This window comes from Bradyrhizobium zhanjiangense (genome assembly GCF_004114935.1).
Classification (GTDB): domain Bacteria; phylum Pseudomonadota; class Alphaproteobacteria; order Rhizobiales; family Xanthobacteraceae; genus Bradyrhizobium; species Bradyrhizobium zhanjiangense.
On record NZ_CP022221.1, the window covers coordinates 1,080,063 to 1,195,405 of the forward strand.

The 115,343-nt window shown below is 61.9% G+C and carries 92 protein-coding genes, 1 tRNA gene and 7 pseudogenes (2 of these 100 cut by a window edge); 62 read left to right on the forward strand and 38 right to left on the reverse strand.

Going from position 1 to position 115,343, the window contains the following annotated elements; translation table 11 throughout:
- The 4 genes in view from XH85_RS05090 to XH85_RS05105 are tightly spaced (at most 23 nt apart) and all read right to left on the reverse strand, a layout consistent with a single transcriptional unit that may run on beyond the window.
- Positions 1-867: the 5' portion of an acyl-CoA dehydrogenase family protein gene (locus tag XH85_RS05090; protein ID WP_128931011.1), read on the reverse strand. It extends 366 nt beyond the left edge of the window; the window shows 867 of its 1,233 coding nt (coding positions 1-867); its start codon is at positions 865-867; the stop codon falls past the left edge of the window.
- A 23-nt stretch (positions 868-890) separates the two neighbouring features.
- Complete coding sequence (locus XH85_RS05095) at positions 891-1,895, reverse strand: NrtA/SsuA/CpmA family ABC transporter substrate-binding protein (protein WP_128931012.1); 1,005 nt, start codon at positions 1,893-1,895, stop codon at positions 891-893.
- Between the two features lie 18 nt (positions 1,896-1,913).
- Positions 1,914-2,636: an ABC transporter ATP-binding protein gene (locus XH85_RS05100; RefSeq protein ID WP_128931013.1), complete on the reverse strand. Its 723-nt coding sequence runs from the start codon at positions 2,634-2,636 to the stop codon at positions 1,914-1,916.
- Positions 2,633-3,430, reverse strand: a complete 798-nt coding sequence (locus tag XH85_RS05105; RefSeq protein ID WP_338025660.1) for an ABC transporter permease subunit — start codon at positions 3,428-3,430, stop codon at positions 2,633-2,635. The genes XH85_RS05100 and XH85_RS05105 overlap by 4 nt, the downstream gene beginning before the upstream one ends.
- A gap of 343 nt (positions 3,431-3,773) precedes the next feature.
- Here XH85_RS05105 and XH85_RS05110 point away from each other — a divergent pair, with 343 nt between their 5' ends.
- The gene (locus XH85_RS05110; protein WP_128931014.1) at positions 3,774-4,865 is read left to right on the forward strand and encodes an LLM class flavin-dependent oxidoreductase; all 1,092 of its coding nucleotides are present in this window, start codon (positions 3,774-3,776) and stop codon (positions 4,863-4,865) included.
- A 383-nt stretch (positions 4,866-5,248) separates the two neighbouring features.
- Entirely contained in the window at positions 5,249-6,574 is a 1,326-nt protein-coding gene (locus XH85_RS05115; RefSeq protein WP_128931015.1) for an O-acetylhomoserine aminocarboxypropyltransferase/cysteine synthase family protein, read from the forward strand.
- A gap of 974 nt (positions 6,575-7,548) precedes the next feature.
- Here the strand turns inward: XH85_RS05115 and XH85_RS05125 are convergent.
- Positions 7,549-7,791, reverse strand: a complete 243-nt coding sequence (locus XH85_RS05125) for a hypothetical protein (RefSeq protein WP_128931016.1) — start codon at positions 7,789-7,791, stop codon at positions 7,549-7,551.
- Positions 7,792-7,897: 106 nt separating this feature from the next.
- Here XH85_RS05125 and XH85_RS05130 point away from each other — a divergent pair, with 106 nt between their 5' ends.
- From XH85_RS05130 to XH85_RS05155, 6 genes and pseudogenes are all read left to right on the forward strand, one after another.
- Positions 7,898-9,526 carry an FAD-dependent oxidoreductase gene (locus XH85_RS05130; protein WP_208758086.1) on the forward strand — a complete coding sequence of 543 codons (1,629 nt, stop codon included), beginning with the start codon at positions 7,898-7,900 and terminating at the stop codon, positions 9,524-9,526.
- Complete coding sequence (locus XH85_RS05135) at positions 9,523-9,843, forward strand: 4Fe-4S dicluster domain-containing protein (RefSeq protein ID WP_128931017.1); 321 nt, start codon at positions 9,523-9,525, stop codon at positions 9,841-9,843. Before XH85_RS05130 ends, XH85_RS05135 begins: the two co-directional genes overlap by 4 nt.
- A gap of 73 nt (positions 9,844-9,916) precedes the next feature.
- Positions 9,917-11,139, forward strand: a pseudogene (locus XH85_RS05140) (acyl-CoA dehydrogenase family protein).
- Positions 11,136-12,196 (forward strand): annotated as a pseudogene (locus XH85_RS05145) (LLM class flavin-dependent oxidoreductase). The pseudogenes XH85_RS05140 and XH85_RS05145 overlap by 4 nt, the downstream one beginning before the upstream one ends.
- A gap of 253 nt (positions 12,197-12,449) precedes the next feature.
- Positions 12,450-12,797, forward strand: coding sequence for a DUF3088 domain-containing protein (locus tag XH85_RS05150; protein WP_128931018.1), 348 nt, complete (start codon positions 12,450-12,452; stop codon positions 12,795-12,797).
- A gap of 292 nt (positions 12,798-13,089) precedes the next feature.
- Positions 13,090-14,682, forward strand: a complete 1,593-nt coding sequence (locus XH85_RS05155) for an ABC transporter substrate-binding protein (RefSeq protein ID WP_208758087.1) — start codon at positions 13,090-13,092, stop codon at positions 14,680-14,682.
- Between the two features lie 530 nt (positions 14,683-15,212).
- On the opposite strand, the gene XH85_RS46085 is transcribed toward XH85_RS05155, so the two are convergent.
- From XH85_RS46085 to XH85_RS05180, 5 genes are all read right to left on the reverse strand, one after another.
- Complete coding sequence (locus tag XH85_RS46085; protein ID WP_128931019.1) at positions 15,213-16,664, reverse strand: phosphatase PAP2 family protein; 1,452 nt, start codon at positions 16,662-16,664, stop codon at positions 15,213-15,215.
- Positions 16,665-17,282: 618 nt separating this feature from the next.
- A complete protein-coding gene (locus tag XH85_RS05165; RefSeq protein WP_128931020.1) occupies positions 17,283-18,230 on the reverse strand; it encodes an ABC transporter ATP-binding protein in 948 nt (315 codons plus the stop codon).
- A complete protein-coding gene (locus XH85_RS05170) occupies positions 18,208-19,212 on the reverse strand; it encodes an ABC transporter ATP-binding protein (protein ID WP_128931021.1) in 1,005 nt (334 codons plus the stop codon). The genes XH85_RS05165 and XH85_RS05170 overlap by 23 nt, the downstream gene beginning before the upstream one ends.
- A 1-nt stretch (position 19,213) precedes the next feature.
- Positions 19,214-20,191, reverse strand: coding sequence for an ABC transporter permease (locus XH85_RS05175; RefSeq protein WP_128931022.1), 978 nt, complete (start codon positions 20,189-20,191; stop codon positions 19,214-19,216).
- A gap of 2 nt (positions 20,192-20,193) precedes the next feature.
- The gene (locus tag XH85_RS05180; protein ID WP_128931023.1) at positions 20,194-21,180 is read right to left on the reverse strand and encodes an ABC transporter permease; all 987 of its coding nucleotides are present in this window, start codon (positions 21,178-21,180) and stop codon (positions 20,194-20,196) included.
- A gap of 199 nt (positions 21,181-21,379) precedes the next feature.
- On the opposite strand from XH85_RS05180, the gene XH85_RS05185 reads away from it, so the two are divergent.
- Positions 21,380-22,585 (forward strand): LLM class flavin-dependent oxidoreductase, encoded by a 1,206-nt coding sequence (locus XH85_RS05185; protein ID WP_128931024.1) that lies wholly within the window; start codon positions 21,380-21,382, stop codon positions 22,583-22,585.
- Positions 22,586-22,601: 16 nt separating this feature from the next.
- Here the strand turns inward: XH85_RS05185 and XH85_RS05190 are convergent, their stop codons facing one another.
- From XH85_RS05190 to XH85_RS05200, 3 genes are read right to left on the reverse strand one after another with little or no spacing between them, the layout of a single operon-like run.
- On the reverse strand, positions 22,602-24,002 hold the full coding sequence (locus XH85_RS05190; protein WP_128931025.1) for an LLM class flavin-dependent oxidoreductase: 1,401 nt from the start codon (positions 24,000-24,002) through the stop codon (positions 22,602-22,604).
- 24 nt (positions 24,003-24,026) lie between these two features.
- The gene (locus XH85_RS05195) at positions 24,027-25,208 is read right to left on the reverse strand and encodes an acyl-CoA dehydrogenase family protein (RefSeq protein WP_128931026.1); all 1,182 of its coding nucleotides are present in this window, start codon (positions 25,206-25,208) and stop codon (positions 24,027-24,029) included.
- A gap of 22 nt (positions 25,209-25,230) precedes the next feature.
- Entirely contained in the window at positions 25,231-26,838 is a 1,608-nt protein-coding gene (locus tag XH85_RS05200; protein WP_128931027.1) for an ABC transporter substrate-binding protein, read from the reverse strand.
- 265 nt (positions 26,839-27,103) lie between these two features.
- Here XH85_RS05200 and XH85_RS05205 point away from each other — a divergent pair, with 265 nt between their 5' ends.
- The 7 genes from XH85_RS05205 to XH85_RS05235 all read left to right on the forward strand — a co-directional run bounded on the left by XH85_RS05205 (position 27,104) and on the right by XH85_RS05235 (position 35,066).
- Positions 27,104-28,702 (forward strand): ABC transporter substrate-binding protein, encoded by a 1,599-nt coding sequence (locus XH85_RS05205; RefSeq protein ID WP_128937105.1) that lies wholly within the window; start codon positions 27,104-27,106, stop codon positions 28,700-28,702.
- 161 nt (positions 28,703-28,863) lie between these two features.
- Positions 28,864-30,216, forward strand: coding sequence for an LLM class flavin-dependent oxidoreductase (locus XH85_RS05210; protein ID WP_128931028.1), 1,353 nt, complete (start codon positions 28,864-28,866; stop codon positions 30,214-30,216).
- Positions 30,217-30,242: 26 nt separating this feature from the next.
- Positions 30,243-31,328, forward strand: coding sequence for an ABC transporter substrate-binding protein (locus tag XH85_RS05215; protein WP_128931029.1), 1,086 nt, complete (start codon positions 30,243-30,245; stop codon positions 31,326-31,328).
- Positions 31,325-32,170, forward strand: a complete 846-nt coding sequence (locus tag XH85_RS05220) for an ABC transporter ATP-binding protein (protein WP_128931030.1) — start codon at positions 31,325-31,327, stop codon at positions 32,168-32,170. The genes XH85_RS05215 and XH85_RS05220 overlap by 4 nt, the downstream gene beginning before the upstream one ends.
- On the forward strand, positions 32,167-33,027 hold the full coding sequence (locus XH85_RS05225; RefSeq protein ID WP_128931031.1) for an ABC transporter permease: 861 nt from the start codon (positions 32,167-32,169) through the stop codon (positions 33,025-33,027). The genes XH85_RS05220 and XH85_RS05225 overlap by 4 nt, the downstream gene beginning before the upstream one ends.
- Positions 33,017-33,784, forward strand: coding sequence for an ABC transporter permease (locus XH85_RS05230; protein WP_245473890.1), 768 nt, complete (start codon positions 33,017-33,019; stop codon positions 33,782-33,784). Before XH85_RS05225 ends, XH85_RS05230 begins: the two co-directional genes overlap by 11 nt.
- Before the next feature lie 184 nt (positions 33,785-33,968).
- Positions 33,969-35,066, forward strand: coding sequence for an ABC transporter substrate-binding protein (locus XH85_RS05235; RefSeq protein WP_164940703.1), 1,098 nt, complete (start codon positions 33,969-33,971; stop codon positions 35,064-35,066).
- Positions 35,067-35,372: 306 nt separating this feature from the next.
- Here XH85_RS05235 and XH85_RS05240 read toward each other — a convergent pair whose 3' ends face one another.
- From XH85_RS05240 to XH85_RS05250, 4 genes and pseudogenes are all read right to left on the reverse strand, one after another.
- Complete coding sequence (locus XH85_RS05240) at positions 35,373-35,768, reverse strand: VOC family protein (protein ID WP_128931034.1); 396 nt, start codon at positions 35,766-35,768, stop codon at positions 35,373-35,375.
- Positions 35,769-35,975: 207 nt separating this feature from the next.
- Positions 35,976-36,413, reverse strand: coding sequence for a response regulator transcription factor (locus XH85_RS46090; protein WP_245474212.1), 438 nt, complete (start codon positions 36,411-36,413; stop codon positions 35,976-35,978).
- A gap of 616 nt (positions 36,414-37,029) precedes the next feature.
- Positions 37,030-37,167, reverse strand: a pseudogene (locus tag XH85_RS47790) (SfnB family sulfur acquisition oxidoreductase); the annotation flags it as partial.
- 98 nt (positions 37,168-37,265) lie between these two features.
- On the reverse strand, positions 37,266-37,487 hold the full coding sequence (locus XH85_RS05250) for a hypothetical protein (protein WP_128931035.1): 222 nt from the start codon (positions 37,485-37,487) through the stop codon (positions 37,266-37,268).
- 1,298 nt (positions 37,488-38,785) lie between these two features.
- Between XH85_RS05250 and XH85_RS05260 the strand changes: the two genes are divergently transcribed.
- Positions 38,786-38,995, forward strand: coding sequence for a hypothetical protein (locus tag XH85_RS05260; RefSeq protein WP_128931037.1), 210 nt, complete (start codon positions 38,786-38,788; stop codon positions 38,993-38,995).
- Positions 38,996-39,319: 324 nt separating this feature from the next.
- Here XH85_RS05260 and XH85_RS44725 read toward each other — a convergent pair whose 3' ends face one another.
- A complete protein-coding gene (locus tag XH85_RS44725; protein WP_164940704.1) occupies positions 39,320-39,547 on the reverse strand; it encodes an MBL fold metallo-hydrolase in 228 nt (75 codons plus the stop codon).
- A gap of 36 nt (positions 39,548-39,583) precedes the next feature.
- Here XH85_RS44725 and XH85_RS05265 point away from each other — a divergent pair, with 36 nt between their 5' ends.
- From XH85_RS05265 to XH85_RS05320, 12 genes are all read left to right on the forward strand, one after another.
- The gene (locus XH85_RS05265) at positions 39,584-40,150 is read left to right on the forward strand and encodes a helix-turn-helix domain-containing protein (protein ID WP_164940705.1); all 567 of its coding nucleotides are present in this window, start codon (positions 39,584-39,586) and stop codon (positions 40,148-40,150) included.
- A 686-nt stretch (positions 40,151-40,836) separates the two neighbouring features.
- Positions 40,837-41,943, forward strand: a complete 1,107-nt coding sequence (sfnG, locus tag XH85_RS05270; protein ID WP_128931039.1) for a dimethylsulfone monooxygenase SfnG — start codon at positions 40,837-40,839, stop codon at positions 41,941-41,943.
- A gap of 67 nt (positions 41,944-42,010) precedes the next feature.
- On the forward strand, positions 42,011-42,889 hold the full coding sequence (locus XH85_RS05275) for an ABC transporter ATP-binding protein (protein WP_128937106.1): 879 nt from the start codon (positions 42,011-42,013) through the stop codon (positions 42,887-42,889).
- The gene (locus XH85_RS05280) at positions 42,889-43,779 is read left to right on the forward strand and encodes a branched-chain amino acid ABC transporter permease (RefSeq protein ID WP_128931040.1); all 891 of its coding nucleotides are present in this window, start codon (positions 42,889-42,891) and stop codon (positions 43,777-43,779) included. The genes XH85_RS05275 and XH85_RS05280 overlap by 1 nt, the downstream gene beginning before the upstream one ends.
- Positions 43,780-43,782: 3 nt before the next feature.
- On the forward strand, positions 43,783-44,829 hold the full coding sequence (locus tag XH85_RS05285) for a branched-chain amino acid ABC transporter permease (protein ID WP_128931041.1): 1,047 nt from the start codon (positions 43,783-43,785) through the stop codon (positions 44,827-44,829).
- Positions 44,830-44,866: 37 nt separating this feature from the next.
- Positions 44,867-46,189 carry an ABC transporter substrate-binding protein gene (locus tag XH85_RS05290; protein WP_420837901.1) on the forward strand — a complete coding sequence of 441 codons (1,323 nt, stop codon included), beginning with the start codon at positions 44,867-44,869 and terminating at the stop codon, positions 46,187-46,189.
- 69 nt (positions 46,190-46,258) lie between these two features.
- Positions 46,259-47,053: an ABC transporter ATP-binding protein gene (locus XH85_RS05295; protein WP_128931043.1), complete on the forward strand. Its 795-nt coding sequence runs from the start codon at positions 46,259-46,261 to the stop codon at positions 47,051-47,053.
- 23 nt (positions 47,054-47,076) lie between these two features.
- Positions 47,077-48,273 carry an acyl-CoA dehydrogenase family protein gene (locus tag XH85_RS05300; protein WP_128931044.1) on the forward strand — a complete coding sequence of 399 codons (1,197 nt, stop codon included), beginning with the start codon at positions 47,077-47,079 and terminating at the stop codon, positions 48,271-48,273.
- Positions 48,274-48,610: 337 nt separating this feature from the next.
- Complete coding sequence (locus tag XH85_RS05305) at positions 48,611-48,904, forward strand: gamma-butyrobetaine hydroxylase-like domain-containing protein (RefSeq protein ID WP_245473892.1); 294 nt, start codon at positions 48,611-48,613, stop codon at positions 48,902-48,904.
- A 9-nt stretch (positions 48,905-48,913) separates the two neighbouring features.
- Positions 48,914-50,650, forward strand: coding sequence for a fumarate reductase/succinate dehydrogenase flavoprotein subunit (locus XH85_RS05310; protein WP_128931045.1), 1,737 nt, complete (start codon positions 48,914-48,916; stop codon positions 50,648-50,650).
- Between the two features lie 10 nt (positions 50,651-50,660).
- Positions 50,661-50,894, forward strand: coding sequence for a 4Fe-4S dicluster domain-containing protein (locus XH85_RS05315; protein ID WP_128931046.1), 234 nt, complete (start codon positions 50,661-50,663; stop codon positions 50,892-50,894).
- A 1-nt stretch (position 50,895) separates the two neighbouring features.
- Entirely contained in the window at positions 50,896-51,867 is a 972-nt protein-coding gene (locus tag XH85_RS05320; RefSeq protein WP_128931047.1) for a HEAT repeat domain-containing protein, read from the forward strand.
- On the opposite strand, the gene XH85_RS05325 is transcribed toward XH85_RS05320, so the two are convergent.
- Positions 51,857-52,747, reverse strand: a complete 891-nt coding sequence (locus XH85_RS05325; protein WP_245473893.1) for a Crp/Fnr family transcriptional regulator — start codon at positions 52,745-52,747, stop codon at positions 51,857-51,859. The genes XH85_RS05320 and XH85_RS05325 overlap by 11 nt on opposite strands.
- A gap of 347 nt (positions 52,748-53,094) precedes the next feature.
- Here XH85_RS05325 and XH85_RS05330 point away from each other — a divergent pair, with 347 nt between their 5' ends.
- From XH85_RS05330 to XH85_RS05340, 3 genes are read left to right on the forward strand one after another with little or no spacing between them, the layout of a single operon-like run.
- The gene (locus XH85_RS05330; RefSeq protein WP_245474214.1) at positions 53,095-54,456 is read left to right on the forward strand and encodes an ABC transporter substrate-binding protein; all 1,362 of its coding nucleotides are present in this window, start codon (positions 53,095-53,097) and stop codon (positions 54,454-54,456) included.
- Positions 54,456-55,253 (forward strand): ABC transporter permease, encoded by a 798-nt coding sequence (locus XH85_RS05335; RefSeq protein ID WP_208758088.1) that lies wholly within the window; start codon positions 54,456-54,458, stop codon positions 55,251-55,253. The genes XH85_RS05330 and XH85_RS05335 overlap by 1 nt, the downstream gene beginning before the upstream one ends.
- On the forward strand, positions 55,250-56,092 hold the full coding sequence (locus XH85_RS05340; protein ID WP_128931049.1) for an ABC transporter ATP-binding protein: 843 nt from the start codon (positions 55,250-55,252) through the stop codon (positions 56,090-56,092). Before XH85_RS05335 ends, XH85_RS05340 begins: the two co-directional genes overlap by 4 nt.
- 614 nt (positions 56,093-56,706) lie before the next feature.
- Here XH85_RS05340 and XH85_RS05355 read toward each other — a convergent pair.
- Together XH85_RS05355 and XH85_RS05360 are read right to left on the reverse strand one after the other, a co-directional pair.
- Positions 56,707-57,144, reverse strand: a pseudogene (locus tag XH85_RS05355) (sigma-54-dependent Fis family transcriptional regulator); the annotation flags it as partial.
- Between the two features lie 73 nt (positions 57,145-57,217).
- Positions 57,218-57,991, reverse strand: a complete 774-nt coding sequence (locus XH85_RS05360; protein ID WP_245473894.1) for a recombinase family protein — start codon at positions 57,989-57,991, stop codon at positions 57,218-57,220.
- 736 nt (positions 57,992-58,727) lie between these two features.
- On the opposite strand from XH85_RS05360, the gene XH85_RS05365 reads away from it, so the two are divergent.
- The 3 genes from XH85_RS05365 to XH85_RS05375 all read left to right on the forward strand — a co-directional run bounded on the left by XH85_RS05365 (position 58,728) and on the right by XH85_RS05375 (position 63,412).
- Complete coding sequence (locus XH85_RS05365) at positions 58,728-59,363, forward strand: hypothetical protein (RefSeq protein ID WP_128931050.1); 636 nt, start codon at positions 58,728-58,730, stop codon at positions 59,361-59,363.
- Between the two features lie 186 nt (positions 59,364-59,549).
- The gene (locus tag XH85_RS05370) at positions 59,550-61,070 is read left to right on the forward strand and encodes a metallophosphoesterase family protein (RefSeq protein WP_128931051.1); all 1,521 of its coding nucleotides are present in this window, start codon (positions 59,550-59,552) and stop codon (positions 61,068-61,070) included.
- A gap of 242 nt (positions 61,071-61,312) precedes the next feature.
- Entirely contained in the window at positions 61,313-63,412 is a 2,100-nt protein-coding gene (locus XH85_RS05375; protein WP_128931052.1) for a patatin-like phospholipase domain-containing protein, read from the forward strand.
- Positions 63,413-63,596: 184 nt separating this feature from the next.
- Here XH85_RS05375 and XH85_RS05380 read toward each other — a convergent pair whose 3' ends face one another.
- Positions 63,597-64,088 carry a hypothetical protein gene (locus tag XH85_RS05380; RefSeq protein WP_164940706.1) on the reverse strand — a complete coding sequence of 164 codons (492 nt, stop codon included), beginning with the start codon at positions 64,086-64,088 and terminating at the stop codon, positions 63,597-63,599.
- Between the two features lie 275 nt (positions 64,089-64,363).
- Positions 64,364-64,762 carry a site-specific integrase gene (locus tag XH85_RS47795; protein ID WP_164940707.1) on the reverse strand — a complete coding sequence of 133 codons (399 nt, stop codon included), beginning with the start codon at positions 64,760-64,762 and terminating at the stop codon, positions 64,364-64,366.
- A 283-nt stretch (positions 64,763-65,045) separates the two neighbouring features.
- Here XH85_RS47795 and istA point away from each other — a divergent pair, with 283 nt between their 5' ends.
- From istA to XH85_RS05430, 9 genes are all read left to right on the forward strand, one after another.
- A complete protein-coding gene (istA, locus tag XH85_RS05390) occupies positions 65,046-66,569 on the forward strand; it encodes an IS21 family transposase (protein WP_164940911.1) in 1,524 nt (507 codons plus the stop codon).
- A 10-nt stretch (positions 66,570-66,579) separates the two neighbouring features.
- Positions 66,580-67,329 (forward strand): IS21-like element helper ATPase IstB, encoded by a 750-nt coding sequence (gene istB, locus XH85_RS05395; protein WP_128931055.1) that lies wholly within the window; start codon positions 66,580-66,582, stop codon positions 67,327-67,329.
- Between the two features lie 1,225 nt (positions 67,330-68,554).
- Positions 68,555-69,820 (forward strand): lysine N(6)-hydroxylase/L-ornithine N(5)-oxygenase family protein, encoded by a 1,266-nt coding sequence (locus XH85_RS05400; RefSeq protein WP_128931056.1) that lies wholly within the window; start codon positions 68,555-68,557, stop codon positions 69,818-69,820.
- A complete protein-coding gene (locus XH85_RS05405) occupies positions 69,817-71,709 on the forward strand; it encodes a class I tRNA ligase family protein (protein WP_128931057.1) in 1,893 nt (630 codons plus the stop codon). Before XH85_RS05400 ends, XH85_RS05405 begins: the two co-directional genes overlap by 4 nt.
- On the forward strand, positions 71,706-72,944 hold the full coding sequence (locus tag XH85_RS05410) for an ATP-grasp domain-containing protein (protein ID WP_128931058.1): 1,239 nt from the start codon (positions 71,706-71,708) through the stop codon (positions 72,942-72,944). Before XH85_RS05405 ends, XH85_RS05410 begins: the two co-directional genes overlap by 4 nt.
- A gap of 3 nt (positions 72,945-72,947) precedes the next feature.
- On the forward strand, positions 72,948-74,141 hold the full coding sequence (locus XH85_RS05415) for a saccharopine dehydrogenase C-terminal domain-containing protein (RefSeq protein WP_128931059.1): 1,194 nt from the start codon (positions 72,948-72,950) through the stop codon (positions 74,139-74,141).
- Positions 74,080-75,306 carry an ATP-grasp domain-containing protein gene (locus tag XH85_RS05420; protein ID WP_245474215.1) on the forward strand — a complete coding sequence of 409 codons (1,227 nt, stop codon included), beginning with the start codon at positions 74,080-74,082 and terminating at the stop codon, positions 75,304-75,306. The genes XH85_RS05415 and XH85_RS05420 overlap by 62 nt, the downstream gene beginning before the upstream one ends.
- 17 nt (positions 75,307-75,323) lie before the next feature.
- Positions 75,324-76,532, forward strand: coding sequence for an MFS transporter (locus XH85_RS05425; RefSeq protein WP_128931061.1), 1,209 nt, complete (start codon positions 75,324-75,326; stop codon positions 76,530-76,532).
- A gap of 109 nt (positions 76,533-76,641) precedes the next feature.
- Complete coding sequence (locus XH85_RS05430; protein WP_245473895.1) at positions 76,642-77,157, forward strand: aminotransferase-like domain-containing protein; 516 nt, start codon at positions 76,642-76,644, stop codon at positions 77,155-77,157.
- 327 nt (positions 77,158-77,484) lie between these two features.
- Here XH85_RS05430 and XH85_RS05435 read toward each other — a convergent pair whose 3' ends face one another.
- On the reverse strand, positions 77,485-78,786 hold the full coding sequence (locus XH85_RS05435; RefSeq protein WP_164940708.1) for an integrase family protein: 1,302 nt from the start codon (positions 78,784-78,786) through the stop codon (positions 77,485-77,487).
- Between the two features lie 143 nt (positions 78,787-78,929).
- On the opposite strand from XH85_RS05435, the gene XH85_RS44730 reads away from it, so the two are divergent.
- Positions 78,930-79,011 (forward strand) — tRNA-OTHER (locus XH85_RS44730).
- A gap of 190 nt (positions 79,012-79,201) precedes the next feature.
- Here XH85_RS44730 and XH85_RS05440 read toward each other — a convergent pair.
- Entirely contained in the window at positions 79,202-80,221 is a 1,020-nt protein-coding gene (locus XH85_RS05440) for a hypothetical protein (protein WP_206734817.1), read from the reverse strand.
- 10 nt (positions 80,222-80,231) lie between these two features.
- Complete coding sequence (locus XH85_RS05445) at positions 80,232-83,096, reverse strand: penicillin-binding protein 1A (RefSeq protein WP_128937111.1); 2,865 nt, start codon at positions 83,094-83,096, stop codon at positions 80,232-80,234.
- A 516-nt stretch (positions 83,097-83,612) separates the two neighbouring features.
- On the opposite strand from XH85_RS05445, the gene XH85_RS05450 reads away from it, so the two are divergent.
- Positions 83,613-83,867, forward strand: coding sequence for a hypothetical protein (locus tag XH85_RS05450; protein ID WP_128931063.1), 255 nt, complete (start codon positions 83,613-83,615; stop codon positions 83,865-83,867).
- A gap of 180 nt (positions 83,868-84,047) precedes the next feature.
- Here the strand turns inward: XH85_RS05450 and XH85_RS05455 are convergent, their stop codons facing one another.
- From XH85_RS05455 to XH85_RS46095, 3 genes and pseudogenes are all read right to left on the reverse strand, one after another.
- Entirely contained in the window at positions 84,048-84,368 is a 321-nt protein-coding gene (locus XH85_RS05455) for a hypothetical protein (RefSeq protein ID WP_091887339.1), read from the reverse strand.
- 71 nt (positions 84,369-84,439) lie between these two features.
- The gene (locus XH85_RS05460) at positions 84,440-89,266 is read right to left on the reverse strand and encodes an NAD-glutamate dehydrogenase (RefSeq protein ID WP_128931064.1); all 4,827 of its coding nucleotides are present in this window, start codon (positions 89,264-89,266) and stop codon (positions 84,440-84,442) included.
- Between the two features lie 508 nt (positions 89,267-89,774).
- Positions 89,775-89,906, reverse strand: a pseudogene (locus tag XH85_RS46095) (phytanoyl-CoA dioxygenase); the annotation flags it as partial.
- A 113-nt stretch (positions 89,907-90,019) separates the two neighbouring features.
- Between XH85_RS46095 and XH85_RS05470 the strand changes: the two are divergent.
- Together XH85_RS05470 and XH85_RS47230 are read left to right on the forward strand one after the other, a co-directional pair.
- Positions 90,020-90,196 carry a hypothetical protein gene (locus XH85_RS05470; protein ID WP_245473399.1) on the forward strand — a complete coding sequence of 59 codons (177 nt, stop codon included), beginning with the start codon at positions 90,020-90,022 and terminating at the stop codon, positions 90,194-90,196.
- A gap of 13 nt (positions 90,197-90,209) precedes the next feature.
- Complete coding sequence (locus XH85_RS47230) at positions 90,210-90,332, forward strand: hypothetical protein (RefSeq protein WP_276485689.1); 123 nt, start codon at positions 90,210-90,212, stop codon at positions 90,330-90,332.
- Positions 90,333-90,435: 103 nt separating this feature from the next.
- Here XH85_RS47230 and XH85_RS05475 read toward each other — a convergent pair whose 3' ends face one another.
- A complete protein-coding gene (locus XH85_RS05475; RefSeq protein ID WP_128931065.1) occupies positions 90,436-91,746 on the reverse strand; it encodes an MFS transporter in 1,311 nt (436 codons plus the stop codon).
- An 87-nt stretch (positions 91,747-91,833) separates the two neighbouring features.
- Here XH85_RS05475 and XH85_RS05480 point away from each other — a divergent pair, with 87 nt between their 5' ends.
- Complete coding sequence (locus tag XH85_RS05480; protein WP_128931066.1) at positions 91,834-92,430, forward strand: TetR/AcrR family transcriptional regulator; 597 nt, start codon at positions 91,834-91,836, stop codon at positions 92,428-92,430.
- A 194-nt stretch (positions 92,431-92,624) separates the two neighbouring features.
- Here XH85_RS05480 and XH85_RS45775 read toward each other — a convergent pair whose 3' ends face one another.
- From XH85_RS45775 to XH85_RS05505, 5 genes and pseudogenes are all read right to left on the reverse strand, one after another.
- Positions 92,625-93,743 carry a M48 family metallopeptidase gene (locus XH85_RS45775; RefSeq protein ID WP_338025609.1) on the reverse strand — a complete coding sequence of 373 codons (1,119 nt, stop codon included), beginning with the start codon at positions 93,741-93,743 and terminating at the stop codon, positions 92,625-92,627.
- Complete coding sequence (locus XH85_RS05490) at positions 93,730-94,164, reverse strand: DUF2846 domain-containing protein (RefSeq protein ID WP_245473398.1); 435 nt, start codon at positions 94,162-94,164, stop codon at positions 93,730-93,732. The genes XH85_RS45775 and XH85_RS05490 overlap by 14 nt, the downstream gene beginning before the upstream one ends.
- Before the next feature lie 125 nt (positions 94,165-94,289).
- Positions 94,290-95,312 (reverse strand): LLM class flavin-dependent oxidoreductase, encoded by a 1,023-nt coding sequence (locus tag XH85_RS05495; protein WP_128931068.1) that lies wholly within the window; start codon positions 95,310-95,312, stop codon positions 94,290-94,292.
- Positions 95,313-95,349: 37 nt separating this feature from the next.
- Positions 95,350-95,436, reverse strand: a pseudogene (locus XH85_RS46100) (methyltransferase); the annotation flags it as partial.
- Positions 95,437-95,772 carry a type I restriction-modification system subunit M N-terminal domain-containing protein gene (locus XH85_RS05505; RefSeq protein ID WP_128931069.1) on the reverse strand — a complete coding sequence of 112 codons (336 nt, stop codon included), beginning with the start codon at positions 95,770-95,772 and terminating at the stop codon, positions 95,437-95,439.
- Positions 95,773-96,211: 439 nt separating this feature from the next.
- On the opposite strand from XH85_RS05505, the gene XH85_RS05510 reads away from it, so the two are divergent.
- Complete coding sequence (locus XH85_RS05510; protein WP_128931070.1) at positions 96,212-96,505, forward strand: DUF718 domain-containing protein; 294 nt, start codon at positions 96,212-96,214, stop codon at positions 96,503-96,505.
- A gap of 17 nt (positions 96,506-96,522) precedes the next feature.
- On the opposite strand, the gene XH85_RS05515 is transcribed toward XH85_RS05510, so the two are convergent.
- The gene (locus XH85_RS05515) at positions 96,523-98,544 is read right to left on the reverse strand and encodes a YgiQ family radical SAM protein (protein ID WP_128931071.1); all 2,022 of its coding nucleotides are present in this window, start codon (positions 98,542-98,544) and stop codon (positions 96,523-96,525) included.
- Between the two features lie 283 nt (positions 98,545-98,827).
- On the opposite strand from XH85_RS05515, the gene XH85_RS44740 reads away from it, so the two are divergent.
- Positions 98,828-98,965: a hypothetical protein gene (locus XH85_RS44740; protein WP_164934848.1), complete on the forward strand. Its 138-nt coding sequence runs from the start codon at positions 98,828-98,830 to the stop codon at positions 98,963-98,965.
- 6 nt (positions 98,966-98,971) lie between these two features.
- Here XH85_RS44740 and XH85_RS05525 read toward each other — a convergent pair whose 3' ends face one another.
- Positions 98,972-99,682: a GntR family transcriptional regulator gene (locus XH85_RS05525; protein ID WP_164940121.1), complete on the reverse strand. Its 711-nt coding sequence runs from the start codon at positions 99,680-99,682 to the stop codon at positions 98,972-98,974.
- A gap of 11 nt (positions 99,683-99,693) precedes the next feature.
- Positions 99,694-101,106, reverse strand: a complete 1,413-nt coding sequence (locus XH85_RS05530) for an FAD-binding oxidoreductase (protein ID WP_128931073.1) — start codon at positions 101,104-101,106, stop codon at positions 99,694-99,696.
- A 180-nt stretch (positions 101,107-101,286) separates the two neighbouring features.
- Between XH85_RS05530 and XH85_RS05535 the strand changes: the two genes are divergently transcribed.
- The 11 genes and pseudogenes from XH85_RS05535 to XH85_RS05585 all read left to right on the forward strand — a co-directional run.
- Positions 101,287-102,171 carry a dihydrodipicolinate synthase family protein gene (locus XH85_RS05535; RefSeq protein WP_128931074.1) on the forward strand — a complete coding sequence of 295 codons (885 nt, stop codon included), beginning with the start codon at positions 101,287-101,289 and terminating at the stop codon, positions 102,169-102,171.
- Between the two features lie 409 nt (positions 102,172-102,580).
- Positions 102,581-103,765 carry a PepSY-associated TM helix domain-containing protein gene (locus XH85_RS05540; protein ID WP_128931075.1) on the forward strand — a complete coding sequence of 395 codons (1,185 nt, stop codon included), beginning with the start codon at positions 102,581-102,583 and terminating at the stop codon, positions 103,763-103,765.
- 134 nt (positions 103,766-103,899) lie between these two features.
- Positions 103,900-105,189, forward strand: a complete 1,290-nt coding sequence (locus tag XH85_RS05545; RefSeq protein ID WP_128931076.1) for a DUF1963 domain-containing protein — start codon at positions 103,900-103,902, stop codon at positions 105,187-105,189.
- Positions 105,190-105,296: 107 nt separating this feature from the next.
- On the forward strand, positions 105,297-106,529 hold the full coding sequence (locus XH85_RS05550) for a rhodanese-like domain-containing protein (RefSeq protein ID WP_128931077.1): 1,233 nt from the start codon (positions 105,297-105,299) through the stop codon (positions 106,527-106,529).
- Positions 106,530-106,851: 322 nt separating this feature from the next.
- Positions 106,852-108,096, forward strand: coding sequence for a phosphoglycerate dehydrogenase (gene serA / locus XH85_RS05555; RefSeq protein WP_128931078.1), 1,245 nt, complete (start codon positions 106,852-106,854; stop codon positions 108,094-108,096).
- 81 nt (positions 108,097-108,177) lie between these two features.
- A pseudogene (locus XH85_RS05560) lies at positions 108,178-109,839 on the forward strand (tannase/feruloyl esterase family alpha/beta hydrolase).
- Between the two features lie 48 nt (positions 109,840-109,887).
- Entirely contained in the window at positions 109,888-110,337 is a 450-nt protein-coding gene (locus XH85_RS05565; RefSeq protein ID WP_128931079.1) for a MarR family winged helix-turn-helix transcriptional regulator, read from the forward strand.
- 13 nt (positions 110,338-110,350) lie between these two features.
- The gene (locus tag XH85_RS05570) at positions 110,351-111,121 is read left to right on the forward strand and encodes an enoyl-CoA hydratase (RefSeq protein WP_128931080.1); all 771 of its coding nucleotides are present in this window, start codon (positions 110,351-110,353) and stop codon (positions 111,119-111,121) included.
- Positions 111,122-111,242: 121 nt separating this feature from the next.
- Entirely contained in the window at positions 111,243-113,324 is a 2,082-nt protein-coding gene (locus XH85_RS05575; RefSeq protein ID WP_164940120.1) for a methyl-accepting chemotaxis protein, read from the forward strand.
- A 139-nt stretch (positions 113,325-113,463) separates the two neighbouring features.
- Positions 113,464-114,405: a dihydrodipicolinate synthase family protein gene (locus XH85_RS05580; RefSeq protein ID WP_128931082.1), complete on the forward strand. Its 942-nt coding sequence runs from the start codon at positions 113,464-113,466 to the stop codon at positions 114,403-114,405.
- A gap of 271 nt (positions 114,406-114,676) precedes the next feature.
- Positions 114,677-115,343 carry the 5' portion of a selenium-binding protein SBP56-related protein gene (locus XH85_RS05585; RefSeq protein WP_128931083.1) on the forward strand. The gene runs 734 nt beyond the window's last position, so 667 of the gene's 1,401 nt are visible here — the first part of the coding sequence; its start codon is at positions 114,677-114,679; its stop codon lies off the right edge, out of view.

Sequence of the window (115,343 nt, forward strand, 5' to 3'; positions counted from 1 at the left end):
CTGGAGAAGCGGATCTTCAGTCGGGATCTCGGTGGGTGCGAAGTAGAACGTGCGCTTGCGCGAGCGGACTAGCGCAGTTGCATCGCGCAGGGTTGCGCGAGCGATGCCAGCGACAATCGCAGTGAGGAAAAGCTGGGCAAACGTGTTGGAGTACGGCACGCCGTAGCCGGTATCGGGCGCGTCGAAGACGACTTCCTGGCGGTTGACCTTGACGTTACGGAAGTGCGTCGTGCCGGTTGCCGTGAGCCGCTGCCCGAGTCCATCCCAATCGTCGACCAGCTCGATTCCCTCGCGCTTGATCGGAACAATTGTTGCGCCGGTCGCGCCGGATGGATCAGCCGCGCGCACCAGCACATAGTCCGAATACAGCGTGCCGGTGCTGTAATATTTGGTGCCGTTCAGAAAATAATCGCCCTTGCCGTCGGGCGTGAACGTCGTCCCCGGTGTCACATTGCCGACGCGCGGGCTTTCAAGCTCGGTCGTCGCAAGCCCGATGATGGCGCCCTGGCCGACCGCCCTCTGCCATTGCCGGCTCTGCTCGTCCCTGGGCTTGCGTACCAGGCGCTCGACCACGCTGAAATGGTTGCGCAGGATATGCGCGACATTGGCGTCGGCCTCGCCTAGGCGGATGACGAAAGCGAAGAGATCGCGGATCGTGCTGCCGGCGCCGCCGGCCTCCACCGGGAGCCGCAGCGCGCCGAGGCGAGCCCGGCGAATGAGATCAATGACCTCGAACGGCAGGACGCGGTCGCGCTCGCGGCTACTTTCCCCCTCGGCAATCTGGTTGAGCAGGGCCTCGAGTTCCGGAGAGCCGGTCTTGAGCGGCTCCGACGGCGTCAGGGAGGGCGTGGATACGGTCTTGTTCATTGTCTTGACCTGCTGGAGCGTTCTCAAAGCTGGGCGAGATGATCGGTCACCTTGACTGGCTCGGGCAGAACCTTGCGGGCGACGAGCCAGTCGGCGGCCTTTTGCAGCTCGCTGACGAACTGCTCATCCTTGACCGCGAAGTAGCGATATTGGCGCTTCAGGGCGATGAACTGGTCGCGGAGCTCATCGCTGTACTTGCCAGCCTTCTGCGCGATGTATTCGGCGTCCTTGGCGTTCTGCGAGGCCCATTGTCCTTCGGCACGGAACGCATCGTTCACGGCCCGCACCAGCGAGGGATTGTCCGTCGCGAATTTACGAGTGGTCAGGTAGGACGTGTAGTCGATCTGAAATTCGAGATCGCGGCCTTCCAGGAAGATGTCGTGCGCCTTGTATTCAAGCCGCGCGATATCGACGCCGGGGCTCCACATCGACCAGGCGTCGACCTTGCCGGAGGCAAGTGCCGGCGCAGCATCGGGCGGATTGAGATAGATGAACTTTACCGCAGAACGGTCAACCTTGTGCTTCTCAAGCGCGGCAACCAGCAAGAATTCGCCGAGGCCTGAGCGGTTGACCGCGACTGACTTTCCGACGAGGTCCTCGACCTTGTCGATACCGGAGCCGTCCTTGGCGATGATCGCTGTGGTCCGCGGCTCGTAGACTACGAACTGGGTGAACACCAGCGGCGAGCCGGCGATGATGGCGGCGAGCGCCGGGGTCGTGCTGCCGCCGAAGCTGAAGTCGGCGCTGCCGCCAGTGACGGCCTGCAATGTCGGGGCATGGTTCGGGAAGGGCCCGAGCCATTCGACCTTGATCCCATCCTTGGCCAGCGCCTTCTCGAACTCGCCGCGCTCCTTGGCGATCAGGTTGAGGCCCCCGAGGCCCCAGGTCAGGCGGACTGTATCGGTGGTGCGGCCAGGCGCGGCGTCGGCGAACTCGCCGATATTCATGCTGGCGAGCGCGCCAATGCCGAAAGCTGCGGAGCCGAGAAAGCTGCGCCGGGATGGTTTGGCGGAGGGAAAGTCTGACATATTTGCCTTCCGGATAACTTAGTTAGGAGAATGGGAGACCACGCCAAGCTCGCCGAGGAGCTCGGCGCGTGAGATGGAAGTCGAACCATCGCTGCGATGCTCGAAGGCGATCGCGCCGTCGCGCATCACGAGGATGCGATCGGCCAAGGCGATCGCCTCGTCGACATCATGGGTGACGAGCAGGACGCCGGGTTGATGGTTGGCAACGAGTTCGCGGACGAGCTCGTGCATGCGGATGCGGGTCAGCGCATCCAGTGCCGCAAACGGCTCGTCGAGCAGCAGGAGCTCGGGCTGCTGCACCAGCGCGCGGGCGAGGGCGACGCGCTGGGCTTGCCCGCCGGAGAGATTGCGGGGCCAGTCTTCGAGCCTATCGCCGAGGCCGACTTCGGTCAGCGCTTCGGCGGCACGCTCGCGAGGATTCGGAACCTGCAAGCCAAGCGCCACGTTGCGCCAGAGATTGTCCCAGGGCAGGAGCCGATGCTCCTGAAACACCACTGCCGGCCGCCGGGGTGCCACGATCCGCCCACCCTGGATGGGATCGAGACCGGCAAGCGCCCGCAACAGCGTCGTCTTGCCGCAACCGCTCTCGCCGAGCAGGACGACAAATTCGCCACGCTCGATACGCAGGTTCAGCTTCTCGATGACGACGCGACTGCTGTAGCTACGGACGAGGTTGCTAACGACGACGGCGGGTCCAGATTCGGATGGCTGGGCGGGGAGCGCAGCGACATGCGCGTTCATCGCGCCGCTCCGTAGTTCGGATGCCAGGCGAGCAGGCGCTGTTCGAGGAAGCGGGCAATGGCGTCGGCCGCGACGCCGATGAGCGCGTAGATCACGATCGTAAGGACGATCACGTCGGTGCGCAGGAACTCGCGCGCATCCATCGCGAGAAAGCCGATCCCCGACTGTGCGCCGATGGTCTCAGCTACCACCAGCGCCAGCCACGCCGTGGCAAGAGCATAGCGTACGCCGGTCAGGATCGACGGCAGCGCGCCGGGCAGGATGATGCGGCTTATCAGTTGAATCGAATTCAGGCCCTGGACCCGTCCGAGCTCGAGCAGCTTCGGGTCGACCTGACGGATGCCGAGGACGGTGTTGATGTAGATCGGAAACGTGACGCCGAGCGCGACAAGGAAGATCTTCTCTGCTTCGCCGACGCCCAGCCAGACAATGACCAGGGGAAGTGAAGCGAGGAAAGGGATGGCCCGGATCATCTGGATGCTGCGGTCGATTGCGGCTTCCGCGATCCGCGAGAAGCCGACAAGGACGCCGAGCGTGGCGCCGACGGCCGCGCCGATCGCAAAACCCGCCACGGCGCGCAGCAGGCTGACGCTGAGATCGTTCAACAGGCTCCCAGTGACTGCAAGCTTGAACGCCGTTCGGACAACCTTGGTCGGTGCGGGCAGCACCTGTGGGGAGAGCCATCCCACCTGCGCAAGCGTTTCCCAGATGAGGACCAGCAGAACGGGCGCAATCCAGGACAGGAGTTGAAGGCCGCGGGCGCCAAGCTTGGTTGCTGGCGCGAGCGACTTAATGCTCCGCGATGACGGGGCGTTATCCGGACCGATCGTCGTGCCGTCGATTTGGCTCAGTTCGATATTGCTCAAGGCGTGAGACCTCGTTCCACCGCCTGCATCTGATGCAGGAGGTGCGGCGCCAACGACGTGTCGTTCGCCAAAAATGTCCCACGAAATCGCGCCGACAGAAATAGAGCGGTATTTCAATTGTCGTTCGCTCCGGAGCGATCTGCTGCCGTCACGGCACCGGTGCGCGACAAAGAACATCTTTTTGAGGTGCATCTGCTTGATCTTGCGTCAACCCTCGGCGAGAACGCGTACCGATCGATGGTATGGTGAGAGAAAGTTGCGGGAGAGCACGATGGCGATTGCACCCATTCGTTTCGGCATCTGGGCGCTGGTGCATGGGCCGCGCGCCGCGCACCATGACCCGGAGGAGCCCTATGATGCGTCATGGGAGCGTAATCGCGATCTGGTGCTCACAGCCGAAGAGCTCGGCTATGATTCTACGCTGATCGCTCAACATACGATCAATCCACATCAGGAAGACCTCGATCAGCTTGAGGCCTGGAGTGCCGCGGCGGCGATCGCGGCGCTGACCAAGCGCATCGAGATCATCGCCGCGATCAAACCTTATCTCTACCATCCCGTCGTGCTGGCAAAGCTTGCACTCGGCATCGAGAACATTAGCCGCGGCCGATTTGCAATCAACCTCGTCAATGCTTGGAACCGCCCGGAATTGGAGAAGGCGGGGATCGGCTTTCCGGACCATGACGCTCGCTACGCTTATGGCAAGGAGTGGATCTCCGTCGTTGCCCGCCTGATGGAGGGCGAACGCCTCAACTACAGCGGCGAGCACTTCAAAGTTACCGACTATGCGCTGCGTCCGACGAGTCTGTACCGCAAGCGCCCGGTCATCTATGTCGGCGGAGAATCCGAGCCCGCGCGAGATCTGGTGGCAGGCGATGGCGACGTCTGGTTCATCAATGGTCAACCGCTGGAGGATGTGGCCGGCCTGATCGCCAATGTTGCCGCGCGCCCGCGCGGTGCGGCCCCGCCGCTCCGTTTCGGCCTGTCCGCCTTTGTCGTCGCACGCAAAACCAGGGAGCAGGCACAAGCCGCCTACGAGCGACTGCTTAGCCTCGCTGCAAAAGATGCGCCGATGAAGGCGATCCAGAAGAAGAATACCGACCCGAAGGTCGTGATGATGCAGACCATGCAGAAGACGCCGCGCGTCGGCAGCAATGGCGGCACGGCAGCGGGACTGGTCGGGAGCTATGATGAGGTCGCAGCGCGTATCGAGGCCTTCCATGCGGCCGGCATCGAGCTCTTCATGCTGCAATTCCAGCCGTTCGAAGCGGAGATGCGGCGATTTGCGCTCGAGGTGATTCCGCGCGTGCGGGCGAAGCAATCGACCGCGCCTGCCGAGAGGCTGGCCCAGTCCCTAGGATAGATCGCTGCGGCGTCCGGCGCCCGATTTGCATAGGGGCTCGCCGATTGCGGCAGACCAAAGTGATCGCAGAGCGGCGGGCCTATGTATTCGGTCCGGAACAGACCGCGCTTCTGAAGGATGGCGTGACGGCGTCGACGAAGCCTGCCGTCAATTGCGAGAGACATCCTATCCGCGCGACCACTTCTACCATTCTGCGCAGCTGAGTTTGTTTCCATTTCGACGAACGGTCGGAAAAAATCGAATTGCCAAATCGCTGTGACGCAGCACGCGCATCGCTATTTTCAGAGCCCGCTCGACAGCTGGGCAATCCAACCGCATCATTTTCGTCGACAAGCATGGCTTGCCGCGCATAGAGCGTGCTCTAGAGATCGAAGGAGTTGCAGATGGCCTGGGAGACCCGGAATTTCGAAACGCTGGCGCTTCACGGCGGATCGTATCGGACTGATCCTGCCACAGGCGCAGTGGCGGTTCCGATCTACCAGACCACATCGTTCCAATTCGAGAACACCGATCACGCGTCCCGCCTGTTCGCGCTCGAGCAGCTCGGCCCAATCTACACCCGCATCGGTAATCCGACCCAAGAGGCCTTTGAAACGCGGCTTGCCGCATTGGAGGGTGGGGCGGCCGCGCTTGCGGTTTCCTCCGGACAAACCGCTTCCGCGTTCGCGATCTTCAATATTGCGCAAGCCGGTGACAATATCGTGTCCTCAACGGACCTCTACGGCGGGACCTGGACGCTGCTCTCGCAGACCTTGAAGCAGTTCGGCATCGAGGTCCGGTTCGTCGATCCCTCCGATCCTGAGAATTTTCGTCGCGCAACCGACGCCAAGACACGCGCCTATTTCGCCGAGACGCTCCCCAATCCCAAGTTGAACGTATTTCCGATCAGGGAGGTTGCCGACATCGGGCGTTCGCTGGGTGTCCCGTTAATCCTCGATAACACCGCCGCGCCTTTGAGCGCGCGCCCGTTTGAGCACGGTGCCGCAGTGGTCGTCTACTCGACGACGAAGTATATCGGTGGCCACGGGACCGCGATCGGTGGTGCCATCGTTGACGGCGGTAACTTCGACTGGGCTGTGCATGCCGAACGCTTCCCGCTTCTGAATAAGCCCGACGAGGCCTACCATGGCGCGATCTGGACGGAGGCCGCGAAGCCGCTCGGCCCGATCGCCTATATCCTTCGAGCCCGCGTCAAGCTATTGCGCGATCTTGGCGCATCGATCGCGCCGCAAAATGCCTTCCAATTCATCCAGGGCCTCGAAACGCTGCCGCTGCGCATCCGGCAGCACAACGAGAACGCCGTCAAGGTCGCAAACTTCCTCGCCAAGCATGCTTCGGTGTCGAACGTCATCTTCCCGGGCTTGCAAAGTGGAGAAAACAAGCGCCGGGCGGACGCGTATCTGAAGGGCGGCTACGGGGCCTTGGTCGGGTTCGAGCTGAAAGGTGGCGTAGAGGCGGGTCGACGTTTCATCGATGCGCTGAAACTGTTCTACCACGTCGCCAATATCGGTGATGCGCGGTCGCTGGCCATTCATCCGGCCTCGACAACGCATCAGCAGCTCACCGCGGACGAGCAACTCGCCGCCGGTGTCACGCCCGGCTATGTGCGCCTATCGGTCGGGATCGAGCACCCCGACGACATCCTGGCGGATCTCAGTCAAGCGCTGAAAGCGGCCGACGCCGGTGCCGGTGCGCGCAAAGCGGCGTGAAATAGATCATCTGAATTGCAATGGACCTGAGACTTTGAGGTTGTCCTTCGCGTCGCCCAACCGCAGGCCTTTGGCTTGGCTCACTGCCGCGACTTTCGCCGACGAGCCTCTGAAAATCGCGACCAGGGCCGGCCCGGTTGGGCAGTTGGCGTCGTTTGCCGCCAAGCTCGCCAAAGAGAAGGAACAGGGTTAAGCTCGTCGAGCTCTCGGACTGGGTCGCCCTGAACGAAGTCGTGAACAGCAGCGATGGCGATGCCAATCTGATTCAGCATGCGACCCTATCTGGCGCGTCAGGCCACTGTGGTTTGTGCAGGCGTTGGGCCGATTCAGCCTGCAACGCTGGAGGCAACAGGCTTGAGCGATTGGCCGCGCATCGCGACCGTCGAGCAAGCATCAGCTTTTCTCTATGTCGTCGCTGAACTCGCGGACACGACCGGACAATTCCTAGTGGCGCATCTCGGCTAGACGTTGCCAATCCGTTCGGCCTTAGTCGGTTCGGCAACCTGCAAGGAGAAACTCAGCTTTCGGACGGCAACCCTAAGCTCGTTGCCATCGCCACGACGGAGGCATGTGGTCGTCTGAGATTGCGAGCAATCTTGCTCGTCGGCAGGCCTCGATCAACCATGCCTCGCAGCTTGTGCTTCTCGACCGCGGTCCAAGGACGTTCGTTTGAGCGGCTCGGGCGCGGCGACAATCCGGTGTCTGCCGTGCTCTTGGGCGAGGGGGCGTGCATGACAACTCCATGAAAGCATATGATTGAGCCACCATCGCGACCTTCCAGTCAATATCCGCAGTCAAATGAGAATAGCATGTTTGCCGATACGATGTGTCTCAGGGAAGTGTGCCTCAGGGAGGGGAGCGCTTTGGCAACAGCGTTCTTCGACAAGATGATGCTGCAGTCCGCTTCCAATCGTCGCCGGCGATGTTTCGGCAGTCCGCCCGAAATGACGAGAATGGATCGTTTCCTTCCGCAATCAATTTTGGTCTAGTGGCTCATGGTGCGCGCTGCCGAGTGTGCTCATGATGCGAGCTCCGGTGTCTAAAACAACTGAAGTCGCAAGAAATGCGTCACCGTGAAAGCCATTCGAGAACGCCCAATGCCGGTTGATATGACCCAAGGAGGACCGGCCCATGATGCGTTCGCGGCCACTGGTTGGATCACCAGTTGGTAGCCGAACGATTTCTTCTTTGGGGTTGGGCGCGGCGGCAAGCTTCATCTATCTCGACGCAAATATCCGAAATTGCCAGAAGCATCATCTCGCGCGATCTTTCCTCCCGCGCGTTGGGTGTCGGACCGCGCAGAGATCGATTGGGAGGCGAGCGATGACGAACCCATTGAGCCGTGCCGAAAAGCTGTCGAGCTCGGCAGGATCGCTTGTGTTGGACGTCGACGTCCTGGTGCTCGGCGGTGGTCCCGCAGGCACGTGGGCCGCGATCAGTGCCGCGGAACATGGCGCGCGCGTCGTACTCGCTGATAAAGGGTTTTGCGGCACGTCCGGCGCGACCGCTGCTGCCGGCACCGGCGTCTGGTACGTCGATCCCGTTCCAGAACGCCGCGAGGGGGCGATGGCGAGCCGCGAGAAGCTTGGTGGCTATCTCCAGGATCGCCGCTGGATGGCGCGCGTGTTGGACCGAACCTTCACCCAGAGTAACCGGCTCGCTGATTGGGGATACCCCTATCCGGTCGACGAAGGTGGCAAGCCACAGCGGAATTCGCTTCAGGGCCCCGAATACATGCGCCTGATGCGCAAACGGACAAAGCAGGCCGGTGTCACCATCCTGGACCATGCTCCGGCGCTCGAATTGCTCGTCGACGAGAACGGCGTGGTTGCCGGCGCTGCGGGGCTGCGACGCCAGAGAGGCGACCGTTGGGTTGTCAAGGCCAAGGCCGTGGTGATTGCCACAGGCGGCTGCGCCTTTCTTAGCAAAACCCTGGGGTCGAACGTGCTAACCGGCGATGGCTATCTCCTGGCCGCCGAAACCGGAGCGGATTTGACCAGCATGGAGTTCTCGAATGCTTACGCGATCTCGCCGGCATTCGGCTCTGTGACGAAGACCTTGTTCTACAGCTGGGCAAGTTTCACCGACGAGGAGGGCAGCCGCATTCCGGGCGCTTCATCGAAGGGCGGCCGATCGGTGATTGCGCGCGCGCTGCGAAGGGGGCCGGTGTATGCCCAGCTCGATGAGGCCGACTCCGAGACGCAGCGGCACATGCGTGTGTCCCAGCCGAACTTCTTCTTACCCTTTGACCGAACCGGAATCGATCCCTTCACGCAGCGCTTTCCGATTACTCTGCGCCTCGAGGGTACTGTCCGCGGCACTGGCGGCCTGCGGATCGTCGACGACGACTGCGCCACGACCGTTCCCGGTCTCTTTGCGGCTGGCGATGCGGCGACCCGTGAACTGATCTGCGGCGGCTTCACCGGCGGTGGCAGCCACAACGCGGCTTGGGCGATGTCGTCAGGGTATTGGGCGGGCCAGGGCGCCGCCGGTTTCGCGCGGCAGTTGGGTGCGACGAGCAAACGTCAGGTATCTCGACGCGGTACGGTTGCCTTCCGTTCAGGCAACGGGAGACCTCTGCAGGCCGGAAAGCTCGCGCGAGGCGTTCAAGGCGAGGTGTTTCCGTACGAACTGAACTATTTCCGCGAGGCAGGGCGGCTGGGCGAGTCGCTGCGCCGTCTGGATGGCTTCTGGTCGGAGGCGGCGGATGCCAGTGCGCCCGCCGAACAGGATCTGCTTCGCGCGCGGGAAGCGGCGGCCATGCTCGCGACCGCGCGCTGGATGTATCGCAGCGCGCTGGCGCGTCAGGAAAGCCGGGGAATGCATCGTCGCGATGACTACCCCGAGCAGGACGACCGCTACCGCCACTATGTGACGACCGGAGGGCTCGACGAGGTCTGGACCTCAGCTCGCCCGCTGGCGTTCGCCCAGTACTCGGAGGCCGCAGAGTGATCGAAGTCATTGATACCGAGCGGTGCACCGCCTGCGACATCTGCGTCAACGTGTGTCCGACCAACGTCTTCGATAAGACCGACGGAATTCCCCGAATCGCCCGCCAGAATGACTGTCAGACCTGCTTCCTGTGTGAGCTTTATTGCCCCGAGGACGCATTGTTTGTCTCGCCGTTCGCCGACGCCCCCCAGGAGGTCGATGTCGCCGCGTTGAAGGAGGCCGCCCTGCTGGGCAGCTACCGACGTGCGGTCGGTTGGACTGACGAAAGCCGGCAGCTGCGAACAGCCGATCGGAGCTACCGGCTGTTTGGCCATTGAAGCTTTACGCCAAGTGAATCGTTCGTCGGCAACATCGGCAGGTCCGGCCGTTGAACGTGTCAGAAGGATGATCATGTCGCAGATCGATCTTGCCTGGGGCAGCGGCCCGTCGGCCCGCTATGAGGCGCTCGCCGCGCCGTTCCGGCCATTGTTCAAGTCGATCAGAGGGGGAGCGGTTGCACGCGATATCGAGCGGCGCTTGCCGTACGACGAGATCAGGGCCCTGCGGGAAGCCGGCTTCACCGCCCTGCGCGTGCCCAGGGATTTCGGCGGTGCCGGAGCCAACCTTCCGGAGCTCTTTAATCTCTTGATCGAGTTGTCGGAGGCCGACTCCAACGTCACGAATGCGATTCGATCGCATTTCGGTTTCACTGAGGACGTCGTCAATTCGCCCGATCGAAAGCGCCGCGAATTATGGCTGCGCCGGATCGGCGAAAAGGCGTTCTTCGGGAACGGGCACAGCGAAGTCGGCGACACCAAATTGCAGGCCCTCTCGACGACGGTGTCGAGCAAGGGCGGTCAATTGGTGCTGAACGGCAAGAAGTATTACACGACGGGGACGCTGTTCGCCGACTGGATCAATATTGCCGCCCAGCATGAGAATGGTGATCCCGTCGGCGTGGTCGTCTCGCGCCATGCGCCGGGTGTCGAGGTCCTCGACGACTGGGATGGCTTCGGCCAGCCCTGACCGCAAACGGAACCAGCTTATTCACGGACGTTCCGGTGGAGGGCAATCAGGTCATCCCCGTCAAGGAGCGTTTCAAATATTCCAATTCATTCTATCAGCTCGTTCATCTAGCAACGCTCGCCGGTATCGCCCGGGCGGCGGCCAACGACGTGGCGGAGCTGGTCAGGAAGCGCACGCGGGTCTTTAGCCACGGAAATGCGGACCGCGCCGCAGCCGACCCGCAGATCCTCCAGGTGATCGGGAGAGTGCGCGGAAATGCGTATTCGGCAAGTGCCATCGTCTTGAAGGTGGCCGAAGCGCTGCAGCGCGCGCATGAGGCGCAGTTGGCGGGCGATCCGGATCAGACGGCTGCCGCGGTTACGATCGCCGAGGTCGAGCTCGATCAGGCCGTGACTGTCGTTTCAGACCTTGTTCTGGAGGCGACGACGATCATCTTCGATGCACTCGGGGCCTCGTCGACGGCGAAAAACCTGGCGCTCGATCGTTATTGGCGGAATGCCAGGACCATCGTGACGCACAATCCGCGCGTCTACCGCGATCGTATCGTCGGCGATTTCGCCGTTAATGGAACGCCTCCGCCGGGGCAATACCGCGTTGGGACGCCATGACAGTGTCCGCTTTGCGATTTGGCGTATGGGCGCTGACCCACGGCAGTTGGGCCTCGCGGCACCATCCTCTCGACCCGCCGGACGCATCGTGGCGGCGCATTCGCCGTCAGATCCGCGATGCCGAGGCGCTCGGATATGACTCGACGCTTCTCGCGCAGCATATCGTTCATCCAAGCGGTGACGATCAGGATCTGCTGGAGAATTGGACCGGCGCAGCGGCATTGGCCGCCGTCACGAACAAGATCGAGCTGATTTCGGCGATCGAGCCACTGCTAGTGCACCCGGTCGTCCTCGCGAAGATGGCGCTTCAGATCGAGAATATTAGCGAAGGCCGGTTCGCCATCAATCTCGTCAATGCCTGGTACCGGCCGGAGCTGGAGCGCGCTGGGATCGGCTTTCCCGATCACGATGATCGTTATGCCTATGGGCGTGAATGGATTGAGATCGTCGAGGGGCTGACGTCGGTCGGCGTTTGGATTTTCGGGGCGAGCATTTTCGCATCGAGACCTATCAGCTTCGTCCGGCTGACCAATTTCGATCACGTCCCACGATCTATCTTGGCGGCGAGTCCGAGGCCGCGCGGGCGCTCGCAGCAGATGCTGCCGACGTCTATTTCATGAATGGGCAGCCGCTCGACGACATTCGCGCGCTGATCCAGGACATCGCGCGAAGACCGCGACGGGGCGCGCCGATACGCTTCGGCATGTCCGCCTTCGTGATCGCGCGAGAAACCGACGCGGAAGCTCGGAGCGAGCTCGCCGAATTGTTCAAGATCTCGGAGCAGGACAAGCCGGCCCGCGCTCGCCTCGTCGCCAACGCCGACCCCGATGCGCAGATGTTCAAGACAGCGGCCAAGGAGGCAAGGGCAGGAACGAATGGCGGGTCCTCCGCCCGCCTCGTCGGGAGCTATGACACGGTGGCGCGTCGCATTCTCGAATTCAATGAAATCGGCGTCGAGCTTTTCATGCTTCAGTTCCAGCCTGTCGACGAGAACATGCGGCGCTTTGCCGAGCATGTAATTCCGCGCGTGCGGTACCTCCAGGCAAGGGCAGCGTGACTGAGACTGAAGCAGTCGCAGCCGAAGGATGATGATCGTTCTCAAGTGGGCCCGGCACGCGAAGCGGTCAGTACAAATCAGCGAAAACAACGCTCCTTCCATTTCATTGACTGAGGATCATTCGCACTTACGATCCGGCGATATGATGTGTTGCGCACGATGAGACGAAATCGGCCAAGCCAGCCCAACCGAATTTCGTAGACCCTCGGTGCGATTATCGCAGGTTTGCTGCCGGATATCTCGGAGAATGGTGATGAGTGGAGATCGCCTCTTCCTGTTGAAGCCAGGATTTGAAGATCCGGCCCATCCGGGTCGGTTCTTTGTCTGCCCGCATTGCAACGCGATCGAAGGCTTGCTGGCATCGTTTCCGGGGCTGGCAACGCAGATTGAGGTGCATCGTCTGTCATTCGCGCGACCCAGGGCTGAAATCGTCGAAATTCTCGGAAAGGAGCATCAATCGCTTCCGGTTCTCGTCTTCGATCAGACCCGTCCAGTACCCGACGATGCGGATGTCGCAAATGGCCGGCGGTTCATCGACTCAACGGAGCGAATACTCCGCTATCTCGCCGATCGCTACACCTTTCCATATGTCCATCAGTAGGTCGGGATGGAGGTCGCCGTTGCAAAGGCGGTAACGGAGGAAAGCAGCCAGGGACTGGATCTCCTGGGGGAGAGTTCTGAACCGGCGGCCCTACATGCGGGGCGGGGCTGTCGATCAGAACGGCTGTCACGTGAGCTCGCGATCGGATGGCGGTCTGGATCGTGCGTCTCACGCGACAGTCTATTCGTTCGTTTCCGAGCGCATGAGGCTGGCCTCAAGGGTGGCGGCCAGGATCGATATCAAGGAAAGGAAGACAGTGCATTACGATAATCCAAGGCCGCGGCGTCAGCTCATGACAGTGATGTCCCGGCGCGACTTCGTTGCTGGAACCGCAGCTGCGTTTGCGGTCTCGACGTCCACGCAAGCCCAGGAGGCAGCTCCTCGTACCGGAGGACGGCTGTCTTTCGTCATTCACCCCGAGCCGACCACCCTCGTATGCTTCAACACGACGGAAGGGCCGGCAATTCAAGCCAGCACCAAAGTCGTCGAAGGGCTTTTGGCCTACGACTTCGATCTCAATCCCAAGCCTCAACTTGCAACGGGCTGGAGCGTCAGCGAGGATGGCCTGCAATATCGTTTCGAGCTGCGCCGGAACGTGAAATGGCACGACGGGCAGGCCTTTACTTCAGCGGACGTCGTCTATTCCGTGGGTCTGTTGAAGTCGGCGCATCCGCGCGGCCGCACCACGTTTGCAAACTTGCTCGAGGCGACGGCCGTCGACGAGCACACGGTGGTGCTAAAGCTGTCCAGGCCGGCGCCGTACCTGCTCTATGCGCTCGCGGCCGGGGAGTCGCCGATCGTTCCGCGACACGTCTATGAGGGCAAGGGCGACCCGCTCCAGAATCCCAACAACCGCGCGCCGATCGGAACAGGTCCCTTCGTCTTCAAGGAATGGGTCCTGGGCAATTATGTCAGCTATGTCCGCAACCCGAATTATTGGGACAGTCCAAAACCCTATCTCGAGGCGCTGCTGGTCCGTGTCATCCCGGACGGAGCGGCGCGCGCCGTTGCGTTCGAGACCGGCGAACTCGACCTCGGTGGATCGACGCCGGTTTCGCCGCTGGATCTTGAGCGCTTCCAAAAGATACCGCATCTGGGTCTGGAGACGCGCGGCTACGAATACTCGCCGACGCTGTATGGCATCGAGTTCAACCTCGATCACCCCATCCTCAGGAACGTCCAGGTTCGCAAAGCGATCGCTCATGCCGTTGATCCAGCAGTCATCCTTAATGTGGCCTGGTACGGTCTCGGAGAGCGGACTGTGAGTATCGTCAGTCCGACCCTGAAACGCTTCTACAATTCCAAGGTGCCGACCTATACCTACGATCCGAAGGCGGCAGCGCGATTGCTGGACGAGGCCGGCTTCCCCCTGAAGGGGCGGTGGCGCTTTGCTCTCACGCACGACTTCCAGCCGTTCGGCGAGAATTTCAAGCGCAGCGGCGAGGCGCTCAAGAGCGCGCTTGCTGCGGTCGGGATCGACGTGACTGTCCGCGGGCAGGACTTTCCGAGCTATCTCAAGCGTGTCTATACCGACCGTGACTTTGACTTCACGTTCCATCCGTTCACGAACATGTTCGATCCAACGGTCGGATTGCAACGCTTTTACACCAGCGACAACTACCGCAAGGGCGTCGCGTTCACCAATGCGAGCCACTACTCCAATCCGGAGATCGACAGGCTCTTTGCCGAGATTGCCGTGGAGGCGGATGTGACCAGGCGCAAAGTGTCGATCGACCGCTTCCAGGAGATAGTGGCCAACGAGCTGCCAGTCCTTCCGTTGATGCTCAGCAAGCCCGTGACGGTCTACAACAAGCGCGTCGTCGGTCACACCACCGATAGCGCTGGCGTGCAGGGCAATTTCGCCAATGTCTGGCTGCGCGGCTGAGCCCGCGCCTGGTTTACGATCAGCTCGGCGTGATGGCAGGCGATTGCAGATGCGCTGACGCAGGCCATGCCCCATGACATGAGCCGCTACTGGAGCCATCCGCGACGAGCTATCTCGGGCACGTCAGCAAGAAGCTTATCGGTGAGGCGGTGCGGTATGGTGCCGGCGATAACCAGCACGGCAAATTGCGGACCTCAAGAAGCAGGCCATGACCCGCGCGTGCCGTGCGGTTGCTGGCTGGGACGGGCAAGCTGCCACCGGTGCTTGAGCCGGCCGTGGTTGTGGGCCAACCGGTCGCTTGACCAGCAGGAGAGAGCCGCATCCTCGCGGCTCTCCTTTCTTGCCGGTGCCAATTCAGGGCAGGGTGTTGGCGACCGACCAGGCATTTGCCGTCCCTCGGCGCGCGCCGTCAAAACCGAACGGTGCCCGCCTGCGGCCTACCGCCCGTCGCGGCTGCCTAGAGCGCGATCACTTCGCGGCCGCGCTCCAGTCCTGTTGCTCCTCCACCGGCTACAAGCGGATGTCAGGTCCTAGACCGTGACCTTGGTGCCATCGAATCGCGTGAAGCTGAACCCTTCAAAGGGCTCGCGGAATGTCAGCCGCTCGTCGCGCAAAATGCTGATGGCGAACTCTTCGCCGAGTGCCAGGGAAGAAGAGAAGTCCGATCGGAAGTGGATGCCCGCCCAGTCGCGACCCACCCCGTAGTTCCAGGCGAGCTTGTTGAGTTCGCCGCCGACTGTCAGCGGCGGCCCATTATAGGGAACGAGTTTGGTTGGATCTTTCGGATCCGGCTGCACCGGGTTCGGCACCACGGCATTCTCGTCAAAGAATGCCTTCAGTATCGTTACGGACGCCGCGGCGATCTGCGAGGCGCCGCCTGGATAGGTCGAATGGATCGGCGCACCTTCCGGATAGACATGGGCGAGCAGGTGCGTGCCGAATTTCGCGACGCTGCGTGCCAGCGCCTGCGAGTTGAGGGCATCCGCGTGGACGGGATAGTCGGCCTTGCCGGTGACGCGATGGTGAATCAGGCCGCCATAGGCTTCTGGGCGCAGTGTCCGGTGGATGAAGAACTTATGCCAATAAGCGACGCGGATCGCCCGCGACGCGGCATAGGGCAGGAGGCCCTGAATATAAGGCAGGGCGAACGTGCTCGAGGCTCCGGTCTGCGTCTTCGACTTCAGATATGGGTTGTTCGATGCCAGTGGAATCCCGAAGCCGCCATAGCTCGGGTTCGTCTTGTCCGCGCCAGTGCCGAGCAACAGCGCCGCGGCCCAGAACGTCGCCGAGTTGTTGTGGACGTATTCGGCGAGGTCACGGCCCGTGGCAATGAAGCGCAGCGCCGAATCGTACTTCGCGGCTTTGCCCGAGAGCTTTCCGTTCTGCACCGTCAGCCATTCATCGTAGTCGGTCAGGAAGTTGCTCTCGGGTGTCACGGTGCGAATTTGAGCCGGAATGTACTGAGCACCGTGCGGCGCATCTCGCAGAGCAAATTGCGAGATATAGGGACCGTCGAGCGTGCCCGGGGGGATCACGTAGCGTCCGGTGCGACCTGAAGGATCCGATTTGTCCAGATAAAGCGCCGTTCCCCGAAACAACGTCTGCGGTGTGACGCGTCCATTAGCACGGGGACCATTGAAACCGGACAGCTTGTTGAGCTCGTCGACCGCGGCAAGCACATCCTTGTTGTCGGTGTCGTCCGAAAAAGCAGTAAAGGGCAGGTCGCGCAGCAGTGATTGCCAGTAAAGCTCGACTGCGTCGGCCGCGCGCGTCGGACTATCGAGTGCCGGCGCGGCAGGGATAGCAAACTGGGCCGGGTTCAATCCTTCGAGACTGACGGCAAGCGTGCCGATTGGGTTGAGCTGCTTGCGAATGCCGCCGAGCGGGATCGCTTCGAACAGGGCGGGATCGCCAGATGCATAGGCCTTGAGAGACGCCTTGAACGCCGCCGGATCCACCTCGCCGCGGGCGTCATGCGGCAAGCCACGCGTGTCGGAGCCGATATAGTTGGCATAGCGCGCCTCATCGCCATTGGTCGGGTGCGGCAAAATGGGCGTATCGCGATTGGCCTGTGCCGCGGCAACACGGACCTTGAAGGCGCGCTCGCGAAACGCCTCGTTGCTGGATTCCGGCCCTTCGCTCGCAATAGACAACGGCTTGTCGTCTGCGCTGGCAAGCGCAGGGAGGCTCGCGACGGGGAGCAGCGCCGCACCCCCAACCAAGCCGATGAATTTTCGTCGCTGTTCGTCGGTGTTGCCGCTGATCGTCGTTGTCGTAGTGCTCGAGGCGTTGGAGTTGGTTTGTTTTTGATGTGTCATGCGCGCACCGATATGAGGGAGATGCTCCACCTGGCATCATGGCGCAAACGCTAACATGCGCGCTCATGCGAGACACTGAATTCATATACCAAAGATTGTTCGGTCATATTGCAGTTGTTCTTGGGAAGCGAGTTTCGAGAGAGCGAATTGCTCGTGCGCGCCGCAAAGCAACTTTCAGCCAGCAGATCGGGGCGGACGACATCACGATCATTGCGTTGCTGCTCAGCAGGCCTGTGACCGTCTACAACCGGCGTGTGGTCTGGCTGCGCGGCTGAGTCGCGGCTAGTTTGTCGCGAGCGCCGCGTGATGGCAGGCCACCCGCTGGCCAGATGAACTGTCACGTAGTTCGGGATCCTGCTGAGCACAGAGCTCTGTTGCGAGCGGGCACCGTGGCCGGAAGCGACAGCCTTTGGCGGCGTTACGGGAATCGGGCAGGTCGCCGGGCAGCGGTGCTGTATAACGTCGGCGCGCCGGGTCCGGGACCGCGTCGATCAAGGCGCGTGTGTAGGGATGTAGCGGATTCTTCCAGATCTGCTCGTAACTGCCGCTTTCCACGATGCGGCCGAGATACATCACGAGCACGCGATCCGAGAGATATCGCACCACGGAAAGGTCGTGCGAGATGAAGAGCAGGGAGAGTTTCAAGCTACGCTTGATGTCGGCAAGCAGGTTCAGGATCTGCGCCTGAACCGACAGGTCGAGGGCGGACACCGGTTCATCGCAAATGATGAGATCGGGGCCTAGGATCAGCGCCCGCGCAATACCGATGCGCTGGCGCTGACCGCCTGAGAATTCGTGCGGATAGCGGGAGACGGCGTCTTCCGGCAGGCCAACCTGGGACAGAATCTCGCCGACGCGCTGGCGCCGTTCGGCGCGAGAACCAATGCCGTGAACGTCCAGGGGCGCGGTCAGGATGTCTCCGATCGTCTGGCGTGGATTGAGTGAGGCAAATGGATCCTGGAACACCATCTGCAACCTGCGGCGATAGGACCGAAGTTGTCGCTCGGACAGGGTGGTGAGATCGATGCCATCGAACAGAATCCGGCCATCAGATGGCTCGACCAATCGCAGGACGGTCTTGCCGAGTGTCGACTTTCCGCAGCCGGATTCTCCGACCAGGCCGACGGTCTCGCCGGGGGCAATCTCGAAGGACACGCCATCCACGGCGTGGACGGGCGATGCGCCCACGCGATAGGTTGACTTGAGGTCAGAGACTGAGAGCAGCGTCATGGGGCAGACCGTGCGATTGATTGATGGGATCGACGTGGCAGGCGACCCGCCGTCCTGGCAATGTTTCGCGCTCTTCCGGAAGCCGGCTCCGGCACATGGCCAATCGCTCCGGACAGCGCGGTGCAAACGGACAGCCAGCCTGAGCGGCTGCGGACGCGATGTTTCCGGGTATTTCGGCCAGTCTTGCGTTCCGATAGTGCAGATCATCATGCAGTCGCGGCGAGGCCGCCAGAAGCCCGTGCGTATAGGGATGCAGGGGACGGGCGAACAAGTCCTCGGGTGAGGCTTCCTCGACCTTTCTGCCGGCATACATGACGACGACGCGGTCGGCCCATTGGCCAACCAGGCCGAGGTCGTGGGTGATCAGCAGAAGCGACAGCGAGAGTTCACGACGAAGGCGATCGAGCAGCTCGAGCACCTGGGCCTGAATGGTCACATCGAGCGCGGTTGTCGGCTCGTCCGCAATCAGGAGTTTTGGGCGGCAGGCAACCGCGATGGCGATCATGATGCGCTGACGCATCCCACCGGAGAGCCGATGCGGATAGTCATCGAGGCAGGCTGCCGGATTGGGAATTCGAACGAGATCGAGAAGTGCGGCGGCTTCACGGTGCGCCTGAGCCTTGCTCAGGCCACGATGCAGATAGAGCACCTCTGTAAGCTGCCGTCCGATCGTCAGCACCGGATTGAGCGAGGTCATCGGCTCCTGGAAGATCATCGCGATGTCGCGGCCGCGCCGGCGCCGCATCTCGACCTCGGAAAGGGCAAGCAGATCCTCGCCGCCGAGCTGAATGCGACCGGATGCGATGCGGGCCGCCTTGGGCAGCAACCGCATCAGCGCGAGCGCAGTCAGCGACTTGCCGGAGCCGGATTCGCCGACGACGGCGAGCGTCTCCGATGGCGCAACGCTGAAACTCAGGTTCCGCACCGGGGTAGCGTTCGGAAAGCCGATCGTGAGATCTTGAACGTCGAGCAGAGCGGTCACGTCAACGCTCCCGGCTGAATCGAGGGTTGAGCACGTCGGTCAAGCCGTCGCCGATCAGGTTCAGCGACAGCACCGTGAGGACGATGACAACGCCGGGAATCGCGGTGAGATACCACGCCGTCCTGATCAACTCGCGTCCGGAGCCGATCATGCTGCCCCAGCTGACGACATTGGGGTCGCCGAGACCGAGGAACGACAGCGCGGCCTCCATCAGGATCGCGGACGCCACCATCACCGATGCCGTGACGATGATCGCCGGAAGGGCGTTGGGCAGGATCTCGCGAATGACGATCCGTGCGTGACCGAAACCGAGGCTCCGTGCCGCCATGACGAACTCCTTCTCGCGCAGCACCCTGAATTCGGCGCGGACGAGGCGGGCGATCGTCGGCCATGTGACCAGCCCTATCGCCCATGTCACCGTGACGATGGAGGGCTGGGCGATGGCCACGAACACGATGAGCAGGATGAAGCTTGGAACGGTCTGGAAGAGCTCGATCACGCGGACGAGGACGTCGTCGATGCGCCCGCCACGATACCCGGCCGTGGCGCCGACGATGATGCCGACCGTGAGGCCGATCGTGGTGGCGACAAATCCGATCAGCAGTGAGACGCGCGCGCCATGCATCAGGCCGGCGGCTACGTCGCGTCCAAGCGAATCGGTGCCGAGGGGGTATGCAAGATCTTGCCCCGGCCAGAGCAGGGGGCGTGCCACCATCCCGAGCGGATCGGCCGGATAGAGCACGGGCGCCAGGGCCGCCGCGACGATGATCGAGAGCAGGAGCAGACCGCCGGCAATGACCGACGGGTTCTGCCGCAGGCGCCGAAACAGATGAGGGCGCACATCGTCCACGTCGGCGGCGATGACATGCGTGTCAGGCGCGTGGATGTTCGGCCAGTCGGAATCGTCCGCCCCACGGGTTGGCTGGTCAGCGGCGCTTCGCTTGGTCTGTGTTGCAGATTGGAGAGTGGCGTCAGTCATGGTCAGCGGGTCTCGATGCGGGGGTCGAGCCAGGCCTGCACGAGATCGACCGTCATGTTGGCGACGATCACGAGCAGGGATGACAGAAGGAGAATTCCGAGCAGCACGCTGAAATCGCGGCTCATGACAGCCTCGAAGGCGAGGCGGCCAAGTCCCGGCCAGCTATAGACGGTCTCGACCACCACGGCGCCGCCCAGCAGGCCGCCAAAATGCATGCCAGCAACGGTGGTGACGGGCAGCAGCGCGTTGCGCAGGACGTGGCGCACCGTGATTGCGAGTGGCGACAGACCTTTAGCCGCGGCCGTACGCACATAGTCTTGCGCTTGGGCCTCGAGCATGGCGGCGCGCGCCAGTCTGGAGTAGATCGCGATGTAAAACAGCGCCAGCGACAATGCCGGCAGAACCATGTAGCGCGCCCGGTCGAGAACGAGATCAACGCCGCTGGCGGTTGAACCGATTGTCGAGGAGCCGCCGCTCGGCAGCCATCCCAACTTGACCGATAACAGCAGGATCAGCATCAGGCCGATCCAGAAACCGGGGATCGAGTAGAACAGCGTGACGATGATCGAAATCACCCGGTCCGGCCATCGACCGGCGAACGTCGCCATCACGATGCCGAGTGCGATGCCGCCGGCGAGTGCGATGACGAGAGCAGTTGCCATCAGGGCGACGGTGCCGGGCAGGCGCTGTCCGATGATATCGGCGACAGGCAGGTTGTATCGCGGCGAATAGCCAAGGCTGAAGTGGACGAGATTGTCCAGATAGGCCGCGAGCTGTACGAGCACGGGCTGATCGAGCCCGAAGCGCGCCCGCAAGGCGGCGACCGTCTCCATCGTTGCGGATCCCGATTCGCCGGCAAGGACGTCAGCTGCATCGCCGGGCGCGAGCTGAAGCAGAAAAAAATTGATGACGATGATCCCGATCACGGTCGGGACCGCTTGCCACAACGTACGACGAAAAGTCTTCGCGATGCGCTGAATGCTCGACATGATTTTTCTAACTTCCGTGGCGCGCTGACAAAATGCTTTTGAGCGCGGTGTTGCGTGTCCACGCGGACGAGTCTTTGCGACGGTTCTCGCTCGGTTGACAACGGCGGAATGCATCAGCAACGTCGATGAACTCGCGTGCGACCGCATCGGTTCTGCGAGCGGGCTGCGAACTGCACGCATCATCAAGGCGGATATGATCATGACGATAGTGCACAAGCCGGGTGAAATCGTTGGCTGGCCGGTCTTCCCGAGCCCCGCGCAATATCGCGAGAGCCCGTTGGCGAAATCGCTGAAGCAGCCGCTGCTGCTTGGTCTGTTTCTCCCCATACAGGCGGGGGGCTGGAGCGCTTCGACGCTGCCCCGTTCCACGACCTGGACGTTCGATTACAATCGCGACCTGACGCTCGCCGCCGAAGCGTTGGGCTTTGACCTCGTCTTTGCGCTGTCGCAATGGCTGCCGAAAGGCGGGTACGGAGGCGTGTTCACGGGCCAGGCGCTGGACTCCTTCATCACCACGGCTTCGCTTGCCGCCGTGACATCGCGGATCATGCTGATCTCGACCATCCACGTTCTCTACGGCCCGATCCATCCGCTGCATCTTGCCAAGTATGGCGCGACGCTGGATCACATCTCGGGTGGCCGTTGGGGTATCAACGTTGTGACCGGCCACCGCGCCATCGAGCACGAAGCGTTCGGCTGGAACCAGATCGAGCACGACCGGCGCTATGAGCTGGCCGCCGAGTTCCTGGAAGTGCTCCAGCGGCTGTGGAGCGACGAGCAAAATTTCTCGTTCTCCGGCCAATCGCCCTGGAAGCTCAGCAATGCCTTCGTGACACCCAAGCCGCAGTTCGGCCGGCCGATCCTGGTCAATGCAACCGGTTCTGATGCCGGGATCGCCTTCGCGGGCCGATACTCCGACATCGTCTTCATCACGAGCCCTGCGGGCTCGTCCTTCGAGAGTGCCATCGAGAGCCTGCCGGCGCATGCTCAGCGCGTGAAGCAATCGGCCATCGATGTTGGCCGCGAGGTGCGGACGCTGCTCAACCCAATGGTGATCTGCCGCGAGACCGAGCGAGAGACCTGGGCCTATCACGACGCCATCGTCGACCACATTGATCCCGTCGCGAGCATGCAAAACTTTGCCAGCGATGCGCATGCCTGGAAGGGGCGGGTCGGCCGCGACGCGGCCAAGCGCCGCGCCATTGGCGGCAATATCGAGGTGATCGGCACGCCCGAGCAGGTCGTGGAGCAGTTCGTGCAGCTCAAGAAGGCAGGGATCGATGGGCTCCAGCTCAGCTTCTTCGACTTCAAGCCGGATCTCGACTTTTTTGGCCGGCGCGTGCTGCCCCTGATGGAGCAGGCTGGGCTGCGCCATGCTGTGCCGGAACTCCCTGCGGGCTCCTGAGCGCGTACGCATGGGGTCAGGCGGAGGTCGCTTCACGCTGCCGCGCGAGCGCAGCGTGTGGTCGGAAGCGTGCCGCAGGATGTGAGGACGGCAGGCGCGCCTGGCCCGCACCGAAAACCTTCTCCCGCAAGGTACCCCGGGCGTATTCGGTCTTGTAAACGCCGCGCCGCTGCAACTCCGGTACGACGAGCTCGGCAAAATCCTGATAACCGCCGGGCGTCACGGCATAACTGAGGTTGAAGCCGTCGATATCGGTCTCTTCGACCCAGGCCTGAAGCTGATCGGCGACCTCGGCGGGTGATCCGACAACCACGGGGCCGCGGCCGCCGATGCCGTTGTGTTCGATGATCTCGCGGATCGTCCAGGGGCGCTCGGTGCGCGAGAACGAGTCGATCATCGACGTAACGGCATTGTCCTTCTTCACCGTCGGGAACGGATCATCCAGGCTGTAGCGGGACAGGTCTATCCCGGTCCAGCCGGACAGCAGGGCGAGCGAGCCCTTCGGGTCGATATAGCGCTGGTAGTCGCGGTACTTTGCCTCCGCTTCGGCGCGGGTCTCGCCGACAATTGCGGTCAGGAGTGCATAGAAGCGGATGTCGCGGCCATCGCGGCCGAACGCGCGTGCGCGCGCCCTGGTCTCGGCAACGTTCGTCGCAGTGCGGGCCTTTGAATGTTCGCCTAGGAAAACGGCTTCCGCGTGCCGCGCAGCGAAGTCCCTGCCGCGATTGGAAGCGCCGGCCTGAAACAGGAACGGCGTTCGCTGAGGCGAGGGATGGACCAGGTGGATGGCATCGATCTTGAAGTGCGCGCCGTGGTGATTCACCTTGCGAATCCGCGACGGGTCAGCAATGACGCTGCGGATCGGGTCGACGATGACGGCCTCATCGTCCCAGCTCCCCTCCCACAGCGCATAGACGGCGTCGAGGAATTCGTCGGCGAGGTCATAGCGGGGATCGTGGGCCATGATGTCGTCGCGGCCGACCGCGCGCGATGCCGCGTTGGAATAGCCCGTGACGATGTTCCAAGCGACGCGCCCTTTGGTCAGATGGTCCAGCGTCGAGAAACGACGGGCGAGCGTGAAGGGCGGCTCATACGATACGGGAGCGGTTACGCCGAGGCCAAGGTGCTCAGTAACATGGGCCATGGCCGAGACCAGGAGCATGGGATCGAGCTTCGGGATCTGTGCGCCGGTGCTGAGAGCCGCATCAGCCGTGCCTGCGTCGGCGTCGTGAATCCCGATCCCGTCTGCAATGAAGATGGCGTCGAACTTGCCGGCCTCGAGGATCTTGGCCACATCGGTCCAATATTCGAGCGTCGCGAAGTCGAGGGAGCGATCGTCGGGATGACGCCACAGGCCTGGTGACAGGTGGACGGGACTGAATATGGCGAAACCGTTGACTTGGATGATCTTGGACACGGTCACCTCGCGCGCGCGGCGCAGTTACTGGAATGTGGAAGGTTCGGGATGGGCGCCCGTGAGAAACCAGGTTCCCACGTTGCGTGTCTTGTATTCGGCCGGATTGTGCAGCGTATGGATCCGGACATTGCGCCAGAAGCGGTCATAACCATTGGCGATCGTGGCTGAGCGCGCGCCCATCACCTCGAAGATGCGGCTCGTAACATCGAGGGCGACCTCACCGGCATGGGCATTGGCCCCGGCGATCACGACGGCGGCCTCGCCGCGCTCCTGGGCTGTCAGATCGCGGCCGCGCGACCAAACCCGGTCAAGTGCCACTGCGGCCTCGTCCGCAAGCAACGTGGCCGCTTTCACGCGGGTATAGAGCTCGCCATAGACCCGCTTGATCCAGGGGTCGTCGGTATGCCGCTCGATCCCCGAATGAACCCAGGGACGGGACTTCTCCGTTGTATAGTCCCGGGCGGTGATCAGCGCGCCCTGTGCACTCCCGATGAAGACATTGAGCAGCGTGGATTGTTGCAGGAACGGCGTGATGGTCTGATAGGGGCGGCCGCCATCCGGCTTGTGCTCCAGCACCTCGCTCCGATGGACGTGCACGCCTGTGTAGGTTACCCGGCCGCTTCCGGTCTGGCGCTGCCCGAACCCGTCCCAGTCGTTTTCGATCCGGATGCCGTCGCGGCTGGCCGGGATCGCGGCGAAGCTGCGCGCGTTGGTCTCGTGGTCCTCCCAGGCAACCTGCAGATAGTCGGCAATGTGTGACCCCGACGTGAACGGCCGGTAACCGTCGAGGATAAATCCTTCACTGTCCTTGCGGCCGAACAAGCTCTTCGAGAAGCTGTTGGCGGTGTTTCCCCAGAACCAGTTGCCCGCGGCCGACCGCCGGAAGATATCCGCGGCCTGCTCCGAGGTGCCGCGCAGATAGGCCGCATGTTGCGAGCCAAAATGATAGCCATAGAGATGACCCAGGGCACCATCCACCTTGGCGAATTCTCGGACGATCTTGAGGGCTGTCGACCAGCGCTCGCCGGAGCCGCCGAACTCTTGCGGAATGAGGAGGTTGAGGAGTCCAGAGGCCTTGAGCAGGGCGAGCTGCTCGAGCGGTTTGCCGCCGGCCCGGTCACGCTCTGCCGCGTCGCGCGCGAAGATTTCGCGCAAATCGACGGCCTTGGCGAAATGCGGATTGGATGTGTCGAGATCGAAGCTCATTCGGCGATGCCTTGCATGTTGATCAGGCCTGCAGCCAGACGTCGGCGAAGTTCGCAGACGGGCCGTCGATGGTCGCGGTGTGGTTCCGCAGCTTGCGATTGGCGATCGTCAGGTTCGCTCCTGTCACCAGGTTGATGTCCGGCAGGTCGGTGGCGATGATGACCTGGAAGGCGCGGAACAGTTCGCGCCGCTTGGTGGGATCGCTTTCGACGGCGGCGGCTTCCAGCAGCCGGTCGACCTCGGGATTGCTGTAGCCCGAGCCGTTCGAGAAGGGGACGCCGGGCTTGAAGTTCTTCGACCAATAGAGCCGCTGGACCCCGACCGTCGGGTCGAAGGAGTGGCTCATGCCGTTGCTCATGAAGTCAAAGTCGCGATTGGTATAGGTCCGCTTGAACCAGGTCGGCACGTCCTGCGCCCGCAGGGTGACGCCGATGCCGATGTTGGCGAGCGCCTGGCGCGTGTAGGCCCCAAGCTGCTGGTAGGTCTCGCTATAGGGCATGTAGTCGTGAAAGACCTTGAAGCGCGTGCCGTCCGGGCCGCGCGACAGCCCGGCGGCGTCAAGGATTGCTTCGGCTTTCTTCGGGTCGAAGTCGTGCCGGGGAATGTCCGGATTATAAAACTGCTTCAGCGCAGGACTGATGGCGGAAGGCGCATTCTTGCTCCAGCCGTAAAAGACAACGCGGTTGATTGCCTCACGATCGATGGCATGCGCGACGGCCCGACGGACCTCGGGTCTTGCGAAATAGGGGTTGGCCAGGTTGAACTCCAGCCGGTAGACGACCGGTTGGTAGTCGTAACCGCGCGTCTCGATGACCAGGTTCGGATTGGCCTTGAGCGTGTCGATCTGCCCAAGCGGCACTGGGGTGTCAGGCGCGTAGTGAACCTCTCCGGTTTCAAGCGCGACGGCGCGGGCGTTGGCGTCGGCAATAAAACGGATGACGATGCGGTCGAGATATGGCTTGCCGGGGTCCCAATAGTTCGGATTGCGTCCCAGCAGGATGTGGCTGCCTTGCTTCCATTCCCTAAAGACGAAGGGGCCGGTCCCGATGGGGGCGCGACCATTGGGATTGGCGAGCGGATCGGAGCCTTCATAAACATGTCGGGGAATGATGGGTGATTCCGAGGCCGTGAGCGCGGCGAGCAGATATGGCGCCGGCTTGTCCAGCACGATCTCCGCAATATGCGGATCGGGCGTGAAGACCTCCCGCACTGATGCAAGGGTGCCGCGTCCGCGCGGATGATGCTGCTTGAGAAGTTCGATCGAGTAGGCGACGTCAGCCGAAGTGAAGTCCTTTCCGTCATGCCACTTCACGCCGCGCCGCAGCTCGAACCGATAGCGCAGCCCGTCTTCGCTGATCTGCCAGGCTGTCGCCAGTTGAGGCCGCGGAGTGAAGTCGAGATCGAAGGTCAGGAGCCCTTCCGTGACTTTCGGGCTGACGCGTGTCGTCGGGCCGGCGGTGTGCGTGAGGCTGACGAGGATCGGTGGTTCGGGTTGGATAACGATATTCAACGTCCCGCCGCGTCTGATGTTCTCGGCCGCGCGGATGCGCCGCGGCGCAATGCCGCCTGCAACTGCGCCTGTGGTGAGCAGAAGGGCTCTAGCAATTTGTCGACGTGTTGGTTCGTACATTTTCGATCGCGTGTCATTCGCAAATGTCGTTGCGTCAATAATTCATCGAAGGATCGGACAATCAATCCCGCGACACGTCAAATTGCATAATGAAAATGTTGCTACTGTACGCGCGGTAGGCCGCGCAAGCGAACACGCGTTGTCGCTTCAAACAACAAAAGCAAATTCTCTACAAACCATGCCTAACATTGCAGTGGTCGGGAACTTCGCCGAGTGGCCGGCGAATGACGATTTGTGGAAAGTTGAAACGAGACGGAGTGACGTGATGGGGCTCGATCGCCGAACGTTCAATCGCGGCATCCTCGCCTCCGGTGCTCTCACGCTGCTCCCGGCAGCAAGGAGCGTTGCGGGAGAAGCTCGTCCTGTCTCCGGCGGTACCTTGAACTGGGTCTATTATCCCGACCCGTCCGCGATCATTGCGATCAACACATCGTCCGGAACCGGGCAGACGATCGGCACCAAGATCAACGAGGGGCTGCTGGCCTACGACTATGATCTCAATCCGCGGCCGGTGCTGGCGACGTCCTGGACCATCAGCGAGGACGGGAAGCGCTACACATTCCGCTTAAGGCCCGGCGTGAAATGGTCCGACGGGAAGGAATTCACCTCGGCTGACGTCGCGTTCTCGATCGAACGCCTGAAGATCGCCCATCCCCGGGGCCGGATCACGTTCGCAAAGGTCGAGACGATCGAAACGCCTGATGCGTTGACGGCCGTCATCGTGCTGTCGAAGCCGGCGCCATACCTCATCACTGCATTGGCCGGTGCCGAATCTCCGATCGTGCCGAAGCATATCTATACGGCGCTCAAGCCTGATGAACAGCCGCGACTGGAACAGACGATCGGGACCGGTCCGTTCATCCTTCGCGAGTGGGTTCCCGGGAGTCATCTCCTGTTCGTCCGCAACCCCAACTACTGGGATGCCCCAAAGCCCTATATCGATCGCCTGGTGCTCAAGGTCATTCTCGATCCCGCTGCGCGGGCCGCTGCGCTCGAGGCCGGAGAGGTCGATATCGGAGCGACCCCGGTGCCCTATGGCGACATCGAGCGGTTCAAGGTCGACAAGCGCTTTGTCGTCGACACCACCACTTATGCCTATTCCGGCCCGCAGCAGCAGCTCTTCTTTAACTTCGACACTCAGCTCCTGCGGGATCGTCGCGTGCGTAAGGCGATCGCCCACGCAATCGATCTGAAGGCTCTGTTGAATATCGTCTTTTATGGGTACGCGCTCGCTTCGCCGTCACCGGTCAGCACGGCCCTGCCGAAATTCTACGATCCCAAGATCCAGGCGTGGCCGTTTGACCCAAAGGCAGCTGAGCAATTGCTGGATGAGACGGGCCTTGCGCGTGGCGCAGGCGGTATTCGGGCCAAGCTGAGGTTGACACAGAATCCGTTTCTGCCGGCAAATCTCTCGGATTTCCTGCGCAATTCGCTGCGCCGAGTCGGGCTCGACGTCGAGATCCAGCGATATGATCTCGCGACTTACCTGAACATCGTCTACCGCGACCGGGCGTTCGACCTGACCGTCGAGAGCCTGTCGAATACGTTCGACCCGAGCCTCGGGATCCAGCGCGCGTACTGGTCGAAAAACATTCGGATCGGGCTGCCGTTCTCGAATGCCGCGCATTACAAAAACGAAGAGGTCGATCGGCTGCTGGAGGCCGCGGCGATCGAGCCGAATGTCGAGAAGCGGCGCGAGATCTGGTGGAAGTTCCAGTCGGTGATTCATGAGGAGGTTGCCTCGGTCGACCTCGTCGCCGCCGGCGGCGTGATCATCGCGAACAAAAAGGTCCGCAACTTCGCTCCGGGCGGTGAAGGATTGAACGGCAGCTTTGCCGACCTCTGGATCGATCCGTCGGCGTGACCCGTAAATCATATTCTTCCGTGTTCAGCGGCTCGCGAAGAAGAGACGTAGCGTCGGACGTTGAAAGAATGAAATTCTGTGAGATTGCGCAAAGCACAAAGCAATCGTCAAATCCGCGCACGATCAGCGCCGGTCAGCACCAATAGTCAGAGGAACATCGCATGTCGCGTCGGAACGAGAAGCTGTCTCTCGGCGCCTTTCTGCTCTTTACAGGTCACCACGTCGCCGCGTGGCGATCGCCGCAGGCATCCGACAGTCAATCCCTGTCTGATTTCGTGCAGTTCGCCCGGATTGCGGAAGACGCCAAGTTCGACGCCATTTTCCTCGCAGACATGGTCGGCGTGCGCGTCGATCGCATCGAAGCGTCGAGTCGCAAAGCCCATAGCGGTGTCTATCCGTTCGAGCCGCTCACGTTATTGTCGGCGCTCGCGGCCGTAACGTCGAGGATTGGCCTGGTCGCCACCGTCTCGACGAGCTTCAATGAGCCGTTCAATGTGGCGCGGCAGTTCGCCTCTCTGGATCGCTTAAGCGGAGGGCGAACCGGCTGGAATCTCGTCACCTCGACCGAATCATCGGCTGCATTGAACTTCAATCATGACGGGCTCGTTCCGCATGCCGAGCGCTACGCGCGGGCGGAAGAGTTCGCCGACGTGGTCCTGGGCTTGTGGGATAGCTGGGATGAGGACGCGTTCATGCGCGACCGGTCAAGCGGCCGCTATTTCGATCCCGACAAGCTGCATCTCCTCAACCATCAGGGCCGCCACTTCAAGGTGCGTGGTCCCCTCAACATCCCGCCGTCGCCGCAGGGACGGCCGGTGCTGGTGCAGGCAGGCTCAAGCGGGCCCGGCAAGGAGCTGGCGGCCCGAACGGCGGAAGCCATCTTCACCGCGCAGCAGACGCTCGAAGACGCCGTCTCGTTCTACGCCGATGTGAAGGGGAGGTTACCCAACTACGGCCGCGATCCGGACGAGCTGAAAATCCTGCCCGGCATCTTCCCCGTGGTTGCGGATAGCGAGAGCGAGGCGAAGGAGAAATTCGATGAGTTGCAGTCGCTCATTCTGCCCCAGGTCGGCCTCGATCTGCTCGCCGGCTTTCTCGGTGCGCCCGAGATCGTCCACGCCGATCCGAACGGCCCCATACCGGCGCTGAAGGAGACAGAGGGCGGCAAGAGCAGGCAGGCGCTTCTGCTCGAACTGGCGCGCCGGGAAGGATTGACCGTCCGTGACCTCTATCTCCGGATCGCCGGCGCGCGCGGGCACTGGCAATTGGTGGGAACGCCGACGCAGATCGCGGATCAGCTCGAGGAGCGCTTCCAGAATTACGGCGCCGACGGCTTCAACGTCATGGCTCCGACCCTGCCGGGCGGCCTGACCGACTTTGTCCGGCTGGTGGTCCCCGAGTTGCGCCGCCGCGACCTGTTCCGCGAGGAGTACGAGGGGACGACCTTGCGCGACCATCTCGGCCTGCGCCGCCCGCAACCGGCGCGACGTCCTGCGGCGGTGGCTGCCGAGTAATTCGAAATACACGAGGACATCACATCATGATCGGAAAACGCACGCTGTTCCGCCATTTGGTTGCGGGAGCAGGACTCTTGATCGCGGCGGCGTCGCCGGGCTCGGCCACTGAGGCGATCACGGTCAGGATCGGATTTGCCTCGGTCGGAGCGGACAACCGTCAATTCTCGGGCGGTTCATCGGCCGCGATTGCGCATTCCGAGCACTATCTGGATCGCGAGCTCAGTGACCGGCCGGATGTGAAGATCGAATGGTTCTTCTTTAAGGGGGCAGGGCCGGCGGTCAACGAGGCCTTCGCCAACAACCAGCTCGATTTCGCGATCCAGGGTGATCTACCGGAGATCATCGGCCGGGCGAACGGCCTGAAGACGAAAATCCTGTTGGCATCGGGTGCGCACGCGCCGATCTATCTCGCGGTGCCCGTTGGTTCGTCGGTCCGCAAGGTCGCGGATTTGCGCGGCAAAAAGGTGTCGATCTTCCGAGGTACTAACAATCACCTTGCCGCCGTGAAGGTGCTCGCCGGCAACGGCCTTCAGGAGCGGGACGTGCAGGTCATTAACATGGATACTGCGACGACCAACGCAGCATTGACCTCCAAGGACATCGACGCGGCTTTCGGCAATTTCCCGCTGGCGAGCCTCGCCGAGAAGAACATCGCCGAGATCGTCTACACGACCAAGGGCGACAATCCGGCCTATGAGCGTCATTCCACGTTGATCGGGCAGGAGGCCTTCATCAAGGCGCACCCTGATATCACGCAGAAGATCGTCTCTGCGATCGTGAAGGCTGCGCGCTGGTCGTCGGAGGAGGCCAATCGGGAGGCGTTCTTCGAGATTTCGTCGCGGACCGGCTTCCCGGCCTCGGGCTATCGCTTCGACTTCTCCGGTCAGGAGCTGAAGTACCGCAACACGCCGATCGCCGATGCCTCGATCATCGAGAGCTATCGTGTTCAGGCGAAGCAGGCCAAAGAATTCGGCCTGCTGCGGCGGGACGTCGAGATCGACGGGTGGTTCGACCGCTCGTTCCTCGATGCCGCGCTCAAGGAGCAGGGATTGGTGGGCTATTGGCAGGAATATGATGCGAGCGGCAAGCCGCTGACGGCGGGACAATGACCGCGTTATTGCCGGCGCAAACGGCTTCATCTGGGGGCTCCGATCGGAGCGTCGCTCGTCTGAATATTCGCGGCGTGTCGAAGTCGTTCGTCGTCAACGGCGCGACGGTCGAGGCGCTGAAGGACGTGTCGCTCGAAGTCGCAGCGGGCGAGTTCGTGGTCCTGCTCGGCCCGAGCGGATGCGGCAAATCGACGCTGCTGCGGCTGGTCGCCGGACTCGATCGCGAGTTTCGCGGAAGCATCGCTTTCGACGGCGAGGTGGTTTCCGGGACCAGTCTCGATCGCGGCATCGTGTTCCAGGAGCCGCGGCTGTTCCCATGGGCGACGGTCGCGCAGAACATCGCGCTCGGCCTTAAGAATGCTCCGCTCAGTGAGCGCGCCAAAAAGGAAACCATTGCGGCGCATATCTCGCTGGTTGGTCTGGACGGATTTGCCGAGGCCTATCCGTACCAGCTCTCCGGCGGCATGGCGCAACGCGCGGCCATCGCCCGCGGTCTGGTCAACCGTCCACGGCTGCTGCTTCTCGACGAGCCCTTTGGAGCGCTCGATGCATTGACACGCGCGCGCCTTCAGCTCGAGCTTCAGCGCATCTGGGCGCATGAAAGGATCAGCATGGTCCTCGTGACCCATGACGTCGACGAGGCCGTGTTGCTCGGCGATCGCGTCATCGTGCTCGCGCCTCGCCCGGGCCGCATGGCGCGCATTTTCCAGGTCACGGCGCCGCGGCCGAGATCGCGGAGCAGCGACGAACTCGTTCATACCCGCAACGAAATCCTGAGAGCGCTTGGCGACGGCGATAGTGGTTCGGTCGCGCAAGAACTCCCGAGCGGAGCAGACGCATGACCGACGCAATAATTCGGACCTCGGCTGAATCGCGCGCCTCATGGCAGGTTTCTATTCGCCGCATCATCGCCAGTCCTGCGGGGCAGGCGGTGTTGCGGCGTCTGGCGGCTTTCGGCTGGCTGCTGGTGTTGCCGGCGGTGGCACTTCCGATCTGGATCATCGGGATCGATCGGGGCTGGCTGCCGGAACAGATCCTGCCGCGGCCGGGCGATGTCCTGCATACGCTGCGGTACATGATCGCGAGCGGCGAGCTCGCCCAGCATGCCGGTTACAGCCTGCGGCGGGTCGCCTGTGGCTTCGTGGTCGGCGCCGGGGCCGGTCTGGTGATCGGTTCCGCCATGGGGCTGTCGCGCCGCGTGGACGAGTATATCCGCCCGCTCTTCACTGCGGTCGCGCAGGTGCCGGCGCTTGCCTGGATCCCGCTGGCGATGTTGCTGCTCGGTATCGGCGAGGGGCTCAAGATCGTGGTGATCGCCAAGGCGGCGTTCGTGCCCGTCGTCATGAATACCAGCGCCGGCATTGCGAATGTGCCGAAGGCGTTCGTCGAGGTTGGCGAGACCTTTCGCTTCACGCCGTTACAGATGCTCCGCCACGTCGTGCTTCCGGGTGCGGTGCCGCCGATCTTCACCGGCCTGCGCTACGGCCTGACCCATGCCTGGATCGCGCTGGTCAGCGTCGAATTGCTGGCCTCCTCCGAGGGACTGGGCTATCTCCTGGTCTGGGGACGCCAGATGTTCTGGCTCGACACGGTGCTGGTCGCGATGATCGTCATTGGCGTCATCGGTTTTGTCAGCGACAAGGTGCTGGCGATAGTGGAAGCCCGGCTGCAACGCTGGCAGATCGATCGTGTCAAATAGCACCGCACTCAGGACCGTCGGCCGCGGGCTGGTTCTTCCGCTCAGCTTGCTCGTGCTCTGGGAGTTTGCAAGCCATTCCGGCCTCGTGAACCGGCAGTTTCTGCCGCCGCTTGAGCACGTCGGGATCAGCTTCTGGAAAGAACTGAGCAATGGCGAGCTCAAGCAGTCGCTCGCCGCCAGCCTGCGCCGCGATCTCCTGGGATTTGCGCTCGGCTCAGGCATCGGCATCCTGGTCGGGCTGCTGCTCGGCCTGTCCCGCCTTGCCGACCGCATCTTCACGACGTGGTTCAATGGACTGAAGCAGATCGCCCTGTTGGCCTGGATTCCGCTGATCTCGCTGTGGTTCGGGTTCGACGAGACCGCCAAGGTCGTCTTCATCGCCCTCGCTGCGGCCATACCGGTCATTCTCAACCTCGTCGAGGGTGTGCATACGACCTCGGAGAAGCTGGTCGAGGTCGGCGAAGTCTTCCGCTTCAATCGTCTCCAGTTCGTCGTCCACGTCTATTTTCCGAGCGCGCTGCCGTCGTTGCTGACCGGCCTCCATCTTGCGCTGATCTATGCGTGGCTCGCCACGATCGGAGCCGAATACTTCATGGCGGCCGGTCCCGGCATCGGAGGGCTCATCATCGCCGGCCGCGAGCGCTTTGACATGGACCTGGTGATGCTCGGTATCCTGGTCGTGGGCACGGTCGGATTCATCGTCGACCGCGGCGCGAGCTTGCTCGAACGGAGGCTCATTCCGTGGCGCAGGGACTAGAGTTTCACATTGCTGCGCTCTTCCGTCTCCTTTCGGTACAGCTGTTTCTGTCGAGCGGAGTGTTGCAACACGAACGCACTAGCGTGGCGCAAATCTTTGCAATCGACCGGACCTGTGACGATCTTTAGCATCTGAGGCCAGTCGCCGCCGCTACGCGATTGGCGACGAAGTTCAGGAGATGCCCATGACATTAGATCGACGCGATACCTGGTCCCGGCGTGGGGTGCTCGGGCTGGCGAGTCTCGCTGGTGTAACCGCGTCGTTCGGCCTGATGCAGGCCGCGCGGGCGTTTCCAGCGTTTGGTCTAGGCCAGGTCGCCGATCCCCTCAGCGGCGCGCCGATCTGCAAGGTGGCCGGCTCGGAAGAGACGCCGAACGGTCCGGCTCGTCATATTCGTTTCGCCTATAACGGCACCGGCATCTGTACGGCGGCGGTGCCGGTCGCACTGCACCGGGGATTTTTCGCGCGTCACAATCTAGACGTGGAATTCCTGCAACTGGCGGGGAATACGGATCAGATGCTCCAGGCGCTCGCAACCGACAAGGCGGATGCCGGATCGAGTATGCTGCTCAACTGGCTCAAGCCGCTTGAGCAGGGCATCGACGTCAAGCTGACGACGGGCCTCCACGGCGGCTGCACGCGCCTGTTTGTGCGCAAGGAGTCCGGCTTCAAGGACATCACGGACCTCAAAGGCAAGACGATCGGTGTTTCCAGCATCTCCGGCCCGCCGCGCAACTTCTTTGCCATCTTGCTGTCGGACAACGGGCTGGACCCACAGACCGATATCCAATGGCGCGAATTTCCGGCCGACCTTCAGTTGATCGCACTGCAACGCGGGGAAATCCAGGCCATCGCCGATTCCGATCCTAACGCCTGGCTGACCGAGCGGCGGGCCAATGGCGACATCGTCGAGATCGCGTCGAATCTCAGCGGCGATTATGCCAATCTGTCTTGCTGCACGCTGGGTGTACGCAGTTCGCTCTGGGCGTCGGACCCTGCCGCCGTGAAATCGCTAACCTACGCGATTCGCGAGGCGGCTCATCACGTCGCCGAGAATCCGGATGAAGCTGCCGAGGTTTTCTCGCGGTATACGCCCAAGGTTGCAGTAGCAGACCTCGCGGCGATGCTGCGTAGCCATACCCATGGCCATCATCCGTTGGGTGCAGACTTGCGCCGCGAGGTCGTGAAGATCACAAGCGATCTGAAACGTGCCACGATCATCAAGCCCAACACGGATCCGGCAAAGCTTGCTAATCGCGTGGTGGTCGATGTCGATGCATAATGCCATTTAACAAGAGAATGCCGAGACCAGGCTGAAAGTCGTCGCCGGACCGTCCAGGATCGATGCCGTTACGCAGGCCTTGCGTGCGCGCTATGCCAACGATCTACCCGAGATAGGTGAGGCCTGAAACAAGGCCCGGTCCGTGACCGTGTGCGGCCAAGATGTGCCCGTTCGACAAGAACCTGTTCCGTCATCTGGAGGACTAGCACAGGCTAACTTTGCGGGCCGCCGTGACGGCGCCTCTCCGGGCCTTGCCCAATCACTCCAGGAGGGCGTCGCCGGCGGCAAGTCTGCGCCGGTGCCGGATCACGAGATTGACGGAAGTACATCTGCGGGATGTTTGTCCCGATGTTCGACGTATTCGACGAGTGTCTGATCCGGATGGCGCACCAGCATGTTGCGGCCGGTCGGCACCAGCTTGGGAGCTTCCAGCACCGTCGCGCCAACCGTCGGAAGATGGGCAGCGAAGGCGTCGATATCATCGACCATGAACGTCATGTGAGTCGCGGTGAACCGCGTCAAACTTTGTGCGGGTCCGGCGATGAACAAGATCGATGCGACCTGCGCCAGTCTCAAGTCGTACTCGGGGTAATCGAAGCGAAGACGAGCCTTCTGACCAATCAGAGCCTCATAGAAAGCGACGGCGGCATCCAGTTCATCCACTGGCAGGTAACGCCGTGTCAGGATGTTGAGTATCTTCATGGATGGACTCCCTGGTAGCTCTTCGAGATCTTATCGCTCATGCCGATGTCAAGCCGCGTAGAAGCCGCGCGGACGGGTCGGCTCCGTTCGATGCAACGGCGCCTTGGCGAGCCGTCGCAACGTATGGCCTGATGTTGTCGACGAGTCTCACCACCTCGATCGGCGAGCGCAGCTGCAGCTTTCGCATCATGCGCGCGCGGCGCACCTTCACGTCACCTCGCTGACATTCAGCGTGGCCGCGATCTGCTTGGCAACCCGTCCCTCCGCTATTAGCAGCAAGATGTCGCGCTCGCGTACCGTAAGCTCGTCGAAGCACCGCCGGGCTTCGCGCACGACGAGCTCGCGCTCCAGCCGCATGCGGTCGCGTTCCACCCCAAGCCGCACCGCGTCAAGAAACTCCTGCTCGCGAAACGGCTTGGGCAAAAAATCGACTGCCCCGAGCTTCGTCGCTTCCACAGAGATGCGGACATCGGAATGGCCGCTGATGAACACGATCGGAACCGAGACTCCGGAGGCGGCAAGCGTTCGCTGCAGATCAAGCCCCGTTGGCGAGGTTCCGGGAAAGCGGACGTCGAGCGCCAGACACGATGGGCCTTCGCAGAGCTGCTCCGCTGAGAATTCGTCCGTCGAGCTGAACAGCCTCACCTCGAATCCAGCGTCATGGCAGAGATCTCCAAGCAAGGTGCTCGTCGTCGTCAATCACATAAATCGTCGCCGGGCTTGTACTCATGGCCCAAAATCTCCTCGTCCAATTCTCTTTTCTATGAAGAACGAACTCGCTCAAATGCAATCAACCGATCCTAGTGCAGCGGCGTGACATTGCTGCGGGGCCAGAGTTCACACTTTCCGTGTTCCTTCCCTCAAGGAGACAAATCCGTGTGAACGTTCGTGCGAAGGCTGGTTCGTAACTACGGCGCTCGAGAAGCTGGCCATGCGATCGATACGGTGCCGCGCAGAAATCCGGCCCGATATGTGTAAAGCACGAGTGTCCGCTGGGACGGGCGAAGAGGCGGGTGCTGCTGCATTGTCACTATCCGCCCGATAGGCTGTAGCGTCGCGAGTTGATCTGTGGCGGGGGAGTTGTCCCCGAGACTTTGCCGTGCGTTCGAGATGCCTGCTGCAGGCGTCTGCTAAGAGGTTGAGTGTCGGTTTTTAGCGATGATTGTTCCTTTTTTGAAGCGTCCTCCGACGCGAGGGCCAACTTGCTCTTCGTGAATGCCAGTCGATGGTGTTCGGGTCTGACCAGGACATTGAATCCTTGAGCCCAATTATGGAGTGGCCGGTTCTTATCGTTCAGCACATGGTTGCCGATCAAATGATACTTCCATCGCACGAGATCGTGCAGTGTATGCGTGCGCGCGCAGCGCCAGTGCCGATCAAGAGTGAGGCCCGCGAATGTCCCCGGCTCGTTCGCAGGCGCCGCGGATTACGCCCGAGGACGGCCGGTACATCCAGGTAGGCAAGAGATGGCGAATGCACAAGCGACGCTGCCGTGGCTCATGAAGCGTCCCATCCCACCGCGGACGTCACCGCCGCGCCCATCGGGACCCAGAACCATGTTGGCCAGAACCAGAAGAGCGGCATTGCAAAGCCGCTCATAGACGGGCCTGCGGCGGCGTTTTCCCCCGGTCCGGCGAGGTTCCAAATCTTCCGCTGGCGCCGCATCGACCGATACGCATCCAGATCAATGATCTTTGTCGAATTCGTGCTTTCTGCCACCTGCAAAATCCGCTTTCGATTGTCGCGTCCTATAGTAGTTCGGCCTTGACGGCCGACTAGCTCTCGCCAAACAAAACAACACGCGTTCTGTAAGGTCCCGGCCACGTAGCAAAGACTTTTCACGCGGGAGCTCGCGATAGCCGCCCATTTCTTCAGTCATCCAGGCAGTCAGCTGCGGCGGGCACAGAGCGACGCGCCAGGAGATTGGCGTAGCGCGGACACGGCAGCGTCGCTCCGCGCGATCGATCCAGGACTGCCTTCCGGCCCCATCAGCGTTCCATCTACAGAGAAGTGATCGCGCGTGTGCCAGTAACCGATACGATCGGCCAGTCATCGAGATGGCCCAAGAACGTATCGCCGAGCTTGCCGATCATGAGTTGACCCGGCTTCTAGCGATACCCCAGCAGCTCGCCCGGCGACATCCAGTCATTGAGATTCGCGGTCTCGCTGAGGGCGCAACATCAGAACGCCGCGAGGCAGCCGTTGCTCGAAGAGCGCTCGCAACCGCGGATCTAGCGTGGCCAGCCCCGGATCACATTGCGCCTCTCGTTCTTCAACTCGAACGCCCGACTTCCTGAATTCGCTGCGGAACACGTTCACCAAGGTGTCTCCGTTGCCAACCTGCTGTTGCTAGCTCGCTTCCGGCACGCTTTAGTGGGGAACGTTCGGCAATGTCGGGTAGTCCGTCTTCTGACATCCAGGAGGATAGGCTCGCGAGTGCAGGTGGAATGCTGCTACCCCAAGGAAGCTTCCGGCGAAAAACGCCGGAAAAGTATGCATGAGCGCAGGATTTTGTCTCTTCAGCGCTTCTCATTGCATCAATCGAGATGAAAACCTGACTACAGTCGTCGATCAATCGGGCGACGCATCGCGATCGAGCGTATCGCTTCGCCACGAGGGCGCACAAAAGAGCCGAGCTCGTGCGCCCGGTGCCCGTAAATGCAGCCAGATTTAGCTGAAACGGTGCCGCTCTTTACGTGCGGGCACGATGTTGCCGCACGAGCGTCCGCCAAAAGAGGCAAAAATGCATAACAGCTCTCATAGCTCCGAAAACCGAGGGTGCTGTGCGGTGTGCGGTGGAAGGTTCGGGCTGATCCGCCATTACTGGTGGCGAACGGCCCTTTGCTCCAAGAAATGCGTCGATCGCTTCAACGCCCGGCGAGAGGCTGACCAGAAATGGCTGCGCCGGCTTCTGGCGGCTCGTGGAGATTGCGAGACAAGCCCTAACGGAGTGCATTGCGTGCCATGCACACCAGCAACCCGTTGCTTAACAGCAGGAAGCTCCGTGGACTTCGGAAATGAACGACCATAGTTCGTCAGCGATGCGCGAGTTGCAGGGGCTCCGGCTCATGCGTGCGTTTCTTCGGATAGACGATGCAGCCCTGCGTCGTGTGGTCATTGAGCTGACGGAGCGCCTCGCAGAAGGGGCGCCTGCAGCCTCGCCTTCGGCGGCTGATGACCTGTCCGCCAACGTGACGCCGCTGCATGAGAATCCTACTCTAGCCTGACATTTGGACATGTCGCGGCCGGACGCGAGTCGATCCAGCCTCGAACCCAATCCGACCGGTACACGATGCAAGAAGGCGATGACGTTGGCGTCGCCGAGAAGCAAGGGGCCGCCCATGTGGTGCTGCTTCAAATGTGAGCGTCTGAGTGAGGTGTTCTGCGCAGTATCACGATTCGAGCAGGCGCCTTATCCGAGTGGACTGGCAGGAACGCAGAGGTCAAGCAATTCGCCGTCACGAGGGATTAACAATCGCTCGGCAGCGATTCCCTGGGAGAGCGAAAACTGCCGAAGGTGATCTCGGGTGACGGTCGCGTGATCAAGAGCCTCAAGATGAGTAAGCAACTACAATTGGGCGCGGGAACGTCTTGCAGAGTGTCGCGGCCTGTTCGGCATCCATGGCGATCGACGCACCCTCCCATAACGCACCGGAAGGATGAATGACGATGATGTCCGGATCGGTGCTTCGAATTGTCTCCTCGACCGGCAGATAGAGGACAGTGTCGCCTGCCCAATAGAGGCGCGGCTCGCCTTTCAGCTCAATGCTAAAGCCCATGACCGGTCCCATCTTGTCGACTACCGGGCCAAAGCCATGGCGGCCTTCGCGCCGGGTCAGCTTGACGCCGCGCCAATCCAGTTGATTGTGAAGTGGCGTGATCTTTTCGAAGCCAAAGGAACGGCTTTTGGTGTCGTCGCCAGGTTGACAAATGATGGGCAGATTCTTTGGAACCAGAGATTGCGCCACCGGTTCGACGGAATATACTGCGCCTGCCCGCCTTCGCGATGGGGCGGCACGACCAACCCGTTCGCAAAAGCCGACGGCGATGCCCTGGCATCTGTGTTTGAGTGGGCGCAGCACCGCTTGGATCAGGACCTGGCGATCGACCGCCTCGCTTCGCGCGCAGGAATGAGCCGCCGCACTTTTATCCGACGATTCGAGGAAGCAACCGGCATGTCGCCCGGTGATTGGGTGGTGCAGACGCGCGTGTTGCGGGCTCGCGAACTCCTTGAGGCGACGCAGCTCTCAATTGAGAGTATCGCGGCCGCGACCGGCTTCGGTTCGGCTGAAACGCTGAGACATCATTTCAGACACCGGATCGGCAGGAGCCCGATGCGCTATCGGGCGGTCTTTCAGATGCCTGCGCGAGCGGGCGGCTAAGATCGCGGAGCAGCTAAACCGCACGGTGCAAAGTGTGTTTGCATTGGACTGTAGAACAGTGGTCCGTTCATCTAGATTGCGAATTCAAGCTCTTTAGCTATTTGGGGGAGTGCATTTGGTCTTAGATGCCGGCGAATGCAACAAGACTATTCCAACAAATCGCCGAAGTCGCAGAACCAAGTGCCAAGGTGATCATACTGGAGGCGCCCAAAACAGCCGCGACCATTGTAAGAGCCTCTTTGCGGCGATGCGATGATTAGCCACACCTGCAGAGCAACAAACGATGCGTGTGCGGCGAAATAAAAGGAAGCCGATTATCTCCGCGCGACGAAAAATAGTTCGTCTTGGACTCGCGCGGCCGAATGATCTCTGAGAGGATTGATCATCAGGCAATGATGCCAATCAGGAGCGCTTGTGATGCGCAACAACATCTTCGACAAGGTGAGGCATTCGATCATGCGCGAGCTTGTCGATCTGGTGTGTTCGTGTCATTCCTGAGTGAGCTCTCAATTCGGAGCAGCGATCTGAGCTGAGATCGCTCTAACTCCATCGAAATCAACAACCTCAACGGTGGCTGAGCAGTAACCTCGGCGCTCGCTCGTCCTGAGCGGCGTTGTCGCATGGTGCTGCCTCGCTCTAGCCGCCGGCTGTTTCGCCGTATGTCTAATTCTCAAGGGACAAACAGGATGTCTGTGAACAACGAACCGATCAAATTCGCATACTGGGTGCCGAACGTGTCCGGCGGCCTCGTGATTTCCTCGATCGAGCAGCGTACTGGCTGGGACATCGACTACAATCGGAAGCTCGCCCAGATCGCCGAAAAGGCAGGTTTCGACTACGCGCTCAGCCAGATCCGCTTCACGGCGGGTTACGGAGCCGACAAGCAGCATGAGCCGGTCAGCTTCTCGCATGCGCTGCTGGCTGCGACTGAAAAGCTCAAGGTGATCGCCGCTCTCCTTCCCGGGCCATGGAATCCGGCCGTAGCGGCGAAGCAGATTGCGACGATCAGCCAGCTTACCAACGCGCGCGTTGCGGTGAATATTGTATCCGGCTGGTTCCGCGGTGAATTCCACGCAATCGGCGAGCCCTGGCTCGATCACGATGAGCGCTACCGGCGTTCGGAGGAGTTCATCAATGCTCTGCGCGGGATTTGGACGGAAGAGAGCTACACACTCAAGGGGGACTTCTATCGGTTCAACGAGTACTCGCTGAAGCCGAAACCGCTCGATCCGCTGCCCGAGATCTTCCAGGGCGGCTCTTCGCGCGCCGCCCGCGACATGGCTGCTCGCGTGTCCGACTGGTACTTCACGAACGGGAATACGCCGGACGGGCTGAAGGCGCAGGTCGAGGACATCAGGTCGAAGGAGAAGACCTTCGGCAAGGGATGGCAGACCAAGATCGGCATCAATGCCTTCGGCATCGTCCGGCAGACCGAAAAGGAGGCCAAGGACGTGCTGCAGGAGATCCTCGACAAGGCGATCCCCGATGCAGTTCGCGGCTTCCACCATGAGGTCCAGAACGCCGGCAACGCCAGCCCCGAGCGTGAGGGCAACTGGGCCAAGTCCACCTTCCAGGATCTCGTTCAATACAACGACGGCTTCCGCTCGAACCTGATCGGCACGCCGCAGCAAGTCGCTGAACGGATCATCGAGCTCAAGCATGCCGGCGCCGACCTGATCCTGCTCGGGTTCCTGCATTTCCAGGAGGAGGTCGAATATTTCGGCAAGCATGTGATCCCGCTGGTCCGCGAACTCGAGGCAAGGAGGCCTGTACGCGTTCAGGCTGCCGAATAGGCGCAAAGCGAGGGGCAGCCACGTGACGGTGATTGCGACAGGGGCGGGGGCGTATCGGCTGGAGGAGATGCCTCCACGCCGCTACGCAGATGTATCGACCGAAAGGCGCGAGGAAGCGCTGGACGGGGGCGCGGGCGAGTCTGCCAAGGCGCCCGTGCGGCTAGCGCTCGGACTTGCGAACATTTCGCTGGCGTTTGGCGGCGTCGCAGCGCTACGCGAGATCGATCTCAAGGTCGCTTCGGGTGAGATCCTGGCCGTGATCGGTCCGAACGGCGCCGGCAAGAGTTCGCTCCTCAACATCGTCAGTGGACTTTACCGGCCCGATCGCGGCGAGGTGTGGTTTGGCGAGCACTCCTTTCGCGAAGTGCCGACGTCGAAGCTGGCAGGCCTTGGTGTCGCGCGGACGTTTCAAAATCTGGCGCTCTTCAAGGGACTTTCCGTTTTCGACAATGTGCTGATGGGGCTGGCGCATCGCGTGCGTGCTGGTTTTCTGCGGCAGATCGTCGGCTCGCCACTGGCGAGACGGATCGAGGCGGAGAACCACGCGGCCGCGGAAGAAGTGATCGGGTTTCTGCATCTTGGCGAGGTTCGTGACCGCCTTGCTGGAACGCTATCCTATGGACTGCAGAAGCGCGTCGAGTTGGCGCGGGCCCTCGTCATGCGGCCGAAGCTCCTGCTGTTGGACGAGCCGTTCGCGGGCATGACCCTCACCGAGAAACGAGAGCTGTCGCAGCATGTGCGCAACGCTCGCGACAGTTTTGGCGCAGCAATCGTACTGATCGAGCATGACATCGGCGTGGTGATGGGGCTGTCCGATCGCGTGGCCGTACTCGACTACGGGCGAAAGATCGCCGACGGTACGCCGGATCAGGTCCGTGCCGATCCTGCGGTGATCGACGCCTATCTCGGCGTCGCACATGAGGACGATAAGGAGCTTGCGATCTGATGTTTGACTATCAGTTTCTGCTCGAGGTGCTGATCGGCGGGCTGCTTTCGGGCGTGATGTACTCGCTGGTCGCAATCGGGTTCGTGCTGATCTACAAGACCTCGGGCGTGCTCAACTTCGCGCAAGGCGCGATGCTGCTGTTCGCGGCCCTGACCTTCGTCAGCCTCATCGAGCGCGGCGCGCCATTCTTTGCTGCACTGGCCGCGACGCTGGTCATCATGGTCGTGCTGGGCATCGCCACCGAGCGCTTGGTGCTGCGGCCACTCGTCAACCAGCCGCCGATCACCCTGTTCATGGCGACGCTCGGGCTCTCCTACGTCATCGAGGGCGCAGCCCAGCTTCTGTGGGGCACGCAGGTGCATGGCCTCGACATTGGCATCAGCGACACGCCGTTCGAGGTGGCGGGCGTGCTGATCAGTCGGTTCGACCTGTTTGCGGCAGCGGTCGCCGGCAGCCTGGTCGCGCTGTTTGCGCTGTTCTTTCGCTACACCCGCACCGGACTGTCGTTTCGCGCCGTCGCCGATGATCAATTTGCAGCGCTTGCGGTCGGCTTGCGGCTGCCGCGGGTCTGGGCCGCGGTCTGGACGGTGGCGGGGATCGTCGCCCTGGTCGGTGGGCTCTTATGGGGCGCGCGGCTCGGCGTGCAGTTCTCGCTGTCGCTCGTCGTCCTGAAGGCGCTGCCGGTCCTGGTGCTCGGCGGGTTCGATTCGATCACAGGGGCGATCGTCGGCGGTCTTTTGGTCGGCGCCATCGAAAAACTGGCGGAGGTCTATGTCGGACCATTCTTCGGCGGCGGCATCGAGGCCTGGGCCGCCTACGTCGCGGCACTGGCGCTCCTCTTGATCCGGCCATCGGGCCTGTTCGGGCAGAAGCTGGTGGAAAGGGTGTAAGTCATGCCGGCTCTCATCTCCGCCAAGTCGAGCTGGTACTTCAGCGAGGCGCTGTGGATCGGCCTCGTGATTGTGGCCGCCTACGGCATCGTTCCGCTCGCGGGGACGGACTATCTGCTCGACGCTGTGCTCACGCCGTTTCTGGCGCTGTCGCTTGCCGCCGTAGGGCTCAACGTCCTGACTGGTTATGCCGGTCAGGTCTCACTCGGCTCTGCCGCCTTTCTCGCTGTCGGCGCCTACGCCGCCTACAATCTTCACCTTCGTATCCCGGCATTGCCGCTGCTCGTCGATCTGGTGCTGGCCGGAGGCGTCGCGGCGGCCATCGGGATCGTATTCGGGCTCCCTAGCCTGCGGTTGCGCGGCTTCTATCTCGCAGTATCGACGCTCGCTGCGCAATTCTTCGTGCAGTGGGCGCTGACCAAGTTCAGCTGGTTCTCCAACGACAATCTATCAGGAGTGATCGACGCGCCGATTCTCAGTATCGGCAGCATTAGCTTCACGAGCCCCGCCGCACGTTACGTCTTTTCGTTGACGATCGTTGTCGTGCTGACCCTGCTGACGCTGCGACTCCTGCGTTCCCAATCTGGCCGCAACTTCATCGCGGTACGCGATCACGAGACCGCGGCCAAGGTGATTGGTGTGCCGCTGTTGCGGACCAAGCTGCTCGCCTTCGCGATCTCGTCCTTCCTCATTGGTGTTGCCGGCGTGCTCTGGGCATTTGCTTATTTGCGCACGGTCGAGCCGGCCGGGTTCAATCTGGATCGCTCGTTCCAGATCCTGTTCATCATCATCATCGGCGGCCTCGCTTCGCTGCGCGGCTCCTTCATCGGCGCTGCCTTCATCGTCGTGTTCCCGCTCCTGCTGTCGCGAATCGGCTCCGCGCTGCTCGGCAGCGTGTTCGATTCGGGTGTTCTGGAGATGAGCCAGCGCATCGTGATCGGTGCGCTCATCATCGCTTTTCTGATTGCAGAGCCGCGAGGGCTGATCGCGCTGTGGGACCGCGCGTGGGTAGCCATCCGGCCTGCCAGGCGCCCAATGCTTCCGACCTGAGAGTTTGCTTAACCCAAAGGAGCTTGCAATGAACGTGATGAGACGTCTGAAGGTCACGATGGCTGCGGCGCTCGCCGTAGGCCTTGCCACTACGTTGGCGGTGCATGCCGACGAACAGTTCTTTCCGCTGCAGAGCTATCGCGTCGGCCCCTATGCGGCCGGCGGTACCGGGTTCTTTGGCGGCTTCATCGACTATCTCAACCTGATCAACATCCGCGATGGCGGCGTCAATGGCGTCAAGCTGACCTGGGATGAAGGTGAGACCCAGTACGAGGTCGAGCGCGGCGTCGAAGTTTATGAGCGGCTGAAGAGCCGTCCCGGGATTGCGGCCTGGAACCCGCTCTCGGTCGGCATCGCCTACGCCATGATCGATCGCATCACCAAGGATAAAGTGCCGCTGATCACCATCAATCATGGCCGCACCGATTCGACCGACGGCCGTGTGTTTCCTTACGTCTTTCCGCTGCTGCTCAACCCCTACAGCGAAACGTCGGGAATCGTGAACTACATTGCCTCCAGAGAAGGCGGCGCGGACAAGCTGCAGGGCAAGAAGATTGTCGTGCTCTATCATGGTTCGCCCTACGGCAAGGAGACGATCCCGATCTACAAGCTCTTGGCGGACAAATACGGCTTTGAGCTGGAGCAGATCGAAGTCCCGCACCCCGGCAACGAGCAGCAATCACAGTGGCTCTCGATCCGCAGAGCCAAGCCCGACTACGTGGTCCTGCGCGGTTGGGGCGTGATGAATCCGGTGGCCTTGAAGACCGCGCAGAAGGTCGGCTTCCCTGCCAACCACATCATCGGCAACGTCTGGTCCAACTCCGAAGAGGATGTCATTCCCGCCGGTGATGCCGCCAAGGGCTACATCGCAATCACGACCCAGGCCTCGGGTGCCGAGTATCCCGTCCTCCAGGAGGTGATCAAGACCGTCTATGGCCCGAACAAGGGCAATCTTGAGGACAAGAAGCGCATCGGCAGCGTCTATCACAACCTCGGAATCGTAAACGGCATCCTCAATGTCGAAGCTGTCCGGATCGCGCAGGCAAAGTTCGGCAAGCGTACCTTGACGGGCGACGAGGTCCGCTGGGGGTTTGAGCACCTCCAGCTCGACCCGGCACGGGTCGAGGCGCTGGGCGCGAAGGGCCTGTTCCATTCGATCAACGTCACCTGGGACAATCACGAAGGGGACGGCCGCGTCACGTTCCAGCAGTGGGATGGCAGCAAGTGGAAGGTCGTCTCGGACTGGATCGCGCCGGATTGGGCATCCCTCCGCCCGATCATCGAGAAATCGTCGGCCGCCTATGCGAAGGAGCACAACATCAAGATCCGCACTTCCGGCGATGATCAGGTCGGCCAGTAGCGAAATGGCAAGAACTGGGTCACTGCGGGAGCCCGGCTCCCGCAGCTTTCAGGCGGGGTGAATCGGGGCATGAGTGACGTTCTGCTTTCGATCGAAGGCTTGGCGGCAACCTACAACCACGCCATTCGCGCCGTAAACGACGTATCGTTTGCGGTTCGCCGCGGCGAAATCGTCGCCGTCCTCGGCGCAAACGGAGCCGGCAAGTCGACGACGCTCCAGGCAATCTCGGCGCTGCTGCCGGCTCGGCGCGGTCAAGTGGCGGCCGGGCGCATCATCTTCGACGGCCGCGACATCGTGTCCGCATCGCCCGCGAAGCTGGTCCGGGCCGGGATTGTTCCGGTGCTTGAGGGCCGGCATTGCTTCCCCTCGCTGACCGTCGAGGAGAACCTTATCACCGGCGCCATTGGCCGCGATGCAAAGTCCCACCTGATCCGCGGCGACCTTGACGAGATCTACGAGCTTTTCCCGCGACTGAAGGATCACCGCAGGTCGATCACCGGGCTCACATCGGGCGGCGAGCAGCAAATGACGGCGATCGGCCGTGCGCTGATGTCACGTCCACGTCTCTTGGTGCTGGACGAGCCGTCGATGGGCCTTGCGCCGCTCGTTGTCGAAGGCATTTTCCGAACGCTGAAGCAGCTGAACAGCGAGCAGGGGCTTTCAATCCTGGTCGCGGAACAGAATTCGACGGTGGCGCTGCGCTTTGCCGACCATGCTGTCGTGCTTGAGAGCGGCCGCAGCGTGCTGTCCGGCTCGTCAGTCCAATTGCACAGCCGCGACGGCATCAAGGCTCTTTACCTCGGCGGTTCGCCGCAAACCGACGCCGCCGAGAAACCGCTCATCCATGCCGTTGTCGCAGTTTGACGAAACACAAGGGAGAATGACCAATGGCTAACGACAATCTTGCTCGCAAGATCGATTCTGACATCTATTCTCGGCTGGATGCCGCGATTGATGCGACCGTAAAGGTCAATGCCGATCGCAATGATTTAGAAAGCCGGTTTCCAAGAGAGAACCTAAAAGCTCTGGCGGAGGCCGGCTGGACCGGCGTGTTGAACGAAACACGCTTTGGGGGCCTCGGCCTTGGCCATGTTGATTTTGCCGAAGCCGCCTACCGGATCGGGCAGGCCGATGCGTCGACGGGTCTCGTCTACGTCATGCATGTCGGCGCGGCTCAGACGATCAGCCTGTTTGGTAACGACGACCAGAAGGAGCGCTGGCTCAAGGCGAACAATGGCGCCCTGCTTGGTACATACTCGACCAGCGAACGCGCCACCGGTGGACACTGGTGGTACAACCTCTCCGAAGCATCGCGCGATGGGGACAATTATCTCCTCAACGCAGAAAAATCGTTCACAACGAGTTCCGGCCAAGCTGATTTCTATGTCGTTCAGACACGCAGCCCGGGTGCCAAGGACCAGACCGACATCGTCTTCTTCATCGTCGACGGCAAGTCTAAGGGCATCGAATCCAAGCCCTGGGATGCGCTCGGGGTCCGCGGCAATCACTCAGGGCCAATCCGCTACAACAACGTGCGAGTGCCGCAGCGTGACCGGCTCGGCACTGAGGGGCAGGGGAAGGAGATCATCTATGACGGCGTATCGCCGGTCTACCTGATCGGCCTCGGCGCCGTCTGGGAAGGCGTCGCCCGCGGCGCGTTGAACGCGGCCGTCAAGCACGCCACGAGTTTCGTGCACAAGGATCGAAACAAGAGCCTGTCGGACTACCAGGCGATCCGGCAGGAGCTCGGTGCGGCCAAGGTGCTGGTTGAGACCTTGCGGCCGTGGCGCCTGGAGCTCGCGGCAAGGCTGGATGAGCTCTGGCGGGCCGGTAAGCCGCAGAGCGAAATCCTGATCCCACTGACTGAGTTCAAGGTTCATGCCGCCGAGGTTGCGAACAAGGTCGCGGCAGCGGCACTCACGGTCACGGGAGGCTACGGCTATCACCGCGGACCCATCGAGCGCGCCTTCCGCGACGCGCGCGCAGCCATCGCCATGGGACCGTCGAATGTGATTGCTCGGGACTGGATCGGTAAGTCGCTGATCGGCCTGCCGCTCGAGCTATTCTACGAGGGCGGAGAATAGATCGAGGGAAATCCGCCAGGTTGGCGGGACGCTGGGACACGTTCGCCGAGCTGATCGTCACCAGCCGCTTCGGAGTGCGAAATTACGTGCCGTTCTGGATCACGCGCCCCTGCGGCTTGGGCTGGCGGTCGGCCGCATTCGGACGCCGAGGCCAACCGGTGCGGCGAGAGGTTTTTCCGTGCCTGCGATGCGCTCCGACAGAGAGAGCAAATCAAATGCGGATCAGTCGAGCAGGGTCGGTCGGCCCCGCGCTAAGGCAGCGCGAAAGCAATTTATTGCGGGCGGCAACCGCTCGTGCCGACGTAAAAGCCGCGACAGCGACAATTGCGAGGCGAACGTGCAACCAACCCAGCTCGAGTTACGCGACAATTCTACCGCACTGGCGTTGACCTGGCCGGACTGCGGCACCCGGCTCCTCCGCGCGGAGACGTTGCGTCGGGCGAGCCGTGCAGCCAGCGAAATCCGCCGGCAGGTGGATGGCATCGAGCTCACGGTTGCGCCGGGACTTCATGTCGCCGCCATCGAGCCGATCGGGAATTATGCATTGCGGCTGTCGTTCTCCGATGGGCACGATCGAGGCATCTACCCCTGGTCCTATCTGCGTGAACTCGCAGAACGGCAGCCAGCCTGAGGTCGCGCGATGGACGAGATCAATGACGGCCTGATGGAAGTTGCCTGCGACGTCCTGGTGATCGGCGGCGGGACCGCCGGGCCGATGGCTGCGTACAAGGCCAAGCAGAGCAATCCCGCAGCGCGCGTTGTCTTGCTGGAAAAGGCCAATGTCAAGCGCTCGGGCGCGATCGCAATGGGCATGGACGGCCTCAACAACGCTGTCATTCCCGGCTACGCCACGCCCGAGCAGTACACCAAGGAAATCACGATTGCCAACGATGGCATTTGTGATCAGGCACCGGTCTACAAGTACGCCTCACGCTGCTTCGACATCATCCAGGAGCTCGATCGTTTCGGCATCAAGTTCCAGAAGAATGAGAACGGCGATTTCGACGTCAAGAAGGTGCACCATCTCGGCTCCTACGTGCTGCCGATGCCGAATGGCGATACAGTCAAAAAGGCACTGTACCGGCAGTTGCGCCGCGAGAAGGTGCTGATCTCCAATCGCTACATGGCGACGCGCCTGCTCACGGGGCGTCACGGCGAGATCGCGGGCGCGATCGCGGTCAATACGCGAAGCGCAGAAGTCCTCGTACTGCGCGCAAAGACCGTGATTCTCTGTGCTGGCTCGGCAGGACGACTTGGCCTGCCGCAGTCCGGCTATCTCTGGGGTACTTACGAGAATGCCACCAATTCCGGGGACGGCTATGCGATGGCCTATCACGCTGGGGCGGGATTGGCGAACCTCGAATGTTACCAGATCAATCCACTGATCAAGGACTACAATGGCCCCGCCTGCGCCTACGTGGCCGGTCCGTTCGGGGCTTACACCACCAACAGCGAGGGCAACCGTTTCATCGAATGCGACTACTGGTCCGGCCAAATGATGCAGGAGTTCTACAACGAGCTGCAATCCGGCAAGGGCCCGATTTTCCTGAAACTCAATCATCTGCACAGCGAGACAATCGGCAAGATCGAGGAAATCTTGCATCATGTGGAGCGGCCGTCGCGCAGGCGTTTCCACGAAAATCGTGGCACGAACTACCGGGAGCGCATGATCGAGATGCACATATCCGAGATAGGATTCTGCTCGGGGCACAGCGCATCCGGCGTCTATGTTGACGAGTTTGCGCGCACCGCGGTGTCGGGCCTGTATGCTGCCGGCGATATGGCAAGTGTGCCGCATAACTATATGCTCGGAGCCTTTACCAACGGCGCCGTGGCCGGTGAGCACGCCGCCGAATTCGCTGCCGATAACGATCTTCCCGACTATGACCCTAGCGATGTCGCGCGGGAGCACGACCGTGTGCTGGCGCCGACGAAGCGGGAGGATGGGATTCCGCCGAACCAGCTCGAATACAAGACGCGGCGCTTTGTGAACGACTATCTTCAGCCGCCAAAAGTCACGGCGAAGATGCAGCTTGGGCAGGCGCGCTTTGCCGAAATCCGCGAAGATATGGAAAGCGCCATGGTGGCGCGCGATGCGCACGAATTGATGCGCTCGCTAGAGGTCGCCTCAATTCTCGATTGCGCCGAGATGGCGGCGTCCGCCTCCCTGTTCCGCACCGAGAGCCGCTGGGGCCTCTATCACCATCGGGTCGACTATCCCGAGAAAAACGACGACGAATGGTTCTGCCATACCATCCTTCGCAAGCAGAACGGGTGCATGACCGCAGAGAAGCGGGCGATCGCACCCTATATCGTCCCGATCGACGAATCCGAGCGTTCACCTTACGACCGCCAGCGCATTCGCCAGCACGCCTGAAGGACTCCATATGCCGATTGCTCATACGCCTACAATCGTGCCGGTCGTCGTCGATGAGGCCAAATGTATCGCCGACAAGGGTTGCACGGTTTGCGTCGACATCTGCCCGCTCGATGTGCTCAGGATTAGTGACCTCACGGGCAAGGCCTACATGAAGTATGACGAATGCTGGTACTGCATGCCGTGCGAGGCCGATTGTCCGACCGGCGCGGTGACTGTCAACATACCCTACCTGTTGCGCTGACATGACGGCAGCCCAGCCATTCGAGGCCTTCGGCGATCTCGACGAGATTTCAGAGCGGCTGCAAAGCCCGGACCCGGCGGTCCGCCGCCTGGCGGTCATCGAACTCGTGGAGACGTCGACGGATGAAGCCGTGCCTCTCCTGGCGCGAGCGGCGGGTGACGCCGATGCGGGGGTCAGGCTGCAGGCCGCGCGCGCATTGGGAGACTTCGATGGCATTGACGCGGCCAAGGCGCTGACTGGCGTTCTTTTCGATTCCGAAACTGGCGTCGCGCAGGCGGCCTCGCACAGTCTGGCGGAGCTCCGTGACCCCGCAACGAGCGCCGTCCTGCTCCCGTTGGTAACGCATTCGTCCAGCTTCGTGCGAGCCGCGATCCTCCGCGCTTTGAAGGCCCTCCAGGTCGCCGCATCGCTCGAGCCGGCCATTGCAGCACTCGGTGATAAGGCCCCTGCCGTGCGCGTGCAGGCGGTTGGTGTGATCGGCTATCTCAAGCTGATCGAAGCGCTTCCGTCGCTGATCCATGCGAGCAAGGATGGGAACCCCGATGTCAGGCTTGCCGCGGTCGATGCGCTGTCCTTTGCACGGAACGAGGCAGCTGCCCAGGCCGCCGCCGACGCGCTTTGGGACCCGGAATGGCAGGTGAGGGCGGTCGCCGCCGAGACGATCGGGCGGATCGGTCAGGCCTCCGTGGCAATGCCGCTTACCGGAGCGTTGGACGACAACTATTGGCAGGTTCGTCAGAAGGCCCTGCAAAGCCTCGGCAAACTACGCGTTCGGGGAGCGGTGGAAGCCATCATTCCCTTCCTCGAAGATCAGCTGCCGTCGCTCCGCAAGGATGCCGCCGCCGCGCTTGGTGAGATCGCCGATCCCTCCGCCCGCGGCGCCCTGGTTGGACGCGGCCGCGATGATGACCCGGATGTGAGGAAAACCGTGAGTTGGGCGCTCCAACAGATTGAGGCGCGCGCTACTCCTTGAACAGGATCGTCTTAAGCAGATCGAGCCGCTTGATACGGATGACGTTGCCCTCGATGCTGATGATGTGCTTGGTCTGAAAGCGCTTCAACATCATCGTGACCCATTGGCGCGTCGAGCCGACCATCGCGGCGATCTGGTCGTGGGTTACCTTGCGGTTGATGAGGACCGTGTTGCCATCCGCAATTCCGTAGAGTTCGGCGAGGTTCAATAGATACTGTGCCAGCCGCTCGATGACGGAGCGTGTGCCCAGCATCTGCGCCATCGAGGAGTAGCACTTGCCCTTGGCGATCAACCCGTCGATCATGGCCAGTGCGAAAGCTGGGATCCGGACAAGGAGCTTCTGCAATGTCAGACGAGACAATGCGGCGATCTCGCACTCCTCAATGGCCACGCCTGACCACATGTGCACACCGAAGCCTGAAATCTCTGGGCCTCCGACGAAGTGTCCAGGAGTCCAATAGGCCAGCGTGATCTCGCGGCCGGAAGGGGCAGTGTAGTAGACCCGGACCTGGCCGCGCCTGATGATGAAAATACCATCGTGGTGTTCGCCCTGGCCGAACACCATCTCGCCCTGCGGGACGAAGAGGGTCCGGCCGGCAGCTAGCACCTGCGTCTTTTCGGCGGCTGACAAGCGATCAAGGAAATGCGCACCGACATTCAGCCCCTCAATGTTCTCACTCAGAAAGAGCGCGGAGTCCGCGGTGGCAACGCGGCGATCAGACGTCGCGGTGGCCCGCGGCCTGGTGGGCCAGCCGAGCTGAACCGCGGCGCCAGTGCGCGCGATCAGGTCCCGAGTCTCGGCTTCGGTTACGTCCTTAAGGAGGGTCATTGCCAGCGGTTCGCCTTGCGGTTCGCGCCAAGCTAAGGCGGAGGCGAACACAAAGTCCACTTCTTTGATTGATGTAGAATGCACTTAGGAAAATGATGCCCGATATGCGGTGATGAGCGAACGATTCATATTCTCATAGAGGCGCAGCGAGAAAAGTTGGGTTCGTTCCCATTTGCGCATTGCGACGGAATTGAGACTCCGCGGGCGGAGCAAGCTGCCACGCAAGTAATTGCTTCGGCGTACACAACATCGGCTCAATAGTTGGTATCGGCTCAATAGTTGGTGCCGGATTTGCTGGCGGGTGTCTGCCGGCCGCGAGCAATCGGAAGAGGGCGCCAATGATCTCGTTCAAACTTGTCGGAATAACCGCCGCTGTCGCCGTTGCGACGATAGGCCTGATGGGCATATCGCGGGCGGAAACAATCCGCGTTGCGGTCGGAACGCAAGACACCACGATCAATTGCGCAACGGGCGGACTTCTTATTCGTGAGTTGAAGCTTTTGGAGAAATTCTTGCCACAGGACGGGAAGTACAAGGACGTCACGTACGACATCCAGTGGAAGAACTTTACGAGCGGGGCGCCGCTGACCAACGAGATGGTGGCCGGAAAGCTTGATTTCGGGGCGATGGCAGATTTCCCGGGTTCGCTGAACGGTGTGGCCTTCCAGAAAGCCGACCGGCACAGCCTCTTCATCAGCGTGCTGTCAGGCAGCACCAAGGGGAGCGGTAACGGCATCGTTGTCCCCGTAGGGTCGACGGCACAGTCGATTGCGGATCTGAAGGGCAAGACGATCTCTGTTCCTTTCGCCTCGACGTCCCACGGCATGCTGCTTCGCGCCGTTGAGGCTCAAGGATGGAATCCGGAAACCGACGTCAATATCATCACGCAAGCACCCGAGGTCGCCGGCCCGGCCTTGCAGGCCAACAAGATCGAAGCGCACGCGGATTTTGTGCCGTTTGCGGAGCTGTTTCCGTGGCGTGGAGTTGCCCGCAAGATCTTTGACGGTTCACAAGCGGGCACGCCGACATTTCACGGCTCTCTGGTCGATGCCGACTATGCAGAAAAGTATCCGGAGATCGTCACCGCCTATTTGCGTGCCGCGCTCGAGGCAGACCGCTTGATCGCGGAAGATCCTGTGAAATACAGCGAGCTCATCGCCAAGGTGACGGGCATCGAGGCCGAGGTCGTTTACCTCTTCCATGGGCCGCTTGGACTGCAGACTCGCGACTTCACGTGGAAGCCGGAATACCGGCAAGCGGTCGCGACGTCGATCAAGACGTTGAAGCACCTGAAGCGCACCGATAGTGTTCTCGATGTCGACCAGTTCGTGACCGACAAGTTCATCCGGGCTGCATTTGCGCAGGCCGGCCGCGACTATGACGTCCAATTGAAGAACTACGCTCAGCTTACACTGAAGGCCAAGGATGGGGTGACCGGGGCCGACATCACCGATTTTACTCGGGTGGCGCAGATTTGGGTCAAGGACGAGCCTCACGTGCGCCACTACGGCTCGCCCGAGAATGCCTTCAACGCGCTTGCAGCGTTGGAAAAGCAGGGCAAGGCGGTCCGCGTGGTTTATGCCCAGGATCGCGAGAGCGGCATCAAGCTGTTTGCGAGCCAGGCCTGGTTCGTTCGCTCACCCGGCGGCGAACTCAGTGCCTTCCTGCTTAGGGATCGTGCCGAGACCTGGTCGAAGCAGCATGGCGGACAAGTGCTTGACTACGCCGGGGCGCGCGATGCGGTCGTAGCGAGCAGGTAATGGCCTTCCAACTGGCTATGAACCGGCCGTTGCGTTGGCTGGTACGCGGTTGTTCGATCGCCGCCTGGGTCGCGCTCTGGCAGCTCGCCTCCATGCTGCACATGAATCTCGGCATCGCCACGTTCCGGAACGTGCCGCCGCCGACCGAGGTCGTGCAGTCGGCAATCCTGCTCGCAAGTTCGCCGAAGCTTCTGGCGCATGTCACGAGCAGCCTGTGGCGGGTGTTCGCCGGATATGGGGTGGCGGCCGTGATCGGAATAGCCATTGGCTTTGCGATCGGCCGCTCGCGCCTCGCCGGCGATCTTTTGCTGCCGCCGCTTGAACTCCTAAGGCCGATTCCGGCAGTTGCGTGGATACCGCTGTCGATCCTGATCTTCCCGTCGTCCGAACTGTCGATGATTTTCATCACCTTTATCGGTGCGCTGTTTCCGATCATCCTGAACACGGTGCACGGCGTTGCCAATATCGACCGCAGGCTGGTTGCCTCCGCCCGCAGCCTTGGAGGCCGGCCCGCCCCGATCCTGTGGGGGGTCATTCTGCCGGGCGCAGCACCTAGCATCGTCACGGGCCTTGCGATCGGTATGGGGACCTCCTGGTTCTGCCTCGTCACGGCGGAGATGATCTCTGGCCAGTTCGGCATCGGCTATTACACCTGGGAGGCCTATACGCTGCAGAACTATGCCGACATCATCGTCGGCATGCTGGTCATCGGTCTGCTCGGGATGGGCAGCAGCTGGCTGTTGACGGCACTGGGACAATATCTGATGCCCTGGCGGCGTGCGGAGCTCGCACGATGAACCTTCGGGTGTCGGATATCGCGGCGCATACCGTGGGACGGATCGACGTCAGCCACCTCTCCATCTCCCTCGGAGAGGGCAAGCTTGCCTTTGAAACAGTTTGCGATCTCGACTTCACGATCGCCCCGGCTGAGCTGGTCTGCATTCTCGGTCCGTCCGGCTGCGGCAAATCGACCTTGCTCGGCGCGCTGGCCGGGCATTTGCAGGTGACACAAGGCCAGGTGACGGTGGACGATCAGCCGATCCTCGGCCCGAACCCGGAGCGGGGGATCGTTTTTCAGCAGCACACGCTGTTTCCCTGGAAACGGGTCCGCGACAATGTCGCCTTCGGTCCGAAGATGCGCGGTATCGGCAGGGCTGAGCGGCGCCGTGCGGCGGACGATATCCTCAGGCTGGTCGGGCTGGAGGGTTTCGAGCGCTTCTATCCGTCACAGCTCTCCGGCGGCATGCAGCAGCGGGTCGAGATCGCGCGGGTTCTCATCAATCAGCCACGGGTTCTGTTGATGGACGAGCCGTTCGGCGCGCTCGATGCCCAAACACGCAGCCGGATGCAGGAGGTGCTGCTCGACATCTGGACCAAGATACCGACGACGACCGTGTTCGTCACTCACGATATCGAGGAAGGGCTATTCCTGGCCGATCGGATCATCGTCATGAGCGCGAGACCGGGACGGGTGATCGATGACATCCGCCTGCCATTTGGGCGGCCGCGGCAGAGCGAGCTCGTCACCGAGGGCGAGTTCGTGCGTCTGAAGCGACACGTGCTCCATCTGTTACGCCGGCCGAACGGGAAAATGCCGCTGCAGCGGCTGAGCCCACTTGGCATACCGATGGAGTAGGTACGGCGCTGCGGGGCCTGCGTCATCGGTTTCAAGCCGCTCCAGCATCGAATAAAATTGTTGTCGGGCAGACCCTCGCCGCGACGGTTTTTCTCGGCTTCGAAGGAAGCGGCGTAATTCGCGCATTTGAATCGTTCTGCGCCCTCTCAAAGGAATCTATCGTGGCCAAGATGACCAAGAACCAGCTAATTGACGCGATTGCGGAAGGAACGCAGATTTCCAAGGCTCACGTAAAGGCCGTCATCGAGCAGCTGGCGATGAGGGCGTCTCGCGCGCGATCGAATGGGCGCAGACGACGCCGGCCGACGAGGTGAGGGCGCGGTTCGACCGGATTCTCACGGATCGCAAGCGCAACGAGGGACGGTTCCTAGATCAAATATTGGAAGAGCACCGGCGTCGCGACCAAAGGCGGTGTGATCTCGGGCGGTGCGACTGGCTCGTCAAGGATGGTCTGTTCACGCCGGATCAGATCAAGGCGTCCGATACCTACACCAACGAGTTCAACTATTTCCGTCCCGGAAAGACGGCGGAGGCTCAATGACCTCGATCAACATCAGCTTCGAGCAACACATCGCGAATGCCGCCGCTGCTGCATGTTCACCTCATTAGGATAGGACAATTTCACTCGCATCACTGGAGGCGGCGATCTGCTCGGCGAGCTTGATCCCCCGCGCCATCTCGTCCCGGTAGACAAAGTCGCGGGCCTCGTCGGCCACCGTTGCGAAAATTGCCGCGATCAGTTCCGGTTCCGGTGGCAGCGGGATATATTCCTTGGCGCCGGCATGGATCGCCGCGGCCGCGGCGCGGGCGTCGTTGGTGATGCCGCAGGCGACGATCGGCACGTAAATGTGCGCGGCTTCCAGCCGCATCACGAGGTCGCGGATGTTGAGCCCGACATCGACCAAGAGCAGGTCGGCGCCCTTGCCGCCGCGCAATACCCGCATCGCCAGTTCATGATCCTCGGTCTGGGTGACGGTTGCGCCACTGTCAATGGCGATCTTAGTGGCCGTCGTGAGCAGGCCCTTCAACGTGCCGACAATGAGAAGCCGCATGCTATTATCCTATACGTCTGTTCGCGTCGTCGACGACGCGAGTCTATGAAATGTCACAGTATGCCTTGCATCGTCATGGCGACGCCGAGCTGTCTTTCAACAGCACCATCCCTCGCTCGTTGAGCTCTCGGGCAATGGCGGCCTGCGATTTGTGACGGAGATATTCGTGGAGAATCCAATTCACGATCTCGACTTGATTGGGCGCGCCGGGGATGAGCTTGACATGGTCGGTAAGCAAAGATTTGCGCTGGCCGAGCGTTAAAATGCCCTTCGGCCTGCATTGATCGTCGACGAGACGTCGTTGCAACGCGTAAGCCGCAGGGCCGCCCATTTTGAAGCCGCGATGCGCCAGTCGGACTGACCCTGCGAAAACTTTGGCGGAGAGTTCCCGACTGAACTCAGCCGCCATCACTCTCTTAATATTCTTCATGATGCCAGCGAGAAGGCTTCCGTCATTGTCGAATTGCTCCGCGCAATAAGCAACCTTGACGCCCGCCTTGCGGCAGATGAACTCGTAGTGCGCGCTCTCGTCAACATCCTGAAAGCGTCCCCACCGGCTCACGTCGAAGACAAGCAGATGAGCGAAGTCAGCGCGCCCCGATTGCACGTCTTCAACCAGTTCGGTAAGGCCTCCCCGGTTTTCGATTTTGAGGCCGCTTTCTCCCTCGTCACGATAGGTGCGGACGATGGTTAGCTTGTGAAGTTCGGCGTAGGTCGCGATGACCACTGCCTGATTCTCAATCGAGTATTGCTGGTAATCCGTCGACATGCGGACATACTGCGCCGCTCGTAGCGCTTTTTGCGACTGAGGCAGACGTTTCGCGTGTACAACAAGGGCGTTGCCCATGTTGCCTCCCCGCGGCGATATCGCGCCGCGCCGTATTGCGCATCGCAAACCATTTAGGCGCATCATCGAGTCCGCGCCATCGGAAAGTGTATTCAGAAAGAGTCAACTGCTATGTCGTATTTCTTGAAAGCACGTTGCGGCGTGAGAAGCGAGCTGCAGAGGAATGTGGGCTTGCGCTTTTGATGCTGTTGTCTAATCGCTGCCGGGGCGTCAAGCATATAATCGCTGAGGAGATACTGCCGGGTGCATGGTTGTCTTCGCGGTCGGCATCAGCCGCCGCATGATGGAGCTTCGCGGGACGAGCCTTCAATGTGGACGACGCACTTTGCTGAGTTAGCAGTGCAACAGCATCAGCGGAATGGCTCGGCTCACGTCTCGGCAGGGACGCCTTAGGCGTTCGGGTTCCGAACGCGATCGGGACTTATGCGGGAGCGCGCGGAAGTCTTGCAGCTGGAGATCGAAGGCCGGTCACGCCGGATACCTTTGGGACGCAGTCCGAACGCCCGCCCGAGACAGTAAGGCCTCTGAGGCTGCCATGAATGCGCTTGCGTACGAATTGTCCGTCAGCTTTGGTGACGGCAGGGTCGGCTGATCGGATCGCCGGCCCCTTTTGCGCGTTCGTGAGACCGATGGCTGGAGCAATCAGGAGATGGGCGCGGACGCCGCGATATCGTATCCTGCCCACGGCTATATGTGTACGTCTACGCAGACGTGACGCCGGAATCGGGAGGCATAGATGCTGGACTATTCCAAGGTGGGGTCATCGCCGCGGGAGACCGTGCTTGGAGACTTGCTCGGGCTCGCTGAGAAAACCAGGGCGGAATCTGGACTGAGCATCGGCTTCATGGTGCTGTGGATGAGCTTTAACGCCTGGGGTAGTATTCTAACTGAAGGGGACAAAGACATTGAGATGATCAATCGATTGGCGGCTGATCAGCGCATCGCCGATACGTTTAGGGATCGTCTTGCCTCCGACGCAGACTTTTCCACCACCGTGCAGGAATTTACCAATTACTGGCCGATCTTCTGCAACAGCGATATTGGACTCATGGGGTCGTGGCCAAATGTGCAAGCCTTGTACTTGGCCGGCCGGGCTGCCACCGCTCGCGAGCTCAAGAAGAACGAAAACAGGTCTGCGATCCGGAAGCCGGACGGAAGTCTCCGGCCGGGAGTGCGACGACGCCCACGCAACGACAATTTCGACGCTGCGAGTCCCTCATGGCCGGACGCGCTCGAAGCCCTCTATCAAGTCCGAAACAATCTAATGCACGGGACAAAGGGCTTTGACGGAGATGATCACCAGATCATGGAGGGGGCCTACAACACGCTGGATAAGTTTGTGCGCGGCTCAGGTCTATATCGCTGGCGCTGACGTCGCCTATCACGGCCAAGCCATATTTGGTGTCACACCGGGCCAAATCGATGCTTGAGAGCCGAAGCAACCCGTGAGCCACCAAATTGCGACCAGGGCTGGTGCCGTCGTCCGAAATGGATCAGGTGTAAAGTGGGGGATCAGAGTGAGAAATCTCGAAGCACGTTTAGCCCCAACGGTGGCCGGATGGGAGATGTCAGCGGATTCCTGATAAGGCTTCAGCGGCGCCTTCTGAAAGCACTTAAGTCGGTTTTGGATTTCGTAATTTGGCTCGTCGTTTTTGGTCTCGTCACGACCGGGGTGAACCAACTCTTTTCGTTGATCACCACAGGACGACTGCTCACGTCCGACGACGCAAGGCATCGCTGGGACCTTGTTCTGACCGGCTGGCATGAATTCGCGAGGCCCGCATGGATACTACCAGGCGCTTTGGTACTGGCTCTCGCGGGCCTTGCGCTGGTGCTTGCTCTGTCGAGCGCAGCTCTGTGCGATCAAAGGCCATCGGTGAGAGTTTACGGCCTGGTAGCGGAGCGGATTTTTAATCTCGCATACGGCCTTCTTTGCGGCCTGTTCACCTTGCAGATTGCTGCGTACCTTCTGGTGATTTGCTATGCGCAAGTATGGGTGAAACGCGATCCCCTTTTCACCGGACTGCTTCGCGATGTGGTCGCTGCAGTGTTTTATCTGATATTTGCGCTGGGCGCCTTCCGGTTGAGCGCGCGAATGATTTACGAACTGGTCATTAAGGGTACATCTTTAAGCGTTCGGATATTGATCTCCTTCCTCAGAGATAGCCGATCAACGCCTTCCCTCCCGCCTCCGGCGGACGCACCTGGTGGTATCCTCGTGATCTCCGACCTGCACCTCACTGTCCCCGGCGAGGGAACGTTGCAAGGCGGCAAGGACTCGCAACCCGCTCTGGACTTTATGCTTGAGGCGATCACCCGAACGCGGCCCCGGATTATACTGTGCTGCGGAGACGCGACCGATACGGGCGCCGCCGAGGCTTGGTTACGGCTGGAATCGGCAGTGAAGAAGATCGACTGCCCGTTCTTGTGCGTGCCAGGGAACCATGACTATCATTTCAAGAAAATGAGGCGCGAGGCTCGGGGAGTCCTGCCCTATCTGGCGGAGCTATTCTTATTGAAGAACTTGTTCGGCAGCAGCTCCTATCCTCCTGAGGAGGTGCTAAACCATCTGAACCGGTTGACAGCGAGCCCGATCAAAGGCTTTCCAGCGTTCATGAGCGGCGCGGATTGGGGCGTTGACATCCTGGTACTTGACAGCAATCGGAGGCCTTCGAACTCTCCCATCACCAATGCGCTCGGCCTCGTCGGGACTGCCCAGTTGTCCGCAGCGAGAAAGCTGCTCGCGCAAAATCGACGCAGCTCTCAACCGCTCCTCGTGCTGGTGCACCATCACATAGATCCTCCGGCGACGATCGGGCGCGCCGCGAGGGTATTTCTGCGCTGCCTGGACGCGGATAGCGTTTTGAAGTTGGCCCAAGACAATATGCCCGCAATCATTCTCCACGGGCACTTGCATATGCCGTATGTGTGCTCCGGTGCGGTGAGCGTTGTGTCGTGCGGCTCCGCGCTTTTTGACCCCGAAGGACCACTTAAAACTCAGCTTCGTGATGGCCCTTGTGCGTTTGTGCTGTTTGTCGAGGGCAATCAGGTGCGAATCTGCCATTATCACGAGATATAGCTTTTTCATGGTGACGTGGGCGGCAAGACCACGGTGGTTCACGTCGAGGACTACTGGAATATGGTATTCTGCACTAGCATCCCCGACGGTGGAAGGACACTAGTTCTTGAAGTTCAAGGATACGATGACCCAAGTGAACTAGGTGATGCTTCGCGGGGAGCGGATCGGCCCGAACGCGCGAGTTCGTGGATGATCGCTAGTCTTTCGCATGGTATTCGACGGTCCTAGCGGAGGACGGCTCGTTGTCCCGGTTTGTCATCATCTACACGTCGCTTAGCGCCGTCGCGGCGGTACTGCGCGTTTTCCTGAGGAGAGTGCACAGAACCCTGTACGGGGTACGTACGACGCTAGCGTTCATCGCCGTCATCTTGGTGACGTTCCTTGCAACTTCTCAGGCAGAGGAACTGGCCCTGACCCGCGCCGAATCTCCGCTGGCGTTGATCCGCATGCTGATCGCCGTAATCTGGTTCTCGGCGACGATCTGGCACTGTTCTGACGCGAAATTCAGGTCGAGTCCCATTCTGCTGGCGGGCCGCCTCGCCGCGTTCCGCCGATCGGCGGTGCCCGCACTTCTCGCGGTCGGCTTCGTCGGCGTAATGGCGATCTCCGAGGTTCGGGCGATGCAAATGGCTGCCGCGTTGCCGCGAGATCCAATCCGTATGTATCCGATCCTTGAGATGCAATCCTTGGGCATCCTGATGATTCCCACGGCTCTGCGCTCCGTGAAAACCCGAACTCGCCGACATCTATCGTGCGTCGGCCAGGCGTTCGTCCGGGCGTTGCGAAGCCGATTGCTGTTTGTCGTCATCAGCCTCGCTCTGTTCGCATGGGCTTTCTCCGCACCTGTCGGCTTCGCTTGGACCGTAGGACCCGAAGGGACGTTGCTGTTCGCCGCGTCGTGCTGGCTGACCGCGATCACCTATGCCCAGCTTTACTGGCGGCGTGAGTGGGTTGCCATTCCACTAGTTTTGATCGGATTAGCGACTGTGGTGAGCCTCTGGACCGACTCCCATTCGATCCGATGTACCGAATGCGGTGAACAGTCGTATCCCCAAGTCCACGCAATGTCAGCGAAAAACAGCGAAGACGATGACCGAAAGGTAAGCCTACGCGGGCCGGCGCCGCTTACGAACAAGCTCTATGCCTACGAGTTCTTGAACCAGCTCGACGAACGGCAACCCATCGTCCTCGTATCGGCCGCCGGAGGCGGTCTGAGGGCGGCATATTGGACGGCTACCATTCTGGGCGACCTGCAAGACCGGTTTCCTTCGTTCGACCGTCATACGTTCATGATCAGCGGCGTTTCTGGCGGCTCTCTCGGAGCGGGCGTGTATCGGGCTCTCCTTCACCACGCGCGACTTGGCAAGCCTGTCGCTTGCCGAAATCGCGCGCGAGACGCCGTTACGGGCTACCGATTGTGCGGGCAAGCTATCCTGGACCACGACTTCACGGGTCCGGTGCTTGCCGCGCTCCTTTTCCGCGACCTTCTCCCGCTGCCTTGGGTACCGGATCGATCGGCCGTTCTCGAGAAAGCCTGGGAGGCCGCGTGGCGGAACACGATGCTCGATCCCGGAGAAGGGCTCTCCCGACGCTTCGATCGGATCGACGCGACCTCACGCTTCCCTGTACTCGTTCTCAACGGAGTTTCCGCTCTGACCGGGCAGCGGATTTTGGCCGCCGGCCTCACCGAGAACGAGCAACTCCTCAACGTCGCAAAAGTCCGACCGCTGCCCCTATCGGCGGCCATCGGGATCAGCACCCGTTTTCCTTTCATCGAGCCGGCCGGCTCCGTGTACGACAGGGTAGGCCATTTTTATGACGCAGTGGTGGACGGAGGATACGTCGAGAACTTCGGATCGAATTCGGCACTCGAAGTGCTCCGCGAGATCGGCAATCTCATTCAGGACGATCGCGAGCCTCATCCTCGCGGTACTCGTCAGTTCATTCGGACCGCCGTATTCGTGCAGGTCAGCAGCGATCCTACTTTGGATGACGGATCGAATCTTCTGTTCAGCAACGGTCTCAGTTCAATATCCGTATTGCCGATAAGCCCGATAGGGTCGCCGGGTAGGGTGCGCAATTTGGAACAGGTCTGGGTGCCCTTTTTTGCGCTCTTGCGCGGCCAGTCGACCCAGAGCACCTTCACCGCGAGTCTGGTGTCCACCTACGTTGCTTCGATGAATGGAGTGTTCAGTCACTTCCGCCTTGCGGACCGTTACGCCCATGCGCCAGTGCTCGGATGGACGCTGTCGAAGCGATCGCAACTTCAGATCGACGGAGAACGGATACAAATGGGTAGCCGGATTATTACACATCTGCAGCGGCTTCTTTCCAGCCCCTAATCACGCCGAGTCCGCTCGCTGCCAGAGGTCCGACTTATCGCGAAACGCCAGATTTCGCCGTAGCTCAAATGGTGGGTTTTGGCCTAAGGAGGTCAAAAAAGCCTTATCTTACAATGGGGGTTGACTGACTTCCTCTGCCCTAGCTCCGCAATCCGTCATCGGTTGCGGGGTTGTGCCTTCGAGCCTATTTCCGCTTGATGTTCGGGCTGCTGGCTACCGGTTTGGGTTTGGGTGCGAATTTCTCGCCTGTTGTGACGGTCAGCTCGCCCTGCGTCGTTAGGTCCAACGGGTCGATACCCGACTTCTTGACCATGTCCTTCCAAACCTCAGTGAGGTCGTCGCAGGCGTTGGTGACCATCTCGGGTGTGCAGAGCTTCTGCCAGTCAGCCGTCATGTCGATCTCCTTGCCCTTTTGACCGCCTGCCTTGTCGATGAAGGTCTTGCTCTTTTCGGTCTTCTCCGGCTTTCCGTGAGCCAGCGTGTTGCGCGGGCGCTTCATCGCAGAGACCGAGCTGTACGGGCGCTTACCCCAATCGGGAGAGATTTTCAGGTGCTGAAAAACCTTGTCGATCTTGGTGTGGTAGTCGTCCCAATCATTCCAGAGAGGCAGTGTTTTGGTGCCGATGGCATTGAGGTACGCCTCGAATAAGAAAGCTAGCATCGTGTCCGCGGCCATGCAGGTAAACGTCAAACCTGCCTCGTCGTTATCGGCGACCTTCTTTTTGATGATGTCTACAAACCATAGCGCGGCGTTGTCGATTTAGTTGTGGATGTTGTGGTCGACGACTTCTTGCGCTTCCTTGTGAAACTTTTCGTCCATTTCCCAGCCTCCCATTTCCCGCCAAGCCATTTGGCCATTTTCGACGCGAAGCATACTCGACTTACTTGGGAGAAACCTCTTCGTGTCTTGATCGGGAAAGCCGTTTATTGCGCTTTGCTTTGCTTGATGGCCTACCCTCCGAGATCAAGGCTAATGCTCTCCTCCATGCCAACTCCCCGGACGGTAGGGGAATATCGAAGCAGCATCCGCAGGTCGCGATGCCCGCTGATTGATGCGACTTCGGCAGGGTTTAAGCCCATCTCGAAGAACCGGCTTATAGCTTCGTGCCGTAGGTCGTGAAAGCGTAGCTCCTGTATGCCGATAGACCCGCTACGCTCCGCACGTCGCTTGCAACGTTCCCAGGCAAGTCGGAATGCATTAGCGCTGACGGGGAATGCGTACTCGGCATCCGTGCTACAGTCTGCTCTCCGCTCTGTAAGAATCGCCTCGGCTCGATCAGTGAGCGGGATTGTGCGCGCCTTGTCGGTCTTGGTGAAGGGCACATGTAGGACGGCTGTATCGAAGCGCACGTTGCCATCGGATACCAAGCAGTTCGCCGCGCCTTAGGCCCGTTTCAATGGCGAGTTGAAGCCGTGCAATAGCCATGAGTGCTGATTCCGCTCGAAATCGCCCACGATTCCGAAATGAAATCGCCCACCATTCCGATTTGAAATCGCCCACCGTTCCGAGATGAAATCGCCCACCATTCCGGGATGAAATCGCCCGGGGGTAAGCGGCCTCTTCTGGCTCTGATAGGTCCCCTTCTTTCGGCTTTTGGAAGGAGTGGATCGGATGCCCATGGGGAGGTTTGCGATGCGCCACGTGCGCGATGTGATGAGGCTGAGGGCAGCCGGGCTTTCGATCCGGGAGATCGGGCGGCGGGTCGGGGCGGTGCCCTCGACGGTGCGGCTGACGATCCGCCGGTTCGAGGCGGCGGGACTGAGCTGGCCGCTTGCGGACGACATTACGGACGCGGTTCTGGAGGAGCGGCTGTTTGCCGGCGTCGGCACCAAGCCAGGCCAGAGGCGGCGCGCGGAGCCCGACTGGGCGGCCATCCATCGCGAGCTCAAGCGCAAGCACGTAACGCTGTCGATCCTCTGGGAGGAATATATCGCCAGCGAGCCGGACGGCTACCGATATAGCCGCTTCTGTGAACTCTACAGAGCCTGGGAAAGCCGCCTGTCGGTGACGATGCGCCAGTCGCACGCCGCCGGCGACAAGCTGTTCGTGGACTATGCGGGCGACGGCATCCCTGTCGTGATCGATGGCCTCACCGGCAAGCGGCGCACTGCGCAGATCTTCGTCGCGGTGCTGGGCGCGTCGAGCCTCACCTATGCACAGGCGACCTGGACGCAAGGCTTGGCCGACTGGATCAGCGGCCATGTCGGTGCGTTCGAGGCGATCGGCGGCGTGCCTGCGCTGGTCGTGCCTGACAATGCCAAGACGGCCGTGATCAAGGCGTGCTTCTACGATCCCCAGATCAACCGCAGCTACGCCGAGATGGCAGCGCATTATGGCACGGCGATCCTGCCGGCGCGGCCGCGACGCCCGCGCGACAAGGCCAAGGTCGAGCAGGCGGTACTGGTGATCGAGCGCTGGCTGATCGGAGGCCTGCGCCACCGCATCTTCCACAGCCTCGCCGAGCTCAACGCAGCCATCGCAAATATGTTGCGCAGGCTCAACGACGAACGCCCGATCCGCCGGCTCGGCGTGACGCGCCGGCAATTGTTCAACGAGATCGATCGACCGGCACTGAACGCATTGCCCGAGGCCCCTTACGTCTTCGCGGAGTGGCGTATCTGCCGTGTCAGCATCGACTATCACGTCGACGTCGGAGACCACTACTACAGCGTTCCGCACCGCTTCGTCCGCGCCGAGGTCGAGGTGCGGCTCACCGCACGTACTGTGGAGATCTTCCACAAGGGCGAGCGGATCGCCGCGCATCAGCGCATGAGCGGCAACCACAAGCACACTACGGTGCCCGAGCACATGGCCTCAAGTCATCGGCGCTACGCCGGCTGGACCATCGAGCGGATCCGCCAGGATGCCGCGGCGATCGGGCCCGCGACCACGGCGCTGTGCAATCTCATTCTCGACGAGCGGCCGCATCCTGAGCAGGGCTTCCGCGCCTGCCTCGGCATCATCCGGCTCGCTCGATCCTATGGAGGCGACCGGCTTGAAGCTGCTGCCACACGCGCGATCGACATCGGCGCGCGCACCTACGGCTCGGTCAAATCCATCCTCGCCAACAACCTCGATCGTCGTCCCGCACACAGGCCCGCGGACGGGATTGCGATCGTCCATCCCAACATCCGCGGGCCGCGCTACTACAATTAGGAGAACAGACGTGCTGACACATCCGACCCTCGATCAGCTTCATGCGCTTGGCCTGCATGGCATGGCCAAGGCCTTCGTCGACATCCAAGCCTCGGGCGACGCAGCCAGCCTCGGCCACGCCGAGTGGCTCGCGCTGCTGCTTGAGCGCGAAGCCTCCTTGCGTCACGACAAGCGCCTGTCCGCACGCCTGCGCTCTGCCAAGCTGCGCCAGCAGGCCTGTGTCGAGGACATCGATTACCGCACGCCCCGCGGCCTCGATCGTGCGCTGTTCGCCCAGCTCGCCGAAGGCAGCTGGATCGACGCACACGCCAATCTTTTGATCTGCGGCCCTGCCGGCGTGGGCAAGAGTTGGTTAGCCTCTGCGCTTGGCAACAAGGCCTGCCGCGACAACCGCTCGGTGCTCTATCAGCGCGTGCCGCGACTGTTCTCCGAACTTGCGCTCGCCCGCGGCGACGGCCGCCATCAGCGCCTGCTGCGCGCGCTCGGCCGGGTTGATCTCCTGATCCTCGACGATTGGGGGCTCGAGCCACTCGATGCGGCTGCGCGCCATGATCTCCTGGAGATCCTTGAAGATCGTTATGGCCGTCGCTCCACCATCGTCACCAGCCAGCTGCCAGTCGACCAATGGCATGCCCTGATCGGTGACCCCACCTATGCCGATGCCGTGCTCGACCGGCTCGTCCACAACGCGCACCGGCTGGAGCTGTCCGGCGAAAGCCTGCGCCGCACCAGGGCCCAACAGGCCGCACGCAAGGCTTGAGCCAGGGCGCTGTGGACATGACGCTTCGCTTGGACAACGCCTGCGGCGTTGACCACATGCCCACAGCAACAGCAGACGAAAACCCAATCATCGGATTTGTTCGGGATTGACCAGGCCCCGCAACTGGTGCCAGGGAAGGTCTGCCAGAACGCCTCTCTCCCCCGGGCGAGATCAACTCGGAACGGTGGGCGAGATCAAATCGGAATCCTGGGCGATTTGAAATCGGAATGCCTGGGCGAAATCATCGGAATCCGCAGCCATGAGCCGGCCACTGTGCTGCACGCGTTGGTCAACGCCTGTAGTTCGCCCGGCTTTAGCCTGCGTTCGCGTCCCTCCGGTGCCTTTGGCCTTCTCAGTCCGGCAAGGGGGTTTTGTAATGCGGTGTAACCCCACTCGCTGCGAGCCATCTCGAAGATGGAGCTTAATAGCCCCAGTTCCCGTATGACCGTGCCTGCCTGCACCTGCTTCAGGCGCGCGTCGCGATAGCGGCTAAAAGTAGCTGCCTCGATCCTTGCAAGTGGCAGTGCGCTCCATCGTTGACGGAGGAACACTTCGATCCGCTTTCGCTCCGGGACGATGCCGCGCTTTTCGCTCGTGACATTGCCGCGATAGCGCGTGAGGAGTCCCTAGCGATATCGCGGTTGCCTGTGGACCACTTGACGAATGAGATGCTCGAGCCTCTGGATTGGGGCGATCGCGCAATCATTTGTCAAGCACCGAGCAACTATCAAACCTCAGAGGTGACGGACTGAGATAGCAGGCGTATCGAGGCGAGGTGCTGATCGCCCGGAACGGGATCGTTTGGCGCATGAACAACGCAAAAGAAAATACAACTTCGGCAAAGACACTAAGCGTCCTCCGGCGAGATTGGGCGTGCTGGGCGCGGCAGGTTCAGCAGAATCTGTCAAACTCGCTTTCTTCGAAGTGGAGAACTTGAGCGAAATGTTTGAGCCGAGCCAACTGGAGGACGAGGTTATCTGCACGGTGAAACGGGGGCTGACTCAAACCCGCAGCGCTCCGGATATGTCACCGCGTTTGAGAGGCGGTGTTTTCGGCAGATTGACGGTTCGCGCTAGGTACAGCGGGACTTGGTCCCCTTCGGATGAACGAAGAAACGGCTGACGTTAGCGCCGAGGCACGAGCGATTTCAGTGCAGACTTGACGCATTTGCTTAAGGCACCGACGTGCGTTCCGTTTGACCTAAAAAAACAGTTCGGCGTGTTGCATGTATGACATGGTTGGAATCGGAATTGGTCCCTTCAATCTCAGCCTTGCCGCTCTCGTAAAGCCGACGGGCCTGCGGTGTTTGTTTTTTGAAGATAAGCCCGGTTTTACCTGGCACGCCGGCATGGCGTTTCCCAGCGCCAGGTTACAAGTGTCACATCTCAAAGATTGTGTGTCGCTCGTAGATCCAACCAGTCCGTTCTCATTTCTCAATTTTCTGCTTCAGACCGGCCGACTCCATGCGTTCGTCAATCGACGGTCTGGCGGGGTCTCCCGCAATGAGTTTGGTCAGTATTACGCTTGGGTTGCAGATCAGCTGCCGTATCTCAGATTTGGACAAAAAGTATTGGACGTGCGCTCCGAAACCACACATTTTCGTCTCTCGACGAGCCAGACGGAATGTCGCGCTCAACACGTCGTGCTTGGGCTCGGAATCTGTCCTGACGTCCCGGATTGCGCGCGGCCGTTGTTAGGCGAACGTGTCTATCACGTAGCGGAGTATCTAAATAGACCGCCGCCGGCCGCGGGAGAACGGGTCTTGCTCGTGGGTGCCGGGCAAAGCGGCAGCGAGGTGATGGAACAGTTGCTCTCCGGCCCACCCCTGAAGCAGATACTTTGGGTTACACCCTACGATAACCTCGAACCAATGGATGATTGCGCCTTCACGAACGAGTTCTACACGCCCTCCTACTTGCGCCACTTCCAAACTCAGGCCCTCTCGCGTCGACGAGAATGGGTGCAGGCCAAGAGGCTGAGCAGCGATGGGGTGTCGCGGGATCTCGCAAATCAGCTATTCTCCAAAATATATGAACACCGCTTTGTCGAGAACAAGAACGCCAGCATCCATCTGGTTGTCAGTGCTCGCCTTGACAGCCTTCGGCAGAACGATGCGGCTTTCGAAGCTGTCCTCAAGTGTACCGAGACAGCAGTAACGCGCAGGGTGGCGATCGATCGTGTGATCCTTGCCACTGGTTTTGTGTCAAACACTGCGCCATTTCTTGACGGAATCATGCAGCTCGCCTGCACTGAGAATGGTTTGCCCAAGATCAGAGCAGATTGTTCACTGGAGAGTCGGATTGCCCTACCAGGCAAGATCTACCTCCAGAACAGAACACGCATTCAGCACGGCTTACAAAACCCGAATCTGTCTCTCGTCGCGTACCGCAACGCAACCATCATCAACAGCATCATGGGAAAGGAGTTCTATCCGCTGAACTCGAACCGCTCAATGCTTTCGCGTCTGGCGGAATTGCGGGAGGAGCGATGAAAAAGCTGCGCGAGAACGTGGCTGCCCGCCATTTCAACGCGTCGAAGTTCTCGATCGAGAGAGGCGGGTCCACAAGCTTTGACTGCCATGCCGATCACGAGATGCTGTTCGTGTTCTCCGGCCTCGGCGAGGTCACCTATGGTGACGGAACGCTTTCCACGGAGCAGCTCACCCCCGGAGACATGATACTGATGCCGCCGTTCGCTGCCCATCTTATAAAGAACACAGGAGCAGAAACCCTTGTGATGGGAAATGTGTGGTGGGAGGACCGGCAGACCATTGACGAACGGGTCAAGGCACCGAAAAGCGAGCGCCGTCTGCGCGTGGTTCTGCCAAGCTTTACGACACCCAATGGACGCATGCATCTCGGCCATCTGGCCGGGCCGGTCGTCGCAGCTGACATATTTACCCGTGCGCAACGGACACTCGGGTTCGATTGTTACCAGCTTTGTGGCTCATTGGGCTTTCAGACGCATGTGGGGATAACCGCTGCGCGCGAAGGCCGAAGCTATCGTGAAACGTCGCGAATGTACTCGGATGATTTCCTCGCCAATTACCGTCTGCTGAAAATAGATTTCGATGTGTTCGCGACGCTGGATGAGCTTCCGCGGTTCGAAGAGATCGCGCGCGAGTTCTTGAGCGCCCTGGACGCCTGCGGCCATCTGATCGAGAAAACCACTCGCGTTCCGTACTGTGAGCATGGGCACGGATACCTGTTTGAAGCAAACGTGCGAGGCTTATGTCCGCACTGCGGCGGAAAAATAAGCTCGGAATGTGAAAACTGCGGGCTGTTTGTGCCTGATGAAGAACTGGTGGATCCGGTGTGCAATCACTGCGACCGCCCAGCTGCATGGCGCCCGCTAAAGCGCATGTTCGTGCCACTAGAGCCGCATCGGGCCGTGCTCGAGCGGCTCTTGATGTCGGGGGCCTACGTCGGCAAAATGCCGGATTTCGTCGCCAAGGTGCTGCAGCACAAGCTACCGAGCATTCCACTCGGAATCTCTTCATCGGAGGGAATCGCTCTCCCGTTCCGCGGGCAAGAGGACCTGAAGCTCTATTCGGCTGTTGAGCTCGTCCCCCGCTTCTTGACGGCACAGGATATGCTAGCCTCCAGCGCGGAACTCGGCTCGGCCGAAATAGAGCTTGCGCTGTTCTTTGGCTCCGACAACGCGTATCTGCGCTGCATCATCTTCCCGATTTTGCTGCACCTGTTTAATGCCAGCAGATTTCGCATCGTGGGGTTTTTTGCCAACGAATTCTACCAACTTGACGGCTACAAGTTCTCCACCTCTCGGGGCCATGTCATATATGCCGATGATCTCATTCGCCAGGGAATTCCCGCCGACTGGCTGCGCTTATATGTTTGCTATACGCGTCCTGCGGTTGCCGCGACGAGCTTTAGCTTTGGTGAAGCGTTTGATTGGATCGAACGGCGCCGCAGACGACTCGCATCCGTCATTCAGATCATCAGCAACGCCGTCGAAACGCATCACCGTGGGACAGTGCCTGAGCCCGGCACTTGGGAGCGCCTGCATCGCGCATTTTATCAGCAGCTTTGCGAGCGCCGGCATGAGGGCGGGCGGCTATTCTCCGTCGAAGGTTTCGAGCCGCGGCAGATCGCAGAGTTAATCGATCGCTTGCTTCGCGATCTTGACAGGTTTGCAGTAGAATCGCTGCACGCTCGCTATCATCCGGGCATCGAGCGCGCCGCTTGCGCTCTCAGTCTTGTGGGCCTGCGGCTGTGGGCGACGCTTGCCTGGCCTGTGATGCCTGAGCTGTGCAGCGCAGTCCTGGAGCGCCTCGGGAGCCGAGAAACGCCATGTCTGAACCGCGCCTTGCAGTGGGTTCCCGCCGGGCGGTCCTTTGACATCGGAGGCTGGGCTGCATGACGGAGTTTCTACTCTATATCAATTATCGCCGCCTCATACGAGAAAGCATTCGTGCATTCGAAGCGGCGCATCGGCTGGGTTACCGCGTTGCCGTGCTTGGTCAGCCGCTGCCGCCGGAACTTGCCAGCTATGTCGACGAGTGGCGTCAATGCAATCCGGCGAGCCTTGACTCGCTCGAGAGCGCGGTCGCGGAGTTCAGAAACTCTATCCAAATCGCCGGTGTGGTCTGCTTTACGGAAACTGCTGTCGAAGCCTGCGCCATTGTTGCCGCGAAATTGCGGCTGCCCGGGTTGCCGCGGGCATCCGTGTCTGGGGTGCGGGACAAATCGATACTGCGCGAGCGAACCCAGTCGGTTTCCGGCGTCACGCACCGCCTTTTGCACAATGATAGCGATCTGGAAGAGTTCATCGGTGTGGCGGGGCTCCCCGTCATCGTCAAGCCGTTGAATGCCTCGGGCAGCACCGGAATTTATCTCATTCGCGAGTCTGCCGACCTGGATGTCTTTCATTCCAGTAGCAAGAAGATCGGCAATCCGACGTACGACCCGACCTTGCGCCGGAAAACGCTCACGTTCCTGGCCGAACGTTATATCGCCGGGCAGGAAGTGAGTGTGGAAGGATACGTCTCCCACGGTGAAGTCACCATTGTCGGGATCACGCACAAGCTCACCTCGGATCCTTATTGCCTAGAGGTGCGGCATATCTTCCCTGCCGACCTCGACGGTGAGATGCGCTGCATGATTGAAGAAAAGGCCAAAGACTGCGTGCTGGCGCTGCGTCTTGATAATGCATCCTTCCACCTCGAAGGCAAGTACGACGGACCGCAGTTCACGCTCATTGAGGTCGCTGCCCGGCCGGGCGGGGATTACATCGCGTCGCATCTTGTCCCGCTTGCGTTGCAATATGACTTTTACGAAAACCTTGCTCGCATTGCAGTGGGCACGGTGCCTCTCCCCCCGCCCGCGCCGCAGCGCGTGGCAGGAATCCATTACGTCTTGGCCCAACAGGAGGGGCGGCTGCTCGGCTACCATGGCCTTGAGGCGGTTCTCGATCACCCTTGGGTAGAGCAGGCGATCGTCGAAACATCGGTCGGTACACACATTGTGCTTCCGCCAAACGATTTCCGTCTTCAACGTCTGATCGCGGTGATCAGCACCGCGCCGAACCAAGCACTGCTCACAAAGCATCTCGATTGGGTATCGAAAACGATCACCCCGGTCTTCGCCCGCGAGTGAAACATGCAGGCTGACGTCATAGGCGCTGGTACGATGGGCAGGGGAATGGCGGCGCTGCTGCGCGATGCGTTTCCGCGGTGGACGGTCCGTCTCATCGATCGCGATATGAGCGCGCTCACAGCTGCGCGAGACGCATGGGGATGCGAGATCTTGTGCACCGACCAGCCGCAGCACGCAGGCCTCGCACCCGTCGTAATCTGTGCCGCCACGTGGCCGGTAACGCTCGGCGTGATCGAGAGCCTGGCGGGCCGCGGTGCACGTGGCTTGCTCGTGAGCATCAGTCGGCCCGCTAACAAGGACATGCCACGCGTGCAGCAGGCGCTGATCCAAGCTCCGACTCTTGCGGTGGTTCTGCCCTGCGGGCTGGAGCCGGGGCTGACGGAGATCCTGGCCTGCTATTTGCTGGAATCCACTCAGGAGGTGCAATCCCTTCGTATGTGCTGCGGTGGGATTGTGGTGCCACGCCCGGCCAATCCTCTCGGCTACAAAAGGCTCTTCGGAACTTCCCACCTCCCGCTCGCGAAGCGCGACGCCTATTGCATCCGCGACGGCGCCCTCTGCGTCGTTCCGCGCTTTTCGGATGTTCAGCAGCTCGCCTGGCCCGACATCGGAGTTCTTGAGCACTGGCATGACGGGATGCAACCGAGGTTATTGGAATATCCGAAATTGTCCCGGCCGGGAGCCAATGTCGACCAACGCACGTTGCGTTGGACGGGACATGCCGAAGTGGTCGCGCTGCTACACCATCTCGGCGTCCTGGCCGAGGATGCCGTAGATAGAGATACCGGGCTCACCTCAAAGCAGCTTTTCGAACGCGCCGCTCAGCGGACTCTTGGCCTGGCCGAAGGCGAACAGACAGTGACGCTTCTAGCAATCGATCTCGCTGGGCTTCGGCACGGACGACGGCACATGCACAGCTTGCGACTTAATTTCACCGACCGCCCCGATATACGCTCGATGGCTCTTGCTACCTGCTTGCCAGTGATCTTCCTGATCAACTGCCTGATCAGCGCAGGAAACGCCGTTAGTGGATTGCATTACCCTGAAAACATCATCACGCCCCGGACGACCCCAGGCCTGCTCAGATGGCTGGCGCATCAAGGTGTGGAGATAACAATGGATAGATCCGGTGACGATGCAGAAAGAATTGCTGGTCTTGGGTGGAGTAAGCTCGATTCAGTCCCGCCACGTTTATGATCAGGCACGCGCGCAAGGCCTCCGGGTGGTGTTGACGGACAGGCCCGAGCGTCTTGAGCTGGGCGGTCAGCTGTCGGATTTCGCCGATGAGGCGCATCCGCTCGATTTCGAGGATGTGAGCGCCTGCCTCGACTGGGTTAGTACCTATCCCCGGCGTGAGCTCCTTGCAGGAGTATTCAGCTTCAAAGAGAAAGCGCAGCCGGCGATCGCCGGACTTGTTCGCCGCTTTGGATTCAGGGGCCCGGGTGAACGTGCGCATGAGTGCACCACCAATAAGTCCGTTTGCCGCGAAACGTTGCGGGCAGCCGGGTTTGTGCAGCCGGAAATGGTGGTGTGCCGATCAGCCGAGGCCGTCGATCGAGCGTTCGCCGAGCTCTCGCGCCGGTATCGCAGGCTTATTCTCAAGCCGATGACCGGTTATGGCAGTGAGAACGTCTTTCTGCTGGATAGTGCGACGTCTGTTGCCGTTGCGCTGGCGCAGGTTAGGCCGTCCGCCGAGCGACCATTCCTGCTCGAATCGTTTGTCCAGGGGCGAGAGTTCAGCGCGGAAGGGGTGTGTGTCCGTCGCTTGCCGATGGTCTTGAGTCTGACCCGAAAAACCCTGATCGGTGATCGCAATTTCGTCGAGTGCGGCCATGTTGCGCCGGCAGATCTCGCACCTTCCCTGAGTGAGCGCGCGATCAGCCTTGTGCAGGACGCCGTTCACGCCGTCGGGCTGACTTTCGGCATGTTCCATGCGGAATTCTGGGTCTGCGATACGGGTGAGATCGTCATGGGCGAAATTCATTCGCGGCCCGGAGGCGATTACATTACGCACCTGACCCAGTACGTGACTGGCATCGCGTATTACGGCAGCGTCTTCGCCCAGATGCTGTGCGCGGAGGCCGGCCTGGTGATGCATTCATCGGAAAGATACGGCGCAGCCGGCATCCGATATTTCCTTCCGCCTGCTGGCAAGGTGCGGCAAATAGCCGGATATGACAGGTTGGCCGAAATGCCCGGCTATGCCGGTGCCGAGTTGACGATCAAGGTGGGCGACACCGTGAAACCTGTCTGCGACTCGTTCGATCGTGTTGGTCATGTGCTTGCCACCGGGGCAAGCGCTGGCGAAGTCGATGACCGGCTCGCCCGTATGATTATGGCGGTCACCATCACCGTTCAATAATAAACCTGTGCGTCACCATGCTGAAGCTGAAACCCGCGCAGCGAAAATTCTGCAATGTATTTGCTCTGAATTTCCTCAACAACTACGGCTACTTTGCGCCGCTCTCCGCGCTTGGCCTCTATCTTCTCGATCGATCCCTCTCGGCGGCTCAGGTCGGTACTCTCTTGCTGCTGCTGTCCGCTTCCGGGCGAGCCTCGCGTGCCGTGCTCGCTCCGCTGCTTGATCGCATGCCCGCCCGTTACGGTTTGACGATAGCCTATCTCGTGATGGGCGCGGGCCATATAATGGTGGCGGAGAGCGCCGCGCCTGTCGGAACCGCGCTCGGACTGGTTTTGGTCGGCACTTCTTACGGCACCTGCAGCCTCCTGCTGCGACTCATTACGGTCCACCTGGCGGAAGACCGATCAGTCCGTTTGACGCTGGCGAAGTTCGCCGTAGGAACGAATATCGCCGCCACGCTCGGACCGTTGCTCTCGAGCCTGCTGTACGTGCAAATCGCACCAAACGCTCCTTTTCTCTTCACCGGCGTGGTGATGTTATTGGCTGGACTGCTCTGCCATGTCTCGTTGGGCAAGGGTCTGCACGTTCCGGATCGCCCTGGCAGCTGGTGGAAGCCATTGCTGCAAAGCATAACGCGGTCCGACCTCCGTCTGGTATTCATTGCAACTGCCTTTACCTGGTTCGCTTTGGCCCAGATCTTCTCATTTGCACCGATAGTACTGGGACGCTTGCTGGCTGGCCCGCAGATTGTTTGGACGATTGCCGCCCTCAATGCAGCCTTGGTAGTTGGAGCATCGATCCCGTTGATGAAGACGCTCGATCGCGCGCATGCAGACGACGTCGACATGTTAATCTTATCGGCCATCCTGATAACGGCGTGCTTCGCGCTTTTATCAGTCCTTCTGAACTTGTTTACGCTCTACGTCGCCGTCGCATTGTTGACAGTTGTGGAGATTGTCGCCCTGCCATCGTTGTCTGTATTGCTCGTACGGAATACCCCAGGAAGGGATCACCTCGCCTTGCTAGGCATCAACGCTGTCGCTATGGGTGTTGGAGAAGCGCTCGGCACCTTTGCTGGCGCTCTGCTCAGCACATCAGGGCTTCAAAACACGTTTGCTTTCGCGGCGATCGCCGCCCTTTATGCCCTGGGCACGATTTGGCTTTACAGCTTTCGCGGCGAGATGCTGGGCCGGAAACCCACGCAGGACGGCGTTGACCTCGGGTAGCAGTTGAGGAGAATCCCTCACCGCGGCCTAGAATCACGAAGCTGCGCAACAGCAAGCGACATTTGCACATCCGTGCATGCCGACCTTACACAGTCCCGCGGCTCGCACCATGGTCTTGCTCGCCGGAAGCGCATCGCCGAAGTCGCTGAGCAGCTCGATCGTCATAGAGTATGACGTTTACGGCTTTTTCTTCACCGAGCGTCCTGTGCCAATCGCGTCGTTGGCACCAACCCGCTCCTTCTACGTCAGGTCCTACTCCAAATGTCTTCCGCCAGCCTTTCGGCTCGGCACATTGACGGTCCCGGCAGCCTACACTGCTCAAACTGAGCTCCTCCTGCACGCCTCCGCCTGGTTTGTGGCTCCGATACTGAGTGAGGTGGTGGTGCGGCTGATCGAGAGCGGTAAGCTTGAAAAGCTTCTGCGCGAGCGGCGCCTGCAGGCGCTTGAGCGCTACCGGGTGATCCTGCATATCTTTCCGAAAGCCGCAAAACTCCAGTTTCCGGCCTTCTACGGATGGTTGCCATTGCATCAGGAGTGGTCCGCAGATCAATTTGCCGCCACCGCCCGCGGTCGCGGTTGGGAACGGCGACCCCGGCGCAAGCCGCCTTTGCCTTGGCGCGCCTAGTAATGTTGTCGCACTGTCTGATGTGCTCCAGACTCTGCGGGATATCCTGGCTCGGCACGCAATAACGGTGTTTCTGTAGCCTGACCTGGGATCCCGTCGGCCAGAGGAAAGACTTACGCTACGCAACCCGCCGCGGAATCGTACTCTCGATCAAACGCAAGAATCGGGTATTGCGAGCCCTGGCAACCACCGACTCTTGCGTCACCGGCGACGGCACTCCGGAAAAGGTGCCGCTCGCGTCCCGAGTTCCATTTCGCAGCGATCGGGTGTTGCGCCTCCCCGCAACCAGCGAATCTTGCGATACGAGCGAATAGCCGGAACTTCATTCTATGCAGCCATCGAGATGCCGTTTGGTTGCCCTGCTGTGTGAGGCGGACATCTGGCCTCATCGATCTTCGCGCTTCCGAGCCACTGGACGAACAAAAGATCTCGCTCTACTGCTGTGCTATGAATAGCCAACTCCGAAATTCTTTGCTGTTGGCTCCTCAGGTGATCCCTTAGCAACCGATCGCGGGTAATGTACCCAGCATTTACGCCCGGAAGTGAGTGGTTCATCAAAAGATGGATGTCGAGTTCCGAAACACCCGCTGCTTGCGCGAGCGTGCGATAGCTCTGCCGCAGGTCGTTACCCCATTTGGATAGCACATTTCGCTCTTCCTTATGCTCTACGAGATGTCCTTGCTCACTGTCGGCTGGGAATAACCACGACTTCGCTTGCTGGGAATACATGATCCGGCCCCATCGGATCGCGCGGATGATGCATCGGACCATCGGCCGGGATAGTGGAATGTCAAATGCCTTTTCCTCCCCACCTTTGGGCTTTGGGATGCGGATCATCCTTTGTCGCAAATCGATGTGTTCCAACCGGATTTTCTTCAGGGCGGTTGGTCGTGATCCACTTAAGAGCGTCAGAAGGTGAAATTCCCGCCTTACCGGGTTATCCATTGCGTAAAGCTCCTTGAGCCAACCGCTGATATCTTTGGAGCCCATCCCGGTGTTGCGTCGGTGCTCTTTATTCCAGTCGATCGCGGAAACCGGGTTCACGGCCGAGAGATCGGTATTGCTTTTCCGCGCGTGGTTATACACTGCCCGCAGACTGCGCATTGACCCATTCGCAATATATGAACCGTTCTCCTTCGTTATTTTGTCGTGACGTTCAACAACGAGGTGCGGTTGTCGCCCAAGCCGAGCGAGCGGATTGTCGAGCCAATCCTTGAACAGCCGCTCCATGTGATCTCGATAGTTTTCAATGGTCCCTGAGCTTCGACCCTTACGTTTCATGTGCGCATCCCGATAGCGCTCCCACGCTTGCCGAAGCGTTATTGAGCCTGGTTTGATCTTCGGAGCCTCACCAGGGCGTTCGCCTTTCGCTATCGATCCAAGCGCCTCCTTGGCTTTGCCCCGTGCTTGGCGCGTGGTCATGTCACCAAAGTCGCCGAGTTTTACCTGCGCTGTGAATTCGCGAACGCCATCACGCCAGAACTCGCCTTGGACCATGAACGTTTTCCGGCGCTTGCCGATGAGCACGAAAAAGCCCGGCAATTCGCCATCGCGCACCTTGTATTGCGTCTCCGCCGCAGAAAGGAGCGCAATGCTCTTGTCGGTGAGAACCTGGCCCTTATCAGCCATAAATGCCTCCACTCTTTTAGTCTGGGTTTAGCCTGGGGAAGTCGCTAGTGAGAATTATCGCGGTCGGACCACGCTAAGGCACGCTACAGCGCTAAATATTACTATTAATCAATAGCTTGTAGAGAGGGCGAGAGTATGGCAACGTGTCTGTGAAAACGACTGAAAAGTCCCGAATTCAGACTACGAATTTGAGGGGCGGGCGTTCGAATCGTTCCGGGCGCGCCAGATGCACGATATTCCGCGACATTTTGGGATGGGAGTCCCGATCGGAAGTGCGAGCCTCTTGATCAACTGATCTTGCAAGGGGTGGCGGGCAGGAGTCTTGCCGTGGCTCGGAGACTGTTTGCCAGTTCTTCGGATTTCTCAGACGCCTGTCGACGGCAAACGCGATTTGTCGTTGCCGCGCAAGATCTACTCATTCCCGCTCCATCATGTTGGCGATCGCCTTGATGCGGCTTCTGGCGTATTTCGGCAGGCCGGCGCTCAGCGAATCGCCGCTGTTGAAGGAGCTCTTGCCCATGAGCAGTTGCGCGGGAACGAGGTTTCGCAGAACGGGTGTATTGCTGTATTCCCTTTGCTTGTTGAGCACGTCGTTCCTGACCGCAATCAGGATGTAGACCGTTGCGATGGCGGCTTCCGGCTGGGTCGGATGCTGTTGCAGAACCGCAAGCAGCTTGCCGAACTGGATGACCTGGTTCACCCAAAAGATGTTCTGCTCGAGCGCGCTGGTGACTGTGGAGTCGAGGCCTGTCAGGGTCGGCAGTTCGGCAAGGCGCGGCTGCGTGACCAACATGATCTCACTCAGGAACTCGATGAAATCCGGAATCGGTTTTTTGCTCTCCTCGCGCAGCTTGTTGGCAAGCTGAATGCCCGCCGGAATTTTCCCTTCGAACACGTAGCGGGACCGCACGCAGATCGCGTTCGCGTCCTCGCACCAGCGGCGATCCGGCGGACGGTTGTGCGCGGCGCCCGCGTCTTTGCTGGGAACATCATCGGCCGCCGTGATCGGCCAGTGCTTGACTGCCGGATCGATCTGCTCGAGGAACGCGACATTCGCATACCGCGCCAGATCCAATGCCGCTGCCGGTTTTGGAAGTCGAAACCGGGCCTCCGCCTGGTAGACCGAGAGCTTCAGCTTCGTTTGCTGGTTGAGCGTGGGCTCAACGAAGCTCGGGAAGAGCGAGAGGAAGCGCCGCTGAACCGGACGTGAGCGGGCCCAATCGTCGAAAGGAATGAGCTCGGTCGAGGAATCGGCGAGTTTGTCGTTGCGCTGGTCGGCGAAGATGACGGTGCGCGGGTTGATCTGTGCGATCGGGATGCCGGCGACTGCGGCCACGTCCTCCAGCTGGAATTCCTGCGCGACCGCACCTGTGCAAGCGGCCAGCCAGGCGGCGATGAGGGCTGCGGCACGGTGAAGTCTCAGGTGAAGTCTCATGGGTCAATGCTCAATTCAGCCGCCGCCAGAAATAATCGGGATCGACTCGGAGCGGCGGTCGCGGGAGGCGGTCCTCGTCATCGGGAGGTCCGCGCCAGGAGGGATATTCGCGCGGACCAAGACGCCAGGTCGGGAATGGAAAGGGCGACCGGTTATCGCCGTAATGGCGGTTGTCGTAGGACCACTGCTGGAATGGCCCGTCGTCTTCGTCACGGCCGCCACGATGGGCGTAGCTTTCTGCACGCGAGACGATCCGAAATTGCGTATCATCGATTCTGCCCGACGGATCTCTCTTGAGATACTCGGTGAAAGCGCGGCCGGAGCCGGGCGGTGAAGGATCGCCGGTATGGGGATCGATCGACAGGGGAGCGAGCTGATGCAGTGCTTCGCGCGAAGGGCCGTTCAATGCCATCTTGGGAGCGTGCAGCTCCCAGGCCGCCTGCACGATCGGCTCGAACATCGGCAGCGCCACTTTTGATCCGGTTTGGCCGCTGCCAAGGGAGCGGCGCCCGCCATCGCTGTTGTCGTAGCCGACCCAGATGGCGATGGTAACGTCATTTGTGAAGCCGACGAACCAGGCGTCGACCGCATTATCAGTGGTACCAGTCTTGCCGCCGACAAAGGGCGAAAGATGCTTCACCACGCGCGCGGTTCCGCGCGCGAGCACGCCCTGCAGCATTGATTTCAACTGGTAAAACGATGCTCGGTCGGCCGAGCCGATCCAGTCCACCGCACGCGGATCGTGCTGGTAGATTGGTCGGCCGTCCTGTTCGATCCTTTCGATCGCATGGGGCCGGGGCCGGGCGCCCTCGTTGGCGATCGCTGCATAGAACGCCGCAAGGTCGATGAGCCGCACGGTTTGGGCACCGAGCACGAACGGGTAGTAGCGCATGCAGTCCTTGTAGAGCTGCGCTTCCATCGCGAGCTCGCAGACTCGGTCGAGGCCTCGCTCGGCACTGTCGTCGAGGCCGGATGCGAGCAGTTGCACGGTGGCGAGATTGCGGGAGTTTTCCAGCGCACGCCGCAGTGTAATGGCACCCAAAGCGCCGCCGTCATAGTTCTTGGGCGACCAGAAATCGCCCCGGCGCGCGTGGACCGTCGCGCCGATCGGTGTCAGCGTAATGGGTTCGTCCATCACCAGCGTGTTGGGCTGCAATCCCTTGCGAAGGGCGGCGAGATAGGTCAGCGGCTTCAAGGTGGAGCCGGGTTGGCGCAGGGTCTGGACGACGCGGTTGAGCTGGCTTGCCGGATACGAAAAGCCGCCCGCCATCGCGAGAATGCGGCCGGTTTCGTTCCCGAGTACGAGTGCCGCTCCCTGCACGTTCGGTCGAATACGCAGATCGGCACGCGCCGCTTCCTTGCCCTTGGCTTCGCGCAGTTGCACGTAGACCACATCGTATGGCTTGAGGCCGCGCTGGATCGCGGCGCTCCAGGTGTTCAGCGGCAGGATTCTTCCGTCGGTCAGACCGACGTTGATCGCGTGGCCACGCTTGCCGCGCGCATTCTCCAGGACGACCGCCGAGTCCCAGTGAACGTCGTAGAGAGGTAGCCGTGTCGCCTTCAACGCCGCGAGCCAAGCCGGTTCCGTGGCCTTCAGGTCTGCCGCAATGCGACGGACGGCATCGGAAATGTTCGCCTCGGGTCCCTCAAATTTGTAGCGGCCGGTATTCAGCTCGTACCGCGCGAGGCCCTCCTGCAATGTCGCTTCGACTACGCGCTGCAAGGCCGAGTTGATGGTCGAGCGCACCGTGTAGGAGGCGTTGGTGAGAGTATCAAGGCCCGCGACCAACTTTGCCTCGCGGGCGATGTGATCGACGAAGTGAAAGCCAAAGTCCCGTCGCGTCGGCCGGTACTCGACCAGCTGTGGCAATACTGCTTTCGCCGCGGCGTCGTCGATCATGGCGTCGTCCCGCATGCGGCCGAGCACGTAGGCAAGACGCTCGCGCGCGCGCTCGGGGTGGTGGTCGGGGTTGAAGTAGTTCGGTCCCTTGGCTAGCCCGGCGAGGAGGGCGCCCTCGACGGCGGAGAGCGCCTTGGCCGGTTTGCCGAAATAGCTGCGCGCCGCGATCTCGATGCCCCAGGCTCCGCGACCGAGATAAATCGAGTTGAGATAGAGCTCGAGGATTTCCGCCTTGGTCAGGGCGCGCTCCATCCGCGAGGCAACGATCATTTCACGCAGTTTTCTTTCGTAAGTGATGTCGTTACCAACCAGAAGGTTCTTGGCGACCTGCTGCGTAATGGTCGAGCCTCCCTGCGGCCGGCCCGGGTGCGTGAAGTTGCCGATGAAGGCGCGGACCAGTCCGCGCTCGTCAATGCCGGCGTGTTGGAAGAAGCGCTTGTCCTCGGCGGCGATAAATGCGTTGCGTACCGCTTCCGGTATATCCGCAAGCTTGACCGAGATGCGGCGGTTGTTAGGCGCGTAAATCTCAGCAAGCTGCTCGCCCTTGTTGTCGAGGACTTCGCTGGTGCCAGAAAGCCTGAGGTGCTCAAGCTGCGCCGCGTCGGGCAGATCCTTGACCGCGCTGTTGTAGAAGGTGATGACCTGACCGAGATCGACCGGAGAGTCTTGCACGTTTTCGACCTTGCAGAACTGCCTATAGGCCACCTGGAGGTCGGCCAGATTCAGTCCTTTGAGCGCCTTGATCTCGCTGCTCAACGCCTCCTTGTCATCCATGGCGGTGGCAATCAGATCGTCCAGGTTGATGTCCTCGATGTCGAAAGCCTTGCGCATGTGGGCGCAGCCGGCACTCAAGAGCTCCGCCACCTCGAAGCGGTCGCGCACCGCATCGAACTCCGTCTTGATCCCATCCGGCCGGGTAGTGACCTGGCTGAAGGCAAGCGCCGTGGCGAAGATCTTGATGAGTATCGAGTCCATGACCGGCCGATGGTCGAAAAGCCGCCTCCGCAAGGTCGTAGAACAATAACAAACAAGACCGTGTTGAGGAAAAAGTTCCTGAGGAGCCGCCGCCCGCTTCTCCGGTCCTTCATGATTGCTCCGACCTGGCCGCGCCGCGGAACCAACGCCGAGGCCCGTGCGTTTTAGAAAGACCGAATTGGCAGCGCACTCATGAATGCCCCTCTTCCAGTCGTGCTCGCCGTGGCGCTCCTCAGCGCCGCCATCGCCACGATGCCTGCGGACGCTGCTCCTCGAAAAAAGCACACCCGGACACTTGCCGCGGTCTCCCCTGCAGCTAGCGTCGCTCAGCCGCCCACGGACAGATTTTTGGCCTGCGACGTCCGGGTGCGGGACTATCTTCGCGAAGGCGGAGCGGTGACACGGGTGACCAAGATCGAAGTGGACGATGCCCGACTGCAGTTGAACATTCAGCATGAGTACGGGGAGGCAGGAAAGTCGTCTCGAAAATACCTCCGCGGGGACACGGAAGAAGAAATGCGCAAAAATCTGCGCGGAATATTGGATGAGTTTGCTGCGGCTGCGAAGGCGGCAACGGCTGGTCGCGCTTGGTATGTCGTCGCTGCTCGCAAGGTCATGCCGGACTCCCGCGATAGTTCGGGCGAGACCACGAGTCCGTGGACGGCCGTCGTCCTCGCGGACTTCGACGGAAAATGCAGGCCTATCACGTTCTATCAGTCTGTCGACCGAACCAAGCTCGATCCTGAACTGAACAAGAAATTGGATGAGTGAAGCTTTACGCCTGAATTGATTTGCAGTTGTAGCGACCGTGCCTGGCAATAAGGCTGTTGCTGCCCAAACGTTTCTTTAGTCCACTGAAATCACTCGCTTCTGGCCCGTCCCTAGGGAGCGCCATTTCTTTTGTTTGCAATCGCAAAAATCAAGCGCCGCCGTTGCTGCGCTTTTCGTGGCTTACCGGATCCTTGTCACCACGTCGGGTCGGTTTTTCTCGAGCCAGGCCACGGCCTCCGGTCCGTCGACGACGCACTCGAAGGTTTCCCAGGTCGGGTCCTCCAGGGATTCTGATTGCAGTCGCTTCGCCGCATACTCAACGAGGTCGTGCAGTCGTTCGTATCCGCGTCGGCCCTCGAGGGAATCGGCAATCGCGGTACTGGCCCATCCGCGTTGGGCCAAGTCGATAATGCTCGGAGCGTCAGCCTCGCTGAACCAGGGTGTGGCATCGAACTCGATGCAGCGGACATTATCGGCTGTATGGCAAGTAGCGTGGATCATTGGATTCCTCCATTCGCCGGCTGACAACCTGCCTAGCATTGACCCTTTCACATCGCTGCCTCGCTACGCCCTCAGGCCTTGACCAAGTCGCCCAGCAGGTTCGCCGCCACCGTCAGCTTGGCGAGCGTCAGGCCGCTGGCAGCAATCTCCTCGACCGAGCTGCGGATGCGCGTCGCTTGGGGGTGAGCGGCGAGCCAGGTCTCGACGGCCTGCTGGCCGGACTGGCCGGTCGCCAGCATATCCGCGGCCAGTCTTCTTTCGGCGCCAGCGATCTGCTCAACGGCGCGATCGATGGCTATACGTTCGAAATAGTCGTTTGCCGGCACGTGGCGCGCGGCGGCGATGATGCGGTCGAGACGGAAATTCGCCTCGGCGGCGAAGAAGGTCGCGGCGGCGTCGCCAATGGGGCGGGTGGTGCGCTCGGCGACCGTCACGATATCGGGTGCCGAGACCAGAGGGTCGAGATCGGCGAGCTCGCCGGCAAGGCCGGCCGGGACGCCAGCGTCGGTCAGGTCCTGCCGACGCTTGGCGCGTGCGGCCTGCAAGTCCGGCGGCAGGGTAGTGTCGAGCGCGGCGACAATCTGGCGGATCGCCGGGCCGAAGCGCGCGACGACGGCCTCCAGCCCGCCCTTGAAATCGACGTTGCGCACGTACCAGACCATGCGGGAGAGCAGGAGGTCCTGCACGGAAGCGTAGAGGGACAGCTGCACCTGCCCGTCGATGCAGGCATCGAGTGCATCGATCGCGTCATTGAGCCCCTTTAGACCGTAGCATTCATCGACCGCCACGTAGGCCATGACGATGGTCGGGATATCGGCGTCCGTCTCGTCGATCAGGCGTACGACACAGGCCGGGCCGCCGCGGTTGATCACCGCATTGGCGAGGCTGGTCGCGATGATCTCCCGCCGCAGACGATGCAGTTCGGCCGCTGTCGGGAATTTGTCCTGAATTTCGCGCGGAAAATACTGAGACAACTCGCGGGCAAGATAGGGATCATCGGGCACGCTGGTGACGAGCAGATCATCGTAGAGGGTCAGCTTGGCGTAGGCGAGCAGCACCGCAAGCTCGGGCCGCGTCAGGGACTGGCCGCGCCGTATGCGCTCGGTGAGCACTGCGTCGTCGGGCAAGTACTCCACCGCGCGGCTGAGCAAGCCGCGCTGCTCGAGCGACTGCATCAGGCGGGCGAGGAAGCCGGCCTCGGCCACGCCCTTGCGCTCGGCGAGCGAGAGCGCCAGCGTCTGCAGATAGTTGTTGCGCAACACCAGCGTACCGACCTCGTCGGTCATTGCGGCAAGCAGGCTGTTGCGGTCAGCGGGGCTGAGGCGTCCCTCGCGCTCGGGGCGCGCCAGCGCGATCTTGATATTGACCTCGACGTCGGACGTGTTCACGCCGGCCGAATTGTCGATAGCGTCGGTGTTGAGCTTGACGCCCTTCTGCGCCGCTTCAATGCGGCCACGCTGGGTGACGCCGAGGTTGGCGCCTTCGCCGATCACCCGCGCGCGCACGTCGCCACCCGCGACGCGGATCGGATCGTTGGCGCGGTCCCCGACCTGATCGTCGCTCTCCGCCGACGCGCGAACATAGGTGCCGATGCCGCCAAACCACAGCAAGTCCACGCGCGCTTTCAGGATTGCCGTCATCACCTCGAACGGCGTCGCCTGCGGCTTATCGAGATCCAGCAGGGTGCGCACTTCCGGAGCGAGCGCGATCGCCTTGAGCGAGCGCGAGAACACGCCGCCGCCTTGCGAGATCAGCGACTTGTTGTAGTCCTGCCAGCTCGACCGCGGCAGGTCGAACAGACGCTGGCGCTCATGGAAGCTGATCGCCGGATCGGGCGAGGGATCGATGAAGATGTCGCGGTGATCGAAAGCGGCGACGAGCCTCGTCGTCGGCGAGAGCAGCATGCCGTTGCCGAAGACGTCGCCGGACATGTCGCCGACGCCGGCAACGGTGAACGGCGTGGTCTGAATGTCGGTGCCGAGCTCGCGGAAGTGGCGCTTGACCGCCTCCCAGGCGCCGCGCGCCGTGATCCCCATCTTCTTGTGATCGTAACCCTGGCTGCCGCCGGATGCGAAGGCATCGCCGAGCCAATGGTTCTTCTCGGCCGAGATCGCGTTGGCGACGTCGGAGAAGGTGGCGGTGCCCTTGTCGGCGGCTACGACGAGATAGGGGTCGTCACCGTCATGCCGCACGGTCAGGTCGGGCGGCACCACGATGTCCCCGCCGAGATTGTCGGTGAGTTCGAGCAGCGAACGAACGAAGATGCGATAGGCTTCCGTGCCCTCCGCTAGCCACGCCTCGCGATCGGAGGGCGATGGCAGGCGCTTGGGTACGAAGCCGCCTTTGGCCCCGACCGGCACGATCACGGCGTTCTTGACCTGCTGCGCTTTCACCAGGCCGAGAATTTCGGTGCGGAAATCCTGCGGCCGATCGGACCAGCGCAAGCCACCGCGCGCAACCTTGCCGAAGCGCAGGTGAATACCTTCGACACGAGGTGAATAGACGAAGATCTCGTAGAGAGGTCGTGGAGCGGGCAGGTCGTCGATCCGGCGCGCCTCGAACTTGAAGGAGATCACCGGACGTGGATGTCCATCCTCGCCGATCTGCCACAGATTGGTGCGAACGGTTGCCTGCACCAGATTGGTGAAGCGGCGCAGGATGCGGTCTTCGTCGAGCGACGCGACGGATTTGAGCTGCTCCTCGATCTCGGCAAGGAGAGTTGCCTCGCGCGCTGAACGTTCGCGATCGGTAAGGATAAGATGCGGATCGCGGCTAACCTGGAACAGCGCGACGAGGTTGGCCGTGATCGCGGCGTTCTTGCGCAAGGTCTCCCACATATAGTCCTGGGTGAACGGGGCACGGATCTGGTGCAAATAGCGGGACAGCGCCCGGATGGTCGAGACTTCCCGCCAGCCCAGGGCCGTGCGCAGGATCAAGGCATTGTACCCGTCGGATTCGGCGCGGTCGGTGACCACGGCCATGATCGAGGCTTCTAGGCGATGGCTGAAGTCCGGGCTGATCTCGATCGGCTGGCCGTCGCTGGTGTCGATCGTCATGTCGTGCAGCCAGACCGGGGCGGGCCTGTTACCGGGCACGATCTGATAGGTGCGTTCGTTGACCACACGCAGGCCGTGATTTTCGATCACCGGCACGCGGTAGGACAGCGACAGCGGTGCGGCGTCCGAGAAAACTTTGAGGCCGAAGCGCCTGGGATTGCCCTCGCCCCCGAAGCGGTGAACCGAAATCGTTACCGGGCGCGCCGGCGTGAGCTTCTCGATGGTCGCGATATCGGCGATCGCCTGTTCTGCCGTGAATACCTCGGTATAGCCGCCGCTAAAGGCCTGGGCATAGCGATTGGCGAGCATGCGTGCCCGCATGCCATCGGTCGATGCAGTGAGCGCGGCCTTCAGCTTGTCGGCCCAGGTTGCGGCAATGGCGCTGATTCCGGCTTCGAGCGCGGCGCGTTCGACGAGGGGAGTTTTGCCTTCATAGCGCCCGATGATGTAGTGGACGCGCGCAAGCGCCCCCTCAGGGAATGCTACGTAGGAGGCCGACAGGGTGCCCTTGTAGGCCTGCGCCAGGAAGGCGCCGACACGCGTGCGCACATTGGTGTCGTACTTGTCGCGTGGAATGAAGGTGAGGACGGATACGAAGCGATCGAACTTGTCGACCCGCGCCAGCGCCCGGACGCGGGGGCGCTCGTAGAGGATCAGGACCTCGATGACGAAATTGTTCAGAGTGTCGACGTCGATCTGGAATAGTTCGTCACGTGGATATTCTTCGAGAATATGCATGAGCGCTTTGCCGGAATGGCCGCTCGGGTCGAAGCCCGCGCGCTGGAGCACCCCCGAAACTTTGTGGCGGACATAGGGGATCTGTCGTACCGAACGGGTATAGGCGCCCGAGGTGAAAAGGCCGACGACGCGCAGTTCGCCCTCGAGCCGACCGTCGGGCGTATAGAGCTTGATGCCCACATAATCCATGCGGATGCGACGATGGACGCGGCTCGAGACATTGGCCTTGATGACGATCAGCAGCGTCGGCTCGCGCATGAACTCGCGAATTTCCGTCGTCATCACCACCATTTCCGTGCCGCGGCGCAGCACCTTCACGTCGGGATCGCGCAAGATGCCGAGGCCTTCGCCGGTTGTAATGTCGTCGGACGCGTCGCTGTCGGACGAGAAGCGATATTCACGCACGCCGAGGAAGGTGAAATTGTCCGCGCAGAGCCATTGCAGGAACTGGCTTGCTTCGGCGACCTCGTCGATCGGCAGCGGCGGCGGATTGGAAGAGAAAGTTTTGATCGCTTCCTCGACGCGGTCGCGCATGGCGCGCCAGTCGGTGACGCAGGCGCGGACGTCGTTCAACGTGCTGGTGAGGCCCTCGATCAGCTTCTTGCGATCCGCATCGGCGTCCAGGCGAGTGATGTGGAGATGAATCAGGCTTTCGCGCGTGCCCTTTGCTCCCTCCGGCAGTGATTCGCCGTAGAAGCGCAGCAGCTTGCCCTGGTCATCGCGCTCCACGGCGATGATCGGATGAGCGACAAGGGTGACTTCGATGCCCTGCTCGATGAGCTCCGCCATGGTGGAGTCGAACAGGAAAGGCATGTTGTCGTTGAGAATTTCGAGCACGGAGATCTCGCGTCCGTCGGGCAGCACCGGATTGAAGACGCGGATATCGGCGCGGCCGGCCGTGCGCCGCTGCACGTGTTCCCAGGCTTGCTCCGCCAGGAGGGCAAGCGAGGCCGCATCGTAATTGGCGAGGTCCTCGGCATTGGTGTAGCCGAACAGAGGCTCGGCAAAGGCCCGGGGGCTCTTGCCGGCTGGCACGCTGCCTGCTGCATCGCGGATCAGGGTTGCCCGGGCCTTGTCGTCACGCCACACCATCGTGTCCTCCATTTGCCGCGCCGTCCGACCGCTGCCGCGATCATCAGCTTGATTCTGGAGTGCATCTCTTCGAGCGCTCGCGATCGAGTGCCACCGAAATTCTCGGTCTCGAAGCGTCGACGGCTTCCGGCAACATACTACGTCCCAGGAGCGAAAGGTGCACGCTGTCGTGAGGTGTGTTGAATTTTCCTACGACAACGGGTGGGACCCGAAGTCTGCGCCGACGGCGGTGGAACGCCTCGGGCAGGAAAAATCACACGCAATTTCAATTATGTATGAGTTCGTTGTTTTGTTCTGAACGGCACGCCATTTCCGATTTCGCGCGCTTCAGTACGATTTCGCCGCCGCTCTGATCACGCCGTGCCCTCAGTGGCGGGTAAGCGGCTTGGCAATTTCGCGAACGCAATCGGCAAAGACCTGTGCCACCGGACTCAGCATTCGGCCCTTCAGCCCGTTGCCCCGTGAAACGCCGGGGGGATCCGGAACATCAGCCGCCCCAGCGGTCCCGGATGTTGTCCGACTACAACGCCAGCCCACACGCCTGCCGGATGGCGATCTGAACCGGCGAAGGTGGCAACGCCGGATCAAATTCGCCCTTCGGCAGCAGCGGAGGCTGTGCCATGAAGCGCGGCCGCTTCCCCCGGTGGGATTGCGTGGAGCGTGGAATCAAGGTTCGCCCGACCTCGCATCCCGAACAAAGGCCGAGCGAGGCTCGGACACGCGTGCGGTTGCGGCTACGGATGTCCACATCATTGATCTGAAACAATGATGGTCGGCAAGAACAAGTACGTCATGGTCGAGGCTTACCGGACCGTCGCCGAGCTGCACAATCTCGAATGCTGGGCGCTGACGGCGGAATCCATCCTGCACACATCGGAATGGACCTGGCTCTACGGCAAGCTCGGCTACACCGGCGATTATGAATTCATCTATTTCGAGTGACCGGGCGCGACCCATGGATATCAAGACTGCTAAGGGCGGCATCGTCACCCACGAGTTCGCGCTCGACGACATCAACGACGCGTTGGATCTGATGCGCAGCGGCGAATCGGGGCGGATTCTGCTCAACATCAGCTGACCGCTCCTGCTCTATTCCGAGAGTGACGCGTCAAGCGCGCATCGCGCTTTCCCAGGTTGAACGGCGGCGGATCGTGCCGCCGCCATCCGAAGCAATCTGCCCCTCACGCCGCGGCGAGCGCCGGCTGCATCGGACGCCGGCCGATCATCAGCGAGAGCACGGCTGCGACGATACCGGTCGCGCCCGCTATCATGAAGGCTTGCAGATAGTCACCCTGCGCCGAGCGCATGAAGCCGGCGAAGAAGGCCGCGCAGGCGGCTCCCAGCTGGTGGCCGGCGACGACCCAGCCGAAGATCAGCGGCGCGTTCTTGTCGCCGAACGCCTCGTTGGCGATGCGCACGGTCGGCGGCACCGTCGCGATCCAGTCGAGGCCGTAGAACACCGCGAACACGGACAGGCTGACGAAGGAGAAGTCCGAGTAGGGCAGGTAGATCAGCGACAGCCCGCGCAGACCGTAATAGAAGAACAAGAGCTTGCGCGGATCGAAACGGTCGGTGAGCCAGCCCGACAAGGTGGTGCCGAACAGGTCGAAGAACCCCATCAATGCCAGCAGGCTTGCGGCCTGCACTTCGAAAATGCCGTGGTCGCCGCAGAACGCGATCAGATGCGTACCGACGAGGCCGTTGGTGGTGAAGCCGCAGATGAAGAACGTCGCGAACAGGAACCAGAAAGTCGGGGTCTTCGTCGCGCGGACAAGATTGCTGATCGCGGCGACGAACGGATTTCCCTGCGCGGGTGCTGCGGGCTGTTCGTCATGCGTGCTGCCGTAGGAGCGCAGGCCGATCGTGGCGGGCCGCTCCGGCACCAGAAAATAGACCAGCGGAATCAGCGCCGCGCAGCATGCGGCCACCGTCAGCACCACCGGCTTCCAGCCGCCCCACTCGACCAGCGAGGCGAGGCCCGGCATGAAGATCAGGGTGCCGGTCGCGGTGCTCGCGGTCAAAAGGCCCATCACGAGGCCGCGATTGGTGGTGAACCAGCGATTGACGATGGTGGCGCCGAGCACATTGGCGACCGCGCCCGAGCCGATGCCGGAGAGCAGGCCCCAGGTCAGGAACAATTGCCACGGCGCGGTCATGAAGTAGCTCGCCCCGGTCGAGAGAGACATCAGCACCAGCGCGCCGAGCACCGTGCGGCGGATGCCGAAGCGCTGCATCACGGCCGCCGCGAAGGGACCCGCGAGGCCGTAAAGGAAGATGCCGACGGCGGCGGACGACGAAATCACGCCGACGTCCCAGCCGAATGCTTTCTGAAGGGGCAGCATCAGCACGCTCGGCGTCGCGCGCAGTCCGGCGGATGCCAGCAACGCCAGGAAGATCACGGCGACGACCACGAAGGCATAGTTCGGGCCGAACGGCCGCCTGGAGACGGTGGTGGATTGAACGGAGGCAGGTTGAACGGGAGAATGGGGCATGTTACTTACCGGTACGTATTTCGATGCGGCATTAGTACGTACCGGTCAGTAACATTATCAAGGCCAGATGGAAGGCATCGGAAAGCGATGAAGAAAAAAGCCGAAGCACCCGCGGACCCGCCGCTCCGTGCCGCCGACCGGATTCGCGCCTCCGCGAGCGAGTTGTTTTACCGCGAGGGCATCCGCGCCGTCGGCGTCGACGAGGTGGTGGACCGGGCCGGCGTGACCAAGCCGAGCCTCTATCGCAGCTTCGCCTCCAAGGACGATCTCGCTGCCGCGTACTTACGCGACTACGACCAGCACTTCTGGGAGAATTTCGAGCGCCCCGACGGCAAGACTTACAGCAACGCGCGCGAGCATGTGCTCGCCTATATCAGCCAGCTGTCGGCGCACGCCGTGCGCAAGGGCTATCGCGGCTGCGGCCTCAGCAACGCCGCGGTGGAGTACCCCTCGCGCGACAATCCCGCGCGTCAGGTCGCCGAAGCGCACAAAAAGGTCTTCCGCAAGCGCCTGCGCGAACTCGCCGCCAACATGGGCGCGCGCCAGCCGGCCGTGCTCGGCGACGCCCTGCTGCTGCTGATCGAAGGCATCTACGTCACCGGCCAGCAGTCGGAGGACGGACCGGCGCAGTCGGCAGTCGCGGCGGCGAAGATGCTGATCGATGCGGGTGTGAAGGCGGGGTGAGCGGTGGGCCGGCTCGCAGATCAGGCCGCTGATAAGCGCACGCGGAACTTGCTGCCGGTCGAAGCGGGCGGCAGCCTGATCGCCTCGGGGACGAATTCAGCCACCAATCGCGTCCCTATTCACGCCGGCATCGTGCGACCACAGGTGTCGCTCAATGACCGCAGCCGTAGCAGTTGCTCAGGTTTCGGCCGCAATTACCTGCCGACGTTGACCCACTCCTGCGCCTTCTTCCGCCATTCCCTGTCAAAGCGGGCGGGGAGGTCTTTGGCTGCGTCCCGTGAGAGGAGTTGGCCGATGGCGGATGTCCGGACCTCGTCGATCTCGGGAATGTCGGTGTGGCCGAGGTTGGCGAGCCGCTTGCCGAAAGGCGGGTGCGTCGAGTCCGGATCGTCCTCATGACCTAGACCAGCGACGGCGGCAACGATCATCGGCTCGTGCGCTCTGATGTCCTCGAGCCGTTTGATGATCCGCTCGAGGGGCGGGCGAGGCGCATTGATTGCGCCCAGAATCTCTTTCTCCAGAGGCGCGAACACGAGGTCGGCAAGACGTGTTCTGCAGGCGTTCGTAATGACCAGGGCACGCGCCATCTCGGCCCGCCCAACTTGCTCGGCTGCACCGAGATCGGCGCCAAGCTCGTTCTCCCGTCTCAACGCGCGATATTCCCTGTCGAGCCATTCGAGCATGGAATGGAGGAGGGCGAGGGCAATGCGCCCGGTTATCGTTCGATCCGGATCGGCATAGAAAAGCATGTTCTCCGAAGCGGCGATGAAGTCATGGAGGTTCGCCCCTCCCGACGTGTGTCGAAGCTGCGCATGTGCGACCTCATGGGCGATGATGGCACGAACAGCACGCTCGTCGAGAATGATCAGAAGTGGCAGGCCGATGGTCATCGTGACGTGTGGCCTGAACAGTCCGGCGTATCGGCTCACTTCCTCGATCGAGGCATTGAAGTCGGTGTCGATCAGCAGGGTGCGCCGTGATCGCACAAAGCTGGGATCGAGTTCTTTCCACATTGCCCAAAGACCCGGAGCGATCTCCTCGTTCGCCTCGAAACTCTGATGCTTTCGCGAAGGCAGGAGCAAGAGGCCGATCATGAGCGCTGCCGCTACCGTGAATATGGAGAACACGAGCGGCATCGTGGCCAGTGCCGCGATCGTGTACCGATCCATGATCATCAGCCAGCTGGCGAGGATCGCACAGGCCAGTGCCACCACCGGGAGAACGGCGTAACGACCGAGCCGCAGGATGATCTTCAGGGCGAGGCGATTGATGCGCCCCTTGATACCGGAGCGAGTTGGATCACGCCTTGTCACATGAACCGTTGCTTTGATGCAGCTTGGCGACGTCCGCGCGGCCCTGGCTTTCCGTGACCTGGATCAGCGTGATCGCGCCGGGCGTCACGATTCCCATCTGCGGCTGGGCTGAGAGATAGGTGGTGCTGCCTGCGCGCAATTCGAGGCTCACCTTCTCGCTTCCCTGTCCGAACAGATTGCTGCTCAGTGGCAGATTGTTGACGGCGACCTCGTGTCGGCCCGGAGGCAGATCGCACACCAGGAAGCCCGCGGCCTGGCTGCCGCCAATCACGCGTCCGTCCACGGCATAGTTGGGCTGGACCGCAAATCCCAGGGCGGATGAGCGATACACCACAAGGCGTGCAGTGTTCGACTTGACGTTCTCGGTCAGAGCCTGATCGCCCATTGGCCCCGATGCGCACCCCGCAAGCAGCGTGGCCACGGCAAAGATCCCCACCCCCAAACGCATTCTCGCCCCTTAATCATTCCAATTTCCCCGGGGCATCATTGGCTGGGGTGGTGGCTGAAGTCAATCTCGACTATAGGTCGTATGGGGTGCGGCTCGCCTCACCGCCACCCCAGCGCCGGTGCCACATGCGTCAGAATCGCCTCGATCGCATGCGCGCAATAGGCGACGCCAAGCTGGTTCGGGATCGTCAGCAGCAGCGTATCCGCCTCCGCAATGGCCTCGTCCTCCCGCAGCTGCTCGATCAGCACATCCGGCTCGGCCGCATAACTCCGTCCGAAGATCGCGCGCGTGCGCGGGTCGATGAAGCCGATCTGGTCCTCGCCTTCACCACTCCTGCCGAAATAGGCGCGGTCACGATCGTCGATCAGCGCAAAAATGCTGCGGCTGACGGACACGCGCGGCTCGCGGCTGTGGCCGGCTTCTTTCCATGCGGCACGATAGGCGCGGATTTGCGCGGCCTGCTGCACATGGAAGGCTTCGCCGGTCTCGTCGTTCTTCAGCGTCGAGCTCTGCAGGTTCATGCCGAGCTTGGCCGCCCACACCGCGGTCGCGTTCGAGCCGGCGCCCCACCAGATGCGTTCGCGCAGGCCCTGCGCATGCGGTTCGAGGCGCAACAGCCCGGGCGGATTGGGAAACATCGGCTGCGGATTGGGCTCGGCAAAACCTTCGCCGCGGAGCAGGTCGAGGAAGACCTCGGCATGGCGCCGGCCCATGTCGGCGTCGTTCTGGCCCTCGGCCGGGCGATAGCCGAAGTAACGCCAGCCGTCGATCACCTGCTCGGGCGAGCCGCGGCTGATGCCGAGCTGGAGCCTGCCGCCGGCGATGAGGTCGGCGCTGCCTGCGTCCTCCACCATGTAGAGCGGATTCTCGTAGCGCATGTCGATCACGGCCGTGCCGATCTCGATTTTGCTGGTCTTGGCGCCGACTGCGGCGAGCAGGGGAAAGGGCGAGGCCAGCTGCCGCGCGAAGTGATGCACGCGGAAATAGGCGCCGTCCGCCCCTAACTGTTCCGCCGCGACCGCAAGCTCGATCGATTGCAGCAGCGTATCGCTAGCAGAGCGGGTCTGTGACTGCGGCGAGGGCGTCCAGTGCCCGAAGGAGAGGAATCCGATCTTTTTCATTGGAACAGTCTATCTCTGTTGACGAAGCAGGGCCGCATCAAGCGTAGGCCACCCAGCCGCGGAAGGTGAAGCCGGTGTAGAACAGGGTTGTGTCCGAGAAGCCGGCCTGACGCAAAATTATTTCTCAGGCGTGGAAATCGCCGCGCATCGCTTGCTGGAAAACGTACGAGTAGACATTCTCGGCCACCAATTTCTTCTCATCCGCAGTGAACGGTGGTGAGGGGAGGCGGCTGAAAATTTCATCCATGATGAAGACCTCGACGTCGGCCTTTGTTTGCTCTTTTTCCCAAAAGTGATCCAACTCGGCGAAGCGGTTCGTCGCATGGCGGAGAAAGATTAGCCCCATGATGGGCATCAAATATTCGTTCGACGCCAGATTGGAGTTCGCCCGCAGATTGTCGGCGATTTTCCAGAGCCCGGCTTCAAATTCGCCGATAAGTTCGAAGTGACCTTTGTTCATTGTTCGGTACTGATTCTTTTGCTTCTTGCGACCAAGTTCGAGAGCTTGCTGGTGGATTGCAACAGGAGCCAGGTTCTTTTCAAACTATGGTGTTGATTATCCATAGCTTCTCGCGAGGAAAGACGCCTTCTAACTTTTGGGGGAGACGGAGCGGGCGGTCAGGAAAGCGTAAGGCCCGATGATGCCATCCTACGCCTGTTTTGCCCGACGGATCAAGTGATCTTCGGTTTTTCTTAAATTATAGGCGCGAGCCGACCCGCTCGGGCGTGATGACGCCGCCACCCGACCCCGTTGCGCTTCAAGCCCTTGATTTCGCTATCCCCGCCTACTGTGCATGGGGTTGTTTTCGACTTTTTGTTTCAGGGGTGCAAAACTATCAGCCCGAACCGACCTGATCCGGCGCTCGCCTTTTCATCAGTCCATTTTCGGGAGGCGCATCATGCAAGTTTATAATGTGGTGAAGTTCAGGGTGAAGCAGGGCGAGGAGGCCGCCTTCCTCGACGCACACCGGGACGGCAAGGCGAAATGGCCGGGCCTCGAACATGGCGTCATCATCAAGACCGGCGAGCAGGCCTTCTGCCTCATCGGCAGCTGGGCCAGTCAGGACGCGATGGTCGCGGCACGGCCCGCGATGATCAAGACTCTCGACAGTTTCAGGTCGGTGCTCGAGGACCAGGGCAATGGACGCGGCGTCACGGATGCCGTGTCAGGGGCGGTCGTGCTCGATCTCTAGCAGGCGCGTGGCGCCCGCTACTTCATCACCCGCAGGCCCTTGGTCGTGAACCGCTGCGTCCTGCCGCCGGGACGCACCGGACGCTTCGTGCCGGCGGCCTTGCCGGTGCCGGGTGGCTGGTGCGCCGGGACGAGCTGGTGGGGCTGCGAGCCGATCAGGTCAGCGCGGCCCATCTCCTTCAGCGCTTCGCGCAGCACCGGCCAATTGTCAGGGTCGTGGTAGCGCAGGAACGCCTTGTGCAGGCGGCGCTGGCGCAGGCCCTTGATCGCCTCGACCTTGTCACTGCCGCCGTGGCGGACGCCGCGCAAGGGATTGACGCCGGTGTGGTACATCGCGGTCGCCGTCGCCATCGGCGAGGGCAGGAAGGTCTGCACCTGGTCGGCGCGATAGCGGTTCTTCTTCAGCCACAGCGCGAGGTTCATCATGTCCTCGTCGGTCGTGCCGGGATGCGCCGCGATGAAATAGGGGATCAGGTAATATTTCTTGCCGGCCTGCTCTGCGGCGGCATCGAACATCCGCTTGAAGCGATCATAGGCGCCGATGCCCGGCTTCATCATCTTGTTGAGCGGACCGCGCTCGGTATGTTCCGGTGCGATCTTCAAATAGCCGCCGACGTGATGGGTGACGAGCTCCTTGATGTATTCGGGACTCTCCACCGCGAGGTCGTAGCGCACGCCGGAGGCGACCATCACCTTCTTGATGCCGCGGGTCTCGCGCACCTTGCGATAGAGCCTGATGAGGTCGTCATGCGAGGTGTTGAGGTTCGGGCAGATCTCGGGGAAGACGCAGGACGGCCGCCGGCACGCCGCCTCGACCTTCGGGTCCTTGCACGCCATCCGGTACATGTTGGCGGTGGGGCCGCCGATGTCGGAGATCACGCCGGTGAAGCCCGGCGTCTTGTCGCGGATCTTCTCGATCTCGCGCAGGATCGAGCCTTCCGAGCGGTTCTGGATGATGCGGCCCTCGTGCTCGGTGATCGAGCAGAAGGTGCAGCCGCCGAAGCAGCCGCGCATGATCGTCACCGAGAATTTGATCATCTCCCAGGCGGGAATTCGTGCTTCGCCATAGGAGGGGTGCGGCGCGCGTGCGTAAGGCAGATCGTAGACCGCGTCCATCTCCTCGGTGGTCAGCGGGGTCGGCGGTGGGTTGAGCCAGAGATCGCGATCGCCATGACGCTGCACCAGCGGCCGCGCATTGCCGGGATTGCTCTCCCGATGCAGCACGCGTGAGGCGCGCGCATAGGCCTCGCGGTCCTGTTCGACCTGCTCCAGCGCCGGCAGGCGGATCACCGTGGCGCCCGGCTTCCGCGATGCGCCTTCGTCGGCGGAATCGAGATCGTCGGCGTGCAGCTCGGAATAACCTTCCGGCACACGGCGGAACAGCGCGACGCCCCTGATGTCGTCGAGCTCGCGCGGCGCTTCGCCGGCCGCGAGCCGCTGCGCCACCTCGACCACGGCGCGCTCGGCATTGCCGTAGAGCAGCAAGTCCGCCTTGGCGTCGGCCAGCACCGAGCGGCGCACCTTGTCGGACCAGTAGTCGTAATGCGCGATCCGGCGCAGCGAGGCCTCGATGCCGCCGAGCACGATCGGCACATCCTTGAACGCCTCGCGGCAGCGCTGCGCGTAGACGATGGTGCAGCGGTCCGGCCGCTTGCCGCCTTCGCCGCCGGCGGTATAGGCGTCGTCATGGCGCAAGCGGCGGTCCGCGGTGTAGCGGTTCACCATGGAGTCCATGTTGCCGCCGGTGACGCCGAAGAACACCTTTGGCTTGCCCAATGCCCTGAACGGCTCGGCCGAATGCCAGTCCGGCTGCGCGATGATGCCGACGCGAAAGCCTTGCGCCTCCAGCAGCCGGCCGATGATCGCCATGCCGAAGCTCGGATGGTCGACATAGGCGTCCCCGGTCACCAGCACGATGTCGCAGGCATCCCAGCCGAGCGCATCCATCTCGGCGCGGCTCATCGGGAGGAACGGCGCCGGCTTGCGCGGGCGGGCCTGCGCCATCAGGGGCTTTTCGGCGGTGATGATCTGGGTGTCCATGGGGGCTTACGGATAAGACGCCGAGGCCCCGAATTCAACCGACGGGCGCGTGAAAGGTCGGGGTTCCCCGGGCTGCCAGCCAACCTTCAGCCGCCTGCGAGCAACTGCCGGACCTCGGCGAGCGCGTCGTGGTTCACCTGCAGGAACCATCCGCCTCCGCGAACATTCTGATGGAGGGTTGATGCGGCCCGGGTCGCGCGCGCTCGCGTCCGGGTTTGGCATTGCCCTGATCTTCGCCTCTGGCGATGGGGGAATTGTGAGCACGGTTATAGAGAACTTGCTGATGCGGAAGCAGAAGCTCGTGGAACAGCTCGAGACGACGCAGTCGGTCGAAGACCGCGACAGGCTCGAGCACCAGCTCGAACAGATCAACACCGCGCTGGATTTTCTGGACAGGCCGGGACCGAGGGAGGGACCGTGACGGCGCTCAATCCACCTTCGGCGCGTCCATCTGCGGCGCCTCCACTTTCAGTGCCTCTACTTTCAGCGCCTTGGCATAGACCACGCCCGAATTGGTGATGTGCGTCGTCATCAGCGCTTCGAAGGCCGCGTGCTCGCCGCGTGCGAACAGATCGAGCAGTCTGCGATGCTCATCGAAGGACGAGCGGGTGCGCACGTCGATCGGCGAGGTCAAATTGGTGCGGAGCGCGGCGACGCGGCCGGAGACGAGCTGATAGGATTCGGCCAGGTAACGGTTGCCGCAATGGGCGAACAGCGCCTCGTGAAAAGCGGCGTCGGCGCGGCCATAAGCGATGTTGTCCTTTGCCGCGATCGCCGGCTCCATCGCGGCGATCGCTGCGTTCATTGTCGCGATTGCGCCGTCGCGATCGTGGCGGAAGGCGAGCTCGGCCGCTTTCGGCTCGAGTGCGATCCGGAAGGTGCAGAGCGCATGGATGTCCTCTGCGCTCGGCGTGAACACGAAGCTGCCGACCTGCGGCCGGATCGCCACGAGCCCCTGCGCCTGCAAGAGGCCCATCGCCTCGCGCACCGGCGTGCGGCTGACGCCGAAGGAATTGGCCACCATCTCCTCGGAGATGGCGGCGCCGAGCGCGAATTCGCCGTCGACGATGGCCTGGCGCAGCCGCTGCATCACCCGCTGCGACAGCGATTTCGGCGTATCGAACTTCAGCGACTTCATGGGCTCTCCGGTCAGATCACCTTGCCGGGATTGAGCAGATGCTCGGGATCGAGCGCGGCCTTCAGGGTTCGCATCAGCGCGATCTCGGCCTCGCTCCTGGCATGATCCAGCCACTTCTTCTTCAGCGTGCCGATGCCGTGCTCGGCGGAGACGCTGCCGCCCATCTCGCGCACCAGACCATAGATGATCGCGTCCATCTGTTCTTTCGGCTGCTGCGCGACGGAGAGACCCGTGACCCAGGAGACGAGATGCAGATTGCCGTCGCCGATATGGCCGTAATAGACGCTCTCGCAGCCTTTGATGCCTTTTGCGAGTGCTGCTTTGCAGCGCGTCGCGAACTCGTCCATCCGCGCCACCGCAAGCCCGATGTCGTAGGAGATGTGCGGCCCCAGCACCTGGCCGAATTCGGCGCAGATGTCGCGCACGCGCCAGAAGGCTTGCGTTTGCGCCAGCGATTGCGCCACGGCGGCGTCCGCCAGCAGTCCGCGCTCCATCAGCTCTTCCAGCCAGTTTTGGAAGCGCGGTGCATCCAAGCTCTCGTCGGTGCCCTGCGCCTCGACCAGCACGTAGAGGCCGTGGCCTGCTGCGACCGGCGGCTTCACGCCGGCGCGCGTCGTGATCACATCCCAATAGTCCGGCCACATCACCTCGAAGGCCGACAGCAGCGGTCCGAGCCCGCTGCGCGCGGCGCCGAGCAGTGCGATCACCGCGGCATAATCCTTCAGCGCGCAGAGCGCGGCCATGGTCGAGCGCGGTTTCGGGAACAGCCGCAGCACCACGCGGGTGATGATGCCGAGCGTGCCTTCGGAACCGATGAACAGATGCTTCAGATCGTAGCCGGCGTTGTTCTTCATCAGCTTGTTGAGGCCAGTGATGATGGTGCCGTCCGGCAGCACCACTTCGAGCCCGAGCACCAGCTCGCGCGTCATGCCGTAGCGGATCACGCGGTTGCCGCCGGCATTGGTCGACAGATTGCCGCCGATGGCGCAGGAGCCGCGCGAGCCGAGATCGAGCGGGAAGAAGAAGCCGGCCTCATCCGCGGCCTTCTGAATCGTCTCCAGCGGCGTGCCGGCCTTCACCGTCATCGTCGCGGAGGCAGGATCGATCTCCTCGATCCCGGTCATGCGCTCCAGCGAGATCGCGACCCAGCCTGTCTCGGGCGAGGCGCCGCGGCACAGCCCAGTCAATCCGCCCTGCGGCACGAAGGGAAGTCGCGCCTTCCGGCAGGTCAGAATCGCATCGGCAACGCCCTGCGCATCGAGCGGACGGATCACCGCGAGCGGTGTCTGCGGCAGGCTCGCGCTCCAGTCGTTGCAATTGCGCGCCGGCACGTCGCCGCCGGTCAGCACCGCGGCCGCGCCGAGCTTGTCGCGCAATGCGCCAAGCAGTTGGTCAGGACGCTCATTCGGGGTCACCATGTCCATGCGAGACCTCCTCAGATCTGACTGCGCCTATGCGCGCCGCGACGGTGGAAAGGATTTGCCTCTTTCTTGTATGTAAGGTACAAGATCGAAAGTAAAGCAAAAACAAGGCTTGGAAAGCCCTCTCAAGGTCCATCAGGAGATCAGAGGCTTGGTCCGAGGTCGCAGCTAAAGGGTAGTGAGATGACGGAGGCAATTCGCGGGTTCTGGGTGGCGTCGGCGACGCCGCTGGCGACGGACGGCAGCGTGGACTCCGCAAAGCTCGCGGCGCATGCCAAGCAACTCTTCAGTAAGGGCGTCGACGGTGTCGTGCTGTTCGGCACCACCGGCGAGGGCACCTCCTTCAATGTCCCTGAGCGTGTTGCGACCATCGAAGCCATGCTCAAGGCCGGCGTCGCGCCGGAGCGTATCGGCATCGGCGGCGGCTTCCCCGCTATGACCGACAGCATCGCATTGACGCGCGCCGTGCTTGGCCTCGGCCTGCGTCACGTCCTGTTGCTGCCGCCTTACTTCGATCGCAGCGTCACGCCCGAAGGCATCGAGGATGCCTTCGCCGCCATCATCGACGGCGTCGCCGACGATCGCCTTCGCGCCTATCTCTATCACATCCCGCAGGTCTCGGGCGTCGCGATCCCGACGACAGTCGCCGCAAGCCTGCGCAAGCGCTACGGCAAGATTATCGCCGGCCTGAAGGACTCCAGTGGCGATTTCAAGCAATTCCAGGCGTTCCGCAAAGCCGCGCCCGAACTCGCCATCACCGTCGGCAACGAAGCCGACATCGCCCGTGCGATCGCCGCCGGCGGCGCCGGCACCATCTGCGGCATGGCCAATGTCGTGCCCGAACTGGTCAAGGGCATGGTTGACGGCAAAGACGTCGAAGCGCGCATGCAGGCGGCGATCGACGTCGTGGTGAAGACGCCATCGCTGGTTGCGACGCTGAAGGCCATCGTCGCGGCGCAGACGGGCGATGCCGGCTGGCTGCGTGTGCGTCCGCCGCTTCGCGCCTTGTCCGACGGCGCCGCGTTCCTGCGGAAGATCGACGCGCTGATGGCGCCTGCCGTCGCCTGAGATCGCGCAAGATCGCGACACGCCGCGGCAAATTCGCGTGCTGCGTGTCGCGCAGGGCGCACCGGCAATTCATGATGCTGTTCAGCGCGGTCTGCTCTTAGAATGATTCAACACTAGAGCGATTCAAGCTCCGCTACGGTTCTCCTCGATCTCGACGGCTGTTACACGCGCACACTTCAATGCTCCTGACTTGAAGTGGAATGAAAGTGCGTGCCTTCGTGGATGGCCAACGCGTCAGCGGCCATCGTCTTCGTGCCGGCAAGAGCCGCGCAGGTCTTCTCATCGGAGCGGCCGTGCTGCTGGCGACGCGCGTCGCTACTCGCTGTCGGCGACGGTGAAGTTCTAGTGATGGGGCCGCAGCGCGCCGAAGCCGATTTGCGGGTCGTCCTGACCAGAGGGGTCGGTGCCGATGCGTGAGTCCTGGCCCGCCTTCAAGTCCATCCTGCTTCAAGTCCATTCCATCGCGGGCCTGGTGCTCGCGCTGCTGCTCGCCTTGATCGCGCTGACCGGCGCGATCATGAGTTTTGAGGACGAGGTCGTCGATCATCTCGACGCGGGCATCATGCAGGTGGCGCCGCGCCCCGCGCCGGCGCTGATGCCGGACGAACTGGTTGCACGGCTGAAGGCAGCGCACGGCGTCGGCAAAGTCTCGGCCGTCATGCTGTCGAGCGATCCGTCCGCGGCGGTGCGTGTCCGCTTCGGGCGCGACGAGCAGGGCGGGAGGCCGGCCTCGCTCTATGTCGACCCCTATGACGCACGCGTGCTGGGCTCGCCGCGCGGCGAAGCATTTTTCACAACCGTGCGCAGGCTGCATCGCTGGCTGCTCATCCCTGGCGACGCCAAGGGCTGGGGGCGTCAGATCACCGGCGTGGCCGCGCTCGGCCTGATCGTGATGCTGGTCTCTGGCCTCGTGCTGCGCTGGCCGCGTCGTGCCGGCAGCGTGAAGATGTGGCTGAAGCCGAATCTCTCGCTTAGCGGTCGCGGCCTGCACCGGTCGCTGCACGCCGTCATCGGCACCTGGGTTCTGCCGATCTATCTGGCGATGACGCTCACCGGGCTCTGGTACTCGTTCGACTGGTACAAGGATGGCGTCGTGTGGCTGTTGTCGCGGCCGCAAGGCCCGGCGGCGAAGATGATGCCCGCAAACCCGCCGCGCGCGGCCGGCCGTCTCGAGCCGGCGCAGCCGATCGGCTTCGATCAGGCATGGACGACGTTCCAGCGCGAGGAGGGCGGCCGCTTCGCCAGGGCTTTGCTGACGCTGCCAGCGAGCCCCGGCACGGTGATCCGGATCCGGTCGTGGGGGAAGGACATGACGCTCGAGGCCACGCGCGACGAGTTTCGTATCGACGCGGTCACCGGTCAGTTGGCTTCCGCGGAGCGCTATTCCGACAAGACGTTCGGCGAGAAGGTCATCGCGGCCATTTACGACATCCACCGCGGCGCCATCCTGGGCTGGCCCGGTAAGCTCGCCTTCATGATTGCCGCGGCCTTGATGCCGCTGTTCGCCGTCACCGGCATTCTGCTCTATCTGTCACGCCGCGAGCTGCGGCGCCCGGCGCAGCCGCCGCTGGGGCGGCTCGTTCCCGGCGAGTGATCACTGGGACTCAGTCGACCGCTCAAAGCCCATCGCAGGACGCCCATGTGAGCGGCAGACAAGAATCACTTGTCTGCGGTTTCACGAAATGGTTCGATCCGCAAGGTGCACGCAGATGTCGTGGGGCGATCCTGATGGCGCTATCCGAACGAGATGAGCTTGAAGAAACGGCGCTGCCCGCCGTGCTTGTCAGACGCAGTGACCTGCCCGTGCCGCTCACGCATCCGGCGCGGAGCTTTTTCGGTGGACTCCCCAAGTTGCCCCCGCAGCTTGAGTGGCCGACGGCAGATGTCAGGGCGAACGAGACGTTGGAAACGGTTGCGCTCACATTCGTGGCTCAAATTGACCTGGCCGACGTGCCTGGCTCCGGCTGGTCGCCGCTTCCGAAGCGAGGCACACTCTATTTCTTCTGCAGTTCGGTGTTCGTTGGCGAAAGACATCCAGCTTGCCGCGTCCTCTATAGCGCTGCCGGCGGCGACGCGTATCCTGACCGTCCACCACCGCCGGATCTGATGCCGCTAGGAGGCACCGACGGTGATTATCAGGTCAAATGGCTCGATTCGAACCTCGATTTTCATTCCAAGATCGAGTTCAAATATCCTGTCTCCTTCCGGCTGTTCCGCGACTTCCACTTCCGGGACGATGCCGTCGGTGGCGAGCTTATGGTCGAAGAATTATGCAGGGCGCTGGGTCCGGGCGAGCCGCAGGAGTATGATCTGCTTCAATTCCGAAGCGCGGCCAAATACGAGAAAGACGAGGATTGGCCCTTCAATTGGCTCCTGATCGTTTGCGTGGTTCGGTCGGTGTTGTCGCACATTCAGCGCGATCTGAAGCTTGGATACTATGGCAAGCCGCTCACCGACGTAGCAACTGTGGAATTGAATCGTGTTCGCGCTGGCGCGATCGCGTGGCTCGAGCGCTGTCGGACGCTCACCCCAATGGATGACGTCGATCCTGACACAAAGGTGTCCTTCAGGAGCTGGTGGTTCGAGGTGGTGAAGACCTACGAGAAAATGGACGGGCAGGTACGCACATACACCAGCGAATTCGCGGCGGACCTAGGTAATGCCATCAATCACACGATCCGTTGCATGGCGACCGAGGAGGTCGATGCTTCCGAAGACGCCCCTTTCAGCTACGTTACGAATCTCGCGCGGCAGAATCATTGGAAGACCCCGACCGTGGACGACGGGCGGCGGCGCCACTTCAGAACAGCGCTTCATCAGATGCTGGGATATGGCAGCGGCCCGCAAGATGCGACCGAGGAGCATCTGGAGGACATGTTGTTGCTCCAGATACAAGGAGATCTCGCGTTTTTCGATTGGCACTCCAATGTCGGTGGTGTGCTTCATTTTTGGATTGATCGGGATGCTCTTGCTCGACGTGACTTCTCGAAAGCCGTTGCCACATACGAATGCGACTAGTCTGATCTCTGCGCGGCGAACTTGCTTTCGTCCTGTTCTCCGATATGGCTAGCCAACAGCGCCGCAATGGTTCAAAAGCTTCTGGCTCTCTCGTCAGGGTTCACGCCATGAAGCTTCCCACCGTCACTCCCGCCGAGATCCGCCGCGCCCTGCTCCTGCGCGAAGAAATCGCGTTGCTCGATCTCAGATATGAGTCAGCGTTCGCGACCGGTCATCCGCTGTTCGCCGCCAACATGGCTGCCGACCGGATCGCGGTCGAAGCCGAGGTCAGGCTGCCGCGTAAGGACGTGGCGATCGTGCTCTATGATGACGGCGAGGGGCTGGTCGCAACCGGGGCCGAACGGCTGGCCGCGCTCGGCTACACCAACATCCGCGTGCTCGAAGGCGGGCTAAAGGCTTGGCGCGCAGCGGGCTATGAAGTGTTCGAGGACGTCAATTCCTATTCAAAAGCATTTGGCGAGCTGGTCGAGGCGCGCCGCCACACGCCTTCGCTCAGCGCCGACGAGGTGGCGAAACTCATTGCCGAGAAGGCCAACATCGCCATCCTCGATGTCCGCCGCTTCGACGAATATGCCACCATGAACATTCCGGGCTCGGTCAGCGTGCCCGGCGCGGAGCTGGTGCTGCGGGCCGGGCAGGCTGCGCCCGACCCTGAAACCACCATCATCGTCAACTGCGCCGGCCGCACGCGCTCGATCATCGGCACCCAGTCGCTGATCAATGCCGGCGTGCCCAACAAGGTGCGCGCGCTGCGCAACGGCACCATCGGCTGGACGCTGTCGCGCCACACGCTCGATCACGGTGCCGACAGGCGCGGCGCGATCGGGCCGTTCGAAGGCGGCCCAGCCAATGCCCGCGACGTCGCCTATCGCGCCGGCGTTCGTCATATCGGCGCGAGCGAGGCGGCGGCGCTTGTCGTGCAGACCGATCGCACGCTCTATCGCTTCGACGTGCGCGACGCGGAGGAATATGTCGCGGGCCATCTGCCGGGTTTCCGTCATTATCCCGGTGGCCAGCTGGTCCAGGAGACCGACATGGCCGCGCCGGTGCGCGGAGCGCGTATCCTGCTGACCGACGACAAGGCCGTGCGTGCCGACATGACGGCGTCCTGGCTGGCGCAGATGGGCTGGGAGGTCTATGTGCTCGAAGGCGGCTATGACGGTGCGCTCGAAGTTGGTCCGCCGCGCCTGCTGCCCAAGCCCGACCCGGCGCATCGCTACCGCCGGCCCTATGAAGGCACCGACGTCGCGCAAGCCGCGATGCAGGCCTATCTGGATTGGGAATATGGTCTCGTCGAGCAGCTCCGCCGGGATGGAACGCACGGGTTTTATGTGATTTGACTCTGTTGCCGCGCAACAAATCTTCTTCGTCATCCTGGACAAGCGAGCGCTTGGCAACGCGTAGCGTTGTCCGATAGCGAGCGCTGATCCAGGACCCATTACCACCGCCCCGTGTTGTCTGGGGATCTCGTTGCCCCAGATTGCCGGACACCAGGCGCCTGGGATAATGGGTCCTGGCTTTCTCCAGGACAACTTTGAAGCTGAGAGCGGTGCCTCCCTGCTTACCGGCCGCCGCCATCTTCTCCCCGTATCCAATTCCTATTGTGCCGCGCACCGTCCGCGGTCTATGAGCTGCGGCAAAGCTGCTACTTACGGAGACACCATGCCAGCCCCCGGCCAAAGCCCCGAGCGGAATGCGAAGGCGCTGCTGCTCGAAGGCGTCAATGATAGCGCTGTCGACCTGTTCAAAAGCGCGGGCTTTACCAATGTCGAGCGCCTGACCAAGGCGCTGGACGGCGAAGATCTGCGGCGGGCGCTCAAGGGCGTGACGCTGCTCGGCATCCGCTCGCGCACCCAGATCACCGACGAGGTGCTTGGCGCCGCCGACCAGCTCCTCGCGGTCGGCTGCTTCAGCGTCGGAACCAACCAGGTCGATCTCACCGCGGCGCGTAAGCGCGGCATTCCCGTCTTCAACGCACCGTTCTCCAACACGCGCAGCGTTGCCGAGCTCGTGATCGGCGAGATCGTGATGCTGCTGCGGCGGATCTTTCCGCGCTCGGTGTCGGCGCATGGGGGCGGCTGGGACAAGTCGGCGACCGGCAGCCGCGAGGTGCGCGGCCGCACGCTCGGCATCGTCGGCTACGGCAATATCGGCTCGCAGCTTTCGACGCTCGCCGAAGCCATGGGCATGCGTGTGATCTATTTCGACCGCACCGACAAGCTCCGCCACGGCAACACCGAGCCGGTCGAGAAACTGGAAGAGCTGCTGGCGCAGAGCGACATCGTCAGCCTGCACGTGCCGGAGACGCCGGAGACTGCGGGCATGATCGGCGAGAAGGAACTGCGGGCGATGAAATCAGGCTCGTTCCTGATCAACAACAGCCGCGGCACCGTGGTCGATCTCGATGCGCTCGCGCGCGCCTTGCGCGATGGTCATCTCGCCGGCGCGGCCGTCGACGTGTTTCCGGTCGAGCCCTCCTCGAACGCGGACCGGTTCAAGAGTCCGGTGCAGGGCCTCGAGAACGTCATCCTCACGCCGCATATCGGCGGCTCGACCGAGGAGGCGCAGGAGCGCATCGGCGGCGAAGTCGCGCGCAAGCTGATCGACTATTTCATTACGGGATCGACCATGGGCGCGGTGAACTTTCCGGAGGTGCAGCTGCACTTACGCCCCTCCGGCGCGCGCTTCAGCCACGTCCATCGCAACGTGCCCGGCATGCTGCGCCGGCTCAACGAAGTCTTCCTCCAGCGCGACATCAACATCGCCGCGCAATATCTGGAGACCGCCGGCGACCTCGGCTATGTCGTGCTCGATGCCGACCTCGGCGGTCAGGATTCAGCCGCGCTGCTCCAGCAGATCCGCGCCCTCGATGGCACGGTCGGCGCGCGACTGGTGTTCGAACACTAGCGCGTCATTGACGGCCGGCCGGAGGTCGCCTTCAATGCGGCTTCCTGACGGATCGAACGAGAACAGAAATCGGGGGGAACGATGGCGCAAATGCGTGCGAAGCTCTGTGTTTTGCTCGTAGGGACCGCGGCTGCGTTGACTGCGGGCAGCGTGTCGGCGGCGACGCTGGCGGAAGATGCAGATGCCGTCTGCACGGCGCTCGTCGGCGGCACTGACGCCGTGAAGATTGATTCCGCGACCCTGCAGGCGCCGTCGCAGCTCGCGGTCGCCGAGCGCGGGCCGACGCCGTCGGGCCGCATCACGCCGGCCAATCCGCGCTTCTGCAAGGTGCTCGGCCATATCGATCCCACCGATCCCAAGGCGCCGCCGATCAAATTCCAGGTCAATCTTCCCGTCGAATGGAACGGGCGCTCGCTGCAATATGGCGGCGGCGGTTTTAATGGCGTGCTGATCACGGGACTTGCGCTGCCGCCGGCTTATCCGTTCGACAAGCCGTCGCCGCTCGCGCGCGGCTTCGTCACCTATGGCACCGATTCCGGCCACGAGACCAAGCAGGGCGAGCCACCGCAGCTGTTTGCGCTCAACGACGAAGCGTTCGAGAATTTCGCTCATCGCGCCTAGAAGAAGGTGCGCGATGCAGCCGTCGCGCTGATGCAGCGCGCCTACGGCAGGAAGCCGGACAAGATGTATTTCATGGGCTCGTCCGAGGGTGGCCGCGAAGGCCTCACCATGGCCCAGCGCTACCCCGACGATTTCGACGGTATCTTCGCCCGCGTGCCCGTCATCAACTGGGTCGGCTTGCAGCATGCCGGCACCCGCTCTGGTCTCGCGACCATGGGCGAGGGCTGGATCAATCCGGCACAGGTCAAGCTCGTGGGTCACGCGGTGCGCGCGGCCTGCGACAAGGCCGATGGCTCCGACGATGCGCTGGTGCAGGATCCGGTCGCCTGCAAGGCGGCGTTCAAGGTCGAGACGCTGCGCTGCGCGGCGGGCCAGAGCGGCGATCAGTGCCTCACCGAGGCGCAGACCAAGGCCGTGAACACGCTGCACGGCACCTACAAATTCCCGTTCGCGCTCGCCAACGGTCTCGACGACTATCCGGGTTGGGGCATCTCCGGCGAGGACACGCCGGCAATCGGCCCGACCGGCGGCTGGGTGGCCTGGTGGCTCGGCACCGCGCCGCCCGCGCAGCCGCCTGCGCCCAACAACGGCATCGCCTGGATTTACGGTGCCGGCGGCATTCAATATGTGTTCGCGCGCGATCCCAAGCTCGACGTCACCACCTACAAGCTGGAGGAGCACAAGGCACGGCTGCTCGAAGTCTCCAAGCTGATGGATTCGACCGATCCCGATCTCAGCCGCTTCCGGATGCGCGGCGGCCGGCTGATCATGCTCGAGCACATGGCCGATTATGCGCAGAGCCCTTATGCCGGCATCCGCTATTTCGAGAGCGTCGAGCGCAAGCTCGGCAAGGCCGAGACGGCCGAGTTTGCGCGGCTCTACACCGCCCCCGGTGTCGACCATGTCGGCTCCGGCGCGCCGGCTAATGTCGACGTGCTGAGCGCGCTGGTCGACTGGGTCGAGAACGGCAAGGCGCCCGGCGATCTCGAAGTCACCGAGCAGAAGGTCGAGGCGCCGTCGTTTGCGGTGACCCGCGCGCTGCCGCTGTGCCGCTGGCCAGCCTGGCCGCACTACAAGAGCGGCCCATTGACGGAGGCGTCGAGCTTTACCTGCGCGCCGTAGCGAAACCGCTCGTTTGACAACCGCCTCGCGCTCAGCTATATATTTCGCATGCGAAATAAAGGGGCCGGTGCGAGCCACCATCGGCTGATCTACCTCCTGAGCGTCGCGCAACGCCGGTTGCAGCGCTGGATGGCGGCTCGGCCCGAGAGCGAGGTGACGCCGGCGCAGGCCGGGCTGCTCTTCATCCTCGGCCGACAAGACGGCGTCCTGATGGGCGAGGCGGGCGCGGCGCTCGATCTTGGCCCGGCTGGCATTTCCGGCCTCGTCGACCGCACCGCGGCCGCCAAACTGATCGAGCGGCGGGCCGACCGCGAGGACGGACGCGCCTGGCGGATCTGGCTGACGCCGAAGGGGCGCACCGCGCTGGCGCAGGCGAAAGCAGGCGCCGCGGAGATCAATGCGGCGCTGACGGAGGGATTCACCAGTGCGGAGATCGACATCGTCGCGCGCTGGCTGACGAGCATCCAGGACAAGTTTCCAAGAAGTTCAGACGAATAGTAGGAGCAGACGAATGACCGAGCACGTCCGGATCGAGAGCAATGGCGGAATTCTCACGCTGACATTGGCGCGCCCCGACAAGAAGAACGCGCTCACGGACGCGATGTACGGCAAGCTCGCCGACAGCATCGAATCCGCCGAGTTCAATCCGTCGGCCCGCGTGATCCTGATCCGCGGCGAGGGTGACATGTTCACCGCCGGCAACGACGTCGGCGAATTCGCGGCGGTCGCTGCGGGCAAATCGGAAGGCAGCCGCAACGTCGTGCGCTTCATCCAGTCGCTGGCGCGATGCACCCGGCCGCTGGTTGCGGCCGTGCAGGGCCGCGCCGTCGGTGTCGGCACCACGATGCTGTTGCATTGCGATCTCGTCGTGCTCGCCGACAATGCGCAATTGTCGACGCCCTTCGTCAGCCTGGCGCTGGTGCCGGAAGCCGCCTCCAGCCTGTTGATGCCGGCGCGCATCGGCTATGCCCGCGCCTACGAGATGTTTGCGCTCGGCGAAACCATTCCGGCGCAGGCCGCGCTGGAATGGGGCCTCGCCAACCGCGTGGTGCCGCTCGACCGGCTCGATACCGAGGCCCTCGCACTCGCCCAGCGTCTGGCCCGTCAGCCGGCCGGCGCGCTCATCGCCACCAAGAAGCTGATGCGCAATGGCGAGGCGCTGGTCGCGCAGATGAACGCGGAGGGCGAGCAATTCGCGCAGCGCCTGCGCACCGCCGAAGCGCGCGAGGCATTCACCGCCTTTGCGGAGCGCCGTCCGCCTGATTTCACTAAGGTTGGGTGAGAGAGCGTGGCTGCTGGGGAGGCGCCGCAGGCACAACCGCAGGTGCTTGATTAAAGTTTTAACCAAACCTTGGCATGTCGCGATGCAAGGTGGCCTATTCGTGACGAGTAGGCCCCGACCCATGGCAATGTTTAAGAAATCGGTAAGCACGCTTCTCCTGGTGTTGATGGCGCTGCTGGCGGTTGGTGCGCTGACCAGCACGGCGATCCAGATGTTCGGCGCCTTCGGCCGCTACAGCGACAGTTTGGAAACCGAACGGCTCGCGAACGCCGACAAGGCGATCTTCCATGGCGTGCTGTCCTTGCGCAACAATCGCGGCGATGCTCAGAGCGCGCTGCTCGGCGAGGACGATCCGCGCGCCAAGCTCGGCGCCGCCGAGAAGGCAGAGCAGGCCGGCTTTGACGCCATCATGGCCGCGCTCTCCACCGTCGAATTCGCCCGCCGGGACGAGCTTGCGAGCACGTTGAAGCAGCGTTGGAGCGAGGCCGCGCCGAAATTCCAGCTGTTCTACGACGAGGCCAAGCAGCCGCGCGGCGAGCGTAAGGTGGAGCGCACCGCCGCCTGGTACGATGCCGTCACCAGGGTGATCGAGACCGCCAATCTCGCGTCCACCGCGGTGTCGAACCGCGCCTGGATGAACGATCCTTTCATCGCCCGCATGATCCAGGCCCGCCGCCTCGCCTGGCAGGTGCGCGACCGCTACGGCATCCAGTGCTCGACCCTGCGCCCGAACGTCAACAGCTCCAAGCCGCTGGACGAGACCCAGAGGCAGACCGTCGCCGGCTGGAACGGCATCGTCACCGCCGGCTGGACCGGCATGGACGAGTTGCTGGCTGCGCCTGATGTGACCGCGGATCTCGCCAACGCGGCCAAGGAGGCGCGGGCCAAGACCGACGGTGTCCTCAAGCGGATCGGCGAGCTGACCAAAGGCTTCGACGGCAGCGGCCGTCCTGCGATGCCCGCCGCGGAATGGAACGCGCTGTGCCAGTCGCCGTTCGCGTCCATTGTCGCGATCGCCAACAAGGCCCTCGACCAGTCGATCGCACGCGCGGAGACGGTTCAGCAGAAAGCCCTCACCAATCTGATCGTGCAGTCGCTCGCCTTCCTGCTGGCGCTGGCCGTGACCCTGGCCGGCGTGTTCGTCGTGCGCAATCGCCTCATGCGCCCGGTGCGCGCCATTCTCGATGCCATCGCCCGCATCAGCGCGCGCGACTATGCGACTCCGGTGCCGCAATCCCGGTATCCCGACGAGTTCGGCACCATGGCCGCCGCGCTCGAAAGTCTGCGCGAAAGCGCGGCGACCGCCGAACGCCTGGGCCAGGAACGCGAATCGCAGCAGGCGCTCCAGCTCGCCCGCTCCGGCACCGTCGATGCAGCCTGCCGCAGCTTCGACGATACGGTGCAGGCGGTCATCCAGAGCGTCGTAGCGTCGACGAAGGAGCTCGATGCCACTGCGGCTGACGTGCGCTCGCTGGTTTCGGAATCGGGCAGCCAGACCGCGGCGGTCTCCTCCGCGGCCGAGCAGGCCACCAACAATCTCGAGACCATCGCGGCCGCGACCGAGGAACTCTCCGCATCCGTCGGCGAGATCTCCGCGCAGGTGCAGTCCAGCGCCCGCGAGGCCCGCGAGGCCGTAGCGCAGGCCGAGCAGACCAATGCGACGGTGGAGATCCTCGACCAGACCGCAAGCCGCATCAGCGAGGTCGTGAAGATGATCAACGCCATTGCCGGCCAGACCAACCTCTTGGCCTTGAACGCCACCATCGAAGCGGCGCGTGCCGGCGAGGCCGGCCGCGGCTTTGCCGTGGTCGCCGGCGAGGTCAAGAGCCTTGCGGCGCAGACCGCAACCGCGACCGAAGAGATCTCGCGCCAGGTCGAGGAAATCCAGGGCGCCACCGGCCAGGCCGTGGCTGCCATCCGTTCAATCGGCGGCGCCATCAGCGGCATCGACGAGAAGATGACGGCGATTGCCGCCGCCGTCGAGCAGCAGCGCGCGGCGACCACCGAGATCTCGCGCAACTTCCAGCAGGCCGCACAAGGCACCCGCGAAGTCACCGATACCATCGGCAGCGTCGCCAGGCTGAACCAGGAGACCGGCAACGCCGGCACGGTGTTGTCGGATTCCGTCAAGAAGATGTCGGCCGACGCCGATCGTCTCCGCGTCGCGGTCGAGGGCTTCTTGGGCGCCGTAAAGACCGCGTAGTCGCCTCGTAGTCCCTCTCAGTTCTTCCATCCAACGGCGCGCGGGCATTGCCGCCGGTCCGCGCGGCGGCTACATCTGTGCCGCCTCGCTCCGCGAGCGCTTGAGACAGACGTAAGAGACATCAGGGATGGAGAGTTCGATGCCGGTCACGCCACAACACAAGGTCCAGCGCCCCTATCGCGGCGTGTTCCCGGTCGCGCCCACCATCTTCGACGAGCGCGGCGAGCTCGACCTCGAGGGCCAGCGTCGCTGCATCGATTTCATGATCGATGCCGGCTCGAACGGCCTCTGCATCCTCGCCAATTTCTCCGAGCAGTTCGTGCTCACCGATGCCGAGCGCGAAACGGTGATGCATACGGTGCTGGAACATGTGGCGGGCCGGGTTCCCGTGATCGTCACCACCACGCATTTCAGCTCGGCCGTCTGCGCCGCGCGCAGCCGGCAGGCCGAGGCGGCCGGCGCTGCCATGGTGATGGTGATGCCGCCCTATCACGGCGCGACCTTCCGCGTGCCCGAGAAAGGCATCGTCGAATTCTTCAAGCTGCTCTCGGACGCGATCAACATTCCCATCATGATCCAGGATGCGCCGGTGGCCGGCACGCCGCTCTCCGTCGATCTGCTCGCGCGGCTGGCACGCGAGCTCGCCAACATCCGCTATTTCAAGATCGAGGTGCCCTTCGCCGCTGCCAAGCTGCGCAGCCTGATCGAGGCGGGCGGCAAGGACATCGAGGGCCCCTGGGACGGCGAGGAGGCGATCACGCTGCTGGCCGACCTCGATGCCGGCGCCACTGGCGCGATGACCGGCGGCGGCTATCCCGACGGCATCCGCCAGATCATCGATCCCTATTTCGCCGGCAAGCGCGAAGAGGCGAAAGCCGCCTATGAGCGCTGGCTGCCGCTGATCAATTACGAAAACCGCCAATGCGGCCTGATCGCCTGCAAGGTGATGATGCAGGCCGGCGGGGTGATCAAGTCGGACACCGTGCGCCATCCGCTCCAACCGCTGCATCCGGCGACGCGCGCGGGGCTGCTGGAGCTGGCCAAGGAGCGCGATGCGCTGGCGCTGCGGTGGGGGAAGTAGGGGCACTCTCTTGGCCCTCGTCATTGCAAATGTATCCGCGGAGGCAGCCTGGATTGCTTCGCTTCGCTCGCAATGACGGGGGCTGCCCATCTCGCCGGATGGCGTCGAATTAACGCGATTCCGCCCGTTTCCCGCAGCCCGGCGATGACATATTATACGCGCGCCAACCAGGGCCCTGCGGAGCAACCCCGAGACATCGCGTAACACCTCTTCATTATGTCGTTATCCCGGGCCAGGTTGGAGCGAGCCAACGAAACAGGGAGGCAGTGCCATGACGATGAGGCCGGATCCCACCTTTCACGCATCGCCCAAGCTTGCGATGGAAGCACCAGCAGAGAACTTTGCCTACACGTTGCTGCTCAGTCCAGATTTCTCAAAACCCGATGCTCTCGCGGTCATCGACGTCAAGCCGGGATCGCCGACCTACAGCCAAATCGTCCATACCGTGACGATGCCCAACAAGGGCGATGAGTTTCATCACTTCGGCTGGAATGCCTGCTCCTCCGCCTTGTCGCCACTCACCGGACATGCCTTCATCGAGCGGCGCTATCTCGTCATCCCCGGACTGCGCTCGTCGCGGATCTACATCATCGACACCAAGCCGGATCCGACCAAAGCCAAGATCCACAAGATCATCGAGCCCGAGGAAGTCTTCAAGAAGACCGGTTACTCGCGGCCGCATACCATCCATTGCGGGCCGGACGGCATCTATGTGAGCACGCTGGGCGGTGGCGGCAAAGACGGCACCAACGGTCCTCCAGGCGTTTTCATCATGGATTGCGAGACGTTCGAGGTCCTTGGACGATGGGAGATCGACCGTGGTCCGCAGACGCTGCACTATGATTTCTGGTGGAACCTGCCGCGCGACTACATGGTGACGAGTGAATGGGCGTTGCCGCCGCAGTTCGAGAACGGGATCGTCCCGGAAGATCTGCTTG

Coding starts and splice junctions, on each gene's coding strand:
- XH85_RS05445 (WP_128937111.1), bottom strand. CDS start 83,096: ATGGACTCGATACTCATCAAGATCTTCGCCACGGCGCTTGCCTTCAGC.
- XH85_RS05125 (WP_128931016.1), bottom strand. CDS start 7,791: ATGAAGCTTGCCGCCGCGCCCAACCCCAAAGAAGAAATCGTTCGGCTA.
- XH85_RS05295 (WP_128931043.1), top strand. CDS start 46,259: ATGAGTGACGTTCTGCTTTCGATCGAAGGCTTGGCGGCAACCTACAAC.
- XH85_RS05400 (WP_128931056.1), top strand. CDS start 68,555: ATGTATGACATGGTTGGAATCGGAATTGGTCCCTTCAATCTCAGCCTT.
- serA (WP_128931078.1), top strand. CDS start 106,852: ATGCCAGCCCCCGGCCAAAGCCCCGAGCGGAATGCGAAGGCGCTGCTG.
- XH85_RS05415 (WP_128931059.1), top strand. CDS start 72,948: ATGCAGGCTGACGTCATAGGCGCTGGTACGATGGGCAGGGGAATGGCG.
- XH85_RS05130 (WP_208758086.1), top strand. CDS start 7,898: ATGACGAACCCATTGAGCCGTGCCGAAAAGCTGTCGAGCTCGGCAGGA.
- XH85_RS05210 (WP_128931028.1), top strand. CDS start 28,864: ATGTCGCGTCGGAACGAGAAGCTGTCTCTCGGCGCCTTTCTGCTCTTT.
- XH85_RS05575 (WP_164940120.1), top strand. CDS start 111,243: ATGGCAATGTTTAAGAAATCGGTAAGCACGCTTCTCCTGGTGTTGATG.
- XH85_RS05570 (WP_128931080.1), top strand. CDS start 110,351: ATGACCGAGCACGTCCGGATCGAGAGCAATGGCGGAATTCTCACGCTG.
- XH85_RS05510 (WP_128931070.1), top strand. CDS start 96,212: ATGCAAGTTTATAATGTGGTGAAGTTCAGGGTGAAGCAGGGCGAGGAG.
- XH85_RS05300 (WP_128931044.1), top strand. CDS start 47,077: ATGGCTAACGACAATCTTGCTCGCAAGATCGATTCTGACATCTATTCT.
- XH85_RS05365 (WP_128931050.1), top strand. CDS start 58,728: ATGCTGGACTATTCCAAGGTGGGGTCATCGCCGCGGGAGACCGTGCTT.
- XH85_RS05200 (WP_128931027.1), bottom strand. CDS start 26,838: ATGTACGAACCAACACGTCGACAAATTGCTAGAGCCCTTCTGCTCACC.
- XH85_RS05215 (WP_128931029.1), top strand. CDS start 30,243: ATGATCGGAAAACGCACGCTGTTCCGCCATTTGGTTGCGGGAGCAGGA.
- XH85_RS05545 (WP_128931076.1), top strand. CDS start 103,900: ATGGCGCTATCCGAACGAGATGAGCTTGAAGAAACGGCGCTGCCCGCC.
- XH85_RS05565 (WP_128931079.1), top strand. CDS start 109,888: ATGCGAAATAAAGGGGCCGGTGCGAGCCACCATCGGCTGATCTACCTC.
- XH85_RS05315 (WP_128931046.1), top strand. CDS start 50,661: ATGCCGATTGCTCATACGCCTACAATCGTGCCGGTCGTCGTCGATGAG.
- XH85_RS05175 (WP_128931022.1), bottom strand. CDS start 20,191: ATGACTGACGCCACTCTCCAATCTGCAACACAGACCAAGCGAAGCGCC.
- XH85_RS05525 (WP_164940121.1), bottom strand. CDS start 99,682: ATGAAGTCGCTGAAGTTCGATACGCCGAAATCGCTGTCGCAGCGGGTG.
- XH85_RS47230 (WP_276485689.1), top strand. CDS start 90,210: ATGGATATCAAGACTGCTAAGGGCGGCATCGTCACCCACGAGTTCGCG.
- XH85_RS05260 (WP_128931037.1), top strand. CDS start 38,786: ATGAACGACCATAGTTCGTCAGCGATGCGCGAGTTGCAGGGGCTCCGG.
- XH85_RS05240 (WP_128931034.1), bottom strand. CDS start 35,768: ATGAAGATACTCAACATCCTGACACGGCGTTACCTGCCAGTGGATGAA.
- XH85_RS05285 (WP_128931041.1), top strand. CDS start 43,783: ATGCCGGCTCTCATCTCCGCCAAGTCGAGCTGGTACTTCAGCGAGGCG.
- XH85_RS05435 (WP_164940708.1), bottom strand. CDS start 78,786: ATGGCTGATAAGGGCCAGGTTCTCACCGACAAGAGCATTGCGCTCCTT.
- XH85_RS05450 (WP_128931063.1), top strand. CDS start 83,613: ATGCGCAAAAATCTGCGCGGAATATTGGATGAGTTTGCTGCGGCTGCG.
- XH85_RS05275 (WP_128937106.1), top strand. CDS start 42,011: ATGCCTCCACGCCGCTACGCAGATGTATCGACCGAAAGGCGCGAGGAA.
- XH85_RS05235 (WP_164940703.1), top strand. CDS start 33,969: ATGACATTAGATCGACGCGATACCTGGTCCCGGCGTGGGGTGCTCGGG.
- XH85_RS05425 (WP_128931061.1), top strand. CDS start 75,324: ATGCTGAAGCTGAAACCCGCGCAGCGAAAATTCTGCAATGTATTTGCT.
- XH85_RS05430 (WP_245473895.1), top strand. CDS start 76,642: ATGGTCTTGCTCGCCGGAAGCGCATCGCCGAAGTCGCTGAGCAGCTCG.
- XH85_RS44740 (WP_164934848.1), top strand. CDS start 98,828: ATGCGGAAGCAGAAGCTCGTGGAACAGCTCGAGACGACGCAGTCGGTC.
- XH85_RS05165 (WP_128931020.1), bottom strand. CDS start 18,230: ATGACGCTGCTCTCAGTCTCTGACCTCAAGTCAACCTATCGCGTGGGC.
- XH85_RS05410 (WP_128931058.1), top strand. CDS start 71,706: ATGACGGAGTTTCTACTCTATATCAATTATCGCCGCCTCATACGAGAA.
- XH85_RS05405 (WP_128931057.1), top strand. CDS start 69,817: ATGAAAAAGCTGCGCGAGAACGTGGCTGCCCGCCATTTCAACGCGTCG.
- XH85_RS05340 (WP_128931049.1), top strand. CDS start 55,250: ATGAACCTTCGGGTGTCGGATATCGCGGCGCATACCGTGGGACGGATC.
- XH85_RS44725 (WP_164940704.1), bottom strand. CDS start 39,547: ATGGGCTTTAGCATTGAGCTGAAAGGCGAGCCGCGCCTCTATTGGGCA.
- XH85_RS05455 (WP_091887339.1), bottom strand. CDS start 84,368: ATGATCCACGCTACTTGCCATACAGCCGATAATGTCCGCTGCATCGAG.
- XH85_RS05180 (WP_128931023.1), bottom strand. CDS start 21,180: ATGTCGAGCATTCAGCGCATCGCGAAGACTTTTCGTCGTACGTTGTGG.
- XH85_RS05195 (WP_128931026.1), bottom strand. CDS start 25,208: ATGAGCTTCGATCTCGACACATCCAATCCGCATTTCGCCAAGGCCGTC.
- XH85_RS05290 (WP_420837901.1), top strand. CDS start 44,867: ATGAGACGTCTGAAGGTCACGATGGCTGCGGCGCTCGCCGTAGGCCTT.
- XH85_RS05360 (WP_245473894.1), bottom strand. CDS start 57,991: ATGGGCAACGCCCTTGTTGTACACGCGAAACGTCTGCCTCAGTCGCAA.
- XH85_RS05440 (WP_206734817.1), bottom strand. CDS start 80,221: ATGAGACTTCACCTGAGACTTCACCGTGCCGCAGCCCTCATCGCCGCC.
- XH85_RS05150 (WP_128931018.1), top strand. CDS start 12,450: ATGAGTGGAGATCGCCTCTTCCTGTTGAAGCCAGGATTTGAAGATCCG.
- XH85_RS05330 (WP_245474214.1), top strand. CDS start 53,095: ATGGGCATATCGCGGGCGGAAACAATCCGCGTTGCGGTCGGAACGCAA.
- XH85_RS05470 (WP_245473399.1), top strand. CDS start 90,020: ATGATGGTCGGCAAGAACAAGTACGTCATGGTCGAGGCTTACCGGACC.
- XH85_RS05495 (WP_128931068.1), bottom strand. CDS start 95,312: ATGAAAAAGATCGGATTCCTCTCCTTCGGGCACTGGACGCCCTCGCCG.
- XH85_RS05205 (WP_128937105.1), top strand. CDS start 27,104: ATGGGGCTCGATCGCCGAACGTTCAATCGCGGCATCCTCGCCTCCGGT.
- sfnG (WP_128931039.1), top strand. CDS start 40,837: ATGTCTGTGAACAACGAACCGATCAAATTCGCATACTGGGTGCCGAAC.
- XH85_RS05460 (WP_128931064.1), bottom strand. CDS start 89,266: ATGGAGGACACGATGGTGTGGCGTGACGACAAGGCCCGGGCAACCCTG.
- XH85_RS05095 (WP_128931012.1), bottom strand. CDS start 1,895: ATGTCAGACTTTCCCTCCGCCAAACCATCCCGGCGCAGCTTTCTCGGC.
- XH85_RS05115 (WP_128931015.1), top strand. CDS start 5,249: ATGGCCTGGGAGACCCGGAATTTCGAAACGCTGGCGCTTCACGGCGGA.
- XH85_RS05380 (WP_164940706.1), bottom strand. CDS start 64,088: ATGGCCGCGGACACGATGCTAGCTTTCTTATTCGAGGCGTACCTCAAT.
- XH85_RS05310 (WP_128931045.1), top strand. CDS start 48,914: ATGGACGAGATCAATGACGGCCTGATGGAAGTTGCCTGCGACGTCCTG.
- XH85_RS05480 (WP_128931066.1), top strand. CDS start 91,834: ATGAAGAAAAAAGCCGAAGCACCCGCGGACCCGCCGCTCCGTGCCGCC.
- XH85_RS05320 (WP_128931047.1), top strand. CDS start 50,896: ATGACGGCAGCCCAGCCATTCGAGGCCTTCGGCGATCTCGACGAGATT.
- XH85_RS05220 (WP_128931030.1), top strand. CDS start 31,325: ATGACCGCGTTATTGCCGGCGCAAACGGCTTCATCTGGGGGCTCCGAT.
- XH85_RS05475 (WP_128931065.1), bottom strand. CDS start 91,746: ATGCCCCATTCTCCCGTTCAACCTGCCTCCGTTCAATCCACCACCGTC.
- XH85_RS05265 (WP_164940705.1), top strand. CDS start 39,584: ATGGCGGCCTTCGCGCCGGGTCAGCTTGACGCCGCGCCAATCCAGTTG.
- XH85_RS05370 (WP_128931051.1), top strand. CDS start 59,550: ATGGGAGATGTCAGCGGATTCCTGATAAGGCTTCAGCGGCGCCTTCTG.
- XH85_RS05155 (WP_208758087.1), top strand. CDS start 13,090: ATGACAGTGATGTCCCGGCGCGACTTCGTTGCTGGAACCGCAGCTGCG.
- XH85_RS05100 (WP_128931013.1), bottom strand. CDS start 2,636: ATGAACGCGCATGTCGCTGCGCTCCCCGCCCAGCCATCCGAATCTGGA.
- XH85_RS05535 (WP_128931074.1), top strand. CDS start 101,287: ATGACGGAGGCAATTCGCGGGTTCTGGGTGGCGTCGGCGACGCCGCTG.
- XH85_RS05530 (WP_128931073.1), bottom strand. CDS start 101,106: ATGGACATGGTGACCCCGAATGAGCGTCCTGACCAACTGCTTGGCGCA.
- XH85_RS05505 (WP_128931069.1), bottom strand. CDS start 95,772: ATGAACAAAGGTCACTTCGAACTTATCGGCGAATTTGAAGCCGGGCTC.
- XH85_RS05280 (WP_128931040.1), top strand. CDS start 42,889: ATGTTTGACTATCAGTTTCTGCTCGAGGTGCTGATCGGCGGGCTGCTT.
- XH85_RS05580 (WP_128931082.1), top strand. CDS start 113,464: ATGCCGGTCACGCCACAACACAAGGTCCAGCGCCCCTATCGCGGCGTG.
- XH85_RS05540 (WP_128931075.1), top strand. CDS start 102,581: ATGCGTGAGTCCTGGCCCGCCTTCAAGTCCATCCTGCTTCAAGTCCAT.
- XH85_RS05225 (WP_128931031.1), top strand. CDS start 32,167: ATGACCGACGCAATAATTCGGACCTCGGCTGAATCGCGCGCCTCATGG.
- istA (WP_164940911.1), top strand. CDS start 65,046: ATGCGCCACGTGCGCGATGTGATGAGGCTGAGGGCAGCCGGGCTTTCG.
- XH85_RS05335 (WP_208758088.1), top strand. CDS start 54,456: ATGGCCTTCCAACTGGCTATGAACCGGCCGTTGCGTTGGCTGGTACGC.
- XH85_RS05185 (WP_128931024.1), top strand. CDS start 21,380: ATGACGATAGTGCACAAGCCGGGTGAAATCGTTGGCTGGCCGGTCTTC.
- XH85_RS05550 (WP_128931077.1), top strand. CDS start 105,297: ATGAAGCTTCCCACCGTCACTCCCGCCGAGATCCGCCGCGCCCTGCTC.
- XH85_RS05515 (WP_128931071.1), bottom strand. CDS start 98,544: ATGGACACCCAGATCATCACCGCCGAAAAGCCCCTGATGGCGCAGGCC.
- XH85_RS05110 (WP_128931014.1), top strand. CDS start 3,774: ATGGCGATTGCACCCATTCGTTTCGGCATCTGGGCGCTGGTGCATGGG.
- XH85_RS05420 (WP_245474215.1), top strand. CDS start 74,080: ATGCAGAAAGAATTGCTGGTCTTGGGTGGAGTAAGCTCGATTCAGTCC.